Here is a 115343-nt window from a genome sequence, read left to right on the forward strand (position 1 = left end):
ACGCCGCAGCGGTGCTCGATCATGCCGGGCAGCCATGCGACGAGCCGCTCGTACAGGCCGGGCAAGGTATTGGATGGATAGTCTTCCAGTTCGCCAATGTCGACCCAGGCTTCAATCACCGGGCGGTAAGTCCAGATGTTGGGGCCGCGCAAGTGGGTGACGCGGACAAATTCGATGTTCTTCTTCTTGATCATGTAAGTGGTTTCTTGATAACAAGCCAGGCGTCTTGGCGCCAGATACTTTATGTTGGCTTTACAGAGACTTTTCAGGCTCGTGCTTGGTTCTTTATCCCGGGTATGCGCAGTGTGCCACTTTTAGCGGTCTCTTGTCGCGTTTGCCTCTCGTATTCTGCAGGTGTTGTCATTCTAATTGTTACTAAATGTTGCGATTATTGCTAAAAACACACCGTCCCGTGGCTGGCGAGAGACATTTGCGCAACGGCCAACTGTTGTACACTTCAGCCCTTGCGCAGCGTTGCAAAAGCGCCGCGCCTGCCTGGCGGCATTTCCTGCGGCGATCAAGCGTTTTTTTGCGCCGTTTTGCTATCCATTCCTTACTGGCATGCATCCATTCGATACAATACAGGAAATTGCCACTGGTGCATCTACCCCGCCATCGCGCAGTACACAAACATTGATCGGGCACTTGCCCCATCCCCAAAATCCCGCCCTTTGAAGGGCTTGGCCTCGAGCCGGAGTATGCTTTACGATGACAACTGAACTGAGTGTTCCTGCAACAACTATCCCCCTCACATCGCTGCCGGAACACTGGCTGGCGGAAGTGGAAAGCAAGCTTTCTCCAGGGGAGAACGTTTTAAGTAGCGTTGAGGTTGACCTCGATGCGCGATTACGTTTCACAAAAGGCATAATTGTTGTCACCGAGAAGCGTTTGCTGGCCCGTTCGCCAGGCGAAAGCACGTGGGAAAGCTGGTCTTTCCGTCCCGGACTGCGCCTGACGCACCACGACCATGCCGGCGTGGGCCACCTGGAATTGTTCGACGACCACGGCCGCCTGGCCTCGTGGCGCTTCACCCTGGGCCAAAACCTGCATGCGATCCGCGTGCTGGAGCAGTTCATCGAGCGCCTCGACAGCCATTTGACGGGCCAGCCCGTGCTGGAAGCGGAGCAGGAAGTGTGTCCGAGCTGCAAGGCGCCTTTGGAGCCGGAGCAGGAAGAATGCCCGATCTGCGCCAAGGTGCTGTATACGCCACCGTCCACCTGGACCCTGTTCCGCCTGTGGCGTTTTGCCCATCCCTACCGTGGCCAGCTGGCGCTGGGCTTCATGTTGATGCTGCTGAGCACGGCCGCGCACATGATTCCGCCCTACCTGACGGCGCCGCTGATGGATAATGTGCTGATACCATATCAAAATGGCAAGCATATCGATCCGTGGCTGGTGGTGTATTACATGAGCGGCTTGCTGGGCTCGGCCCTGCTGGCCTGGCTGCTGGGCTGGTGGAAGACGTATGTGCTGGCCCTGGTGTCCGAGCGCATGGGCGCCGACCTGCGCTCGGCCACGTATGAACATCTGATGAAACTGTCGCTGGAATTTTTCGGCGGCAAGCGCACGGGCGACCTGATGGCGCGTATCGGCAGCGGCAGCGACCGTATCTGCGTCTTCCTCTCGCTGCATTTGCTCGATTTCGCCTCCGACGTGTTGATGATCATCATGACCGGCATCATTTTATGGTCGATGAACCCGTGGCTGGCCATCATGACCCTGGCGCCGCTGCCCTTCATCGCCTGGATGATTCATCTGGTGCGCGACCGTTTGCGCACGGGCTTTGAAAAGATCGACCGCGTGTGGAGCGAAGTGACCAACGTGCTGGCCGATACCATTCCCGGCATCCGCGTCGTAAAAGCGTTTGCACAGGAAAAACGCGAAGCGGCGCGCTTTCGCGAGGCCAACGCGCACAACCTGGCCGTCAACGATAAATTGAACAAGGTCTGGTCGCTGTTTTCGCCCACCGTTTCCTTCCTGACCGAGATGGGTTTGCTGGTCATCTGGTGCTTCGGTATCTGGCAGTTATCGCGCGGCGAAATCACCGTCGGCGTGCTGACCGCCTTCATCGCCTACAGCACGCGTTTCTATGGCCGCCTCGACTCCATGAGCCGCATCGTTTCCGTGACGCAAAAATCAGCTTCTGCCGCCAAGCGCATCTTTGACATCCTGGACCACGTGTCGAGCGTGCCGGAACCGGCGCAACCGGTCAAGCTGGACAAGATCGAAGGCCGGATCGACTTGCGCGAAGTCGGTTTCCGCTATGGCAACCGCGCCGTCAACCGCGGCGTCACCCTCAATATCAAGGCGGGCGAGATGATCGGCCTGGTGGGCCACAGCGGTTCGGGCAAGAGCACGCTGGTCAACCTGATCTGCCGTTTCTATGACGTCTCGGAAGGCGCAATTTTGCTCGACGGCGTGGATATCCGTTCGTTTGCCGTCTCCGACTACCGCCGCAATATCGGCCTGGTGCTGCAGGAGCCGTTCCTGTTCTTCGGCACCATCGCGGAAAATATCGCTTACGGCAAGCCGCACGCGACGCGCCAGGAAATCATCGCCGCGGCGCGCGCCGCCCACGCCCACGAATTCATCCTGCGCCTGGCGCAAGGCTACGATTCGATGGTGGGTGAACGTGGCCAGGGACTGTCTGGCGGCGAACGCCAGCGCATCTCGATTGCCCGCGCCTTGCTGATCGACCCGCGCATCCTGATCATGGATGAAGCGACATCGTCGGTGGACTCGGAAACGGAGAAGGAAATCCAGAAGGCGCTCGACAACCTGGTGCAGGGCCGCACCACGATCGCCATTGCCCACCGTTTGTCGACGCTGCACCGCGCCGACCGCCTGGTGGTGCTGGACCGTGGCCAGGTTGTCGAAGTGGGTAGCCACGACGAGCTGATGGCGAAAGAGGGCGCCTATTTCCGCCTCTACGAAGCACAGGCGCGCAACAACGAGCTCGCCCTGGATGACAAGGAATAAGCATGGCCAGTACAACTTTTACATTAAGCCGCGACAGTTTCGGCAAGCTGGTGATGACGGATGCAGACGGCCAGCTCTTTGAGGGCGTGGCGCCGGTGCGTGCCTTTCCCATCCAGTCGCCCGATGAAGGTATTTCACTGGTACTGGGCAACGGCAAGGAAGTGGCGTGGATCGAGCATGTCGATGCGCTGCCCGAGCCGAACCGTACGCTGGTGAAGGAAGAGCTGGAAGGGCGCGAGTTCATGCCTGAAATTGTGCGCGTGAAAAGCGTCAGCAGCTTCGCCACGCCATGCACCTGGCATGTCGATACGGACCGGGGCGTGACGCAATTCGTGCTGAAAGGCGAAGAAGACATCCGCCGCATCGGCGCTGCGTCGCTGCTGATCGCCGATAACCACGGCATCCACTTTTTGATCCGTGACATGTTCGGCATCGACAAAAACACGCGCAAGATACTCGACCGCTTCCTGTAAGCGGTCGTGCATGAAAAAACGGCGCCTGCATGTAAAGCAGGCGCCGTTTTTTATTGGAAGGCCACTTCCGCGAAGCTGCGCAGCTTGCGGCTGTGCAGCCTGTCCACGCCCTGGCGGCGCAGCAGTTCGACGGCGCGGATGCCGATGCGCAGGTGCTGGTCGACGCGTTCGCGGTAGAAGTGGTTGGCCATGCCGGGCAGCTTGATTTCGCCGTGCAGCGGCTTGTCGCTGACGCACAGCAGCGTGCCGTAAGGGACGCGGAAGCGGAAGCCGTTGGCGGCAATCGTCGCGCTTTCCATGTCCAGCGCGATGGCGCGGCTCTGGCTGAAGCGGCGCTCTGGCGTGCGCTGCGGCAGCAGTTCCCAGTTGCGGTTGTCCGTGCTGGCCACCGTTCCCGTGCGCATGATGTGTTTCAGGTCATGCCCCGTCAGCTGGGTGATTTCCGCCACTGCCGTTTGCAGCGCCTGCTGGATTTCAGCCAGCGGCGGGATCGGCACCCACAGCGGCAAGTCTTCGTCGAGCACATGGTCTTCGCGCACGTAGGCGTGTGCCAGCACGTAGTCGCCCAGGCTTTGCGTGGTGCGCAGGCCCGCGCAGTGCCCCAGCATCAGCCAGGCGTGCGGGCGCAGCACGGCGATATGGTCGGTGATGGTCTTGGCATTGGCAGGGCCGACGCCGATATTGACCATGGTGATGCCGCTGCCATCGGCGCGCAGCAGGTGGTACGCCGGCATCTGCGGCAGGCGCGGCGGCGCGGCGCCCAGCGCATCCTCGCTTTCGACGGTCTGGCCGACGCGGCGCGTGACCACATTGCCCGGTTCGACAAAGGCGATATAGCCGTCGTCGTCCGATGCTGCGGCCGGGTCGGGCGCGCGGTCCATCATGGCGTGGCCTAGGCGAATGAATTCGTCGATATAGAACTGGTAATTGGTAAACAGGACGAAGTTCTGGAAGTGCTGCGGCGAGGTGCCGCTGTAGTGGCGCAGCCGCTGCAGCGAATAGTCCACGCGCGGGCCTGTAAACAGCGCCAGTGGCTGGGCTTCGCCGTGCGCCGGTTCATGCGTGCCGTTGGCGATGCCGTCATCCATGGCCGCCAGGTCGGGCAGGTCGAACAGGTCGCGCATGGCCAGGCGGCGGCCAGCATCCATATTGCCTTCGATATGGTCATGCTCGGCGAACGAGAAATGCACGGGAATGGGCTGCGCGCTGACGCCCACTTCCAGCTGGACCTTCTGGCCGCTGTTGTGGTTTTTCAGCAGCAGGGTGAACTGGTCGAGGTAGTAGTCGCCAAACAGGTCGGGGCGCGTCAGCGTGGTTTCAAACACGCCGGGGCCGGCCACGAAACCATAGGCCAGCGGCGAATCGGCGCGCGCCACGGTGTCGGTCTGGATGCGCACGAAGGGATAGCAGGCGCGCGCTCTTTCGTGCATGTCTTCGCCGGCGACAAAGCGCTGCAGCGCAACGCGCAAGTGTTCGATGCTGCTGCGGTAGATGGCTTGCACTTGGGCCAAAGCCAGGCGTGGATCGTCGAAGCGGGCGGAGGCAATGAAGGGGGGCGTAAGCAAGCGAGTTCTCCTTGTGGCGGTTCGTGAATACCATTGTAAGGCAGCAAGGCAACTCCTGTTGCTAGGTTTAAGGCTTGGCAGGGGTGCTTGACGGATTCAAATAGAATCTGTATTCTATTTGGGATGGTCAGACTAGCTAAATTCAACGAAAACAATTTCATCGACAGCGCCATTGCCGTCGCCGCCCAGTGCGGCGTGGGCGCCGTGTCGATGGCCGCCATCGCCGTCAAGGCCGGTGCGCCCATCGGTTCCGTGTATCACCGCTTCGATTCGCGCAACGCCATCCTGGCGCGCGCCTGGCTGCGCGTGAAAAGCGACTTCCGCGAGGAGGTGGCCAGCCTTTGGCTCGGTGGCGATACCTGGGCCGGCGTGCATGGCTTGCTGGACTGGTGCCGGCGCAAGCCCGTATATGCGCGCTTCCTGCTGCAATGCGCGGACAGCCCTGATTTCAATGGTGGCCTCAGCGAGCAATTGCTGGCCGCCGTGGAAGAAGAGCAGGCGGCGCTCGACGCCTGCTTTGCGCGCTGCGCCGAAGCCATGCCCGGCACCACCGGGCTTGATCTGGATCACATGCTGCTCAAATTCGTGCTGATCGACGCCCCCGTGGCCGTCGTCAAGCCTTACCTGACCCAGGAGCGGCCGATACCGGCCAGTGTCGACGCCATGCTGCGCGCTTCGCACGACGCCGTGCGCGGCTGGGCCGCTCACACCACTACACACTAACAAAGAAGAAAACCATGCGCTATTCCACCCAGCTTGAACACGGCAAGAAAATCCCCCTGCACGACGAAGAAGGTTTCATCGGCATGCGCGCGGCCGGCCGCATCGCCGCCGACACGCTCGACTACATCACGCCTTTCGTCAAGCCAGGCGTATCGACGGCCAGGCTCGATGCCCTGTGCGAAGAATTCATGCGCGCCGCCGGCGCCATCCCCGGCACCATCGATTACCATGGTTACAAGCACGCCAGCTGCATCTCCGTCAATCACGTGGTCACGCACGGCATCCCGTCCGATACGAAGATCCTGAAAGTGGGCGACATCCTCAATATCGACGTGACGCCGAAGTTCAACGGCTGGTTTGGCGACACCAGCCGTACTTTCAAGGTGGGCGCCGTTTCCATCCTGGCCAACCGCCTGGTCAACACGGCGTATGAATCGATGATGGCCGGCATCAACACCGTGCGTCCGGGCGCCACCCTGGGCGACGTGGGCGCCGCCATCGAAGCTGTCGCCAAGGCGCAGGGCTTTTCCTCGGTGCGCGACTTTTGCGGCCATGGCGTGGGCCAGGTCTTCCACGATACGCCGCAAGTGCTGCATTACGGCCGTGCCGGCACGGGCATCGTGCTCGAACCGGGCATGATCTTCACCATCGAGCCGATGCTCAACGTGGGCAGCTACCAGGTCAAGGTCTTGCCGGACAAATGGACGACGGTCACAAAAGACCGCTCGCTGTCGGCGCAGTTCGAACACTCGCTGGCCGTGACGGAAACGGGCTTTGAAATCTTCACCCTGAGCGGCTTGCCGGACCCGCTGGTCTGATAATGGAGGCGGCGCGCTGGCCCCTATGCCAGCGAGGCATATCAGGTGCTCTTCAAGGTTTTCCCTGCGCCACGGCCTTGATGGCGCGCTCTTCGCCCATGGCGGCGGCGATCTTCCAGCGCTGCATGGCGCTGGTGCGGTCGGGGCGTTTCAGGCCCGCGCCTTCCCAGTCCATCAGACCCAGGTTGTAGATGTCGCCCGCGCTGCCCTTGTCGGCGGCCAGGGTGAACCATTTGCGCGCTTCCTTGTGATTGACGGGCATCTGGACGCCGCGCACGTTGTACAGGCCCAGCAAATGCATGGCTTGCGCATTGCCCTTGTGCGCCGCCTGTTTCAGCAAGTCGAGCCCGCGCGCCATGTTGCGCGGTTCCTGCCAGCCTTCGGCCAGCATCACGCCCTTCGCCGCCAGCGCATAGCTGTCGCCCTTCACCAGACCCTTGCCGATCAGGGGCTTGGCGGCCACCTGGCGCGCTGCGCGCTGCTGCGCCGTCGGTACGGTGACGGGGCCGGGCTGGCCTTCGCCCATCAGCAGCATCCAGCCATACAGGCCATACGCACTGGCGTCGCCTTTGCCGAGCAGGCTTTCCAGCATGGCCAGCGCCTGTACCTTGTCGCCATTTTCATACAGCTTGACGGCCTTTTGTATGCTGGCGTCTTGCGCTGGCAAGGCTGGCGCGTGCGGCGCCACGGGCACCGAGGCCAGCGCCGATTGCGGCGGCGCGGAAGGCGGGCGTACGCGCACGGGCAAGCCATAGCTGGCGGCCAGCACGGCCAGGCCGGCGGGGGCGAGGATCAGGACGTGGGCCAGCTGGTTGCGGCGGCCCTTGCTGGCGATACGCATGGCGCGCTCGGCTTGCTGCTCGCCGCCCAGCGCCGCGCTGAGCACGGCCTTGACCTTGCGCTTGAACAGCCAGTAGCCGGCACCCGTGACGAGCAGGCCGGCGACAGCGGCCATGCCGCGCCCGGCGAAGAACCAGATGGCGATGGCGGCAGCCAGTGCGGCCAGCGCGCTCTTCCACCAGAATTGCTTGGCCAGCCGCGTGTAGACCTGGCGCAGCGCGCCCAGCACGCAGGTGCGCACGTTTTGCGCATAGTCGTTTGACACCACGTCGACGTGGGCGTGATCCGGCTCGCCACTGAGGATCGATTCGATCACGTCGGCATTCAATTCGGACGCGGCCACGTCGCGCAGCGGCGCCAGCAAGCCTTGCACGTGGGCCGAGAACAGACCGTCGTCGGCGCTGCCGGCCAGCGCGTCGCTGAGCGCCTTGAGGTCGCCGCGCAGCAGCTTTTCCACGATGTCGTCCAGGGTCAGCCAGCGCAAATCCGTGCCATATGCCACCAGGTGGTGCTTTTGCGTATTGCAGGCGGCGTCCAGGCGCACGATGCGCAGCTTGGCCGCATACAGGGCGTCGACTTCCTGCGGCTGGTCTTCGTTGTAAATGCTCACTTTTGCCAGGGCCAGGCTGCTGGCGATGGCTGCCAGTGAGTGCACGCTCTCCTTGTCGCGGATGCGGCGCGCGTCGTCGGGCGCCTGCTTGGGCAGGCTGACGCTGTAGCCGGGCGCCACATGCACGTCGACCCACGCCGCATTGCCCACCTTGCCGGACGCGTCGCACGGATTGCAGCGCAGGTCGCCCGCGCCGCTGCAGGTGCGGCAGGTGCCGCTGCCGCTGGCGCGGCAGGTGCCGCAATGGATGTTGCCGGAACCGTGGCAAGTGTTGCAGCTGACCTTGCCGTAGCTGCAATGATGGCAAGAACGGTGCAGGGTGCGGTACTGGGGCCGCGTTTCGCTGTGGTAGCTGGTGTGCGAACTGCCGTTTCTGTAAGTGGTAGTGGGCACTTGCACTGTGATGTAATCGGTGACTTGCTCGGCAACGCTGCCGCTGCCGCTGCAATACGAACACGACACCTTGCCGCTGCCGTAGCAGCCGTAGGCGTCGCAGCTGACGGTGCGCCCGCCATGGCAGCTCCAGCAGGTTTCCGTGGTTGAACCTTGGCAAGTGTGGCAGCTGATGCGGCCGCGGCCGGTGCAATTGTTGCACGTATCGAGGTGCCAGTACTTGACGGCGTGCGGCAGGTACACGCCCGCCTCGACGCCATTGTAGGCCTGGCCTGCCTGGTGCAGGGCTGCGTCGAGCTTGCCTGCGGCGCGGCGCAGGCGTTCCTTTTCCTGCGCGTGAGCGAGCGCTCCCACTTCCTGGGCGCCACAGCGGCAGTCGTTGCCGGACGGCGCGAAGTAGCCATTGATGGCGCGCTGCTCGAAGCGCGCTTCGAGTGCATAGTTTGCCTGCAGCGAGAACTCCTGCAAGACGTCTTGCTCGCCCAGCGGCGTGATGTCGTGCGGCGCGAAGCGCGTCTTGTCCTGCACCAGGGTGCGCAGCTTGCCCAGCACGGTGGGGCTGTCTTGCGCTGATTCTTCCTTGTCGAGCTTGATGGGCGCTGGCGCCGCCGTCACGGTCGGTTCTGGCACGTCGGGCAGCGCAGCGCTGCCGGCAGTGTCGGTGGCCGTATCGGTGCTTGGGTTCATGCGCGTCCTTTTGCTCTCTGGAAAGATGTTTGAATTTTAGCATTCATGCGCTGCACAGCTTTGGCCACGTTTGTCAGCGCATGCCACGGCGGAACTGGTCGGGCGTGCTGCCGCTCTGGCGGCGAAACATGGCGATGAAGGCCGAAGCCGTGCTATAGCCCAGTTCCAGCGCGACCGCCTGCACCGTGTCGCCCCTTTCCAGCAGTGGCAAGGACGCCAGGAAGCGCTGGCGCTGGCGCCATTCGCCAAACGGCATGCCCAGCTCGCGCTGGCAGCGGCGCGCCAGGGTACGTTCGGTGACATGCAATTGCGCGGCCCAGTCAAACAGTGAGCGGTCACTGCCGGGGTCCGCCTGCAGGGCGGCCAGCAGCGCCGCGATGACCGGATCGTCGCTGCCCGGCAAATAGTTGCTGCTGCTGGGCGCCAGTTGCAACTGGTCGACCAGCACCTGCGCCATGCGCTGGTCGGCTGGCGTGGTGGGCGTGGTAATGCCGCGCTCGGCGAAGTCGCCGAGGATGGCTTTGAGCAAGGCACTCAATACCAGCGCGCACGGCTGCGCCGGCAATTGCGTGCACAAGCTGGCATCGATGTAGGCCGACTGAAACACCACATCCTGGCGGATATAGCCGTCATGCAAGGTTTCGGGCGGTATCCACACGGCATACTGGGGCGGCGCCAGATAGCGCTGGCCGGCCACCATCATTTCCATCACGCCCGTGGAGCAGTAGGTCAGCTGGCCCCATGGATGGCTCTGGTAGTCGAACTGCTGGTGCGCGTGGTAGTCGTCGAGGCGAAAGTACACGGGATAAGGCAAGGCCTCGGAAACGGCGGGGAAATGCAGGTTGGTGGCCATTTTGTCTCCTTGCGCGCATCGGTGTCTGGTATTCATTATATCCATGGAATCGGACTATGCGAAAATGGCACCATTGAATTCTGGAGTCAGCCGCATGAAAGCCAAGCATTATCTGTTTCCCGTGATCGCCGTATTGATCTGGGCCATCAACACCATCGTCAGCAAGATGGCCGTCGGCGTGATCGACCCGGCCGCCATCTCGTTCTACCGCTGGCTGCTGGCCGGCGTGCTGCTGGCGCTGGTATTTGCCCGCCCCGTATGGAAGCAGCGCGCCGTGGTGAAGCCGTACCTGGGCAAACTATTTGTGCTGGGCATGTTGGGCATGGTCATGTACCAGTGCCTGGCGTACATCGCCGCGCAAACGACGACGGCCACCAACATGGGCATCCTGGCGTCGCTGATGCCCTTGCTGGCCGTCGGCCTATCCGTGCTGCTGCTGGGCGAGGCGCCCACCGTGGGCGGGGTCTTCGGCGGCCTGGTGTCCTTGCTGGGCCTCGGCTACTTGCTCAGCCATGGCGACCCTGCCGCCCTGATCGCCCACGGCTTGGCCGTCGGCGACGCCCTGATGCTGCTGGCCTGCCTGTCGTATGCCGGTTACGGTGTGCTGCTCAAGCGCTGGAAGATTCCCCTGAATAACTGGCATTCGCTGCTGATACAGGTCTGGTGCGCCGTGCCCGTGCTGTTCGTGTACTACCTGAGCCAGTCCGCGCCGCCCGTCACCAGCGCCGGCGTGCCGCTGGTGCTGTTTGCCGGTATTCCTGCCTCCATCATCGCCCCGTTCCTGTGGATGCATGGCCTGGCCAAGCTGGGCCCCAGCCGCGCCACGACATTGATGAATCTGCTGCCCGTATTCACCGTCATCATCGCCATGCTGTTCCTGGGAGAAACTTTACACAGTTACGATGTAATCGGCGGCGGCGTGACCCTGCTGGGCGTGGTGATGGTGCAGTACTTGAAGCGCCCCTTGCGCCGCGCGATGGCGTAGCTTTTTTGCTATTCTGGCGTTTTATTTACATAAGGAGACAGCATGCCGAGCATTGATACCCTGTTGAGCGAACTCGAAGCGTTTGGTGTGTCCCATGACGCGGCGCACACGGAGCGGTCCAGCCGCATGCTCAACATCACGCGCGACACGGGCGAACTGCTGGCCGTGCTGGTGCAGGCGCGTGGTGCCCGCCGGGTGCTGGAAATCGGTACCTCGAACGGCTATTCCACCCTGTGGCTGGCGCGCGCGGCGCGTGCGCTGGGCGGCGGCGTGGTGACGGTGGAAAAAGCGCAGGACAAGTTCGACATGGCGCGCGCCAACTTTGCGCGGGCGCAACTGCAGGGCGTGATAGGCCAGTTGCTGGCCGACGCGGGCGAGGTGCTGCGCGATGCGCTTGATGGCGCCTACGATCTGATCTTTCTCGATTCGGCCCGCCAGCAATACCAGCAGTGGTGGCCGCAGCTGGACCGCGTGCTGGCAGCGGGCGGCGTGCTGGTGGTCGACAACGCCAGCTCGCACTACGCCGACATGGCCGCATTCCTTGACGGCATTCGCTGCGATGATCGCTACACCAGCTGCCTGGCGACGGTGGGCAAGGGCGAATTCATCGCCGTCAAGTCGGGCGCCTGGTAGTCATTCAGCGATGGCCGCTTCCAGCACGCGCACCAGCGATTCCACGCCTTGCGCGTCGACCTCGTCGAAGCGGCCCGTCAAGGGGCTGTCGAGGTCGAAGACGCCGATGATTTGACCCTGCGCAAAGATGGGCACCACCAGTTCCGAGCGTGAATTGACGTCGCAGGCGATGTGGCCGGGAAACGCGTGCACATCCTGCACGACGATGGATTTGCCTTCGACTACGGTGGTGCCGCACACGCCGCGGCCCTTCTTGATGCGGATGCAGGCCGGCTTGCCCTGGAACGGTCCCAGCACCAGTTCATCGCCTTTCAGGAAATAAAAGCCGGCCCAGTTCAGGCCGGGCATGCTGTTGAAGACCAGCGCGCTGAAATTGGCGGTATTGGCGATGAAATCGCTCTCGCCCGACAGCAAGCCTTGCAGTTGCGAGCGCAGGTCGGCGTACATGGTGTGCTTGGCTTCAGGGGTATTGGTGGCGTAGGCGGCGTCGCTGATGGTAAATGTCATGGTCGTGGTGGTCGAAATGGCGAAGGCGCCATGGTAGCGCGTCTGGCACGCGTGCGTGCGGCGTCACCGTTTCAACTGTTCCGCTGCCAGCCGGCGCAGCAGGGGCAGGGCGGCATGGAGGTGGCAGTCCTCGTCTTCCTTCTGCCAGGCCAGGCCGATGCCGGCCGCCAGATCCTCGCCTTCCACCAGTTGCCGGTAGGCCACACCACCTAAGCGCAGCGCGCGAAACGAGTCGGCCAGCAGGGCCATGCCCTTGCCGGCGGCCACATCGCTGAGCAGCACATGGTGGTCCAGCGCTTCGCGCAAGAAAATGGGCGCGAAACCGTGGCGGCGAAACACTTGTTGGCAATGATCAAAAAAAGCGGGCTGGCGCGCCCGTTCGAACCAGTAGACGGCCTCATGCGCGATGTCGGCCAGGCTGACCTTGCGTTTCCTTGCTAGGCGGTGCCCGGCGGGCAGGGCCAGCATCATGGGCTGGCGCGCCAGCGGCTGCACGGCCAGAGCGAACGTGGCGCTGGGTAGGGCGATCAGGGCCGCATCGAGCTGGCCCTTGCGCACGGCGGCCACCAGGCGCGGCGAGGGCGCGGACGTCAGTTCCAGGCGGATATCTTTCAATTGCTTTTCCAGCGCCGCCAGCAGGGGCCGGAACAGGCCCGCTTCCACCGAGCTGGTCAGGCCCAGGCGCAGGCGCGCGGGCGCGGCATCGCGCTGCAAGGATGCTTGCGCGGCATCCAGCAAATCGAGGATGTGCAGCGCCTGCGGCAGCAGGGTGCGCCCCGCATCGGTCAGAGCCACGCCCTGCGTGTCGCGCTCGAACAGGCGCGTGCCCAGCTTGTCTTCCAGCGCCTTGATGGCGCGCGACAGCGGTGGCTGGGTCATGTGCAACTGCTCGGCCGCCTGTCGGAAGTTCAGGCAGCGGGCGACGGCGCAAAACAGGCTCAAGGCATGGGTATCGAGTGCTCTCATACCTTAAAGGTATCACGAAATCGCTCATTCCAGCAGGCGCTGGCATAGCCTAGACTGGCTGCATTGACACTTGATGGAGATCAACATGCAACTGCAACAACGACGCATCGGCAATAGCGGCATGAGCAGCTCGGCACTGGGCCTGGGCTGCATGGGCATGTCGGAATTCTATGGCGCCACCGACGAGGCGCAGTCACTGGCCACCCTGGAGGCGGCCTTGGCGGCTGGCGTGACCCTGTTCGACACGGCCGACGCCTACGGTTTTGGCCACAACGAGCAATTGCTGGGGCGCTTTTTAAAGGGCCGCCGCGACCAGGCGCTGATCGCCACCAAATGCGGCCTGGCGCGCGAGGCGGGTAGTTATGCGCGCCGCGTCGATAATTCTCCCGCATATATTCGCCAGGCCTGCGAGGCGTCGCTGGCGCGCCTGGGCGTGGAGAGCATCGACCTGTTTTACTTGCACCGCCTGAACCTGGAGACGCCGCTGGAAGAGTCGATGGGGGCGCTGGCGCAACTGGTGCAAGAGGGCAAGATCCGCGCCGTGGGCCTGTGCGAAGTGAGCGCCGCCACCCTGTTGCGCGCGGCCGCGATCCACCCGGTGGCCGCCGTGCAAAGCGAATATTCGCTGTGGACGCGCGAGCCGGAACAGGGCGTGCTGGCCGCCTGCCGCGCCGTGGGTGCCAGTTTCTTCGCCTACAGCCCGCTGGGGCGCGGTTTCCTGACGGGAACGATTACGGCGGCGGACAGCCTCGAGGCGGGGGATTTTCGCCAGTTCAACCCCCGCTTCTCTACCGAAAACCTGGCGCGCAACCAGGCTATCGCCGCACTGGTCAAACAGATGGCGCGCGAAAAAGGCTGCACGCCGGCCCAGCTGGCGCTGGCCTGGCTGCTGGCGCAAGGGCCGGACATCATTCCCATTCCCGGCACCAAGCGCATCGCCTATTTGCACGACAATCTGGGCGCGCTGCAGCTGCGCCTGGACGCGGCCGAGCTGGCGGCCATCGCCGCCGCCTTTCCGCTGGGCATGGCGGCGGGCGAGCGCTATACGGATGAGGGCATGAAGGGCGTGGATGCGTGAAAAAAGATGGCCGAGTGTACGCCAGCGTACTAAGCGGCCACATTTCCTGGGGGATAGTTCGTGCTGATCTGCTAGCATTCTATGCTGAACTGCGTGGTGAACTGCGTGGCGAAATACGTGGCGCAGTGCTTGGCGTTGCACGGTCCAGTATCAGATGAGGTGGATATTGCTAGACGATGACATTTTCGATATAGAACTGAAATTATTGCTTGAGGGAATCTTGTTGAGGTATCAGCATGATTTTCGCGATTATTCGGTGGCTTCCCTGCGCCGGCGCATGCGCCAGGCCATGCAGCGCTTCAGCTGCGCCAGCCTGTCGCAATTGCAGGACCGTATCTTGCATGAACCTGCCATGTTCGCGCAGATGCTGCAGTTCTTCACGGTGCAGGTCAGCGAAATGTTCCGTGATCCCGCGTATTTCCGTGCCTTGCGCGAAAAAGTCGTGCCCATCCTGCACACCTATCCCTCCATCAAGATCTGGGTGGCCGGCTGCAGCAGTGGGGAAGAAGTCTGGTCGCTGGCGATCTTGCTGGAAGAAGAAGGCTTGCTTGAGCGCAGCATGATTTATGCCACCGACATCAATGTCGAAGCGCTGGCCGCCGCCGAAGCGGGCATTTATGCGATCGAGCGCATCGCCCAGTTCAGCGAAAACTACCAGCTGGCGGGCGGCAAGCGTTCCTTGTCCGACTATTACACGGCGGCCTACAAGGGCGCCATTTTCGACCGGCGCTTGCGGCGCCAGTTTGTTTTCGCCGACCACAGCCTGGCGACCGATAGCGTGTTTTCGGAGGTGCACATGGTGTCTTGCCGTAACGTCATGATTTACTTCAATAAAGACTTGCAGGACCGCGCCCTGGGCCTGTTCCACGAAGCGCTGGTGAACCGCGGCTTCCTGGGACTGGGCATGAAGGAAAGCCTGCATTTCAGCCGCCATGCCGCCAGCTTCCGCGAGCTGTGCGCGGCTGAAAAAATCTACCAGCGTGCCTGATCGCATGTCCCCCAGCGTGCCGTCCAGCGCTCTGGCCACACTGCCGACCAGCGAGGTGGCAGCGCCGCCGGCCGGCCTGCGCCTGATCGCCATCGGCGCCTCGGCCGGCGGCGTCGAAGCGCTGGGCATCGTGCTGCGCGCCTTGCCTGCCACTTGCCGCGCGGCCGTGGTGGTGGTGCTGCACCTGGCGCCTGGCCGCTCCAGCCAGTTGCCGCAGCTGTATGCCGGGCGTTGCCCGCTGCCACTGCGCGAAGCGCAAGACAAGGAACCCTTGCAAGGCGGCAGCGTCTATTTCGCACCGCCCGACTATCACCTGCAAGTCGAGCCCGATGGCTGTTTTTCGCTGTCGCACGAAGAACCCGTGTATTTTTCGCGCCCAGCGATCGATGTTTTCCTGGAAACGGCCGCCCAGGCCTACCGGCGCGACATGCTTGCCATCATCCTGACAGGAGCGTCGGCCGATGGCGCGGCGGGCCTGGCGCGCGTGCGGCAACTGGGCGGCAGCGCCTGGGTGCAGGATCCGCAGCGGGCCAGCTGTGGCATCATGCCTGCCGCCGCCCTGCAACGCGCTGGCGCCGACCGTGTGCTTGATTTGCCGCGCATGGCGGCCAGCCTGGCGCTGCTCGGTGCTGGAGAGCACAAGTGAATGGCGGTGTGGCAGTACGTGTAATATATGCAAAAACTGAAGTAAAAACTGAAACAATATTAACTCCATATCAAAACACGATGGCATCTTGCCGTTGCGATGCCTGAAGATTACCCGTGACCGCACCTATTCATATCCTCGTCGTTGACGACATCGCGCAAAACCTGATCGCTGCCGAAGCCGTGCTGGCGCGTCCCGGGATTGTTGTCCTGACGGCCGCCTCGGGCGCCGAGGCGCTGGAATTGCTGCTGACGCATGAGGTCGCTCTGGCGCTGATCGACGTGCAAATGCCGCAGATGGACGGTTTTGAACTGGCCGAGCTGATACGCGGCAGCGAACGCACGCGCAGCATCCCGCTGATTTTCCTGACGGCCGCCTCGCGCGAGCCCAGCTACAGTTTCCGCGGCTACGAGGCGGGCGCCGTCGACTTCCTGTACAAGCCCATCGACGCCAAGGCCTTGCAAAGCAAGGTGGCGGTGCTGGTCCAGCTGTACCAGAAAAAACGCGAACTGTCGGCCCAGCTCGATGAACTCAAGCATGCGCTGCACCTCAACGAATTGTTTACCGCCGTGCTGGGCCACGACTTGCGCACGCCGCTGTCGGTGGTGATGAATGGCGCCATGTTGTTGCCGATGATGAGCGACCACCCGAAAGTGGTGATCACGGCGCAGCGCATCGAAAGCAGCGCCAGGCGCATGGCGCGCATGGTCGACCAGTTGCTGGACCTGGCCCGCATCCGTTCGGTCACGATGGAGTTGCGCAGCAGCATGCATGATTATTTGGCGCTGGCGCGTGCCATCGTCGATGAATTCGACACGGCGGGCAAGCCCTCGCCTGTCGAGGTCAGCAGCATCGGCGAGCTGCACGGGCAATGCGATGCGGGCTTGCTGTCGCATGTCATCTCGAATCTCCTGTGCAATGCCATCACGCATGGCGAGACGGGTGCGCCGGTGCAACTGGCGCTGGACGGGCGCGCTGCCGGCAGCATCGAGTTGCGCATAGGCAATCGCGGCGTCATCGCCGCCGCCTTGCTGCCGAGCTTGTTCGAGCCGTTCCAGCAGGCGGGCGAGAAGCGCAGGACGGACCAGGGCTTGGGGCTGGGCCTGTACACGGTCAACATGTTCGTCAAGGCGCATGGCGGCACGGTCGAGCTTAGTTCGACGGCCATGCAAGGCACGCTGGTGACGGTGCGCATTCCGCGCCACTGCCAGGTACGCGTGCAAGCCGGCGTGGCGGCAGCATGAGCATGCCATCGTGGCCGCGCGGCGGCGGCATCATGGGCGAGCTGCTGCGCCAGCGCGACTGGTCCGCGACCAGCCTCGGTGCGCCGGGCAGCTGGCCGGCCAATTTGCGCACCAGCGTCGACATCGTGCTCCATTCGCCGATGGCGATGGTGCTGATGTGGGGCCCGCAGCATGTGATGTTCTACAACGATGACTACATCAGGATCGCTGGCGCGCGCCATCCGGCGGCGCTGGGTGGCACGGTGCCAGCCGTCTGGCCCGAGATCTGGGACTGGAACGCGCGCATCCTGGAAGCGGGACTGCGCGGCGAGACGCAGGTGCACCGCGAATGCAGCCTGCCACTGTTGCGCGATGGAAAGCCCACGGATGTTTGCTTCGACCTGTTTTACACGCCCGTGCATGGCGAGGACGGCCAGGTTGACGGTGTGCTGTGCACGGCGGTGGAACTGACGGCGCGCATGGAAGAGGGGCGCCAGTTGAAGCTGGCCACGGCCGCGCTGGGCGAACTCAACACCACTTTGCAGGCCGAGAGCGAAGCCGTGCGCGCCGCCAACCGCCGCCTCGGTGAAGAGCGTGCCCTGCTGCGCGCCCTGTTCCAGCAGGCGCCTAGCTTCATGGCCATGCTGCGCGGGCCGCAGCATGTGTTTGAGCTGGCGAATGAACACTATCTGCGCCTGGTGGGCCACCGCGACCTGCTCGGCAAGCCTGTCGAAGAGGCCTTGCCGGAAGTCAAGGCGCAAGGCTTCATCGACCTGCTCGACCAGGTGTACCGCAGCGGTGTCGCCCATGAAGGGCGGCAGGTGAAGGTGGACTTGCAGACGGCAGATGGGCAAACGGGCCAGCGCCAGGTCGATTTCGTATATCAGCCCATCAAGGACGACGATGGCATGGTCACGGGCATCCTTGTCGAAGGCGTCGACGTCACCGAGCGCATGGAAGGCGAGGAGCGGCTGCGCCTGGCCCAGCAGGCGGGCGGCATCGGCACCTTTGAATGGTTTCCCGAGACGGGCGCGATGGTGGTGTCGCCCACGTTCCGCCGCCAGTGGGGTATTGCCGATGAGCAGGAAATCACGGAGCAGTTGCTGGTCGGCCTGGTCGATGCGCGCGACCAGCAAAAGGTGGGGCCCAGCAGGCTGTCCCTGGCGCCCAACCCGCTCGAATACGTGGAGTACCGCGTGCGCCGTCCGCTCGATGGCGCGGTGCGCTGGATCGCGCGCCAGGGCGAGGTGATTCCTGGCCGCTTGCCTGGCCAGCGCCGCTATGTGGGCGTGTCGTTCGACGTCACGCAGCGGCGCCAGATCGAGGAGGAACTGATGGCCAGCCAGGAACGCATGGCCGCCATTTTTGGCCAGGCCTCGGTGGGCCTGTCGGAGCTGGACCTCGATGGCCGTTTCCTGCGCGTCAACGGCGCCCTGTGCCGCATGCTGGGACGCTCGTCCGAGGAGTTGCTGGCGCTGAACATGAACGACATTTTGCATCCCGATGACATGCCTGGCAACAATGTGCTGTTCCAGCGCCTGGTGGAAACGGGCGAGTCGTTCGCGCTGGAAAAACGCTACCTGAAGCCCGATGGTTCGCTGGTCTGGGTATCGAGCAATGTCAGCCGCCTGGTCGACGAGCAGGGACATACGCGTTCCGTGATCGCCGTCAAGACGGATATCACGGACCGGCGCCGCGTGGAAAAAGCGCTGCATGAATTGAACGAAACCCTGGAGCACCGGGTCGAACAGGAAGTGAGTGAGCGCACCAAGGCGGAAGACGCCTTGCGCCAGGCGCAAAAGATGGAAGCCGTGGGTCAGTTGACGGGTGGCATCGCGCATGACTTCAATAATGTGCTGCAAATCATTTCCGGCAATTTGCATCTGCTGCAGCACCTGGCCGGTAGCGATGGCCTGATGCGCCAGCGGCTCGATACGGCGATTGCCGCCGTCGAGCGGGGCGCCAAGCTGTCGTCGCATTTGCTGGCGTTTGCGCGGCGCCAGCCATTGAAGCCCGTGGTGGCAGACTTGATGCGCGTGGTGCGCAATATGGATGCGCTGTTGCAGCGCGCCCTGGGCGAAGCCATCGACATCGTGCTGGTCGGCGGCGGCGGTTTGTGGAATACCCTGGTTGACCGCAGCCAGATTGAAAACGTCATCCTCAACCTGGCCATCAATGCGCGCGATGCCATGGATGGGGTGGGCAAGCTGACCATCGAGCTGGGCAATGTCGTGCTCGATGAACATTATGTGCACAATCTGGTCGACGTGCCGGCCGGCCAGTATGTGATGCTGTCGGTGACCGATACGGGGCACGGCATGAGCGCTCCCGTGCTGCAGCGCGCGTTCGAACCGTTCTTCACCACCAAGCCGGAAGGCGCGGGCACGGGGCTGGGGCTGTCGATGGCGTATGGCTTCGTCACGCAAAGCCGCGGCCATATCCGCATTTACAGTGAACCTGGCGTGGGCACGGGAGTCAAAATCTATTTGCCCCGCTCGCTGATGGCCGAAGCGGACGAAGAAGTGGAATTGAGCGGCGTCGTCACGGGCGGCACGGAAACCGTGCTGGTGGTGGAAGACGACGTGGGCGTGCGCGGCACCGTGGTCGACATGCTCGGTGCGCTCGGTTACACGGTGCTCAAGGCCGAGGATGGCGAAAGTGCGCTGGCCGTGCTGCACAGCGGTGCGCCAATCGACTTGCTGTTTACGGACGTGATCATGCCCGGGCCCGTCAGCAGCACGGAAATGGCGCGCCAGGCGCGCGAGTTGCAGCCCGATCTCGCCGTGCTGTTTACCTCGGGCTACGCGCAAGACGTCATCGTACACGAGGGGCGCCTCGATGCGGGGGTGGAATTGCTCAGCAAACCGTACCGGCGCGAAGAGCTGGCGCGCAAGCTGCGCCATATGCTGGCCAACCGCCAGCAGAAAATGCGTGCGCGCCAGTTCGAGCTGGCCGGCAGCTCGGCGGCCAGCGCAGTGGGGGCGGGCACGCCGGGCCTGGATTTGACGGGCCATGCTTTGGTACCGCAGGGAGATATGCCGAAGTCCATGAAAATTCTGGTGGTGGAAGATAACCTCGATTCGCAGCTGATGGTGTGCGAGCTGGTGGGTATGCTCGGGCATACGGTCAGCGGCGTGTCCGACGGCGAAGCCGCGTGGCAATTGCTAAGTGAGCAAGACTTCGATATCCTGTTTACCGATGTCAGCTTGCCTGGCATGTCCGGCATCGCGCTGGCGCGCATGGTGCTGCGCGAGAAACCGGGCATGCGCATCATCTTTTCCACCGGTTATGGCAAGGAATCGCTGGATGAACTGGGCTTTTCCGCCAGTGTCTTGCGCAAACCGTATGATTTGATGGAATTGCAAGCGGCACTCGACCAATCCTGACCGGCGCACATGGTGGCACGGCCCGCCTGTCAGCTGTTGCATAACGCGGAGGCAAGCATGACCCCTGAACTGACGATGCTCGGCTGTACCCTGGTGCTGGCACTGGTGCAAATCCTGCTGCCCGCCCTGTTCCGCACGCGCGAAACGGGCACTGGCTACAATGTGGGCGCGCGCGACAGCGACGGCCCGCCCGTGGGCAAGATCACGGGGCGACTGCAGCGGGCCCAGTCGAACCTGTTTGAAACCCTGCCCCTGTTCGCCAGCGCCGTGCTGATCGCCCACGTTACGGCGCAGGAAAGCGCGCTGACCCTGTACGGCGCCGCCCTGTACCTGGCCGCGCGCGTGCTCTATTTGCCCCTGTATGCATTTGGCGTGCCCGTCGTGCGCACGCTCGTGTGGTGCGTGTCGATCGCCGGTTTGCTGATGCTATTCTGGGCCATCCTGCTACCTTCCTGATCGCTTTCTTTTAAGTACTTTTGGTATCTGTGTTGATATCATCGCGCCACCACGGGCAGGACTCATCCTACATACGCTCTTGCCATCCTCCTATTTCTTGTGGCCCATGCACGCACTAAGATGATGACTCCCTTGCCGTGCGAGGGGGAATTGCATGGTTTGCACTGTTTCTGATTCCATCGATCAAGGAGATCATCATGGCGACATCGGGCGACAATAAACAGCAGGGTAGTAAAACCAGTAGTAGCGTCAGCGGCAACAAGCAAAGCGATACCAGCAAGCGTGGCTTCGCTTCCATGGATCCGGCACAGCAGCGTGAAATCGCCAGCGAAGGCGGGCGCGCCGCACATGAAAAAGGCACGGCGCATGAATTCACGTCGGAGGAAGCGCGCCGCGCAGGCAGCCAGAGCCATAAAAACGATGGCAACCGGCAAAGTGCTGCCAGTCCCGGTGGCGCGCGCGACAATGCCAGCCTGAAGCAGGATGGCAATCGCGACAGTGGCAACAAGCAAAGTGGCGGTGCCGGCTCGGGCTCGGGCTCCTCCGGCGCGCGTAACAAGTAGTCTTGCGCCGTAGCATTATGATCCTGGCCGGCGGGAAGCGAGCATTTCCGCTGGCTGCGGCGCTTTTCTGACAGCCACACAATTTTGATGCATTGCAGCAGGCATGGACTATGATGAAATGGCTGCGCTGGCAGACCAGCGTGTCGTCGGGTCCGCAGCCAACTCAGGGAGAAGATGATGGGCAACTTCAACACGCCACAGCCAGGCAATAGCCAGGGCGGCACGCCGTCCGTGCCAGGCAGCAAGCAAAGCATGGCCGAGGCGGCCGATAGCTTTGTGCTGGTCGACAGCGAGCAGGGACTCGATATCGGCGACGATCTGTTTTCCATCGGCGAAGTGCGGCGCGCCGACCGCTTGCCGCATCACCAGTCCGGCGTCCCCGGACAGAGCCGGCAGAGCGCCGACGACGCCCCCGATATCACGGGCAGCACTGGCGTCTGAGCGTCTGGTTCGTCACGCGCCTGGGCTTGACCAACCGCGCTGGGCCAGTTGCAAGACGTGCTCGCGCACGTCGGCTGGCCACGCTTGCACGCACGCCAGGAATGCCGGCAGCCGCCCCGCGAACAGGGCGCGGCTGGCTTCTTCGAAGCCAGCTTCATCGCCGGCCAGCGCACGCATGACTTTATACGCCGCTTCGCGCGCCTGGCGCTGCTCGTCCGCCGCCTTGTTGTCGCGCTGAGCGTGTTCCACCAGTTTGCGCAAGGCCACGGAGGCGCCACCGGGCTGCGTTGCCAACCATTCCCAGTGACGTGGCAGCAGGGTAATTTCACGCGCCACCACGCCCAGTTTCGGCCGGCCCGCCGTGCGCGCCGGTGCGGTCGCGGGCGCGTCCTCTTCGTGTGGCTGTGGCGCCGCTGCCGCAGGGCGCGGCTGGGGCAGGCGCTGCAGCACATCGTCCAGGCTGCCATGCAGGTTCAAGTCCACCTGAGTGCCGCTGGCATCGTCGAAAATCAGGATTTGCGCGGCAGGATCGCGCGTCACCAGTTCCTTCAATGCTTGCGCCAGCGTGTGCAGGGTGCCGGCGGCGACTTTGTGCTTGCCGGCAAAGGCGGTGAGTTGGGTAGGTGTGTGCATGTTTTGCCTCCAGTGTCTGTGCAGGTAATTTTACCCGGGTTAAATTAAAAGTCAATAACACCCGGGTAAAATGTGGCGGCTATCCACGACTATTTGCCATGCTACAGATCGATGCGGTCGTGTTCGCCCATCTCTTTCGGTGGCTCGCCCGTGATGGCGGCCTTGGCCATAGCAAAGAATTGCGTCATCTTGCTGGCGCTGCTGTCCCAGTATTGGCCGGCTGTATCGTCACCTTGATCAGCGACAGTGGCGGATCGTCGAGGCCTCCGGGGAGTCAGGCCTTGACCAGCGGAGCCTTGGCGCGGTCTTTCAGCACTTGCGCGAGGCCGCAGACGGAGACATACAGGCTGTCGCCCGTATCGGCAAAGCGGACATTGACTTGCGGGTTGTTCAGCAAAGCGCGTGTGTAGGCGGCCTCGTCCGAGACAAAAAACCAGATCTGCCCTTCGCTGTCGACCTGCTGCTGCGTCAATAGCCGGCTGGTGAGCGTGCGCATGTCTTCGCTGCTGGTCTGTAAGCCAAACTTGACGCTCTTGATCTTGGCCGCGATGCTGGCCAGCTGTTCGCTGGAATAAGTATGCATGGCCTGCTCCCGTGATGGTTGTCCTGAACAACAGCATAGGCGGGCGCCGTGTACTGCTCTGTACGGCAGCTTTCACAGGCAAGACCCGCATTGTTTCAAAGCTGTTACAAAACGTTGTTCTTGCGGGGTCTCCATGTATTGACTTTATAAATGATAATCATTATCATTTGTTTGAAATAATGGGCAGGTAGACGGATTAAAGGATGGGAATGAAGCACACAGACTTGTCGCGCCAATTGGCTCGCGCCTTGCCGGGAGCGGGCTATGGGTAATACGGGCGCCGCAGACAAGGCCAGGAACAACGCCAGCCGCGCCGTCTGGCTGAAGCATTTGCACCAATGGCACTGGATCAGCTCGGCGCTTTGCCTGCTGGGCATGTTTCTGTTCGCCATTACCGGCATTACCCTGAACCATGCCAGCCAGATTGAAGCGAAGCCGTCCATCACGCGCCAGAAGGCGGAACTGCCGGCACCGCTGCGGACCGAACTGGCCGCCTTTGCCGCCAAACACGATGGCGCCAACGCGCCCATGCCGGCTGCCGCCGAACGCTGGCTCCGGCAGCAATGGTCGCTCAATGCAGGCGGCCGGCCCGCCGAATGGAGCATGGACGAGGTGTACTTGCCGCTGCCCAAGGCGGGCGGCGACGCCTGGGTGCGTATCGGCCTGGAAGACGGGGCCGCCGAATATGAATTGACGGACCGGGGCTGGGTTTCCTGGCTCAACGATGTCCACAAGGGCCGCAACACGGGCGTGGCATGGAGCTGGTTCATCGACATCTTTGCCGGCGCCTGCATCGTGTTTTGCCTGACCGGCTTGCTGATTTTAAAGTTCCACGCAGCCAACCGGCCATTTACCTGGCCGATGGTTGGCCTCGGTATCTTGATACCCTGCGCGATTGCCTTGCTGTTTATCCATTGATGTTTTTCCCTTACTTTTTACAGGCACACCATGAAATTACGCTACTCCCTGGCGCTTGGCCTTCCCCTGATCGGCACGTCGGCGATGGCGGCCGACCTGGCCCTCAAGCTTGAAATCCCGCAACTGAACGTGGCGGAATACCACCGTCCCTACGTGGCGGCGTGGCTGGAAACGGCAGACCAGAAGGTAGTTGGCAACCTGGCAGTGCTGTATGACATGAAAAAGAAGGACAAGGCGGGCGAAAAATGGCTCAAGGATATGCGCCAGTGGTGGCGCAAGGGCGGCCGCGACCTGGCCATGCCGGCAGACGGCGTCAGCGGCGCCACGCGTGCGCCTGGCGAACATACCCTGACTTTCCCTGGCGCCAAGGCCTTGCTCGACAAGTTGCCGGCCGGTGAATACCAGGTGGTGGTGGAAGCGGCGCGCGAAGCGGGCGGACGCGAACTGGTGCGTGTGCCGTTCCAGTGGCCGCTGAAATCGGCCCAGGCCGTGCCTGCCAAGGGCAAGGAAGAACTCGGTAATGTCGTCGTCCAACTCAAACCATAAGGCGCACTATTATGTTGAAACAACTCAATAAGCCACTGATCGCGCTGGCCTTGGCTGGCCTGGCCATGAATGCGCACGCTCACCGTGGCTGGATGGTGCCATCGAGCACGATGGTGGAAAGCAAGGACGCCTGGGTGACGGTGGATGCGGCCGTGTCCGACGGCCTGTTCGAGATCGACCATCAGCCGCTGCGGCTGGACGCGCTGCAAGTGACCGGCCCGGACGGTGCGAAAGTGACGCCAGCGAACACCATCACGGGCCGTTTGCGCAGCGTCTTCGATGTCAAGATGGAAAAGCCGGGCACCTATAAAGCGGCCATCGTGGCGCAAAACGTGATGGGCAGCTACAAGGTCAATGGCGAGCAGAAGCGTTTCCGCGGCAACGAGGAAAGCTTCAAGACGGACGTGCCGGCCGACGCGCAAGACGTGAAAGTCACGCGCACGGCAAGTCGCCTGGAAACTTTCTTCAGCAATGGCGAGACCAGCATGGAAGTATTCAAGCCGACGGGCGTGGGCCTGGAGTTGGTGCCGGTAACCCACCCGAACGACTTGCGCGCGGGCGAGAAAGCCACTTGGCGCTTCCTGGTTGACGGCAAACCGGCGGCGAACCAGGCGTTCAGCCTGGTGCCAGGCGGCGTGCGCTACCGTGGCGTGCTGGGCGAAATTCGCCAGAACACCGATGCCAAGGGCGAGATTACGTTCACCGTGCCGGCCGCTGGCATGTATTACCTGAGCAGCACCTGGCCTGCGGCCGCGCCTGCCGTGGCGGGCCAGCCGCCAGTCATGCCTGAGCGCCGCATGACGTACGCGGCCACCGTGGAAGTGCTGCCGCAGTAAGCGGGGGCATCTTCACGAACGACAGTGCCGATGCGCCGGGTCTTGCTGCCCCAGCATATTTCCGATCAGGTCGCGCCGCCCGGCGCCGCGATCCGGGATTTGCGCGGCCTGTCGATGGGCACCAGCTGGTCGGTGCGCCTGCTCGACGTCGCCATGCCGGGACGTGCCGGCAGCGCCGACTTGCAGCAGGGCTTGCAGCAGCAGCTGGACCTTGTCGTAGCGCAAATGAGCCACTGGAGCGAGGACTCCGACCTGGGCCGCTTCAACCGGGCCGAGCCGGGTTCCTGGCACAGCCTGCCTGCCGCCTTTTGCGAAGTGCTGGGCTTTGCCATGCACGTGGCGCAGGCTTCCGGCGGCGCCTATGATCCCTGCGCCGGTGCGCTGGTCAATCTGTGGGGCTTTGGCCCCAGCGACCGCTATGACCAAGCCGGTTTTCTTCCTCCCATGCACGATAGCGTGGCCTTGCTGCTGTCGCAGCGCCAGCGCCGCCGCCTGGAACTGGACTTGCCGGCGCGCCGCGCGCGCCAACCCGGTGGCTTGCAGCTGGACTTGTCGGCCATTGCCAAGGGTTATGGCGTGGACCGCCTGGCCCGCTACCTGGACAGCCAGGGCATCCATCATTACCTGGTGGAAGTGGGCGGCGAGCTGCGCGGTGCCGGCAGCAAGCCCGACGGCCAGCCGTGGTGGGTCATGCTGGAGCAAGTCGATGGCGCCGATAGCGCACAGCATCCGGCGCAAATGATGCTGGCGCTGCATGGCTTGTCGGTGGCGACCTCGGGCGACTACCGGCGCTTCTTCCAGGATGGCACGGCGCGCTTTTCGCATACCATCGATCCGCGCAGTGGCATGCCGATAGCCAATCAGCTCGCCTCCGTTACCGTCGTGCATGCCGAGTGCATGGCGGCCGATGCCTGGTCGACGGCCTTGACCGTGCTGGGCGTCGAGTCCGGCCTGGCGCTGGCCGAGGAACAAGGCTTGGCCGCGCGCTTCCTGCAGCGCGACGGGCATGGCTACCGCGAATTTCTGAGCAGCCAGATGCTGGCCATGCTCGACGAATGAACATTTACTTTTCATGATTTTTACGCACGATACGACACGGCTGGCCTTGCTGGCCGCCCTGTCCCTCAGTTATGCGGGCGTGTGCTTGGCGCCCTGGCTGCGCACCCGCACCAGGCGCCGCGCCGCCCAGGCAGCCAAGGCAGCGCTGGCCAACAGACCCGCCTGGCTGGTGGCGTATGCGAGCCAGACGGGTAATGCCGAGGAGCTGGCCACGCAAACGGCGCGTCATCTGCAACTGGCCGGCATCCCCGTGCGCCTGTGCGCGCTGGCCGAATTGACAGCCGAGGACTTGCAGCAAGCGGAACGGGCCTTGTTTCTCGTCAGCACGTATGGCGAAGGCGATGCACCCGACAATGCGGCCGCCTTCATGGGCCGCTTGATGACGCGCGTGACGGATGAGTTTGCGCTAGCGCAACTGCACTATGCCGTGCTGGCCCTGGGCGACCGCAGCTATGGCCATTTCTGCGGCTTTGGCCGCGCGCTCGACGCCTGGCTGGCGGGGCAGGGCGCGTCGCGCCTGTTCGAGCGCATCGAGGTCGACCGCAGCGCCAGCGCTGCCATCGAGCAATGGTTCCAGCACCTGAGCCACCTGGCCGGCACCAGCGACGCGCCCGACTGGAGCGCGCCTGCCTTTACCGACTGGCGCCTGACGCAAAGGCATTTGCTCAACCCTGGCAGTGCCGGCGGCGCCATTTATCATGTGGAACTGGCACCAGTTGCCGGCGCCATGGCGCAGTGGCAGTCGGGCGACCTGGTGCAAGTGGCCGCGCCGCTGGCACCGTCCCAGCCGCGCGAGTATTCGATCGCCTCGATTCCGCGCGATGGCGGCGTGCACTTGCTGGTGCGCCAGCATGCGCATCCCGATGGCAGCCTTGGCCTGGCGTCGGGCTGGCTGACGGCGCAGGCCGCCGTGGGCGAGGTGGTGCAGCTGCGCTTGCGCCAGCACCGCCGTTTCCGCCTGGAAGACAATGCCCAGCGGCCATTAATTCTGATCGGCAATGGCAGCGGCATCGCCGGCTTGCGCGGTCACCTGAAAAGCCGCGTGCTGGCCGGCCAGCGGCGCAATTGGCTGATCTTCGGCGAGCGCAATGCGGCCCATGATTTCCATTACCGCGAAGAAATTGAACGCTGGCATGCCAACGGCGACTTGCCGCGCCTGGACCTGGCATTTTCGCGCGACCAGGAAGAGCGCGTGTATGTGCAGGACCGGCTGCGCGGCAACGCCGACGAAGTCAGGCTGTGGCTAGCGCAAGGCGCGGCCATCTACATCTGCGGCAGCCTGGCCGGCATGGCGGGCGGCGTCGACCAGGCACTGCAAGAGATGCTGGGCCGGCCCGCGCTGGACGCGCTGGCGGCCGAAGGGCGCTACCGGCGTGATGTCTATTGATTTTTGTGCCACCAGCGCGTTCGCGTGCAGACGGCTATGATGGATGTTTCAGTCAAGGAGGCATCATGAGCGAGAGCATTTACGACATTCCTTTGCGCCAGATCAATGGCGAATCGGCCAGCCTGGATGCCTATCGGGGCAAGGTGGTGCTGGTGGTTAACGTGGCCTCCGCCTGCGGCTTGACGCCGCAATACGCTGGCCTGGAAAAATTATATGCAGACAAGCAGGCCGAGGGCTTGGTGGTGGCCGGCTTTCCCGCCAATGAATTCGGCGCGCAGGAACCGGGCAGCAATGCCGAGATCGCCGACTTTTGCCGTGGCACCTTTGGCGTGCAATTTCCCATGTTTGAAAAGATCGTCGTCAAGGGCCCGGGCCAGCATCGGCTGTACCAGCGCCTGGTGCAAGAGCAGCCACAGGCGCAGGAAAAGCCGGGCAGCGATTTCCGCGCCAAACTGGCCGGCTATGGCATCACGCAGGAACGGCCCAGCGACGTGCTGTGGAATTTCGAGAAGTTTCTGATCAGCAAGAATGGCGCGGTGGTGGGACGTTTTTCGCCCGACACCACGGTCGACGATGCCATCTTGCGCGCAGCGATCGAGCGCGAACTGGCAGCGTAGGCACGCTCTCCTTTATTGCGCCGTGTTCAGCGCCGCCGGTAGCATGTCTGCGCTGACTTTCTGCAAGCCGCGCGCCAGGCTAGAGATGCTGGGATTGTCGATGAAGACGCAGCGCTTGCCCGTGCGCTTGCAGTAATCCTTCACGCGCCAGTAGGCGCTGTGGCTGATGCAGCCGGTCTGGCAAATCACCAGGTCGGCCGCCGCCAGGCTCGAATCGAGCAGGTTGGCATTGTCTTCCAGGCCGCCGTCGTGGTGGGCGAACTGCGCGCCCACCCGTTCGATCAGGGCGCGGTAGGTGGCGACATTGCCGCTGCGTCCGCCTACGCATAGCACGCTTTGATCGACCAGGCGGATCGGCATTTTCAGCTTGCCGCCCGTCGGCACTTCCAGCTTCGGCGCCGGTGGCGGCGCGACCGGGGCTGGGCGCGGCTGAGCTTGCTTCAATTCCGTGATTTGCTGGCGTAATTCCTTCTCGCGCTCATCCATCTGCGCCAGGCGCAGGGCCAGCCGCGTGCGCGATTCGAGCGCCGGGATGGCCGCCTGCAACTGCGCCAGATCAAAGCGCAGGCCGTCGATGACGCTATCCTTGCCGATCGATTCGGCCCGCGTGCGCAGCAGCACGGCTTCCTGGCGTTCCAGGCCGCCCGTTTTCTCCGATAGTACCGCCTGGCTGCGCTGTTGCAGCTTGGCCAGTTCGTGCGCCAGGCGCACATTTTCTTCCTGCAAGGCCGTAAATTTGCCCATGTCGGCGCGCACGCACGCACCGGCCTGGTGCTGGATCATGTGCAGGTCGCGGCACATCTGCTCTTCCAGCTCCGTGTCGCAGCGCGGATGCGTCAGGCCGGCCCAGAAAGCACCCGACACGTCGCCATTGGCGACGGCCGTGCGCCACAGCTGGGCCACTTGCTGCGTCGTCCTGGCACCGCGAAAGCGCAGGAGTACAGGGGCATAGCGGCGTTCCAGTTCCTTTTGCAGCGCTTCCGACAGGCGGTTGCGCGCGCCGCACTCCGTCACGGCGCCCACGTGCACTTCGTAGTCGTCGGCCAGCACGCGCCCGCCCGTCATCTTGCCCACCAGCTTGCGCAGATAGCCGAGCGGCAAGCCGACGCCGACCAGCGGGCAATGGCAGGTATGCGACAATTCCCACAGGCGCCGGCGGCGCGAGGCGAGCGCGGCCGGTTCGGCCTCGCCACTGGAACAATTGCTGAAGGCTGGCAGGGACTTGTCTTTGTCACACATGGCGATATCCTGTTGGGCGGTGGGCAGTGTTGAGAGGGAATTATTGCGCCAGGGGCGCGGCAGGGCGTTTGGCGCAGAGCATGCGGTCCAGGCGTTCGAGGAAAGTGCTCTTTGGCGGCAGGGGCCGGTGCAGCGTGACCAGTGCGGCCCATTGCTGCGACAGTTGCTGGCAGGTCGCTTGCAGCACGGGGCCGAGGTCGGGCATGCCGGACAGCACTTGCAAATGCCGTTCGATGACGGCGGCCAGTTTCGCGCAGGGGCTGCCCGCGTGATAATGCGACATCAGGTGCAGCACGGCCGACAGCATCAACTCAGGCTGTTGCCCGTGCAGTTTGGAAAACTTTGAAGAAGGTCGGTCGTTCGCCATCAAACGCTCCTGTGGGGTGGTTTGGCTGGCTGGCGCGCGCGGCGCGACTGGCTGGCGATTCGGGTGGCAAGCTGCCGTGCCGGCTCAGGCAGTCAGGATCAGCTTGTTCAACTGGGTCACGCGCAGACGATAGATCTTGCCGCTGTGTTCAATCTCCACTTCGCGGCCCTGCTGCAACAGCGCTTCGCTGGTGATGCGGCGCGCCGCTTGCGCCATGCTGACGGGAGGACGGACGTGTGCAGTGGCGGCATCCTGGATCAAGGCTGGTTTTGAGCTTTGCATGTTGGCTTTCTTTATCTCAGTTGAGAATGATTCGTATTTGCATTATTCTTGAATGTGGACCGAAAAGCAAGGCTTATTTGTGGGCAATTCGCGCTTTTTTTAGCGCGGCATGGCGTGCGCAGAGTGGTGGAGTGGAGTGGGGTGGGGCCGCGAGTGCGGCGCTGGGATGGCGCGCGGCAACAGCAGATGGATGCCGGCAGCAAAAAAGACCCGGCGAGGCATTGCGCGCCTCGGCCGGGTCAAGCCTGTACCAAGTTGGGACGGGGATGCCCTTAAATGGTGGCCAGCAATTGCGCCGAGGCGGTGCCGGCCGCTGCCGTATCGGCCTTGAGCTTGGCGGCGGCCAGCTGTTTGGCGCGCGAACGCGATGGCGGCAGACGGCGCAGTGTCTTCAGGGCTTCCGGATCCTTGATGCCGATGGTGCGCTGGTCGACCGTAATGAGGCCGATTTCATTGAAGGCGGACAGGGTGCGGCTGACCGTTTCCAGCGTCAAGCCCAGGTAGCTGCCGATTTCATGGCGCGTCATGCGCAGGTTGAACAGTTTGTTCGAGTAGCCCATCTGCGCGAAGCGGTCGGCCAGCGAGACGAGGAAGCGCGCCACGCGAGCTTCGGCGCTGAGAGCGCCCAGCATGCCGATCATCGCTTGCTCGCGCACCAGTTCGCGGCTCATCACGCCGTACATGACGTTTTCCAGTTCCAGATGGACACGCCCCAGCGCCGTGAGTTTCTTGAATGGCAGCAAGATCAGGTCGCAGTCGGACAGGGCCACCGCTTCCGATGAGTAGTGGCGCGAGTGGATCCCGTCCACGCCCAGCATATCGCCCTTCATGGGAAAGCTGAGCACTTGTTCATTGCCGAATTCGTCGATGAGCAGGGTTTTCAGGAAGCCCGAATTGACGATGTACAGGGTATCGAAGGGCTGGCCGATGGTGTGCACGCGTTGTCCCGTCTTGAATTGCACGTGCTGGAACAGCAGCTCGTCGGCGGCGATGGCGCAGGCGCTGGAGATATGCAGCAAGTCGCATACTTCCTTCAGGTTCGACCACAGCCGCCCTTGGCGCTGGCGTCCCGCTTCCATCGGCGACGATGGTGGCAGGGATGGCGAGACAGGGCGGGTTTCAGGCGTTTGCGTGGACAGCATGTTCATCTCCTGGTGACAGGTGGTGCAGAGTTGAATGACGGGGTGCGCAAGGGCGGCGGGCACGGCACAAGGGCTGGCGGCGCGCGTCCTGGCAGGCAATGCTCAATTCGCCGAAGACGTGCTGTGTGAGGAAATAACTTCCCAGCAACTTGGTTACTGGTTTCAGTATGCCAACGAAGGTGTGAAATTAATATCAGCAGTGGCTGAATATGGCGGTAGGAGGTGCGGTAGCTGATGTAGGATTTTTCCTACATCTGGCGCGCGGGTGGCGCGCCAGTCACGTTCAAGTCTTGAAGGGCGACAGCAGCCGGTGGGCCACCGCGTATTGCACCATTTCCGAGAGCGAACTCATGCCCATCTTTTGCATGATGCGCGTCTTGTGCGTGCTGACCGTTTTCACGCTCAGGTGTAAATGGTTGGCAATTTCCGTGATCGACTTGCCGGCCACCAGAAGGGAAAAGACTTCGAATTCGCGGTCCGACAACTGTTTATGCAGCAAGCTTTCATTCGGCATCATGATGTTGAGCACCAATTGCTCGGCCACTTCTGCGCTGATATAGGGGCGCCCCGATGCCACCTTGTGGATGGCGCCCACCAGTTGCGTGCCCGCGCTTTCCTTGGTCAGGTAGCCTTGTGCACCGGCGCGGATGGTGCGCACCGCATATTGTTCTTCCTCGTGCATGGTAAGGATCAGAATGGACAGCTTGGGCGCTTCGCTGCGGATTTGGCGGATCAGGTCGACACCGCTGCGGCCCGGCATCGACAGGTCGAGCAGCAACAGGTCGAAGCCGCCCTGGCGCACATGGTTGAGCACTTCGAAGCCGTCGATGGCTTCGCCGACGATGTCGATGTCCGGCGCGCCGTCGAGTATGCGCTTCAATCCCTCGCGCATGATGGTGTGGTCGTCGGCAATTACAATGCGTATCATAGGTGGGCAATCTGCAGGCTGGCCGTTAGCGGGCAGCCTAATGTTGGGAAACGAGCAATTTTTTCATCTTAACGTAAAACGGCGGCGGGCTTGCCCTTTTTTCAGCGGCCGCGCTGTGGCCGCATCCCGCTGCCATGCGACCGGCTATTGCGGCGCGGGTTCCTTGATGAGCCTGTGTACCAGCACTGGCAGTTTCGAATGCGACAGTACTTTATTGGTCACGCTGCCCAGCAGCAGCTGGCCCCAGCCGCTGCGTCCATGCGAACCCATGAAGATCAGGTCGCACTGCTGCAGTTGCGCTACCTCCACGATCTTCAGGGCAGGGCTGTCGGAAAAGGCCGTCAGGCCCGTCGCCTCCAGGCCCCGCCTGGCCGCCGCGTCCAGGATGGGCTGCCAGTGGTCGGCGCCCGCCTTGCGCATGGCGATGCGGTATTCCTCTTCGCTGGGATAGCTGGGGGGGATGATCTCGATGTAAACCGGGTACTGGTACTCGGGCGCCACATACACGGCGAGGATGTCGGCGTGCATCTGTTCGGCAAAAGCCACACCGGCGCACGCGGTCAGGTTGGAGACGGTGGAACCGTCCGTGGCAATCAGAATTTTCTTATACATGGCAACTCCTTCGGCGGTGGACCAGCGCGCAACGCCCTTATTGTAGACGTGGCGACAGCATTGTATTCATGCAAAGACTTGATAATTATCAATACTACTGCACCTTCAGTATAGACAGCATTGGCAGGAAGATCGTGTTTTTGCCCACAATGGCCACTCTGCCGTGTCGCCATGCGTGCGCATCGGAGCCGGATTGCCTGCGCAATGCGTGATCTTGCCTGCACGCCATTGGTAGTATTTCAAAATACAACAGTAGGAACACTTATTTCCTGGTGGAAAACCTCTTGCATGCCTGCTTTGCACCAGGAAGCGCGTTTTGAGATTTACCAACAGGGCGGCGCCCTGCTACACTCGCACCATCGCAGCGGTATTGCCTCAAATCATCTTAATCGAGAAATTGCGGGTATCAGTCTGTAAAACGCACAGTTCAGGCGGAATTTTGACAAATTATGGAGAAGCAGGGATATGACCAACGCCGCTGATGATTTCGATGCATTATTCGATGAAGTATCTGCGCAAAGCGCGGCCGTAGCAAAGCCCGCGCCTGCCGCCGTGCCCGCTCCCGCCGTGATCGCGGAGGACGATTTTGACGCGCTGTTCGACGCCGTCTCGGCCAGCGCGGCAGTGCCAGCGCCTGCTCTCGCAGCAGCCCCTGCCGCTGCGCAAGCTGCGCCTACGCTCGCGCCCGTCGATCCTGTCGACCAATCCGACAAGCCGATGTTCGAGCGCCTGGGCGGCATCGTGCGCCTGCTGCACGATTCGCTGCGTGAACTGGGCTACGACAAGGCGCTGACGGAAGCGTCGTCGCAGATCGTCGATGCCCAGGACCGCCTGGAATATGTCGCCACGCTCACTGAACAGGCCGCCAACAAGGTCTTGAACACGCTCGATGAAGGCATGCCGGCGCAAGATGTGCTGTCGAAGAAGGCCAAGGACATGGACAGCCGCTGGACGGCGCTGTTCGACGGCAAGCTGAGCCTGGAACAATTCAAGGCCCTGGCCGGCGACTCGCGCCAGTTCGCGCAAGCCGTTGCCGAGGCAACGGAAGCGGAAAAGGCGCGCTTGCTGGAAATCATGATGGCGCAGGACTTCCAGGACATCACGGGCCAGCTGATCAAAAAAGTGGTCAACATCACCAAGACGGTGGAACACGAGCTGGCCCAGCTGCTGCGCGACAACGCGCCAGCCGAAGTGCGCGAAAAACTCGCACAGAAGCAGGATGTGCCGCTGATGCAGGGCCCGTCCGTGCCATCCATGGCGCTGGACCAGGATAATGTAGACGACCTTCTTGCCGATTTGGGATTCTAATGGACGATATGCTCAAGGATTTCGTCGTTGAGGCGATGGATCTTGCGGTTAATGTTGAAGAGCACTTATTACGCCTCGAGCGTGATCCGGATAACAAGGAAACACTGAATGCCGTGTTTCGTTCTTTTCACACCATCAAGGGCGGCGCCGGTTTCATGGGCCTGCCTGCGCTGGTGGCAGCCTGCCATCTGACGGAAAACCTGTTCGATGCCTTGCGCACGGGCGCCGCGCCCTGCACGCCGATCGCCATCGAGGCGGCGCTGCAGGCTTCCGGTTTCGTTGCCGACCAGCTCACGGAGCTGGCCAATGGCGCCGCACCGGAAAGCCTGCCGGCCATGCCGGAAGAACTGGAACACATCCTCACCAATGCCATCGAAGGCAAGAGCATGGCCGCGCCTGCCCCGGCCGTGGCCGTCGTTGCCCAGGTGGCCGAGGTCGTCGTGGCCGCACCTGCCGCTACCCCTGCCACGGTCAGCACCGATGGCCTCGATTGGGAAGCCATGTATAACGCCGTCGTGCCGGAAGGCAGCCAGCTGGCCGCCGCCGCAGCGCCCGCTGCCGCCACTGCTGGCGTTGCCGCCGCGCCTGCCGCAGCTTCTGCCGCCGCCAAGCCGGCCGGCAAGAACTGGGATGGCGTGGACCGCCGGGACGAGCGTCCCGACGTGCGCCATGCTGCGCCCGTCAAGGAGGACAGCATCCGCGTCGATGCCGTCAAGCTCGACGCCCTGCTGGAAGTGGCCGGCGAATCGGTGCAGGCCGCCAACCAGGCTGCCGTGCTGCTGGAACGCTTGCTGCAATTTAAATTCGAAGGCCAGGCCGCCACCCTGATGGCGACCCTAGCGGAAACCCTGGAACGCGCCTCGCGCTACTCGACCGAATTGCAGCGCGCCACGCTGGCCACGCGCATGCAGCCCGTGGGCCGTTTGTTCCAGAAATTCCCGCGCCTGGTGCGCGAACTGGCGAAAGACCTGGGCAAGGATGTCGAGCTGACCATCGAAGGCGCGGAGACGGAAGTCGACCGCGTGGTGGTCGACAGCCTGTACGATCCGCTGGTGCACATGCTGCGCAACTCGCTCGACCATGGCGTCGAGTCGCCGGAAGCGCGCCTGGCTGCCGGCAAGCCCGCCAAGTCGTATATTTCCCTGAAAGCATGGCAGGAAGCCAATAGCGTCATGATCGTGCTGCAAGATGATGGCAAGGGCATGGATCCGGCCTTCCTGCGCAGCAAGGCGCAGCAAAAAGGCCTGATCAGCGAAAACGCGCAATTGAGCAACGACGAATGCTTCCAGCTGGTGTTTCTGCCGGGCTTCTCGACCAAGGAAGTCGCCTCCAGCGTCTCTGGCCGTGGCGTGGGCATGGACGTGGTCAAGACGGCCGTGGAGAAAAACCGCGGCGCCATCCACATCGAATCGACGCTGGGCAAGGGCACCAAGTTTGCCATTCGCCTGCCGATCGAACTGTCGATCGTGCCGACCATGCTCGTCTCTACCTCTGGCGCCGCGCTGGCGCTGCCGATGGCGGTGGTGCAGCGCGTCGTCGAATTGCCGGAAACCTTCATGGAAGTGGGCGGCGCACCCGTCCTGAAAGACCAGGGCCGTCCATTGCCCGTGCGTTCGCTGGCCAGCGCCCTGGGCTACGAATCGTGCAGTGAGCGCGTCGGCATTGTTGTCGCCGCGCCACAGCCGTACATTCTTGCCGTGGAAGCCGTCGATGGCACGGCCGACCTGGTGATCAAGCCGATGACGGCCATTACCGTGGAAGGCATTACCGGTACCGCCCGCTCGGCCGAAGGCGAGCTGGTGCTAGTGGTGGGCCTATCGTTCCTGATGGATGGTTGCAGGGGAAGTGTGCGCATGGCTGCCTAGAAATACTGGCACGCACACCAAGCCCGCTGCAGACCACTGCAGCGGGCTTTTTTTTCGATTTTTTTCGATTTTTATTCGCCCCGCCGGCATTTTGGCGGATTTTCGTATCAGCAATTTTTTAGTCATATCCGCAAGGTAGGCCGAATTTTGTATCGCCCATCCTCCGCTGGGGCGGCTTTTGCTTCTGCATTGCACAATATATGGCATAATCATTGCCGATCCCTTCGATCAGTACGACAGATCACTTACTACAGGCTGTGGCAACGCTGCATAAATCATGATGAAGACGCTTTACGACAAACTTTGGGAATCCCACGTTGTTCGGGCCGAAGATGATGGCACGACAATTCTGTACATCGACCGGCACCTGCTGCATGAAGTCACCAGCCCGCAAGCCTTCGACGGGCTGAGCGTGGCGGGCCGCCAGCCGTGGCGCATTTCCGCCAACCTGGCCGTGGCCGACCATAACGTGCCCACCACCAGCCGTGCCGACGGCATCGCCGACCCTGTCTCGCGCCTGCAGGTGGAAACGCTGGACAAGAACGCCAAGCACTACGGTTTGACCTACTTCAACATGAACGACAAGCGCCAGGGTATCGTCCATGTGATCGGCCCGGAACAAGGTGCGACGCTGCCGGGCATGACGGTCGTGTGCGGCGACTCGCACACGTCGACCCACGGCGCGTTTGGTGCGCTGGCGCACGGCATCGGCACGTCCGAAGTCGAGCACGTACTGGCCACGCAAACGCTGCTGCAAAAGAAATCGAAAGCCATGCTGGTGCAGGTCGACGGCGTCTTGCCGGCCGGCGTGACGGCCAAGGATATCGTGCTGGCCATCATCGGCAAGATCGGCACGGCCGGCGGCACGGGCTACTGTATCGAGTTCGGCGGTGCGGCCATTCGCGCGCTGTCGATGGAAGGGCGCATGACGGTGTGCAACATGGCCATCGAGGCGGGCGCGCGCGCCGGCATCATCGGCGTCGACGATACCACCATCAATTATGTCAAGGGCCGTCCGTTGTCGCCGGCCGGACCGCACTGGGAACGCGCCGTCGCGTACTGGCGCACCCTGCATTCGGACCCGGGCGCCCGTTTCGACCTGGTCGTCACGCTCAACGCGGCCGAGATCGAACCGCAAGTGACCTGGGGCACTTCGCCCGAGATGGTGGTGGGCATCGACGGCCGCGTGCCGGACCCGGACCAGGAAAAAGACAGCGTCAAGCGCGACGCCATCGAAAAAGCCCTCGTCTACATGGCCTTGACACCGAATACGCCGATTACCGACATCCGCATCGACAAAGTCTTCATCGGTTCCTGCACCAATTCGCGCATCGAAGACTTGCGCGCGGCTGCCGCCGTGGTGCGCGGCAAGTACCGCGCTTCGAACGTGATCCTGGCGCTGGTGGTGCCGGGCTCGGGCCTGGTCAAGGACCAGGCCGAACGCGAAGGCCTGGACCGCATCTTCAAGGATGCCGGTTTCGAGTGGCGCGAGCCGGGCTGTTCCATGTGCCTGGCCATGAATGCCGACCGCCTGGAACCGGGCGAGCGCTGCGCCTCGACCTCGAACCGCAACTTCGAAGGCCGGCAGGGGCAGGGCGGACGCACCCACCTGGTGTCGCCCGCGATGGCGGCCGCAGCCGGTATCGCCGGCCACTTTGTCGACGTGCGGGGCTTGCGATGAAGGCCGGGACTGGCGCCGCTGGCGTACACTAGCGTTCCCAGTCCCTTATTGACGCTCAAGAACTCATCATGAAAAAACTCTTCGCCCTCCTCATCGCCACCGTCATCCTGTCTGGCTGCAACACCATCTCCGGCATCGGCCGCGATGTGCAGAAAGTCGGCCAGGTTGTCACTGGCGCCGGCGGAAAATAAACCGTGACGGGCCGGCGCACTTACACTGTGCGCGCCCGTCCTACCGAGTAGAAACAGCATGGATAAATTTACGATTTACGAAGGCCTGGTCGCCCCGCTGGACCGCGCCAACGTCGACACCGACGCGATCATCCCGAAGCAATTCCTGAAATCGATCCACCGCAGCGGTTTCGGCCCCAACCTGTTCGACGAATGGCGTTATCTGGACCATGGCGAACCGGGCCAGGACAACAGCCATCGTCCGCTGAACCCCGATTTCGTGCTCAACGAGGCGCGCTATCAGGGCGCTTCGATCTTGCTCACGCGCAAGAATTTCGGCTGCGGCTCTTCGCGCGAACACGCGCCTTGGGCGCTCGATCAATATGGCTTCCGCGCCATCATCGCGCCGTCGTTTGCCGATATTTTCTTCAACAACTGCTACAAGAATGGCTTGCTGCCCATCGTGTTGTCGGAAAGCCAGGTCGATCATCTGTTCAATGAAGTCAAGGCCTTCCCTGGCTTTAAGCTGGTGGTGGACCTGGAGCAGCAATGCGTGCGCACCAGCAATGGTGCCGTCTCGTATCCGTTCGAGATCGATGCCTTCCGTAAATACTGCCTGATGAATGGCCTTGACGATATCGGCCTGACCCTGCGCCGTGCCGACGATATCCGCGCTTTCGAGGAGCGTCACTTATCCAATCAACCCTGGCTTGCCAACGTCATTTAATCGATAAAATATGAAAATTGCAATTTTACCCGGCGACGGCATCGGTCCTGAAATCGTCGCGCAAGCCGTCAAGGTGTTGAATGTGCTGGGCGAATCGTTCGAGCTGGAAAGCGCGCCCGTGGGCGGCGCCGGCTATGCGGCGCATGGCCATCCCTTGCCGGAAGGCACGTTGGCGCTGGCGAAAGCGGCAGACGCAGTGCTGTTTGGCGCCGTTGGTGATTATCAATACGATAACCTTGAGCGTCAGTTTCGCCCCGAGCAAGCCATTCTGGGCTTGCGCAAGAACCTGGGCCTGTTCGCCAACCTGCGTCCGGCCATTCTGTATCCGGAACTGGCGGGCGCCTCGACGCTGAAGCCGGAAGTGGTCTCTGGCCTGGATATTTTGATCATTCGCGAATTGACGGGTGACATCTACTTTGGCCAGCCGCGCGGCGTGCGCGAGTGCCCGGACGGTCCCTTCAAGGGCCAGCGCGAAGGTTTCGATACCATGCGCTATGCGGAAGGCGAAATCCGCCGCATCGCCCACGTGGCCTTCCAGGCGGCGCAAAAGCGCGACAAGCGCCTGACCAGCGTGGACAAGGCGAACGTGTTGGAAACGTTCCAGTTCTGGAAAGACATCGTCACCGACGTGCACAAGGAATACCCGGATGTTGCGCTCGATCATATGTATGTCGATAACGCGGCCATGCAACTGGTGCGGGCACCGAAGAAATTCGACGTCATAGTAACGGGCAATATGTTCGGCGACATTTTGTCGGACGCGGCCGCCATGCTGACGGGCTCGATCGGCATGCTGCCGTCGGCCTCGCTGGACGCCAACAACAAGGGCCTGTACGAGCCATCGCACGGCTCGGCGCCCGATATCGCGGGCAAGGGCATCGCCAATCCGCTGGCGACGATACTCTCGGCGGCCATGATGCTGCGCTATTCGCTGAACCGCGAAGAGCAGGCGATGCGCATCGAGGGTGCCGTGAAGAAAGTATTGGCGCAGGGCTTGCGCACGGCCGATATCCACGAAGCGGGCACGACGTTGGTCGGCACCGAGGCGATGGGTGATGCGGTTGTAAAGGCGCTGGGATAAAATAGTTCAATGACGGCAGTCGCCGTCTCATCTTGAGGAATGGTAATGAAATTAGTTGGCTTGGTAGGTTGGCGCGGTATGGTCGGTTCGGTCCTGATGCAGCGCATGCAGGAAGAGGGCGATTTCGCCCACATCGAACCGGTGTTTTTCACCACCTCGAACACGGGCGGCGCAGCGCCGGCCATGGCAAAGAATGAAACCATTCTGAAGGATGCCAACAACATTGCCGAACTGTCCAAGTGCGACATCATCATTTCCTGCCAGGGCGGCGACTACACCAGTGCCGTCTTCCCGCAACTGCGCGCTAGCGGCTGGAACGGCTACTGGATCGATGCGGCCTCGACTTTGCGCATGGAAAAAGACAGCGTCATCGTGCTCGATCCGGTCAACCTGCACGTCATCAAGGATGCGCTGGGCAAGGGCGTGAAGAACTATATTGGCGGCAACTGCACCGTATCGTGCATGATGATGGGCCTGGGCGGCCTGTTCCAGCACGACTTGATCGACTGGATGACGTCGATGACGTACCAGGCGGCCTCGGGCGGCGGCGCGCAGCACATGCGCGAACTGCTGACGCAGTTTGGCACCATCAACGGCTCCGTCAAGGCGCTGCTGGACAACCCGGCCTCGGCCATCCTGGAAATCGACCGCCAGGTGCTGGCCACCCAGCACGGCTATTCCCCGGATGAAATCAAGCAGTTTGGCGCGCCGCTGGCCGGCAACCTGATCCCATGGATCGACAAGGACCTGGGCAACGGCCAGTCGAAGGAAGAGTGGAAGGCCGGCGCGGAAACGAACAAGATCCTCGGCCGCGGCATCGACTTTGGCAGCAAGGAAATCCCCGTCGACGGCTTGTGCGTGCGTATCGGCGCCATGCGCTGCCATTCGCAGGCCTTGACCATCAAGCTCAAGAAAGACGTGCCGCTCGATGAAATCAACGACATCATCGCCAGCAACAACGAGTGGGTCAAGCTGGTCCCGAACACGCGCGAAGCATCCGTGCGCGACCTGTCGCCAGCGGCCGTCACCGGCAGCCTGACGATTCCCGTGGGCCGCGTACGCAAGATGAGCATGGGCGGCGAGTACCTGTCCGCTTTCACCGTGGGCGACCAGTTGCTGTGGGGTGCGGCCGAGCCGTTGCGCCGCATGCTGCGGATTTTGCTGGATGCATAATCGCAATTAATTCACAATTAGTTGCTAGATAGAATCAAGCCGGGGTTGTTTTCCCGGCTTTTTTTTCATTTCGAGTCCATCAAGGCGCAACCATGTGGCGCTTGCATAGCTCTGGGCATGATGATATGTTGATACCTCTGGAAAAGTAACTGTTTTCCCACGTCAACTAAGATGCCGCCAATTATGCCTGTACACACTCGTCCCCGGGTCGCCTCCCTTGCCATCAAAACACTCAGCAGCGCTGTCGCCTGCGCAGTGTTATTGTCACCGGCGGCATCCGCAGCCGAACTGGGCAAGATCACGGTACTGTCTGCCGCCGGCCAGCCGCTGCGCGCCGAGGTTGAATTGTCGGCCATCAAACCGGAGGAAGCGGCTAGCCTGCTGGCCAAGCTGGCGCCGCCAGACGCCTATCGCCAGGCGAACGTGGCATTCAATCCCGCGCTCAATGCCCTGACGTTTGCCGTGGAAACCCGCAATGGCAAGCCCTTCATCCGCATCAGTTCGGCGCAGCCGGTGGCCGAACCCCTGGTCGACCTGCTGCTGGAACTGAGCAGCAAGAGCGGACGCCAGGTGCGCGAATACGCGTTCGTGCTCGATACGCCCGAAGCGCGCCAGACGCGCGGCGCGCAAGTGACGGCGCCAGCCGAACCGGGCCGGGCCGGGCGCAATGCCGAGCCGGCGACAGCGCAAGAGTCGCGCAAGAAGCCGGCCGCCGAATACAAGGTCAAGGCCGGTGATACTTTGAGCCGCATTGCCAGCGAAATGCGCCCGTCCGGCGTCTCGCTCGACATGATGCTAGTCGCCCTGTACCGTGCCAATCCCGATGCCTTCAAGGGCGAAAACATGAACCGCATGCAGGCCGGACGCATCCTGGCCGTGCCCGGCGCAGACGCCGTGCGTGCCACCGATGCGGCCGAAGCGAAGGGCGTGGTGACGGCGCACGCCATCGATTTCGAGGCCTACCGCAACAAACTGGCGGGCCAGGTGGCCCAGAGCAAGCCGGCCAGGGCGGCGCAAACGACGCAAAGCACGGCTGGCAAGATTGGCGCCACGAAGGTAGAGGAAAAGCCGACGGCCGTGAGCGAAGCGCAAGACAAGCTGAAACTGTCGAAAGCCGAACCGGTAGCCAAGGCCCCCGGCAAGAGCGGCGTCGCCAGCGAAGAAGACAAGATTGCCAAGGCCAAGCAGGTGGACGAGGCGGCAGCGCGCGTGAAGGAGCTGGAAAAGAACGTCAACGACCTGGAAAAGTTGATGGCGGTCAAGAGCAAGGCCATGGCCGACAAGAGCGCGCCAGCGCCCGCCAAGCCGGCTGACGCCGCTGCCAGCGTGCCGACCGAGGCAGAACCGGCCGCACCGAAGACCAAGCCGGTGCCGCTGGTCAGGAAGCCATCGCCGCTAGAGCCGACCATCACCGACAAGATCAGTGACCATCTGGGCGCCATCGGCATCGGCCTGGCAGCGCTGTTGGCCGCCGTGGCCGCGCTGGTGCTCGCGCGCCGCCGCAAGGCTTCGCCGCCCGCGCATGAGAACGTGGCGCCTGTCTTCGAGCCGGAAGGGCCGGTAACGCCGCCGGCCAGCTTGGCGCCGGAAGGCCAGCAAGCGGAGGCGAGCAATCATTTGTTCGGAGCGGGCGCAGCTGCAGCTGGCATCGCTGCCGCAGCGGGCGCCAGCGTGCTCGAAGGCAACGAAACGGATCCGGTCGCCGAAGCCGACGTGTATATTGCCTACGGCCGCGATGGCCAGGCGGAAGATATCCTCAAGGAAGCCCTGCGCATCCATCCGGAGCGCCATGCGGCGCGCCTGAAGCTGCTGGAAATATATTCGGCGCGCAATGATGTGCGCGCCTTCGAAGACCAGGCTGGCGAGCTCTACAGCATGACGCGTGGCCAGGGCGAAGAATGGCCGCAGGCGGCTGCGCTGGGCCTGGCGCTCGATCCGGGCAACCCGCTGTATGGCGACACGGAAGGCGACGCTGTCGTCAGCCTGAGCAAGGGCGCGGGCGACGACTTGCGCGGCCAGAGCATGGATTTGCCAGATGCATCACCGGCGCCGCTGGCCGAGCTTGCGCCAATCGAACCTGCAGCCGTTGCCGTGCGCGATGGCCGCGAGCCGCTCGACTTTGACCTCGACAGCCTCGATTTCGAGCCCGTCTCGACCAGTGATCCTATCGTCATGCCGGGGCCGGACACCAAGCCGGCGTCCGCTGCGCAGGCGGCGCACGATGCGCACTATGACGCCAGCATGGATTTCGGCCTCGACCTCGAACCGCCAGCCGGTCCCGTGAATGGCGTGGGGGCCGGTTTGACGCCGCTGCCTGATCCATTGAGGAATGTCGACCTGGCCCATTTCGACCTGGATGAGCCCGTGGTGCCAGCCGCTGCGCCGCTAGCGGCCGCCGAACCGTCGATCGACAACTTGTTTGACGAAGCGCAAACATCGGCCGTGCCGCCGGAAACCATTCCACCAGCCCAGGAATTCGACCTGTCCGGCATCGATTTCGACCTGAACGATGCCAAGACGGCCAGCGCTGGCGTGGATGACCCGCTGTCGGCCATCCACATGGAAATGGATACCAAGCTGGACCTGGCGATTGCTTATCAGGACATCGGCGACAAGGAAGGCGCGCGCGAGCTGATCGATGAAGTCATCAAGGGCGGCAGCGAAGAGCAAGTGAAGAAAGCAAATACCATGCGTGCCTTGCTCAGCTAGGTGTTACCGGAAGGCGGGGCCGCCTGCGCGCCGGTATAATGCTTCGATGCAAAATATTACGACAGCAACGCCATTGAAGCGTATCGCCCTGGGTCTGCAATACGACGGCACGGCCTGGCATGGTTACCAGAAACAGGAAGATGGGCAGACGGTGCAAGACCAGCTGGAAAATGCGCTGGAGCAATTTGCCCGCGTGCGCCTGGCGACCACCTGCGCCGGCCGCACGGATACGGGGGTGCATGCGCTGGAGCAAGTCGTGCATTTCGATACGCAGCTGAACCGCGATGTGCACTCCTGGGTGCGCGGCGTGAATGCCTTCTTGCCAAAGTCGATCGCCGTGCGCTGGGCCAAGGAGCTCGATGGCGATCCGACGGTCAACGATTTCTTCCACGCCCGTTTCAGCGCCCGTGCGCGCACTTATCATTATGTGCTGTACAACAACGCCACCCGTTCGCCGCTGGTGGAAGGGCGCGCCGGCTTCTTTTTCCGTCCGCTGGACGTGGAACTGATGCGCCAGGCCGTGGCGCCGCTGCTGGGTTGGCACGACTTCACGGCCTTTCGCGCCGCGCAATGCCAGGCCAAGTCGCCCGTCAAGCTCATGCATGACATCCAGATCGAGCGGCATGGCGATTGCGTCATCTTCACCATCACCGCCAATGCTTTCCTGCACCATATGGTGCGCAACCTGGTTGGCTCGCTCGTGTATATCGGCACGGGGCGCGAAAAGCCGGACTGGCTGGGACACTTGCTTGAAAGTCGTGATCGCCACGCGGCGGCGCCCACCTTCATGCCAGACGGCCTGTACCTGGCGAAGATCGATTACGACCCGAAGTGGAACTTGCCGCAAGACAGCAGCAGCGCGCTGCCCTGGTTCTGACGTTTTAACTCAAGGAATACCCATGCCACGCACACGCATCAAAATCTGCGGCCTGACCCGCGCCGAAGACGTCTCCGCTGTCGTGGCGGCGGGCGCTGACGCCATCGGCTTCGTGTTTTATCCGAAAAGCCCCCGCTACGTCACGCCGGAACAGGCGGCCAGCCTGATCGCCGCCATGCCGCCCTACGTGACGACGGTGGGCCTGTTCGTCAATGCGTCCGTGGCAGAGGTCAAGGCAACAAAGGCCGTGGCGCCCTTGTCCCTGCTTCAATTTCATGGCGACGAGACGCCCGAGCACAGTGCCGCGCTCGCTGGCGCCGTGAATACGCCATTTACGCAAGTGTTCCGCGTCAAACCTGACACCCGCTTTGAAGATTTGCTAGAATACGAACAGCGCTATCGCGCCGCCAGCCCCTTGTTTGCCAGCCTCTTGCTGGATACCTATGTGGATGCGTATGGCGGTGCAGGAAAGGTATTTGATTGGTCCCTCATTCCAGAAGAACTCGCGCCTCGGGTCGTTTTAAGTGGTGGCTTGAGCGTACACAACGCGACTGACGCAGTGGTGCGCGTGCGCCCTTACGCCGTCGACATCAGCAGTGGTGTCGAAGCGTCCAAGGGCATCAAGGACGCATCCAGAGTCCGCGCGTTCATCGCTGCGGTACAGGATGCCGATGCCATCATTGCCAGAGGAAACAACCATGAATGACCACACCACCGCGCCCGGCGCAGCCGCCGCATTGTTCCACGCCACCGATTACCCTTTTCCTGACCTGCGCGGCCATTTCGGCCCGTACGGCGGCTCGTTTGTTGCCGAAACGCTCACGCATGCGCTGGCCGAACTGAAAGACGCCTACGCGCGCTACAGCGTCGACCCGGAATTTTTGGAAGAGTTCCGCTACGAATTGAAACATTTTGTCGGCCGCCCGTCGCCCATCTATCATGCCAAGCGCTGGTCGCAGATGGCCGGCGGCGCGCAAATCTATTTCAAGCGCGAAGACCTGAACCACACGGGCGCGCACAAGATCAACAACGTGATCGGCCAAGCCCTGTTGGCCAAGCGCATGGGCAAGCCGCGCATCATCGCCGAGACGGGCGCCGGCCAGCATGGCGTGGCCACGGCCACCATCTGCGCCCGCTTCGGCCTCGAATGCGTGGTCTACATGGGCAGCGAAGACGTCAAGCGCCAGGCGCAGAACGTGTACCGCATGAAACTGCTGGGCGCGACCGTCGTGCCAGTCGAATCCGGTTCCAAGACCCTCAAGGATGCGCTGAACGAAGCCATGCGCGACTGGGTCACGAATATTGAAAACACGTTTTACATCATCGGCACCGTGGCCGGCCCCCATCCATATCCGATGATGGTGCGCGACTTCCAGTCCGTCATCGGCGAAGAGTGCCTGGTGCAGATGCCGGAAATGACGGGCCGCCAGCCCGATTACGTAGTCGCCTGCATCGGCGGCGGCTCGAACGCGATGGGCATCTTTTACCCGTACATCGACCAGAAGGACGTGAAACTGATCGGCGTGGAAGCGGCTGGCGAAGGGCTGGACACGGGCAAGCACGCGGCCTCGCTGACGGCCGGTTTGCCGGGCGTGCTGCACGGCAACCGCACCTATCTGCTGCAGGATGAAAATGGCCAGATCATCGAGACGCACTCTGTCTCGGCCGGCCTCGATTATCCGGGCGTGGGTCCGGAACATGCCTGGTTGAAAGATTCGGGACGCGCGCAATACGTCACGATCACGGATGACGAGGCGCTGCAGGCTTTCCATGACTGCTGCCATATCGAAGGCATCATCCCGGCCCTGGAATCGTCGCACGCGCTGGCCTATGCGGCCAAGCTGGCGGCCACCTTGCCGAAAGACCAGATCGTGCTGGCCAACCTGTCGGGCCGTGGCGACAAGGACATGCATACCGTGGCGGAACGCATGGGATTGAATTTCAGCTGATCAGCCGTTATTCATTCTTGCAGCTCGGGTGGGCGCACAGCGCGTCGCCCGACATTTCCCCATAGATAAAGAAAGTTTCCCATGTCGCGTATCGCCGCAACCTTTGCCAATTTAAAATCCAACAACAAGACCGGCCTGGTCACTTTCATCACCGCTGGCGACCCCGGCCCTGACGCCACTGTGCCGCTGATGCATGCGCTCGTCGAGGGCGGCGCCGATGTGCTGGAGCTGGGCGTGCCATTTTCCGACCCGATGGCCGAAGGCCCCGTCATCCAGCGCGCCTGCGAACGGGCCCTGAAATTCAATGTCGGCATCCACGACGTGTTCGGCTATGTGCGCCAGTTCCGGGAAAGCAACCAGACGACGCCCGTGGTGCTGATGGGCTATGCAAATCCCATCGAGCGCATCGGCAGCGCCGCTTTTATTGCGGCAGCGCAAGCGGCCGGTGTCGACGGCGCCATCGTCGTCGACTATCCGCCGGAAGAGTGCGAACAATTCGCTGCCGCTATGCGTGCCGCAGGCCTGGACCTGATCTTCCTGCTGGCGCCCACCTCGACCGAAGAGCGTATCGCGCAAGTGGCCAAGGTCGGTGGCGGCTTCAGCTATTATGTCTCGCTGAAAGGCGTCACGGGGGCGGGAAACATTGATACAGAACAGGTGGCAGAGCGCCTCGCGGCCATCCGTCAGCATGTAAAATTACCCATCGGCGTGGGCTTCGGCATCCGCGATGGCGCCACGGCCAAGGCCGTTGCCAAGGTGGCCGATGCGGTCGTGATCGGCAGCCGCATCATCCAGGAAATTGAAAATGCGCCGGAAGGCGGTGCCGTGGACGCCGTGCGCAACTTTACGGCTGGCATCCGCGCCGCACTGGACGCCTGAGCAAGCTTGCCGTTTACGCAATCTGCGGTGGCGGCAAAGTTCGACAGCCCGGCGATAAACGGCTACACTTCGGCCACTGATTTGCCTGTCATTGTGCAATAGATAAATTTTTTGGTGGCGCCCTGCGCGTGCGTCACCGTTTACCGTCTGCCGGGGGCGTCTATCGACGCTACCCCTACAAGGGCCCAAGGAGAAAATATGAGTTGGTTGGAAAAACTGTTGCCGCCGCGCATACAGCGTTCGGATGCTGCCGCGCGCAAGACCATGCCGGAAGGCCTGTGGGTCAAGTGTCCGTCGTGCGAAGCCGTGCTGTACCGTACGGACCTGGAGTCGAATCTGCACGTCTGCCCGAAATGCGACCATCACATGCGCATCCGCGCGCGTGAACGCCTCGACAGCCTGCTCGACGCCGGCGGCCGCTATGAAATCGGCCAGGAAATTCTGCCTGTCGATACCCTGAAGTTCAAGGATAGCAAGAAATACCCTGACCGCCTGAAGTCCGCCATGGAAGCGACGGGCGAGACCGATGCAATGATCGTCATGGGTGGCGCCATCATGAGCCTGCCAGTGGTCGTGGCGTGCTTCGAATTCGAATTCATGGGCGGCTCGATGGGCTCGGTCGTGGGCGAGCGCTTCGTGCGCGGCGCGCAAATCGCGCTGGAACAGAAAGTGCCGTTCATTTGCATCACCGCCACCGGTGGCGCGCGCATGCAGGAAGGCTTGCTGTCCCTGCTGCAGATGGCGAAAACCACGTCCATGCTGACCAAGTTGGCGGAAAAGAAATTGCCATTCATCAGCGTGCTGACTGACCCGACCATGGGCGGCGTGTCCGCCTCGTTCGCCTTCATGGGCGACGTGGTGATTGCCGAGCCGAAAGCGCTGATCGGCTTTGCCGGCCCGCGCGTGATTGAAAATACCGTGCGCGAAAAACTGCCGGAAGGCTTCCAGCGCGCCGAATTCCTCGTCACCAAGGGCGCCGTCGACATGATTGTCGACCGCCGCAAGATGCGCGAAGAAATCGCCCGCCTGCTGGCACTGCTGCAGAATCAGGCAGTGGAAGTTTTAGCATAAAGTAGTTTGCCGGGCGGCGTCCTGCGGACACGCCCGGTTGCCACGTCACACCGTCTCCGCGCCTGGCGCATCGCATCCCTCAAAGAAGTCTCCCATGCAAAACCTCCCCACCACATTGCCAGACTGGCTCGCCATGCTGGAAACCCGGCATTCGGAAACGCAGATCAATATGGGTCTCGACCGCGTGCAAGCCGTCAAGGCGCGCATGCAACTGGCCTTTTCCTGCCCCGTGATCATGGTGGCGGGCACGAATGGCAAGGGTTCCACCTGCGCCATGCTGGAATCGGTACTGTTGCGCGCAGGCTACAAAGTGGGGCTGTACATCAAGCCGCACTTTCTCGATTTCAACGAGCGTGCGCGCGTGCTGGGCGAGTTGGCCAGCGATGAGCAGATCGTCGCCAGCTTCAACGCGGTCGAGGCGGTGCGCGCTGACACGCCGCTGACGTATTTTGAATTCACCACCCTGGCGATTCTGCACCTGCTGTCGCAGGCGAAGCTGGACGTGGCCATCCTGGAAGTGGGCCTGGGCGGGCGCCTGGACGCCGTCAACGTGATCGACGCCGACGTGGCCATCGTCACCAGTATCGATATCGACCACACAGATTACCTGGGCGACACGCGCGAAGCGATCGGCTTTGAAAAGGCGGGCATCTTCCGCCCGGGCAAGGCAGCCATCTGCAGCGACCCCGTGCCGCCGCAGTCCCTGATCGACCATGCCGCAGCCATCGGCGCCGACCTGTGGCTGATGGGCCGCGATTTCAATTATTCGGGCGACAAGCAGCAGTGGAACTACGGCGGGCGCGAGCAGCGCCGCAATTCGCTGGCCTACCCGAGCTTGCGCGGCGCCAACCAGATCCTCAACGCGGCGGCCGTGCTGGCCGCGCTGGAAGTGCTGAAGCTGACACTGCCGGTGAGCGCGCAGGAAGTGCGCACCGGCCTGGTGACGGTGGAATTGCCGGGCCGCTTCCAGGTCTTGCCAGGGCGCCCCAGCGTGATCCTTGATGTGGCGCATAATCCCCACGCGGCCTCGGCGCTGAACCAGAACCTGGGCAATATGGGTTTCCACCCGTACACCTACGCCGTGTTTGGTTCCATGCAGGACAAGGATATCGATGGCGTACTGGCCGCAATGGCCGAACATGTCGACCATTGGTGCCTGACAGGTTTGCCTTCGCCGCGTGCGGCCACGGCATCCGAACTGGCGGCCAAGGTGCAGATCATGCTCGAAGGCAAGCCCGACAGCAGCGAGCATAGCGTATCTATTTTCGATGATCCGGCACAAGCTTTTGCAAATGCACTGAGCCGCGCCGGTGAGAATGATAGAATTGTGGTCTTTGGTTCTTTCCTCACCGTTGCTGGCGTGATGAAGGCCCGAAAATCCTCACTTCACTGAAACGCACTCGACTGAAAATCACGCATGGGCTTGTTCTCGAAACTGTTTAAAAACAAGCAAGAATCCTCTGGCGAAGACAGTGGCTTTTATGTCCCTGGCGAAGCACAGTCGCCGACCCGCAAACGCGCTGCCAACACCTCCGGTGGTGGCGGTGCTCGCCGTGGCGGCAAGGAAACGCCGGACCCGGTCTTGCCTGAAAAGAAACGTGCGCGCCGCCGCCTGGTCGGGGCAGTTGCCCTGACCCTGGGCGTGGCCGTCGGCTTGCCGATGCTGCTCGATGCCGAACCGAAGGCCCCCGTCAACGACATCGCCATCGACATCCCGTCGAAAGAGAAGGTCGCCGCCGCTCCCGCGCCAGCCCCCGTGCAGGCGGTGCCGGCACAGGGCTCGGCGCACAACGGCCTGGACCAGTCCGAGGAAATTGTCGACGCGCCACTGCCGCCAGCGGCCAGGCCTGCGCCAGCTGCGGCGCCCGTGCTGGCCGCCGCCGAGCCTGTTCCTGCCAAGCCGCAGTATATGGAGCCGAAACCGGAGCCGAAACCGGAGCCCAAGTCCGTCAAGGTTGAGCCCAAGCCGGAGCCGAAGCATGAGCCGAAACCCGAAGTTAGACACGAGTCCAAGCCTGAACCCAAGCCTGAACCCAAGCCTGAACCTAAGCACGAGGTGAAGCCGGAAGCCAAGCCCGAACCGAAACCTGCCAAGCCGGCGCAGTCTGCTGACGATGCGGCGCGCGCGCTGGCGATTCTGGAAGGCAAGCCATCTGAGCGGGCGCAAGACAAGCCGCAAGACAAGTCCCACGATACCGGCTCCGGCAAGTTCGTGGTGCAGGTGGCAGCCCTGGCGACGCAAGACAAGGTGGATGAATTGCAGGAAAAACTGCGCGATGCGGGCATCAAGTCGTACACGCAGAAGGTTTCCAGCCCTGCTGGTGAGCGCATCCGTGTCCGCGTGGGGCCGTTTGGCAGCCGTGAAGACGCGGAAAAGACGCGCGCCAAGTTGCAAAAGCTGGGCCTGGGCGGCAGCCTGGTGCCAGCATGACGATGCAAGGCTGAACGCGCGTGACGATCTTCGATTACCTGGTGCTGTTCGTACTGGTGACCTCCGTGCTGATCAGCATGATGCGTGGCCTGGTCAAGGAAATATTGTCATTGATCAGCTGGGTGGTGGCTTTTATCGTTGCCAACGCTTATGGTGCCAGCGTGGCAAAATTCCTGCCTGAAGTCGTGCCGGGCGAAGCTATTCGCTTGTTGCTGGCCTTCGTGGTGGTGTTCATCGGCGTGCGCATTCTGATGGGTTTACTCGGCATGACGGTCGATGCGCTGGTCAAGGTAACGGGCATGAGCCTGGCCGACCGCACCCTGGGCAGCCTGTTTGGTCTGGCACGGGGCCTTGTGATTGTGCTGACCGCCGTCATCTTGTGTGGCATGACCTCCATACCCCAGCAGCCATTCTGGAAAAACGCGCTGCTCAGTCCGTTCGCGGAGCAGGGCGCGCGCGCCATCAAGCCTTATCTGCCTGCCGCGTATGCGCAGCATGTGACATTTTGAATTTTTTTTAAAATCAGTAGCACAGTTTAGGAGCACACCATGTGTGGCATCGTCGGCGTCGTTTCCCATCAACCTGTCAATCAATTGCTCTATGATGCATTGTTGCTTTTGCAACATCGCGGTCAGGACGCGGCAGGGATTGCGACCAATCACAGCAGTATGTTTTCCATGCACAAGGCCAATGGTCTCGTACGTGACGTCTTCCGTACGCGCAACATGCGTTCGCTGCAAGGCAATTCGGGCATCGGCCACTGCCGCTACCCGACGGCCGGTTCGTCTAGCGAAGAGGAAGCACAGCCGTTTTATGTGAATGCGCCGTTCGGCATCACCCTGGCGCACAATGGCAACCTGACCAACTGGGAGCAGTTGAAACAGGAAATGTTCAAGAATGACCGCCGCCACATCAATACCGATTCCGACTCGGAAGTGCTGCTCAACGTGCTGGCGCATGAAATCCAGGAAGCGACGACGGGCCTGAACCTGGACCCGGACGCCATCTTCAAGGCCGTGACCGTGCTGAACCGCCGCGTCAAGGGTGGTTATGCTGCCGTGGCGCAAATCGCCGGATTTGGCTTGCTGGCCTTCCGCGACCCGCACGGCATCCGTCCGTTGTGCCTGGGCATCAATGAAACGGAGCAAGGCGCCGAATACCTGATCGCCTCCGAATCCGTGGCCCTGGAAGGCATGGGCTTCCGCTTCGTGCGCGACATCGGTCCTGGTGAGGCCATCTTTATCGATGCCGACAAGCAATTGCACAGCCGCCAATGCGCCGACAATGCCAGCCTGAACCCTTGCGTGTTCGAATTCGTCTACCTGGCACGTCCCGACTCCGTCATCGACGGCGCCTCCGTGTACGCCACGCGCCTGAAAATGGGCGAGTACCTGGCCGAGAAGATCCGCGCCGAATTGCCAGGCGTGCATATCGACGTGGTCATGCCGATTCCCGACTCGTCGCGTCCGGCCGCCATCCAGTTGGCCATGGCGCTCAACATCGAGTACCGCGAAGGCTTCATCAAGAACCGCTACATCGGCCGTACCTTCATCATGCCTGGCCAGGCGGCGCGCAAGAAGTCCGTGCGCCAGAAGCTCAATGCGATTCCATCCGAATTCAAGGATAAAGTCGTGCTGCTGGTCGACGACTCCATCGTGCGCGGCACCACCAGCCGTGAAATCGTGCAAATGGCACGCGAAGCGGGCGCCAAGAAGGTCATCTTCGCTTCGGCCGCGCCGCCGGTGATCTACCCGAACGTGTACGGCATCGACATGCCGACGCGCGACGAGCTGATCGCCTACGGCCGCACGACGGAAGAAGTGTGCCGCGAAATCACGGCCGATTATCTGGTGTACCAGGATATCGCGGCCCTGAAGCAAGCGATTGCCGACGTCAACCCGGCCCTGACGAACTTCGAGGCATCGTGCTTCGATGGCGTGTATGTGACGGGCGACGTGTCGCAGGAATACCTGGACCGCCTGGAATACGCACGCCACCATCCGAAGGCGGCAGCGCCCGAAGATACGCCGCGTTCCCAGTTGAACCTGAACCTCGCTACCACCGAGGGTTGATGCAGGGCCCGGCTATTGCCGGGCTTTTTTTTTGCCTGACATTTTTTCTCCGCCTTGCGCACCACTCAATCATGAGCAACAACAAAACCTACGGCTTTACCACTACCATCCTGCATAGCGACCGCCGCAAGGGCATCGAACATGGCTCCCTGCACAAGCCCTTGCACACCTCGGTGGCTTTCGGCTATGCCGACGCGCGCCAGCTGGCCTCCGTGTTCCAGGGCAAGGAACCGGGCTTCCGCTATGGGCGCCAGGGCAATCCGACGGTCTCCGCGCTGGAAGACAAGGTCAACAAGATGGAAGATGGCGTGGCTACCTTGTGCTTCGCCACCGGCATGGGCGCCATCGGCGCCGTGGTGCAATCCTTGCTGCGCGCGGGCGACCACGTCGTGTCGTCGGCCTTTTTGTTTGGCAATACCAACAGTCTGTGGCAAACGGTGACGGGGCAGGGCATTGATGTGGCGTTTGTCGATGCCACCGATGTCGCCAATGTAGCGGCTGCCATCACGCCTGCCACGCGTATTGTTTTCGTGGAAACTATCGCCAATCCGCGCACGCAGATCGCCGACCTGGCCAAGATCGGCGCCTTGTGCAAGGAGCGCGGCATCCTGTACATCGTCGACAATACGATGACCACGCCGTATCTGTTCCGCCCGAAGGCGGTGGGCGCGGGGCTGGTGGTCAATGCGTTGACGAAATCCATCGGTGGCCACGGCAATGCGCTGGGCGGTAGCTTGACCGATACGGGCGTGTTTGACTGGACGCAATACCCGAACATCTTTGAAAATTACAAGAAAGTGGCGCCCGCGCAGTGGGGTATCGCGCAAATCCGCGCCAAGGCCTTGCGCGACTTCGGCGCCTCACTGGGACCGGAAGCGGCGCACCATATTGCCGTTGGCGCCGAAACCATGGCCTTGCGCATGGACCGCACCTGCTCGAATGCCCTGGCGCTGGCGAGCCTGCTGCAGGCCGATCCGCGCGTGGCGGCCGTGCATTATCCGGGTTTGCCCTCGCACCCGCAGCATGCGCTGGCTGCCGACTTGTTCCGCAGCTTTGGTTCCCTGTTCAGTTTTGAGCTGAAAGACGGCATCGATTGCTTCGATTTCCTCAATCGCCTGAACTTGGCCATTCCCGCCAGCAACTTGGGCGACACGCGCACCTTGGTCATTCCCGTCGCCCACACGATTTTTTATGAGATGGGTGCCGAGCGCCGCGCCAGCATGGGCATCGCCGAATCGCTGATCCGCGTCTCCGTCGGTATCGAGGATGAGGTCGATTTATTGGAAGACTTCCGCCAGGCGCTTGAGGCATAAAGTGCCGTAAATAAAAAAGGCCGGAACAGCACATGACTGTTCCGGCCCTTTTTACGTGCAACAGTTTAATGCCAGCTGCGCATCAGGCCCACTGCCAGGCCTTCCAGCGCAAATTCGTCTTCGGGCGAGACGGTAATGACCTTGAAGTCCGGGTTTTCCGGCAGCAGTTCGATCACGGAGCCTGTTTTCCTGTAGCGCTTGACGGTGACTTCGTCGCCGATGCGGGCCACGACGATCTGTCCGTTCTTGGCGCTGTCGACCTTCTTGACGGCCAATAAATCGCCATCCATGATGCCGGCGTCGCGCATGGACCAGCCGCGCACTTTCAGCAGGAAGTCGGGCTTGGCCGAAAACAGGGCTGGATCGACGTTGTAGCTCGCTTCCAGGTTTTCCTGCGCCAGGATGGGCGAGCCAGCCGCCACCCGGCCGATCAGGGGCAGCGACATCAGCAGCGCCGCCGGCACTTTGGCCGGTAGCGTTTCAGCGGCCGCGCCGATCAGGCGAATGCCGCGCGAGGTGCCCGGCGAAATCTCGATCGCGCCCTTGCGGGCCAGGGCCTGCAAATGCTCTTCGGCCGCGTTGGCCGATTTAAAACCCAATTCGTTGGCGATTTCGGCACGGGTGGGAGGAAAACCCGTATTTTCAATCGCGTCCTTGATCAGGTTCAGGATTTGTTCTTGTCGTGCTGTCAGCTTGATCATGAGCGGTGGGTGCATACTAAAATGCTGTCTATATGAACAGTCTGTATTTTTGTACAGTATCGCCCACTATGCAAGGGGATTTGCGCTTTTTGCGCGGATTTCGCGCGAAATAGTCGGCGCAGGCGGAAAAATGCGGCTACGCAGCGGTGTCCAATGCCGTTGTGGAAGGAATTATTGAAACCTTTGCCAATAGCGGTTATAATCTTCGGCTGACCTTCCCACACTCGTCTTGACGCCGAGGTGGGCGATTATCAATCCGACCTGAAGGAGTTTGCATGCGTCATTATGAAATAGTCTTTATCGTCCATCCGGACCAGAGCGAGCAAGTGCCCGCGATGATCGAACGCTACAAAGCCAGCGTAACCACCCGCGGCGGTTCGGTTCACCGCGTGGAAGATTGGGGCCGCCGTCAAATGGCTTACTCGATCCAAAAGCTGCCTAAAGCACACTACATCTGCCTGAACATCGAATGCGATAACGAGACCCTGGTCGAGTTGGAAACAGCATTCAAATTCAATGATGCCGTGTTGCGTCACCTGACCGTTAAAATGAAGAAAGCTGAAACAGCTCCTTCGCCGATGATGAAATCGGTACAACGCGAAGATGCGGCTAAAAGCCACCGCACCGAAGCACCAGCAGCCGCTCCAGCCGTAGCAGCTTAATTGTTGACCAGGATCGTGCGCTGAACCAGCTACAAGTAACCGCCATCATTGCCGAGCGCGAAATATTGCGCTATACCCCGGCAGGGCTGCCGATTGTGAATGCAGTATTGCAACACAGTTCGCAGCAGATGGAAGCAGGGATTGCCCGTTTGACCGAGTTTGATGTTGCCGCGCTTGCCGCTGGCGAAATCTCAGGCCGGTTCAGTCAGGCAAGCTTGGGCGGGGTCTATCAGTTCACGGGTTTCCTGGCCAGGAAAAGCCGCAACAGCAAGAGTTTGGTGTTTCACATCATTGATTTTAGTGCAGTCACTTCCGACTAGCGCATTTTTAGATACAGGAGCCTCACATGGCATTCGGTAAAAAGTTCGACAAAAATAAGCTCAAGCTTAAAGAAAAACGCAAACAGCAGAACCCGCTGTTCAAACGCAAGAAGTTCTGCCGCTTCACCGCAGCTCACGTTGAGCAAGTTGACTACAAAGACGTTGATACGCTGAAAGACTTCGTCCAAGAAAACGGCAAGATCATGCCAGCACGCCTGACCGGTACCAAGGCGCACTACCAGCGCCAAGTTGACACCGCAATCAAGCGCGCTCGCTTCCTCGCGCTGCTGCCATACACCGATCTGCACCACGCTTAATCGGTCAGATATTCCTGGAGAAGAACTATGCAAATCATTCTGTTAGAAAAAGTTGTTAACGTCGGTAACCTCGGCGAAGTCGTCAAAGTCAAAGACGGTTACGCACGTAACTTCCTGATCCCGCAACGCCTGGCACGTCGTGCTACGGCAACCGCTGTGGCTGAATTCGAAGTCAAGCGCGCCGAACTGGAAAAAGCTGCTGCTGCCAAACTGGCCGTATCGCAAGCCCAGGGCGAAAAACTGAGCGGCCTGACCGTTCAAGTTGCTCAAAAAGCTGGTGTTGATGGCCGTCTGTTCGGTTCCGTCACCAACTTCGACATCGCTGAAGCGCTGACCAAGCAAGGTTTTGCTGTTGAAAAAGCACAAATCCGTATGCCTACCGGCCCGCTGAAAGTTGTTGGCGAGCACAACGTTTCGGTTGCTCTGCACACCGACGTGGTCGTGGAAGTTGTTATCGCTGTCGTTCCAGACGCGAACGCGTAATCGTCTGTGGGCCTTGGCCCGCAAGCATTGCCGTACTATGAAAAGCCGGGTTCGCCCGGCTTTTTTTTGGCCTTTTTTTCGCTGATTTTTTGGCCTTTTTTTTTGCCCTGACGCCGAAGCGGGTATAATTCGCGTCATGAACGCCCCCTCAGATCCACAACTAGATTCCCTCCGCATTCCGCCGCATTCGATCGAAGCAGAACAATCCGTAATCGGTGGTCTGCTGCGCGACAATGCTGCGTATGACCGCATCGCCGACTTCATGCATGCGGAGGATTTCTATCGCTATGACCATCGCATCATCTTCGAGCAAATCGTCAAGATGATTAATGCCTCCAGGCCAGCCGATGTCATTACTGTTTTTGAAACCCTGACCCAGCTCGGCAAGGCCGAGGATGTGGGCGGACTCGCTTACCTGAACGCCATGGCGCAAAATACGCCATCGGCCGCCAACATCCGGCGTTACGCCGAGATCGTGCGCGACCGCGGCGTGCTGCGCAAGCTTATTACGGTGGCCGACGATATCTCCGGCACGGCCTTCAGCCCGCAGGGCAAGGAAGTCAAGCAGATGCTTGACGAGGCCGAGTCGAAGATTTTCGCCATCGCCGAAGAAGGCGCGCGCGGCGCCCAGGGCTGGACCGCCATCCAGCCCCTGCTGACGCAGGTTGTCGAACGCATCGACGAACTGTACAGCCGCGACAACCAGAGTGAAATCACGGGCGTGCCCACCGGTTTCATCGACCTTGACCGCATGACCTCCGGTCTGCAGCCGGGCGACCTGGTGATCGTGGCGGGCCGTCCATCGATGGGCAAGACGGCATTTTCCGTCAACATCGGCGAAAACGTGGCCATCGACAGCGGCTTGCCCGTGGCCGTGTTCTCGATGGAGATGGGCGGCTCTCAGCTGGCGATGCGTATGCTGGGCTCGGTTGGCCAGCTGGACCAGCACCGTCTGCGCACGGGCCGCCTGAACGACGAAGACTGGCCGCGCCTGACGAATGCGATTCAAAAGATGAACGACGCGCAGTTGTACATCGATGAAACGCCGGCGCTCAATTCCATCGAATTGCGCGCACGCTCGCGTCGCCTGTCGCGTCAATGTGGCAAGCTGGGCCTGATCATCGTCGATTACTTGCAACTGATGTCGGCCAATTCCCCTGGCGATAATCGCGCCACGGAAATTTCCGAGATTTCGCGGGGCTTGAAAGGCCTGGCGAAAGAACTCGGTTGTCCCGTGATCGCGTTGTCCCAGTTGAACCGCTCGCTGGAACAACGCCCGAACAAGCGTCCGGTGATGTCGGACTTGCGCGAATCGGGCGCTATTGAGCAAGATGCCGACGTGATCCTGTTCATTTACCGCGACGAGGTGTATAACCCCGACTCGCCCGACAAGGGAACGGCCGAAATCATCATCGGTAAACAACGTAACGGTCCAATCGGCAGCATCCGCCTCACCTTCATGGGGCAATACACCAAATTTGGTAATTACAGTGGTGGCCTGGCGCTTTACCAAGGCGACTAACACAGCAGCACTGGTATTCCATTGGCCGCCCCTTCATCAAGGGGCGGCTTTCTGTAGTAAGTAACACGACTCAATGCTTAACGGAGAATGACATGTTTGGACGCTTGATGCCCACTGAGGGCAAGTTTTTTGAATTGTTTAACCAGCACGCAGAATTGTGCGTCAAGGGCGCAAAAGAGATGCTCGGCCTGATGACCAATTTCGACGACCTGGAAAACCGCGTGCATGCGATTGAAAGCATCGAGAAGCAGGCGGACAAGGTCACCTACGCCACCGTGGAAATGCTGCACAAGACCTTCATCACGCCGATCGACCGTGACGACATCCATCAGTTGATCACGCGTCAGGACGACATCCTCGACCTGCTCGAAGATGCGGCGCAAACCGTCTCGCTGTACGACCTGAAGGCCGTGACGCCGGAAGCCAAGCGCTTGGCCGAACTGGTACTGGCTTGCACCGAGAAAGTACGCGACGCCGTCGCTTTGCTGCACAACATGGATAACTCGCGCAAGATCGTCACCATCTGCGAAGAGATCGACCGCCTGGAATCGGATGCCGATCACGTGATGCGCGCCGCCATGTCCAAACTGTTTCGCGACGAACCGGACGTGCGCAATCTGATCAAGCTCAAAGCGATCTATGAAATTCTGGAAACCGTGACAGACCGTTGCGAAGATGTGGCCAACATTATCGAAGGCATCATCGTCGAAAACGCGTAATCAGCGTCTGTCCTGAATCAGAATCAGAAAAGAAAAATCCATGCAAACCATCCAAATGAGCATTTACGTGCTAGGCCTGCTTGTCATCCTGGCACTGCTATTTGACTTCATGAACGGCTTCCACGATGCCGCCAACGCGATCGCTACGGTGGTCTCGACGGGCGTATTGAAACCGCAGACCGCGGTTGCCATGGCTGCCACCTTCAACTTTGTCGCCATTTTCGTTTTCCACCAGCTGACCGTTGCCGCCACGGTAGGCAAGGGCACGATCGACCCCGCGGTGATTGACCAATATGTCATCTTTGGCGCCTTGATGGGCGCCATCGTGTGGAACCTCGTCACTTGGTACTACGGCATTCCTTCGTCGTCCTCGCACGCCCTGATCGGCGGGCTGGTAGGCGCTGCTGTCGCCAAGTCCGGCACGGGTGCACTGATCTCGGCCGGTCTGTGGAAAGTCGTCCTGTTCATCGTGCTGTCGCCGGTGCTGGGCTTCCTGTTTGGCTCCCTGATCATGCTGCTGGTGTCCTGGATCTTCGTGCGCTCGACACCGCGCAAGGTCGATAAATGGTTCCGCCGTTTGCAACTGGTATCGGCCGCAGCGTACAGCCTGGGCCACGGCGGCAACGATGCACAAAAAACCATCGGCATCATCTGGATGCTCTTGATTGCCGCCGGCTACTCGAGCACCACCGACGCGATGCCGCCGCTGTGGGTCATCATCTCGTGCTACACGGCGATCAGCTTCGGTACGCTGTTCGGCGGCTGGCGCATCGTCAAGACCATGGGCCAAAAGATCACCAAGCTCAAACCGGTCGGCGGCTTCTGCGCCGAAACGGGCGGCGCCATCACGCTGTTCATCTCGACGGCGTTGGGCATTCCCGTCTCCACCACCCATACCATCACGGGCGCCATCGTCGGCGTCGGCTCGGCACAAAAAATGTCGGCCGTACGCTGGGGTGTTGCCGGCAACATCGTTTGGGCCTGGGTCTTCACGATTCCAGCGTCCGCGTTCGTCGCCGCGATCGCATGGTGGATTGGCCGCCATATCATGTAATGGATAGCCAACGCCAGTAAAAAGGGAGCCTCATGGCTCCCTTTTTTATGTACCAGCCAGTTCCACCGTCAGTCCCTCGCAGGCGAGGAACACCTGCAAGCCGGCCAGGCGGCTCGCATAGCGTCCCATCACGTCGGCAAACACGGCTTCCAGTTGTTCGTCGCTGCGGGTCGGTTCGTGGTGGGTGCAGTACAGGCGCCGCGCGCCGCAGCGCAGGGCCAGTTCGAAGGCGGCGTCGAAGGTGCCGTGGCCCCAGCCTTGCTTGCCAGGGTATTCCTCGCGCGTGTAGGAGCAGTCCATGATCAGCGCATCGACATTGGCGACCAGCGCGTCGATGCCGGCCTGGCGCTCGGCATTGCGCGCGGCGCATGCCGCGTGTTCGGCATGGCCGGGCGGATGCAGGTTGTAGAACGGTTCATGGTCGCCGCTGAAGAACAGCGAGGCGCCGGCGCAGTCGATGCGGTAGCCCAGGTTGACGACCGGATGGTTCATCTCGGTGCCACGCACGCACGCGCCGCCCGCCTCGATGGCGACGCCGGGCACCACGGTGCGGTACTCGATACTGGCCGCCATGGCCGCTTCGCTGACGGGAAAATAACTGTGTTGCAGTTGCACCGCCATCACGTGTTCGATGCCGCGTCCGGCGGCTGCATCGTAGGCGCCATGCAGGCGCATGCGATTGCCGGCCACGAACAGCGGCGAAAACATGGGCAGGCCGTGGATGTGGTCCCAGTGGCTGTGCGTGATGAAGACATAAGCGTCCACCGGCCGGCCGGCCGGCAGTTGCTGCGCGAGTGAAAAGATGCCGCTGCCCGCATCAAGAATGATCAGGCTATCGTTATCGGTGCGCACCTCGATGCACGTGGTATTGCCGCCATAGCGCGCCGTGCGCGGGCCCGGGGAGGGGATGGAGCCGCGTACCCCCCTGAACGTGAATTTCATTCAATACCTTGTTACTGTGTAATTATTGTTGATTCTATTCTAATTAATGGGATTGGCGGCAACATTTATGCGTGTTGCAACAGGGTAAGTTATTTCATTTTGTTGCAATTGAGTAATGTACAGCGTGTTGGGTGGCCGTTACACTGGCGCTTGCCCACATCCCTTCTCCTTACCTGATCGCCATCAACATGCCTCAGCTGCACCCTGAGAAAATCGCCCACCGGCTTGAGCAATTGACCGAACTCAGTGTCGCGCTTGGCGATCGCCTCGGTGGACAAGGACGCGATATCGGGCCGCTGTTGCAGCGCATCGTGCTGCTGGCAAAAAGCATGAGCGGTGCCGATGGCGCCACCCTGTACCGGCCCACTCTTGATGGCCGCCAGCTCGATTTCCACATCAGCGTCAACGATAGCCTGGGCATCGCGCCAGGGGCGGACATCGGCGTGCCCGGCGTGCCCCTGTTCGATGGCGCGGGCCAGCCCAACCTGGCGTCGGTGGCGGCGTATGCGGCCAATATGCGCCGCAGCGTGAATATTGCCGACGTGTATCGCGACGAGACTTTCAATTTTTCCGGCATGCGTGCTTTCGACCGCCACCATGGCTACCACACGCAATCGATCCTGACGGTGCCCATGAGCGACCACGAGGGCGACCTGATCGGCGTGCTGCAACTGGTCAATGCCAGGGATGGCGCCACGGCTCCGGTGCGTGCGTTTTCCTCGACCGACCAGCGTTTCATCGAGGCGCTGGCGGCGCAGGCGGGCGTGGCGCTGACGAATCAATTGCTGATTTCGCAGCTGGAAGAGTTGCTCGAATCGCTGGTCACCCTGATCAATATCGGCATCGATGAAAAGTCGCCGTACACGGGGCGCCACTGCCAGTTCGTGCCCGAGCTGACGATGCTGCTGGCCGACGCTGCGCACGCCATGCAAACGGGGCCGCTGGCCGATTTCCGGCTCAGCGAGAATGAACGCAAGCAGCTCTGGCTGGCCGGCCTGCTGCACGATTGCGGCAAGATCACCACGCCTGTGCACGTGGTCGACAAGGCCACCAAGCTGGAAACCATTTTTGACCGCATCGCGCTGATCGATACGCGCTACGAAGTGCTGCTGCGCGACGCCGAGATCGCGGCCTTGCGCCAGCAGGCAGCGCAGCCGCAGCAGCGTGAGGCCATCGCCCATGCGCTGGAGCGCGAGCAAGCCGCGCTGCGCGAAGAGCGCGACTTCATCCGCACAGTGAACATTGGCGGCGAAAGCATGGCGCAGGCCGACCAGGAGCGCGTGCGGCAGATCGCCAAGCGCCGCTGGCGCGCGTTTGACGGCGAGCTGCGCGATTTCCTCGACGCCGACGAGACGGAAAATCTGACCATCCGCGCGGGCACCCTGACGGTGGCCGAGCGGGCTATCGTCAACAACCATATCAGCGTCTCGATCCGCATGCTCGAAGCGCTGCCGTGGCCCAAGCATCTGCAAAAAGTACCGGAGTATGCGGGCGGCCACCATGAGCGCATGGATGGCAAGGGCTATCCGCGCGGCCTGACGAAAGAGCAGATGTCGGTGCCGGCGCGCCTGATGGCCATCGCCGACATTTTCGAGGCGCTGACGGCGCGCGACCGGCCCTACAAGAAGGGGAAATCGCTGTCTGAATCGCTGCGTATCCTGGGTAATTTCAGCCTGAATGGACATATCGATCCGGAGCTGTTCGACGTGTTCATCCGCAGCAAAGTTTACCTGGCTTTCGCTGAAAAGCACATGCACCCGAGCCAGATCGATGCCGTCGACGAGGCGTCCATTCCGGGCTACACCCCGTGAAGCAGGCCTGGCGCGCGGCGCTGGCGCCCATCTTGCGCAGGCATGGCGCGCGCGCGCTGCTGGGCGTGCTCGTGAGCGTGGCGGCCGCCATCCTTTGCCTGGCCGGCAATGAGAATATCGCGCGGTTTGACGCCATGCTGGGCGACTGGCGCATGCGCGCCGAAACGCCGCAGCTGGACAAGCGCATCGTCATCGTCGATATCGATGAAAAAAGCCTGGCCCAGGTGGGCCGTTTTCCGTGGAGCCGCGACATCCAGGCGCGCCTGGTGCGCCAGCTCACTCGCCATTATGGCGTGGCCGCGCTGGGCTTTGACATCTCGTTTCCCGAAGCCGATACCAGCTCCGGCTATGCCGTGCTGCAGGCACTGGCGCACGGCGAGCTGGCCGGCGTGGCGGGCCTGCCGGCGCAGCTGGAAAAGTTGCGCCCGGCCATGGATTACGACGGCCTGTTTGCCAGCGCCATGCGCGGCCAGCCCGTGGTGCTGGGCTACAGCGTCTCGGAGCGGCAAACCAAGGGCGTGCTGCCCAAGCCTGCCTTTAGCGTGGCCGACCTGAATGGACGCGCCGTGACGGCGTATGTGGCGCGCGGCTACGAAGCCAATATTGCGCTGCTGCAGGCGGCTGCGCAAGGCGCCGGCATCTTCACGGCGCTGACCGATGCCGATGGCGTGCTGCGTTCGTCGACTTTGCTGCAGCGCATCGGCGACGGCTACTATCCTTCGCTGTCGCTGGCCACTGCCGCCGTCTACCTGCAGGCGCGCGCCATCGCCCCCAGCTTTACGCGCACGGCCGACAGCCTGTCGGCGCGCCAGCTGGACAACGCGGGCCTGGAACATATCGTGCTGTTCACCGCGCGCGGCGCCACGCCGATCCCCGTTGGAGAAGCCTTGACCACCACGGTGCAGTTCCGTGGCACTGGTGGCCCCGATGGCGGCGCGTTTCGCTATGTGTCGGCGTCCGATGTGCTGGCCGGCAGCGTGCCGCCTGCGCTGCTGCAGGGCGCCCTGGTGCTGGTCGGCACCACGGCGCCCGGCTTGAACGATATCCGCGCCACGCCCGTGAATGCGCAATACCCGGGAGTGGAGGTGCACGCCAACCTGATCAAGTCCATTCTCGATGGCCGCTTCAAGGCGCGCCCCGACTACGCGCTGGCGTTCGAGCTGGTGCAGATCGTGCTGTCTGGCATGCTGCTCGCTGGTGCGCTGGCCGTGCTGCCGCCGGCCGGCGTGATGCTGGTGACGCTGGGTGCGCTGGCGCTCACCATCGCCATCAACCTTTACCTGTACGCGGTGCGCGATCTGGTGCTGGGCAGCGCCGTGGTGCTGCTGCTGATCGTCGCGCTGTTCATCGTCAACCTGGCCTGGGGTTACTTTTTCGAGGTGCGCAAGGGGCGCGCGCTGGTGGCGCGCTTCGGTGAATATGTGGCGCCCGAACTGGTGGCCGAGATGGCTGACAACCCGCAGCGCTACACCATGGATGGCGAGAATCGCGAACTGACGGTGCTGTTTGCCGACGTGCGCGGCTTTACGGCCATTTCCGAGCAACTGGCGCCAGCCACGCTGCGCGAATACATCAACGAGTACCTGACGGCCATGTCGCACGATATCCGCGACAGCCATGGCGGCACGCTGGATAAATACATCGGCGACGCCGTGATGGCCTTCTGGGGCGCGCCGGTGGCCTTTTCCGACCATGCCAGCCGCGCCGTGGCCAGCGCGCTGCTGATGCAGCGCAGTGCGGCGCGCTTGAACCAGCAGTTCACAGAGCGCGGCTGGCCGCCGCTGCGCATCGGCATCGGCATCAATACGGGTTCCATGCATGTGGGCGACATGGGCTCGCGCATTCGCCGCGCCTATACCGTGATGGGCGACAGCGTGAACCTGGCTTCGCGCCTGGAAGGCGCCAGCAAACGCTATGGCGTGGACATCGTCGTGGGCGCCGCCACGCGCGCGGCCGCGCCCGAATTCCTGTACCGCGAACTGGACCTGATACGCGTGCTGGGCAAGCAGGAAGCGGTGGCAATCTTCGAGCCGCGCTGCCTGCTGGCCGATGCCGCTGCGGTAGAGCCGGCCGAACTGGCGCAACTGGCGCGCTGGCATGCGGCATTGGACCGGCTGCGCGCGCGCGACTGGCACGCCGCCGCCGTCCTGATCGCGCAATTGCAGGCCGATTTCCCAAACGATGGCTTGTATCGCCTGTATGCGGCGCGCGTGGAGCGCTACTGCCGCACGCCGCCCGCCGCCGGCTGGGATGGCGTGACGGCACTGGATAGCAAATGAGTAGCGGACGACAGGTAAAATGTTGTTGATTAAATTACATTTCTCCCTTGTGCGCACAATGTATGCTGCGCTGCGATGAAAATCGTGCCAAAAACGTTAGAAATTTCTGACTAGAAACTAAAAGCCGTCTAAAATTTGTCTTCAATCCATTGCTGGACACGCTGCCGCTGGCGCCTGCGGGCCGCGCGCTGGTCCGGCTACACAAGAAATCCTTCACATGACATATCGTTTGGTGCACCTGCTTGCGGGTTCCGCGCTGCTGTTCGCCGTCGGCGCCACCGGCGCTGCCGTTTCCATGAGTGAGGCCGGGCCGGTGACGCTGGACGATGGCGTGCCGCGTTTCGACATCAGCCGTTTTGACGTGCAGGGCAATACCTTGCTCGGCGAGACCCAGGTGCAAGCGCTGCTGGCCCCGTTCACGGGCCGCCAGCGTGATTTTTCCGACATCGCCCGCGCCGTCGAGGCGCTGGAAAACGCCTACCGCGCGCGTGGCTACAGCACCGTGCAGGTGCAATTGCCCGAGCAGGAGCTGGAGCAGGGCATAGTGCGCCTGAGCGTGTTGCAAACGCCGCTGGGCAAGCTGGACATCAGTGGCAATACGCATGTCGACGACGCCAACGTGCGGCGTGCCTTGCCGGCCCTGCGCGAAAGCGAGACGCCGAATCTGCACGCCCTGTCGCAAAGCCTGAAACTGGCCAATGAAAATCCGGCGCGCAAGATCGAAGTGCGCCTGCAAGCCGACGAGCAGGCGGGGGCCATCGACGCCATCGTCACGGTAGCCGACGAAGCGGCCTGGAAAGCCATGCTCAACGTGGACAATACGGGCAATGCGCAGACGGGCAAGACGCACGTGGGCGTGGTGTTGCAGCACGCCAACCTGTGGGGCCGCGACCATGTTGCCAGCTTGCAATATACGAGCAGCCTGGAAAACCCGGACAAGGTCGGCGTGTATGGCGCGGGCTACCATTTGCCGCTGTACGCATTGGGCGACTCGATGGACTTTTTCGCCAGTTATTCGAACGTCGATTCGGGCAGCGTCTCGGCCGGCATCTTTGATCTGGCCGTCAGCGGCCAGGGCAGCATGGCCGGCATCCGTTACAACCAGAACTTTGCCCGCCGTGACGATTTCGAACCCAAGCTGGTGTACGGCATCGATTACAAGGCTTACCGCAACAGCGTGCAACTGTTCGGCATGGAGCTCGGTGCCAACGTGACGGTGCACCCGCTCAGCGTCAGCTACATCGGCGCCTGGAGCCTGCCCACCGGGGAGACCAGCGTGGCCCTCACGTTCGCGCACAACTTTCCAGGCGGCAAGCACGGCGCGCAAGCCGATTTCGACCTTGTGCGCACGCATGCCAAGGCTGCCTACAACACCTTGCGCCTGAGCGCCAGCACGGGCCGCGTGCTGAGCAACGATTGGCAATGGCGCGCTCTGATCAACGCGCAGGTGACGCCGGATGCGCTGGTGCCGGGCGAGCAGTTCGGCGCCGGCGGCGCGTCGTCCGTGCGCGGGTTTGCCGAGCGCGAGGTGTCGAATGATTCCGGCGCCAGCCTGAACCTGGAACTGTACACGCCGAACTGGTGCGGCCAGGCGCTGGGCTATCAATGCCGCGCGCTGGCCTTTTATGACACGGCCGGGCTGCGCCGCAATCATGCGCTGCCCGGCGAAAGCCATTCACAGGGTATCGGCAGCGCCGGGCTCGGCATGCGTTTGATGCTCAGCCGCTACGCCAATGTGCAGCTCGATTACGCCCATGTCGTCAATGGCGGCGACACGGGACAGCGGGACGCCAACCGTTTGCATTTCCGCCTTGCCTTGGCTTACTAGTATCAGGATGAACATCATGCATAACCATGTCCACCACGCCTCCGTTTCCGCCCTGACGCTGCCGCTGTATGGGCCGCCCTTGCGCCGCACGGCACTGGCGCTGCTGCTGGCCACCTGCTTCGGCGCGGCGCAGGCCAATCCCGCCTTGCCGCAGGTGGTCAATGGACAGGCGACGTTCAATCAGCAAGGCAATATCTTCTCGATCACGAACACGCCCAACACCATCATCAATTGGCAGAGTTTTTCCATCCACGCGGGCGAAATCACGCGCTTCATCCAGGAAAACGGCAATAGCGCCGTACTCAACCGCATCACGGGACAAGATCCCAGCAAGATCCTGGGCGCGCTGGAATCGAACGGCAAGGTGTTCCTGATCAACCCGAACGGCATCGTTTTTGGCCAGGGCGCGAGAGTGGACGTGAATGGCCTGGTGGCGTCCAGCCTGGGCATCTCGAATGAAGATTTTTTGGCTGGCAAGCGCCAGTTTACGGCAGGTAGCACAGCCGGCGCCGTCAGCAATGCGGGCGCCATCCGCGCCGGTTCCGGCGGGCAAGTATTGCTGATCGCGCCCAACGTGGAAAATACCGGCATCATCACGGCGCCAAATGGCGAAGTGATCCTGGCGGCCGGGCGCAGCGTGCAACTGGCAGACCCCGGCAATCCGCAATTGCGCGTGCTGGTATCGGCGCCTGCTGACCAGGCGCTGAACCTGGGCCAGATCATCGCCCAGGGCGGCAGCATTGGCATGGCCGGCGCGCTGGTCAGCCAGCGTGGCGTGCTCAACGCGAACAGCGCCGTCGTTGGGCAAAACGGCAAGATCGTGCTCAAGGCCAGCGGCCAGACGGTATTGTCGACCGGCAGCGTGACGTCGGCCACGGGCGCGGGCCAGGGCGGTGAGGTCCAGGTGCTGGGTGACCAGGTAGGCCTGTTCGGCGATGCGAAAATCGACGCCAGCGGCGGCACGGGCGGCGGCACGGTTTTGCTGGGCGGCGACTATCAGGGTAAGAACGCGGCCGTGCAGAATGCGCGCCAGGTGGTGCTCGGCAAGGATGCCAGCGTCAATGCCGACGCCGTCAACAGCGGCAAGGGCGGCAAGGTCATCGCCTGGGGCGACGAGTCGGCGCAGGTACACGGCAGCATTTCCGCGCGCGGCGGCGCGCAAGGCGGCGATGGCGGCTTCGTCGAAACGTCGGGCCATTATCTGGCGGTCGATGGCATCCGCGTCGACACGCGCGCGCGCTCGGGTCACGGCAAGACGGGCGACTGGCTGCTTGATCCTTATGATATCGATGTGATTTATGGCACTGGCGGCAGCCTGGATGCTGTCGATAGTTTCAGTGAGGGCACGCCAAGCGTCTCAACCTCCATCGGTGCCGACACCATCGCCGACGCCGACGCCAATGTCATCTTGCAGGCCACGCACCGCATCAATTTTAGCAACCCTATTTCGATGAGGAAATCTGGCGTCGGCCTGACCGCCATCGCTGGCGAGACGATCAACGTCTACGCTCCCATCACCACGCTCGGTGGGGCGGTCAAGCTGTCGGCCAATGATGCGAGCGCCGGAGTAGGATCGGCGCCCGGCTCGCTGATCCAGTTGAATGCGGCCATCACAACCGGCAATGGCGGCGTGATACTGTCTGGCGCCAGCGTGCAGGGCGCTGGCGCGGTCAATGTCGGCACCGGCAACCTGAACATTGTCTCCAACTATGCAGGCGGCAAGATCGCGTTGTCGGGCACGGGCGTGCAATTGAAAGGCAGCGGCGTTGCGAACCAGGTAGTTAGCTTGCAGGCGGACAATGTGAGTCTCGGCGGCGGCATAGATTTCGGCGGCACGGCGGGCAGCGCGCATGTGGCCATCACGCCACCGAACGCCTTGCTCAAGCTGGACCTGGGGGCACTGGCCACCATCTCGGCGGCATCGCTGACCATCGGCGACGGCGCGAACACAGGCGGCATGCAAATATCAGGCTCCCTCGTCACGACGGGTGACCTGCACCTTAATTCGGGCTCGCCGATTACGACCACGGGCGCCGTGTCGGTGGGTGGCACGTTTGTGCTCGACGCCGGCGCCTGGATGCAAAATGCGGCCAGTTTGCCGACTTTTTCCGCCGGAAAATTTACCATCGCGCCGACCGCCAGTTTCTTGCGCGTCATCGGTGGCACTGGCGACGCGGGCACGCCATATGGCATCGCCGATATCTATGGTTTGCAAGGCATCGGCAGCTTGGTACTGGGCAACAGCTATCGCCTGGCGGGCAATATCGACGCCAGCGGCACGCTGAACTGGAACGGTGGCAAGGGTTTTGTGCCCATCGCAGGTGGCGGCGCGGCATACTCCGGCGTCTTCGATGGCGGTGGTTTTGCCATCAGCAGCCTGACTATCGATGGCAGCGCGTTGTCCGACTCGCCGGCAGGCCTGTTCGGCACCTTGCAGGGCGGCACCTTGCGCAACCTGAGCCTGAACGGCGGCAGCGTGTCCGGCATCGCCAATGTGGGCGCGCTGGTGGGGAATGTTATCAGTGGCACGATCGAGAACGTCAGCAGCAGCGCCGCCGTCAGCGGCCGGAGCAATGTAGGTGGTTTGGTCGGGCGAAATGGCGGCAGCATCAGCAACGCCTACGCCACCGGCACCGTCGGGGCGCTGGCCAATAGCGGCTCGCAGGTGACACAGGCAAACCTGGGCGGATTGATCGGCTGGAACGCGGCGGGCGGCAATGTCAGCAATGTCTACAGCACTGGCGCCGTGGCCGGCAATGATTTTACCGCCAACACGGTTGGCGGACTGGTCGGTCGCGGCGATGCGAACGTGGTCCACGGCTACTGGAATGTTGATACGGCCGGCATTGCGCTGGATCAAGGCGGTGCTACGGGCCTGAACAATGCGCAGATGCAGCAGCAGGGTAGCTTTGGCGGTTTTGATTTCAGCAGCGTCTGGCGCATCTACGACGGTAACACGATGCCGATGCTGAAGGCGTTCCTGAAGCCCCTGCGAGTCGATATAACGGACAATGCGAGTGGCAAGGTCTACGATGGAAATGTGGCCAGCTTCCTCGGCACCTTGGCTTACGCGGGTTTGCTGGACGGCGATACAGGCGTCAATGGTAGCCTCAGTTACGGAAACAATGCGCGCAATGTAGGCAACTACGGCTTGACGGGCCTGTGGTCGACCAAATACGACATCGCCCTGAATGGCACGACCACTTTTGACATCACGGCGCGCGTCCTGAACGTCACCTTGAGCGGCGTCAACAAGACCTATGACGGCACGACGGGTGCGCTGGTCAATTTTGGCGATGACAGGATTACCGGCGATGCCCTGACGGTGGCGGGCAGTGCAGTCTTCGGCGACAAGAACGTGGGCGTGGCCAAAACCGTCAACGTGACGAATGTGGCGTTGGGCGGCGCCGATGCGGGCAATTATGTGCTGGGCGCCAATGCCGGCAGCACCACGGCCGATATTACGGCGCGCACCCTGAACGTCAGTTTTGGCGGCGTCAACAAAACCTATGACGGCACGACGGGCACCGTGGTCACGATCGGCGATGACCGCATCGGCGGCGACACGCTGACGGTGGTGGCCAATGCAGCCTTCGGCGACAAGAATGCGGGTACTGGAAAAGCCGTCAATGTGACGAACGTGGCATTGGGCGGGCTTGATGCGGGCAATTACGTGCTGAATGCCAATAGCGGCAGCACAACGGCTGATATCGCCGCGCGCACCCTGAACGTCACCTTGAGTGGCGTCAACAAGACCTATGACGGTACGACGGACGCCGTAGTCACCATCGGCGACGACCGCATCGGCGGCGACATGCTGACGGTGGCGGCCAATGCAGCATTTGGCGACAAGAATGTGGGCACCGGCAAGGTCGTCAACGTCACGCAGGTCGGCCTGAGTGGTGCCGATGCAGGCAACTATGTCATCAACGCACACACGGACAACGTCACGTCCGACATCACTGCGCGCCTCTTGAATTACGGTGTCTTGGGCGCGCAAAGCCGCGTCTACGATGGCACGAAATATGCTGCGTTGAATGGCTATTTCGAAGGACTGGTGCCAGGCGACCAGGTCAGCATGGCCGGTTTGCTGGGCAACTTCCGCGACAAGAACGTTGGCAACGGCAAGATTGTTGATTATCAGGTGGCGACAGGGCACCTGACGGGGCAGGACGCGGGCAACTATGTGCTTAACGGGGGCGCCGGCAGCACCACGGCCGATATTACGGCGCGCACCCTGAACGTCAGTTTTGGCGGCGTCAACAAAACCTATGATGGCACGACGGGTGCATTGGTCAATTTTGGCGATGACAGGATTACCGGCGATGCGTTGACGGTGGCAGGCAGCGCAGCCTTCGGCAACAAGAATGCAGGTGTGAGCAAGAGCGTCAACGTGACGAATGTGGCATTAGGCGGCGCCGATGCGGGTAATTACGTGCTGAATGCCAATAGCGGCAGCACAACGGCTGATATCGCCGCGCGCACCCTGAACGTCACCTTGAGTGGCGTCAACAAGACCTATGACGGTACGACGGACGCCGTAGTCACCATCGGCGACGACCGCATCGGCGGCGACATGCTGACGGTGGCGGCCAATGCAGCATTTGGCGACAAGAACGTGGGCACGGGCAAGGTCGTCAATGTCACGCAGGTCGGCCTGAGTGGTGCCGATGCAGGCAACTATGTCATCAACGCACACACGGCCAACGTCACGTCCGACATCACTGCTCGCCTCTTGAATTACGGTGTCCTGGGCGCGCAAAGCCGCGTCTACGATGGGACGAAATATGCTGCGTTGAATGGCTATTTCGAAGGACTGGCGCCTGGAGACCAGGTCAGCATGGCCGGTTTGCTGGGCAACTTCCGCGACAAGAACGTTGGCAATGGCAAGATTGTTGATTATCAGGTGGCGACAGGGCACCTGACGGGGCAGGACGCGGGCAACTATGTGCTTAACGGGGGCGCCGGCAGCACCACGGCCGATATTACGGCGCGCACCCTGAACGTCAGTTTTGGCGGCGTTAACAAAACCTATGATGGCACGACGGGTGCATTGGTCAATTTTGGCGATGACAGGATTACCGGCGATGCGTTGACGGTAGCAGGCAGCGCAGCCTTCGGCGACAAGAACGCGGGCACGGGCAAGACGGTCAACGTCTCGAATGTAGTGTTGAACGGCGGTGATGCGGGAAATTATGTGCTGGGCGCCAATACTGGCAGCACCACGGCCGATATCGGCGCGCGCACCCTGAACGTCACTTTGAACGGCGTCAACAAGACCTATGACGGCATGACAGGCGCATTGGTCAATTTTGGCGATGACAGGATTACCGGCGATGCGTTGACGGTGGCAGGCAGCGCAGCCTTCGGTGACAAGAACGCGGGTATTGGAAAATCCGTCAATGTGACGAATCTGGGCCTGAACGGCGTTGATGCGGGCAACTATGTGCTGGGCGCCAATACCGGCAGCACCACGGCCGATATCACGGCGCGCACCCTGAAAGTCACCTTGAACGGCGTCAACAAGACTTATGACGGTACGACGGGTGCGCTGGTCAATTTTAGCGATGACAGGATTACCGGCGATGCCCTGACGGTAGCAGGCAATGCAGCCTTCGGCGACAAGAATGCAGGTGTGGGCAAGAGCGTCAACGTGACGAATGTAGTGTTGGGCGGCGGCGATGCGGGAAATTATGTGCTGGGCGCCAATACCGGCAGCACCACGGCCGATATCGGCGCGCGCACCCTGAACGTCACCTTGAACGGCGTCAACAAGACCTATGACGGCACGACGGGCGCATTGGTTAACTTTGGCGATGACAGGATTACCGGCGATGCCCTGACGGTAGCAGGCAGCGCAGCCTTCGGCAACAAGAATGCGGGTATTGGAAAAACCGTCAACGTGACGAATCTGGGCCTGAACGGCGCCGATGCGGGCAATTATGTGCTGGGTGCCAATAGTGGCAGCACCACGGCCGATATCGGCGCGCGCACCCTGAACGTCACCTTGAGCGGCGTCAACAAGACCTATGACGGCACGACGGGTTCATTGGTCAATTTTGGCGATGACAGGATTACCGGCGATGCCCTGACGGTAGCAGGCAATGCAGCCTTCGGCGACAAGAATGCAGGTGTGGGCAAGAGCGTCAACGTGACGAATGTAGTGTTGGGCGGCGGCGATGCGGGAAATTATGTGCTGGGCGCCAATACCGGCAGCACCACGGCCGATATCGGCGCGCGCACCCTGAACGTCACCTTGAACGGCGTCAACAAGACCTATGATGGCACGACGGGTGCGCTGGTCAATTTTGGCGATGACCGCATCCAGGGCGACGCCCTGACGGTGGCGGGCAGCGCCGCCTTCGGCGACAAGAATGCGGGTATTGGGAAAACCGTCAATGTGACGAATGTAGTGTTGGGCGGCGGCGATGCGGGTAATTATGTGCTGAACGCCAATAGTGGCACTACCACGGCCGATATCGCTGCGCGCACCCTCAACGTCACTTTGAGCGGCGTGAACAAGACCTATGATGGCACGATGGGCGCATTGGTCAACTTTGGCGATGACAGGATTACCGGCGATGCCCTGACGGTAGCGGCCAGTGCGGCGTTTGGCGACAAGAACGCGGGCGTGGCCAAAACCGTCAATGTGACGAATCTGGGCCTGAACGGCGGCGATGCGGGAAATTATGTGCTGAACGCCAATAGTGGCAGCACCACGGCCGATATCGGCGCGCGTACCCTGAGCGTCACCTTGAGCGGCGTCAACAAGACCTATGACGGTACGACGGGTGCGCTGGTCAATTTTAGCGATGACAGGATTACCGGCGATGCGCTGACGGTGGCGGCTAATGCGGCGTTTGGCGACAAGAACGCGGGCACGGGCAAGAGCGTCAACGTCTCGAATGTAGTCTTGGGCGGCGGCGATGCGGGTAATTATGTGCTGAACGCCAATAGTGGCAGCACCACGGCCGATATCACGGCGCGCACTTTGAACGTCACCTCGAGCGGCGTCAACAAGACCTATGACGGCACGACGGGTTCATTGGTCAATTTTGGCGATGACCGCATCCAGGGCGACGCCCTGACGGTGGCGGGCAGCGCCGCCTTCGGCGACAAGAATGCGGGTATTGGGAAAACCGTCAATGTGACGAATGTAGTGTTGGGCGGCGGCGATGCGGGTAATTATGTGCTGAACGCCAATAGTGGCACTACCACGGCCGATATCGCTGCGCGCACCCTCAACGTCACTTTGAGCGGCGTGAACAAGACCTATGATGGCACGATGGGCGCATTGGTCAACTTTGGCGATGACAGGATTACCGGCGATGCCCTGACGGTGGCGGGCAGCGCCGCCTTCGGCGACAAGAATGCGGGTATTGGGAAAACCGTCAATGTGACGAATCTGGGCCTGAACGGCGTTGATGCGGGAAATTATGTGCTGGGCGCCAATACTGGCACCACCACGGCCGATATCGGCGCGCGCACCCTGAACGTCACCTTGAGCGGCGTCAACAAAACCTATGATGGCACGACGGGCGCATTGGTCAATTTTGGCGATGACAGGATTACCGGCGATGCGTTGACGGTAGCAGGCAATGCAGCCTTCGGCGACAAGAATGCAGGTGTGGGCAAGAGCGTCAACGTCTCGAATGTAGTCTTGGGCGGCGGCGATGCGGGCAACTATGTGCTGGGCGCCAGTAGTGGCAGCACCACGGCCGATATTGCTGCGCGTACCCTGAACGTCAATTTGAGCGGCGTCAACAAAACCTATGATGGCACGACGGGCGCATTGGTCAATTTTGGCGATGACAGGATTACCGGCGATGCACTGGCGGTGGCTGGCAATGCTGCGTTTGGCGACAAGAATGCGGGCACGGGCAAGACGGTCAATGTGACGAATGTGGCGTTCGGCGGCGCCGATGCAGGCAATTATGTACTGGGCGCCAATACTGGCAGCACCACGGCCAATATCGCCGCGCGCGCCTTGAACCTGTCTGGCGTGGCCAGCAACAAAGTCTACGATGGCACGACGGGCGCCAGCGTGACCTTGGCTGATGACCGCATCGCCGGCGATAGCCTGGGCGTCAGGGCAGTAGCCAATTTCGCGGACAAGAATGCGGGCACTGGCAAGGCCGTCAGCCTGAGCGGCGCGGCACTGACGGGCGCTGACGCAGGCAATTACTTTATCGTCTTGCCGACAGGATTGTTGGCCAGCATCACGCCGGCCGGCCTGACCTTGGCCGGCTTGAATGCCGGTAACAAGGTGTATGACGGCACGACCAGCGCTGTTGTCAGCGCCACGGCGAATGGTGTGCTGGGTCAGGATGTGGTCAGCGTGGTGGGCGGCAGCGGAAATTTTGCCGACCGTAATGCCGGTGCCGGCAAGCAAGTCACGCTTAGCGGCTTCCGTCTGGCGGGCGCCGACGCGGGTAATTACACCCTGGAGACGACAGGCGGCACGACACAGGCATCGATTGCGCAAAAGCAATTATCAACCTGGGTCGGCAGCGGCAACGGCTTGTGGAGCGATGCGGCCAATTGGGACGGTGGCGTCGTGCCAGAAGGCGCCAATGTGCTGGCCGTGGATTTTTCCCGCAGCAACGGCGTCGTCACCTACAGCGCGGCGGCCGGCAGCACCATCCTGAAAAATCTGAACTCGGCGACGGGCTTGCTGCTGACGGGCGGTAGCTTGACGCTGGGCGCCAGCGTGCTGGATCGTTCCGTGCTGAGCGGCTTGGCTGGCCTGGAAATCAGCGGCGGCAACCTGTTGCTGAACGGCAGCTTGTCGGCCGACCGTTATGCGCAAAGCGGCGGCATGTTGAGCGGCAACGGTAATCTTGCCATCGCCAACCAGTTCAGCCAGGCGGCCGGCGTCATCAACCTGGCGGGCCAGCTGGCCATCAGCCAGGCCAGCGGCGACCTGCGCTTTGCCAGCCTGACGGCGAACGAGGTGCGCCTGAGCGCACTGAACGGCGCCATTTCGCAGGACGGTGCGCTGGTCGCCGCCAGCGTGGATGTGCAGGCGCAAAACGGCGTGGTGTTGGGCAATGCGGGCAACCAGGTGGGTAGTTTTACCGCCAGCAATCGCGCAGGCGGCGGCATTGTGCTCAATAATACCTCGGCGCCGGGTACGCTGGTACTTGGCTCGCTCAGCACGGGCGCCGGTAATATCGCCATCGACAATACGGGGGCATTGTCTGCCGGTAATATCAATGCCAATGGCGGCAATGTGACGCTGGCGGCGCACAGTCCGGTCAGCGTGAACGGCAAGATTGAGGGCAACGATATTGCGATCAATGCCAGCACGGATGTGGTGCTGGCCGATGGCGCGCGCTTGACGGCGGCCCGTGACGTCAGCCTGACGGCGGGACGCGGCATTAGCGTCGAGGGCAATGCGAGCGTGGCCAGCGGCGGCAATGTCACGGCCAGCGCTGGCGACAGCGTGCGCTTTGCGGGGACTGCCAGTTTTACGCTGCCGGCTGCATCGGGCATGAGTTTGCTGGCCAAGGCTGGCAGCATCACGGGGGCATCGGGCGTGCGCATCAACCGCCAGCGCGCCAATGTGAGCATGATGGCGCCAAACGGCACGGTAGACATGCCAGACGCGATCTTCCTGCCCACCACGACTATCAGCGTGCCCGTCGGCGTCTCCAACACGATCGCGGCCATTATCAAGCAGTCGGACCGGGCCGCCGATGCGGCCCCGCCAAGTTTGCCGGGCAGCACCCGAGCCGATGACAAGAAAACGGACAGCAAGGACGTAGCAGATGCCAAAGATAACTCAACAGGATACAAATACGATGAAGCACCTAAAAAAACGTATTGCAACTAACCTTGCAAGGAATTTTGCAAGCAAGGTGTTGCTCTGGCTCGCCCTGATGTGTGCCGGTGCGCCTGCCTGGGCTGGGCTGGTGGCGGGCACGGTGATGCAGTTGAGCGGTCCGCTGATGGTCAAGAAGGCCGATGGCAAGGTGAAGTTGCTGGCCATCAAGTCCGAAGTCGAGCAGGGCGATACCTTGCTGACGGAAAAAGAGACCTATGCACTGATCAAGCTGATCGACAATAGCGAGATCACGCTGAAACCGAATTCCAGCTTTGTAATTGAACAATTCACCTACACGGCGGAGCAGCCCGATGGCGACCACGCCATCTTCAGCCTGCTCAAGGGCGGCTTGCGTTCCGTCACAGGGCTGCTGGGCAAGCGCAACAAGGAGCGCTTCGAGATGAAGACGCCGGCCGCCACCATCGGCATTCGCGGCACGACGTTTGTTGCCAACTATGTTGCGCCGCCAGCGCCTGGCGCGCCATCGGGGCCGGTCCCGGGCCTGTATGTGCAAGTGATCGATGGCCTGATTCATGTGGCGAATCCTTCCGGGGCGCAAAACTTTGCCGCCGGGCAGTTCGGTTTTACGTCCAATTTCCAGCAGCCGCCCATAGTCCTGCCCGCCAATCCCGGCCTGCCGTTCGCGCCTCCACCGGCATTTTCTGCAGTACCGCCCACGTCAAGCGGCAGCGCCGGCAGCAGCAAGGCGGCTGCCATCGACTGTGTCGTGCGTTAAAGTCGTCCAGTGCCGCACCTTACAAATAGGGCTTGACCTTCCCATCATTGGATAGCCGACCCTGTATGCATTAGTTAATCTTCGTACAGGATCTGTCATGCACCAGGCCGCACTCGCTCCCGATACTCCCACTCCCGCCACCCACGCCTATGCGCAGGCGCTGGACATTGAAGGCATGAGCTGCGCCTCTTGCGTGGGCCGCGTGGAAAAAGCGCTGGCCGCCGTGCCCGGCGTCAGCCTGGCCAGCGTCAACCTGGCCACCGAGGTGGCCAAAGTCACGTCAAGCACGCCAATTGCTCTGGCCACCTTGCAGGCGGCCGTGGAAAAGGCCGGCTATAGCGTGGCGCAACGCGAGATCGACTTGAATATCGCGGGCATGACCTGCGCCTCTTGCGTGGGACGCGTGGAAAAAGCCTTGCTGAAAGTGCCAGGCGTGGCTGCGGCCAGCGTCAACCTGGCCACCGAAAGCGCCCGCATCAAGGTGACGGGCGGCGTTGATGCCGCCACGCTGGTCGCCGCCATCGACAAGGCTGGCTACGAAGCCAGGGTGCCTGCCGCCAGCAAGGCCAGCGCGCCCGCAGTCGCACCGAATCGCGATGGCGTCAAAGTGGCGCTGGCCGCCATCCTCGCCTTTCCTTTGATGCTGCCCATGCTGCTGGAATGGGCCGGCATCCATCTGATGCTGCCTGGCTGGCTGCAATTCGCCCTGGCCACGCCCGTGCAATTCTATTTTGGCGCGCGCTTCTACAAGGCGGGCTGGAAGGCTGCGCGTGCCGGTAGCGGCAACATGGATCTGCTGGTGGCCCTGGGCACGAGCGCCGCATATGGTTTGTCCGTCTACCAGTGGCTGACGGCGGGCGAGATGCTGCCGCACCTGTATTTCGAGGCGTCGGCCGTCGTCATCACGCTGGTGCTGCTGGGAAAATGGCTGGAAAGCCGCGCCAAGCGCCAAACGGCCTCGGCCATCCGCGCGCTGCAAGTGCTGCGTCCGGAATCGGCCCGCGTGCGCCGCGATGGCGTGGAGCAAGACTTGCCTGTGGAACAGGTGAAAGTGGGCGACCTGGTGGTGATCCGTCCCGGTGAGCGGGTCGCCGTCGATGGCGTGGTGGTGGAAGGCGCCAGCCAGATCAACGAATCGTTGATCACGGGCGAAAGCTTGCCGGTAGATAAGCATCCGGGCGACAAGGTCACGGGCGGCTCCATCAATGCCGATGGTTTGTTGCTGGTGCGCACGCAGGCAGTGGGCGGCGAGACCACCCTGTCGCGCATCATCCGCCTGGTGGAAGACGCGCAGGCGGCCAAGGCACCCATCCAGCACCTGGTCGACAAGGTCAGCACCATTTTCGTGCCCGTGGTGCTGGTGCTGGCACTGCTGACCATGCTGGGCTGGTGGTTCGCCACGGGCGAACTGGAAAACGCCATCATCAATGCCGTGGCCGTGCTGGTCATCGCCTGCCCATGTGCGCTGGGCCTGGCCACGCCGACGGCCATCATGGCCGGCACCGGTGTTGCCGCCCGTTACGGCATCCTGATCAAGGATGCGGAAGCGCTGGAAGTGGCGCACGCCGTCACCACCGTCGTGTTTGACAAGACGGGCACCTTGACGGTGGGCAAACCCGCGCTGGCCGCCCTGCATGCGCATGGCATCGACGATGCACGCCTGTTGCAACTGGCCGCCAGCATCCAGCGCGGCAGCGAACACAGCCTGGCTACCGCCGTGCTGGACGCGGCCAGCGCACGCCAGATCGAACCCTTGCCCGCCACGGCCCTGTCGGCCTTGCCGGGGCGTGGCCTGGCGGCGCGCGTCGATGGCCTGGAGCTGACATTGGGCAGCACGCGGCTGATGCAGGAGCAGGGCGTGGAGTTGGCGCCGCTGGCAGCGAAGGCCCTGGCGCTGGAAAACACGGGCAACACGATTTCCTGGCTCGCATCTGGCGATCAGTTGCTGGGTCTGTTCGCCTTCAGCGACCAGGTCAAGCCGAATGCCCAGGCTGCCATTGCCCATCTGCACAGCCTGGGCATCCAGACGGTGATGTTGACGGGGGACAATCAAGGCAGCGCCGACGCCGTCGGCAAGCTGCTGGGCATCGATACGGTGGCGGCCAAAATGCTGCCTGGCGATAAAACCGCTAGAATCGAAGCGCTCAAGCGTGACGGCGCACGCGTGGCCATGGTGGGCGACGGCATCAACGATGCGCCCGCCCTGGCGGCGGCCGACGTGGGCATCGCCATGTCGACGGGTACGGATGTGGCCATGCACGCGGCCGGCATTACCCTGATGCGTGGCGATCCGGCCCTGGTGGCGGATGCCATCGATATCTCGCGCCGCACTTACAGCAAGATACGGCAGAATCTGTTCTGGGCCTTTATTTATAACCTGATCGGCATTCCGCTGGCCGCCTTCGGCTTGCTCAACCCCATGGTGGCGGGTGCGGCGATGGCTTTCAGCTCGGTCAGCGTGATCAGCAATGCGCTGTTGCTGCGGCGCTGGCAGCCAGGTAGGTCAGCGTGATCAGCAATGCGCTGTTACTGCGGCGCTGGCAGCCAGGTAGGTCAGCGTGATCAGCAATACCCTGTTGCTGCGCCGCTGGAAAGCGCGCAGCGCGCATACCAAGGAGGTAAGAGGATGAATATCGGCCAGGCAGCAAGCGAAACGGGCGTATCGGCGAAAATGATACGTTACTATGAAAGCATTTCATTGTTGAAACCCAGCGCGCGCAGCGACGCGGGCTACCGCATCTACACGCCGAACGACTTGCACGCCTTGCGCTTCATCAGGCGCGGGCGCGGACTGGGATTTTCGCTGGAGCAGATACGCGAACTATTGTCTCTGTGGCAAAACGACCAGCGCGCCAGCGCTGACGTGAAGGGCATCGCCCAGGCGCACGTGGCCGATTTGAACAAGCGCATCGCCGAACTGACGGAGATGCGCGATACCCTGGCCCACCTGGCGCAATCGTGCCACGGCGACGACAAGCCCGATTGCGCGATCCTGCAGAACCTGGGGCTGGCGATGGCCTAGGGCGGCGCAAAATCGTGCTGTGGCTGACGCGTTTTAGCTGAGCAATAGCAGCATTGGCAGGCAGCTCAGCGCCACGCCCACCGCTCCCAGCACGGCGCACGCCGCATTCGCCCAGTGCAGCATGCTGATGGCGCCGCCCGCATGCAGCCGGCGCAGCGCGCGCCAGCACAGCACAGTCAATATTGCCAGTGCCAGCAGTGAAGCGACGCTCAATATCCATGACAGCGACGTCTTGTTGAAACGCGCCTGTTCGGCCGCGACGACATAGCAAAAGAAAAAGTGCACTCCCCATACCAGCAGCGGTAGCGCCGGTTGCAGCATGTGGCGCAGCAAATGGTCTTGTGCAGCCATGGTCTCTCCTTAGCCCATCAGCGATGGCATCAGATGCACGATGGCAATCCCGACTATGCCCTGCAACGCCGTGCCGTGCCACAGCAGGCTGCAATTGTCGAGCGTCACGCGATGGATCGGCAGCAAGCGGTTCACCCACGAACGCGCGCACAGGAAGCTGGCCACCAGCACCAGGATCAGTACATGGAAACCCTGGTAGGCCAGCAGCGCAGCCACGGTGGCGGCCCAGGCGCTGGCGGTTGGCGACAGGCCTGCTTGCGCCTGGCTGTACCAGGCCATGCCGAAGCCGGCCAGGGCGCAGGCCAGCGCTAGCAGCACGGCCAGGCGCAGCAAACCTTGCCTATTGCTTAATTGTAATTTGCGCGCCCACAGCATCATGATAGCGCCCAGTAGCAGCAGCGCACAGGCAGCCCACGGCCACAGCGGTGCTGGCAAGCGGGCGCCCGGTGGCGGACATATTTGCAGCGCCATCGCGCTATGGATATGCGCAAACGCAAATGCGGCAAAGATACTGGCGTCGACGATCAGCATGATGATGGTGGCGCACCACGAATGTGAGGCGGGGCCGGTAATGCCGACTGGCAGCACCAGCGTATCCGATATTCGCGCCGTGCTCAATGGCGGCGTGCTGTCGGTCTGCCACATCCAGGCGATGATGGCGACGATGGCAGCAATGCCGCAACTCCACGCCAGCAAGGTCTGTTCTATGGTCAACAGCAAAAAGAAGCCAGCCGTGCCCAGCGCGCCGATCAACGGCCAGGCGCTGTCACCGGGCAAAATCTGCAGGTACAAGGGGCGCGCCTGGATCGGGCTGGTGATGATGGTTTCGCGCAAGCCCGTGACGGTGCCGGGCAGCCAGTGCTGGCCGGCCACCACTTCTTCGGGCAGGTTCGGCTGGTCCCACAGCGGGTGGCGCGAGCGTATCTCGGGAATGCTGCGCACGGCGTAGTGTTCCATCGGCAGCCATTCCAGGGTGGCGGCGCGCCACGGGTTGCCGTGCTCCTGCCTGGGTTTGCGCAAGGTGCGGATAAGGTCGATAAAGAACAGCACGATGCCCAGCGCCAGGGTCAAAGCGCCGATGCTCGACGCCATGTTCAGATTGTTCCAGCCCATGTCGGCCGGATACGTGTAGACGCGGCGCGGCATGCCCCACAAGCCTGTCAGGTGCATCGGGAAAAAAGCCAGGTTGAAGCCACCAAACATCAGGCCGAACACCCAGCGCGCGCAGCGCTCGGACAGGCGGTGGCCGTTGACCAGCGGCAGCCAGTAATAAAAGCCGGCAAACATCGGAAACACCATGCCGCCGATCAGTACATAGTGCAGATGGGCGACGATGAAATAGGTGTCGTGCGCCTGCCAGTCGAACGGCAGCACCGCCACCATCACGCCCGTCAGTCCGCCCAGCACGAAAATAAACATGAAGCCCAGCAGGAACAGGGTCGGCGCGTTGGCCGGCGAGGCTTGTCCGCGCCACAAGGTAGCGATCCAGGCAAACACCTGCACCGCAGTAGGGATCGCCACAGCCATGCTGGCGGCCGATACCAGGCTCATTTCCAGCACGCCCAGGCCGGCCGTAAACATATGGTGAGCCCACAGCGCGAAACTGAAAAAGCCCACCGCCAGCAGCGCCGCGACGATCGAGCGGTGGCCGACCAGCTCTGTTCCGGCCAGCGTCGGGATCATGGTCGAGACCATGCCGGCGGCCGGCAGGAAAATGATATACACCTCGGGGTGGCCGAAGAACCAGAACAGGTGCTGCCACAGCAGTGGATCGCCACCGCGCTCGACAATGAAGAACGGCCAGTCGAATGCGCGTTCCATCTCCAGCAGGGTGGTGCCGGCGATTACGGCGGGAAACGCAAACACGATCATCACGCCGACCACCAGCATGGCCCAGGCATAGACCGGCATTTTCGACAGTGTCATGCCCGGTGCGCGTGTGTACAGGATGCCGACGATCAGCTCGATCGCGCCGGCAATCGCCGAGATTTCAATAAAGCCGATGCCCAGCAGCCAGAAGTCGGCATTCAGGCCCGGCGAATATTCCTTGCCCGTTAGTGGCGGATACATGAACCAGCCGCCGTCCGGCGCCAGGCCCCAGAACAGGCTGCTGAAAAAGCCCAAACCACCCACCGCATAGGCCCAGAAGGCATACGCCGACAGGCGCGGAAACGGCAGGTCGCGCGCACCGAGCATGCCGGGCAGCAAGTACACGGCAATCGCCTCGACGACGGGGATAGCGAACAAAAACATCATCACCGTGCCATGCATGGTGAAGATTTGGTTATAGGTGCCGGCCGACAGAAAGTTGTTCTCCGGCACCGCCAACTGCAAGCGGATCAGCAGGCCCAGGATGCCGGCCAGCACGAAGAACAGCAGCGCCGTGCCGATATACAGCAGGCCGATATTGTTGTTATTGACTGTCGTGAAGAAGCGCCAGCCAGTCGGCGTGCGCCAGATTTTTTCCAGCTGCGGCAATTCGTCGGGCGGACGCGGCAAGGAGCTGGGCAAGCGTGTGGAAAGCGGGCTGACACTCATTGCAACTGCTCCAGATAAGCGCTGATGGCGGCCAGGGTAGGGCCGTCGAGGTCGCCGGCGGCCGGCATGCGCACGCCTGGTTTGCTGGCATGCGGATCGGCAATCCAGCCGGCCATGGCGCCGGGACTGTTGCGCAAGGTGCCGGCGCCCAGGTACAGGCGGCTGCCGATATGCGTCAGGTCCGGTCCCAGTGTTGCGTCGCCTGCCAGGCCGCGCACCGCGTGGCAGGCGGTGCAGCGCTGGGCGACAAAGGCATCGCGTCCGCGCACGGCCAGCGCGCTGGTCGGTGTAGCGGCCGGCCTGGCCTGGCTGGCCAGCCAGGCATGGAATTGTTCCGGCGGTTGTGCCACCACATGCAGCGCCATGCGCGCATGCTGTTCGCCGCAGTATTCCGCGCACTGGCCCCGATAAATGCCGGGCTGGTCGGCACGCACGGTCAATCCATGCAGGCGGCCGGGCAGCATGTCGACCTTGCCGGCCAGCTTTGGCACCCAGAAGCTATGGATCACGTCGGTGCTGGTCAAGCCCAGGTAGACGCTTTGCCCGGCCGGCAGACGGATTTCATTGGCCAGCACGATATCGCGCCCTGTGGCCGGGTCCGTATAGCGCACTTCCCACCACCACATCTTGGCCGTCACCGCAATCTTGATCGCGTGTTGCGACGAGGGCCGCGTCAGGTCGGCGCTGCGCAGCGTGCTCCAGGCCAGCAGCGCCGACAGCACCACCAGGGGCAGGACCACGCCGCCGCCGATCAGCCAGCGCAGTGGGCGCACCGGCGCGCCGCTTTTCTTGCGCCGCAGCGCCAGCACCAGCAGCAGCACCATCCCAAGCAGGATCACGCTAGCGCCGATGATCAGCAGCCAGGCGAGATCGTGGATGATGAACGCGTCGGGCCCGGCAGGATGCAGCGCGGATTGGATAAAAGGCGTATGGCTCATGGCAAGCCGTATAAATAGGCTGCCATGTCGCGCGCCTGGTCGGGCGACACGCCCATGGCCGGCATCAAGGTGCCTGGCTGCATGGATGGCGGGTCGACGATCCAGCGCACCAATGTGCCGGGCTGGTTCGGGAACTGGCCGGCAATATAGCTTTGGCGGCGCATGTTGGCCAGGCTGGGGCCGACATAGCTGCGCGCTGCGGGCACGCCGGGAATCTGATGGCAGACGCCGCACTGGAACTGCGCCAGCAAACGCTGGCCCTGTTCGGCATTGCCAACGGTGGCGGGGGAGGCGGGTGGCGTTGGCACATCGCGGCTGTCGCAGGCGCTGGTGAGGAAGGCGCAGGCGAGCAGGACGGCCGGGCAGGTAGTTGATCGACAGCAAATAATGGGCGTGCGCACGATTGCTTCCTGCTGAAACCTGGTGAATCTTTATAATACGGCAAAGATATTCTTTCCTTGTGTTCAATAGAAATGCCAGCCAGACAAGCTCGCTTCCACTATTTTGGGGACACGCCCAGATGAATTCACGCCGCGCGACCATCGTCCGCACCATCGCCGCCACCTTGCTGGCGTGTGGCGCCGCAGGTGCGCTCGGTGGCTGGGTGGTGTTGAAAAGCGGCTGGTACAACATCGGCGCCACCAGGCAGCATTGGCAACCCATATACAGCGTGCTGGAACAGGGCATGCACGCATCGGTACGCACCCATGCCAGCGAGGTGCGCGTGCCCGCACCGCTGGCAGTGGGCGCTGCCCGGGCGCAACTGGTGGCGGGCGCCGGTCTGTACCGCCAGCACTGCGCGCAATGCCACGGCGCACCGGGCGTGGCGCAGCAAACCATCGGACAAAGCATGCAGCCGGTGCCGGGACCGCTGGTCGATGCTGCCAAGCGCTGGCGCACGAACGAGCTGTACTGGATCACGCGGCACGGCATCAAGATGAGCGGCATGCCGGCCTGGGGCCATCATCTGGATGAGGCGCAGTTGTGGGCGGTGGTCGCTTTCCTTGGCCAGCTGCCGACGGTGTCGACCCGGGACTATGTCCAGCTGAGCAACGCAGCGGCACCTTTGAGCGACAAGATACAGGCCACGCAGGGCCGCGCTTTCAGTGCCGCCAGCAGCATCGAACGCGGCAAGCTGGCGCTGACGCAGTTTGCCTGCCAGGCCTGTCACATGATCCCCGGCATCACCGGCTCGCAAGTGTATGTGGGCCCGCCGCTCGACAAACTGGCGCAGCGACGCTACCTGGCCGGCAGACTGCCGAATACCGGCGCGCATCTGCAGCAGTGGATACGTGATCCGCAAGCCGTGAAGCCGCATACAGCCATGCCGAACCTGGGCGTGGGCGCGGGCGATGCGCGCGACATGGCGGCGTATCTGCTGAGCCTTGATTAATTACTCTTGCCACCCTTGGAAGGTCGTCCATGAGCGCACCGTATCTGCTGTATTACTGGCCCACCATCCAGGGGCGTGGCGAATTCGTCCGCCTGGCGCTGGAAGAAGCAAGCGTCGACTACCAGGACGTGGCGCGCCTGCCCGAGCGCAAGGGAAAACAGCAGGGCATGAGCGCCATGCTGGCCTGCCTCGATGGCGACGCCACGCCCCATGCCGCGTATGCGCCGCCCGTGCTCGGCCATGGCGACCTGCTGATCGGCCAGACGCCCAATATCCTGTTTTATCTGGGTAAGCAGCTGGGCCTGGCGCCGCGCGCTGAGGCCGGCAGGCTGTGGCTGAACCAGCTGCAACTGACCATGGCCGACTGGCTGACGGAAGTGCACGACACGCACCATCCGCTGTCGATGAATCAGTATTATGCGGAGCAAAAACCGGCGGCGATGCTGCGCAGCGCGGACTTCCGCGCGACGCGTTTGCCCAAGTTCCTCAGCTACTTTGCGCAAGTGCTGGCGAACAATCCGCGCCGTGGCGATTGGCTGGTGGGCCCAAAACTCACGTATGGCGACCTGTCGCTGTTCCAGATGCTGGCTGGCCTGCGCTATGCGTTTCCGCAAGCCATGGCGCGCCTGGCACCCGCATACCCATCCTTGTCTGATTTGCACGACGCTGTGGCGGCGCGGCCGAATATCGCCCGTTACCTGGCGTCGAAACGCCGGCTGCCATTCAGCGAGGAAGGCATTTTCCGCCATTACCCTGAACTCGACGGCTGAATGCAAAACAGCCGGCGCAATGGCCGGCCGTCTCGTGCGTTTGTCGCTTATTGCGCGCTGGTAACGGGGTAGCCCGCTTCGACGATGGCGGCGCTGATGGCGCCCAGTTCGGCGGGCGATTCCACTTTGACGCTCTTGCTGGCCAAGTCGATTTGCACCTGGGCTTGCGGGTCAATGCCATGCACCGCTTTCGTGACCGAGCCGACGCAATGGCCACAGCTCATGTTTTCAACTTGTAACTGATACATGGCAAGTACTCCTTGAGTGTTTAAGTGCTTCCACTGTAATCCTTGCCCCGATGGTAAGGTCAAGCGGAAGCGCTGTCGTGTGGATTAATTGAGCATGAAATCGTTGGCCTGCATGGGTGGCGGCACGTTGTCGTCTTGCAGGGATTCGCGCAGGTTGATCTCGATCGAGCGGCACATGGCGCTCAAGGGCAAGTCGTTGGCGTCTTCGCCGAATGGTTCTTCGATCTCGTCGCCCAGGGCGTCCAGGCCAAAGAAGGTGTAGGCGACGATGGCGACGACGAACGGCGTCATGAAGCCCAGCGAATCGACCAGGCCGAATGGCAGCAGGAAACAGTACAGATACGCCGTGCGGTGCAGCAGCAGCGAGTACGAAAACGGGATCGGGGTGCTGCGGATGCGTTCGCACGAGGCGCCCGCACCCACCATGGCCGAGACCGTATTATCGATCTGCGTGGCGAGGATGCTGTCGAGGCGGCCCTGCTTGACGCAGTCGGCCAGGTCATGGCCCATCTGCAGCATCAGGTAATCGGACGGGTTCGAGGACTTGCAAGCTGCTGCCCATTCCTCCGGGCGCAGCAGCGGCTGCAGGTCGGCCGCGCCGCGCGTGTCGCGCAACTGGTGGCGCAGCGCATGGCAAAAGGCGATGGTGCGGTAAATCATGCGCACGCGCACGTCATCGAGGCCCAGTTTGGCGTGGGCCACAGTGTCGCTGCGTATCATGGTTTGGCATTGGCGCGAGAAGTTGCGGCTGCGCAAGACCAATTCGCCCCACAGCTTGCGCGCTTCCCAGTAGCGGTCGTAGGCTGCCGTGTTGCGAAAGCCAAGGAAGATGGCCAGCGGCAAGCCGATCAGGGTAAACGGGATGGTAGTGAGGATGATCTTGTGGTCGAACAGGGTGCCGTGGCACCAGGTGACGATGGTGGCGATCAGGGTATTGACGATGAGGGTGGTGCGGATACGGGGCAAGACAGAGCCGCGTACCACCAGGAAAAGCTTTAGCGCCGAAGGACGCTCGCGCACGATCATGCTGTGCTCCCTGTTGGGTGTTGGGCTGGCGGAGAAAGCCGCGCCCTGTTCTTGTTATTGAGAAACCATTGGGTGGAATGGCAGAGTGGCAAGTGCCGGGAACAAAAAGCCCGCGGTGCGTGCGGGCTGAGCTTGGTGTGCATGGGGAGCAATGTAGGGGAGACGGTATCAGTATAGGCCGCAGGCCTGCTTCCGGCCAATTCAGAATGGCAATAGGGGCTATTCATTTTATGAATGAATATTTCATTTTGTAATAATATTTGATATGGCTCGACACATCTTTTAGCGATGCCAATATTTCTTTGGCATGCTACTCAGCATACTGCGCAATATGCTGCAGAGTAAATAATTCTGTTGCCGCAGAAGTGGCATTGTGCGTGACAATTGCCAACATGCGGCTACGCTGTCCTGAAGGAGTGGGGGGGGTAATCGAATTGCCGCCAAGAAAAGTTGCGCACATGAAAAAAGCCCCGCCTGCAGCACTGCAGGCGGGGCTTTCGGTCACTGAGGCGGCTTGCGCCGCCGTATAAAACTTACAGCACTTCGCTGGCGTGGTCGGCCAGGCGCGAACGCTCGCCGCGTGCCAGGGTGACGTGGCCGCTGTGCGTCCAGCCCTTGAAGCGGTCGACCACATAGGTCAGGCCGCTCGAACCTTCCGTCAGGTACGGCGTGTCGATCTGGGCGATGTTGCCTAGACACAGGATCTTTGTGCCGGGACCGGCGCGCGTGACCAGGGTCTTGACTTGTTTCGGTGTCAAGTTTTGCGCTTCATCAATAATGAGGAACTTGTTCACGAACGTGCGGCCGCGCATGAAGTTGAGCGACTTGATCTTGATGCGCGAGCGGATCAGGTCTTGCGTTGCCGCACGGCCCCATTCGCCGCCGTCGGAATCAGACTTGTTCAGCACTTCCAGGTTGTCGTCGAAGGCGCCCATCCATGGCGACATCTTTTCTTCTTCCGTGCCCGGCAGGAAACCGATGTCTTCGCCGACTGGCACCGTCACGCGGGTGACGATGATTTCGTTGTAGAGCTTGGTTTCCAGCACTTGCGCCAGGCCAGCGGCCAGAGCCAGCAGGGTCTTGCCGGTACCGGCTTGACCCAGCAGGGTGACGAAGTCGCATTCCGGATTCATCAGCAGGTTCAGCGCGAAGTTCTGCTCGCGGTTGCGCGCCGTCACGCCCCATACATTGTTCTTCGTGTGGCTGAAGTCGCGCAGGGTTTGCAGTACGGCCGTCTTGCCGTTGATCTGTTTCACCTGGCCATAGAATGGCGTTTCGCCGTCTTTCGGTTCCAGGTAGATGAACTGGTTGACCAGCATCGACGGCACGAACGGGCCCGTCACGCGGTAGAAGGTGGAGCTGTAGCCGTTCTTGCTTTCCTGCCAGGATTCCATGTCCTTGCCGTGCTTGTTCCAGAAGTCGTCCGGCAGCTGCACGATGCCCGAATACAGCAAGTCCGTGTCTTCCAGCACATGGTCATTGAAGTAATCTTCGGCTGGCAAGCCCAGGGCGCGCGCCTTGATGCGCATGTTGATGTCTTTCGACACCAGCACCACTGGGCGGCCTTCCTGTTCCGATTCGAGCGAGCGCACGACGGCCAGGATCTGGTTATCGGCCTTGCCCACAGGCAAACCTGCCGGCAGGTCGGCGCTTTGCAAACGCGTCTGGAAGAACAAACGGCCCTTGGCATCCTTGTTGCCCAGCTTGGACAGCAAGATGCCGTGTTCGATGGCGTCGTCATCCGTGTTGCTGATCAGGGCGTCCAGGGTGCGCGAGACCTGGCGGGCATTGCGCGCCACTTCTGTCATGCCCTTCTTGTGGTTGTCCAGCTCTTCCAGCGTCATCATCGGCAGGTACACATCGTGCTCTTCGAAGCGGAACAGCGACGATGGATCGTGCATCAGCACGTTGGTGTCGAGCACGAACAGCTTGCTGATGCCGCGCTGGTCGGCGGCCCGGCTGGCCGACGACTTGAGCTGCACTTCGACCGCCTTGTGCTTGGCTGGATGCGGCTGCTCGGCCTGCTTGACGGACTTGATCGGCGTGACCTTGCCTTTCGCCGCCGGCTTGGCTTTTGCTGCAGGGACAGCCGCAGGGGCGTCGGCAGGTGTGGCAACCACAGGCGCCGGTGCCGGAGCCAGCACAGGCTTGGCGACCATCAGGGCTGCCACTTGCTTGATCTTCGTGGCCGCATTCTTGACCGGCTTGGCAACTTCGGCGAGCGCCGCTTGAATAATCGGTGCAGCCACTTTCTTGGCTGCCGGGGTTTTGGTGGCCGGGCGCGCTGCGCCTGCGGTTGGGTAATCTTGGGTGGCCAGGATGGTGGCTGGCTTGCTCGGTAATTTTGGCAGTGGCATCAGGATCTCAATCAAAAAATTTCTGGAATGAATCGCCCATGGGCAGCCAGCTTCTGGCGGCACTTCTCATGGGGTGGATGCGGGGGGGACAACAATGCTACAGGACGAGTGACTGCCGGAAGGCTGGCAGCATGGCCGGTCATGAACGCCATCGGCGGGCTACAGGCCGGCCTGGCGGAGTGGGGGGAGGCGCTTCGTTGACTCAAAATGGCGATAGGTACCGTGAACTGAACTGCGGTTGAGCTAAGGTTGAATTAAGCTGGCTGGAAGCCGACAACGCGCATTTGATCAACAAAAAGGATCATTTCAGATGCGCTACGAATTCCAGCACTTCTTCCACGTGAGTTGCGACCTTCACGCCTCTCCATTCTTTCACCAATCGGCCCTCAGCGTCAATCACAAACGTGCTGCGCTCGACGCCGCGGACCGTCTTGCCATACATCTGTTTCATCTTCATGACGGTAAACAGCTGGCAAACGGCTTCGTCCGGGTCGGAAATGAGTTCGAACGGCAGCTCCAGCTTGGTTTTGAAGCTTTCGTGCGAGCGCAGGGAATCGCGGCTGATGCCGTAGATTTCCACGCCGGCTGCGACGAATTGCGGATAGGCGTCGCGGAAGGCGATGTTTTCGGTGGTGCAGCCCGGGGTATTGTCCTTCGGATAGAAAAACAGCACCGTGGCCTTGGCCGGACGGCCCAGCAACTGAATGGTCTTGCCACTGGTCATTGCAGCGGTAAAGTCGGGTATGCTAATGAGGGATTGGCTATCAGCCACAGGTTCTCTCCTGAACGGTGATCATCAGCGCTGTTTTTAATCTGGCAACGCATCCAGGTGCAACAATACAGCATTCAGGCCGCTTTGCCCTGCACAATCAGGCGTCCGGAACGCCCCGGCAGTTCATCCCAGCTGATGGGGCAAACGGGCAGGTCGGTATTTTTTATCTTTTCATAATAATCGCCCATTGCTGCGAACTGGTAGCCCTGGGCTTTCCAGCCAGCCAGCAGTTGTTCGAAAATGGGGGCGAGTTTCTGTCCTTCAAGTTCCGCATGTAAGGTATACACATGATCGCGCGGGTTTTCCGCCGTCAGTGACAATATATGTGCGGCAACATTGCTGGTTGTAATCAGTTTGCCATCGATTTCGCAGCCCAGCAGCTCATCCAGCGTAGGCAGCGTGGTGGGCAACTGCACGCATTTCAGTATGCTGTTGCCATTGCGCACGCGGTGCGGGCCATTGCCCGGATGCACCATGGCGCCACGCTCGTCGAGCATGGCGCGGCCATCGGAGGCGTAATGGTAGCCGGCCGTGTCGTGCTCGGCAAAGGCGCTGACATTCATTTGCCAGCCTGCCGCGCCGTGCGTATGCGGCGCGGCTTCGAATACCTGTGCATAGCGGTTGGCGGCCTTGCGCATCATGTTGATGGTCCAGGCAGCGTTGCGCTTGGCAACATTGTCTTGCCACAGGGTGTGGTCCCAGGTGTGGATGCCGCACTCGAAACCGGCATCGCGCACGGCGCGCAGTTGCGCCGCGCATTGCTTGCCGATATCGGGTCCTGGCAGCAAGGTGCCGTACATCAATGTTTTCAAGCCATAGTGCTCGACCACCGAGGTGCGCGATACTTTGCTGAAAAAGCCGGGCCGCAAGGCGCGCCGCAAGGCCCAACCGGTATGGTCGGGGCCCAGCGAGAACAAAAAAGTGGCGTTCGCCTGGTGCGCAACGAGCATGCGCACCAGATTGCCCATACCTTCGCGGGTGCCGCGATAGGTATCGACGTCGATCTTCAGGGTCAGGAACGGCTTGCTCAACATTAATCCATCAAGGCTTTGGCTTGGGCTACCTGGCTGCGGTAGGCATCGAAAATATTGCGCAGGGAATCGGCCATGGACGTCGTTGGCGCCCAGCCCAGCTCTTCACAGGTATTCGTGATTTTTGGCACGCGGTTTTGCACGTCCTGGTAGCCTGCGCCATAGTAGGCGCCCGAGGTCGTTTCCACGATTTCCACGTGTTTCGCGCCTTCGGCGTATTCCGGGTACTCGGCAGCTAAGGTCAGCATCATGCCGGCCAAGTCGCGGATCGAGTAATTGTTGACTGGATTGCCAATGTTGTAGATTTTGCCGCTGGCGATGCCATTCTTGTTAGCAATGATACGCATCAGTGCATCGATGCCGTCGTCGATGTAGGTAAACGCGCGTTTTTGCGCGCCGCCATCGACCAGCGAGATGTTCTCGCCGCGCACGATATGGCCAAAGAATTGCGTCACGACGCGTGAAGAGCCTTCTTTTGGCGTGTGGATCGAGTCCAGGCCGGCGCCAATCCAGTTGAATGGACGGAACAGGGTGAAGTTCAAGCCTTCCATGCCGTAGCCCCAGATCACGCGGTCCATCAGCTGCTTGGCGTTCGAATAGATCCAGCGCGGCTTGTTGATCGGGCCGCAGATCAGTTCCGAATTTTCCGGATCGAATTCTTCGTCGTGGCACATGCCATACACTTCCGAGGTCGACGGGAAGACCAGGTGCTTGCCGTACTTGGCGGCCGAGCGCACGATCGGCAGGTTGGCTTCAAAGTCCAGCTCGAATACGCGCAGTGGCTCTTTGACGTAGGTCGATGGCGTGGCGATGGCCACCAGCGGCAGGATTACGTCGCATTTCTTGACGTGATACTCGACCCATTCCTTGTTGATCGTGATGTCGCCTTCAAAGAAGTGCATGCGCGACTTGTAGTTTTCGTCGTCCAGCAAGTCGGTGATGCGGTCCGTGTTCATGTCCATGCCGTAGACATGCCAGTCGGTGGTTTCCAGGATGCGCTTGGACAGGTGGTGGCCGATGAAGCCGTTGACGCCTAAGATAAGGACTTTTTTCATATGAGACTCTCGTGTGTGATGTTCAGTGTGTGCTGACGTGGGTAGTCAGTCTTTCTTGCAATTGCTTGGCCGAAATCGTCTCATCACCGGCCGTCAGTGCGGAAATGGCCAGCATGCGGCCGTCTCCGCAGACGCCAAAGATGCAATTATCCACCACCGCCAAGCCCGCTGGCAAACTTCCCGCAGGCTGCTTGCTCAAGCGGGCTTTTTCGATGATGTATACGACATTATTAACTTCGGTAAATGCGCCGGGGTAGGGGGGCGCGACCGCGCGGTGCAGGTTGTAGACCTGCTGCGCAGCTAACGTCCAGTCGATGCGGCCGTCTTCCGGTTTGCGGCCGCCAAAGTAGCCGCCCTGGCTTAAATCGTTCGGCTGGCGCGGCGCCGTGCCATTGAGCAAGGCCGGCAGCACGCCCCACAGGGTTTGTTCTGCGGCAACGGTGACCTTGCCGAAGACTTCGAAGGCGGTGTCGTCGGGCAGGATGGGTACGGCCGTTTGCGCCACGATGGCGCCCGCGTCCGGCTTGACCGTCATTTCATGCAGGGTGGCGCCCGTTTGCGTGGCGCCCTGCAGCACGGCCCAGTTGACGGGGGCGCGGCCGCGGAACTGCGGCAGCAGCGACCCGTGCATATTGTAGGCAGGCGCGACTTCCAAGATGCTAGCTGGCAACATGTGGCGGTAGTAAAAACTGAACAGCATGTCCGGCTGCGCTGCCTGCACTTGCGCCAGCAGTTCGGGTGCGCGTGCGTCACCCGGCGTGATGTAGGGAATGTTTTCGGCCTGGCACAGGCTGGCGACGGATTCGAACCAGAGGTTTTCCGCCGGATTGTCTTCGTGCGTGACGACCAGGGCGATATCGACGCCGCCGGCCAGCAGCACCTTGATGCAGCGCACGCCGACATTATGGTAGCCGAAGACGACGGCGCGCGGGGCGCCCATCAACGGAGCACCTGGCGTTTTTCCAGGCGCACATACGATGGCGCTTCGGCTTCCGCCTGGGTCATGCCGTCCTGCAAGATGGTTTGCACCACATAGCGGGGACGGGCGCGCACTTGCTGGAAGATGCGTCCCACGTATTCACCCACCAGGCCGATGCCGAACAGGATCACGCCCATGAAGAAGAAGGCGATGGCAAACAGGGTAAATACGCCTTGCGCCTCGGCCCCCAGCAGGAAGCGGCGCACCAGCAGATACAGCACCAGCAGGGCGGAGCTGGCCGACAGCAGCATGCCCAGCATGGAAAATATTTGCAGGGGAATCAGCGAAAAACCCGTGACCAGGTCGAAATTGAGGCGAATCAGGCTGTACAGCGAGTATTTCGACTCGCCGGCCGCCCGTTCCTCGTGCTCGACGGTGATTTCCGTGGGCTTGCGGGCAAAGGTGTAGGCCAATGCTGGCACGAAGGTGTTGACTTCGGCGCACTGGTTGACCAGGTCGATCACGTTGCGGCCATACGCGCGCAGCATGTTGCCCTGGTCGGTGATCTTGATGTTGGTGATGCGTTCGCGCAGGCGGTTCATCATCTTCGAGGCCAGGGTGCGCCAGACGGAGTCTTGCCGCTTGCGCCGGATCGAACCCACGTAGTCGAAGCCTTCGCGCATCTTCGCCACCAGGTTGCCGATTTCCTCGGGTGGATTCTGCAGGTCGGCATCGAGCGTAATCATGATCTGGCCGCGCGATGCTTCAAAACCGGCGAGGATGGCCATATGCTGGCCATAATTACCGTTGAACAAGACCACGCGCGTGACGTCGGGGCGCTGGCGGAACTGCTCGGCGAGGATGGCCACCGAGTTGTCGCCGCTGCCGTCGTTGACGAAGATGATCTCAAAGCTCGTCTGCAAGGCATCGAGGGCCGGATACAGGCGGGCGAACAGGGCAGCCAGGCCATCCTGTTCGTTATAGATAGGGACGATAATGGACAGTTCAGGTTTCATCGGCGCGCTGCTCACTTGATGAGGATGGATTTGACGGTAGCGACGGCGCGTTCCACATCCTGTTTGGTCATGGCGTAGAACATGGGCAGGGTCACCGTCAGGCGGCCAATTTTTTCCGCGACAGGGAACATGCCTTCGGTAAAGCCGCGTTCGCGGTACATGGTAAACAGGTGGATCGGTGCGTAATGATAGCCCGTTCCCACGTTCTGTTGTGCCATTTGTTGCATGAACGCGGCGCGCGTGCCAGGGCCATTGTCGGGCAAGATGATCTGGAACAAATGCCAGTTGCTGTTGTCAAAGTCCTGCACGGGCAACTGGGCGCCGCTGGCGGCTTCGAAATCGCTGCCGAATTGCTCGAAATAATGGCGTGCCAGCGCGCGGCGGTGTGCCGTGATTGCTTCAATATTGGCGAACTGGCCCAGGCCGATGGCGGCCATGATGTCGCTCATATTGTATTTGCCGCCCAGTACATCGACGTCGATGCCATCGACGCCGCTGCGCGTGACGCCCTGCAGCCGGTATTTCTCGGCCAGCCGCGCCTCTTCCAGATTGTTGAGGACCAGGCAACCGCCTTCGCCCGTGGTGATGTTCTTGTTGGCCTGGAAGCTGAACGAGACGAAATCGCCAAACGCGCCGATGCGCTTGCCTTTCCACGTCGAGCCGAACGCTTGCGCCGCATCTTCCACCACGCGCAGATTGTACTTGCCAGCAATCGCGTACAGGCGGTCCATGTCGACAGGCAAGCCCGACAGGTAGACGGGGATGATGGCGCGGGTGCGTGGCGTGATGGCCGCTTCCAGCTTGTCGAGGTCGATATTGCGCGTGACGGGGTCGATGTCGGCGAAGACGGGCGTGGCGCCCACTTCGATGATCACATTCGCCGTCGCGACCCATGACACGGGCGTGGTGATGACTTCGTCGCCAGGGCCAATGCCGGCGATGCGCAACGCGATTTCCATGGTGCAGGTACCCGAATTGAAGGTGCGCACGGGACGCCCGCCGAAGTATTGCGACAACTGGGCTTCGAAGGCTTGCACTTTCGGTCCGCTGGTGATCCAGCCGGAGCGCAGCACTTCGCCGACGGCAGTGATGGTCGCTTCATCGATGGTGGGTTTGGAAAAAGGCAAAAAGGGCAGGGTAGAGGTCATGGGGCGCGGTTCTTGGATCAGTGTATCAGTGGTTCGGCGTCGCACAGGCCGCCAGCGCGGTCAGCGTCCGCAGGCAGGCATGGCTATTTTATAACGTTAATAGGGCGGCGCAGCCGGTTCAGCGGGAAAAATCTCTCTGATGCGGAAGTGGGGCAAGCTGGCCGGGGCGCGCGGTTGTCTTACCTCGCGCCCCTGTAAAATATTTATTTGTTGGCAATGACCATGCGGCGCGCATCCTCTGCGATCACTCGCATGGGGACGCCACGCTGTTGTAATTGCTTGTAACGGTCCAGGCTGATAATGGCCATGTCGCGCACGCCGGCGTTGGCGTCCTGCGTCCATTGCGTAATGAAATGCTCGATGGTCGGTATCGACAGTTCCGGCTGCTGTTTCAAGCCAAAGGTGAACTCATCCCAGTAATCGACAAGGATCACGGGCCGCTGCAAATAATACGTCAGCGACTGTTCATAGATGCCCACCGAGTAAAGCTTGGTGTCGGGCTTCAGTTCGGCCTGGATCTGCTGCAGCAAATCGGTGCCTGCGCGGTTCTGGCCATACAGTTCGGAGCCGGCCAGGATGCAGTGCGTGGCGAGGAAGCCGGCGCCGGCGATCGTCAGCACGGTCATGTCGCGGCGCAATTGACGCGCATACAGCAAGGCTAAGGCGCCACCGGCCAGGGCGAAGAAGCCGGCCGCCATCAGCCATGGCTGGTAGCCTTTCAAGGCGATCAGGGCTGCCGGATCGCGCGCGCTGGCCTTGCCGAAGGCGATCGGCCCGCCAATCAGGATGGCCGCACCCAGCACGCACAGCACGCAGGCGGCCAGCATGCGCTGGCGGCGCGAGGCCGATTCCAGGAACAGCGCGATCAGCAGCGCCAGTGCGGGGAAGATGGGCACGATGTAGCCGGGCAGCTTCGAGGTCGAATAGCTGAAGAAGAAGAAAATGAAGACGGCCCAGACCAGCAGCATCAAACGGGGCTGGAAGGCGCCGTCCTGGCGCTTGAAGGCAGCCGCCAGGCTTTGCGGTAGCACGCCTATCCATGGCAGCATGCCTGGAATGAGCAGCACCAGGAAGTAATACCAGGCGCCTTCGCGCTTGTGGCCCTTCATCAGGAAGCGCTGGAAATGCTCGTGGATGAAGAAAAAATGCGGCTGTTCCGGATTGCGCAGGGCAACTGCCACGAACCACGGCGTGGCGATGGCAAAGAAAACCAGCAGGCCCTTGACCAGGTGCAAGCGCGTCCAGATGCGCCAGTCGCGTGCGCACAGCGAATACAGTACCAGTACGGCGCCCGGCAGCACGATACCGATCAGACCTTTGGCCAGGACGGCCAGCGCCATGCCGGCCCAGCAAGCCAGCATCCAGTTGCGCTGCTCAAGCGGCGTCGATTCGTCGCGCTGGGCGATCAGCAGGCTGGCCAGCACGATGGTCATCATGCCCGACAGGCCCATGTCGAGTGAATTGATCTGGCCAGAGGCGAGCCAGAACAGGCTCGATGCCAGCACCAGGCCCGCATACAGGCCCACGCGCGGGCCGAAAACCTTCTTGCCCGCATATGCCGTCATGCACACGCCGATGATGCCGCACAGGCCAGTCCACAGGCGCGCCTGCCAGTCACCCAGGCCGAAGGCGGCGAAAGTGAGGGCGTTCATCCAGGTTTGCAGCGGCGGCTTTTCAAAGTATTTGATGCCATTCAGGCGCGTGGTGATCCAGTCGCCCGTGGCGAACATTTCGCGCGCCATCTCGGCGTAGCGCCCTTCATCGGGCGGCACCAGGGTGCGCACGCCCAGCGCATACAGGGTGACGACGATGAAGATGCCCAGCAGCGACCACATCAGCACCCGCGATGCGTGCAGTTCGTTGATGTTGATTTTCATGCAGCGCTGCTCGCGCCGGGCGTCAAGATCAGGGCCAGCGTGACCTTGCGGCCTTCGCCCATGAGGATATTGTAGGTGCGGCAGGCGGCCTGGCTATCCATGCACTCGACGCCGATGCGGCGCATGGTCAGCGCGGCGGTCAGCTTCGGATGCACGAAGCGCTGGCGCTCGCCGGTGCCGAGAATGACCACGTCGGGTGCGTCGGCCAGGATTTGCGCGAAATGCGCTTCGCTCAACTGCTCGAAACTGGCCACTTCCCACGCCCGCGGTGGCGCTTCCGGCATGACGATCAGGCTATAGTGATATGGTTTGGCGTTGATTTCCACGCCATTTTCATCGTAGCCTGTGACGGTTTGGTATTGTTGGGTGTTGCTGGCATGAAGTTTCATGGCGATGTTGGGGCTGGTCGTGTCGGTTGATCGGTGCGTGCGCCGCTGGACGGGCGACGCGTCGAAGGGGCATAAGCATGCCATAAATGACAGAAAAGAGCGAATGCTAAGCAACATCCTTTCCAATTTGCAATCTTTAAAGCAACGGTAGCCGGTGGCGCTTGCCATAGTAATACGCAAAGATTAAGGGAAGATGAAGATCGCCCGGCGGAAAAGGCACGCGCGCGCCGCCTGGCGTGGCAGAAATGGCGCGAAATGCTGCAATTGGCCATGTTTAATTTGATAAAATGGCCTGCTTTCGGCGAGAATAGTTGTTTTCGCATTGCAGTCTCACGGGTTCACAGTTCTGGCGCGGCTATCATGCTGCAAGCGTAGGCCGGCCGCGCCACATCACGACAGGGATTTATTTTGCGACCGATTCAGAAATCGAATAAATTGGCGGACGTCTGCTACGACATCCGCGGCCCGGTCCTGGAAAAATCCAGGCAAATGGAAGAAGAAGGCCACAAGATCACCAAGCTCAATATCGGCAATCTGGCCGTGTTCGGCTTCGATCCGCCCGACGAGATCGTGCGCGACATGATGCTCAATCTGCAAAATGCGGCCGGCTATACGGATTCGAAGGGCATGTTTGCGCCGCGCAAAGCCGTCATGCACTACACCCAGGGCAAGAATATCGCCGGCGTGACCATCGATGACATTTACCTGGGCAATGGCGCCTCGGAGCTGATCGTCATGTCGATGAACGCGCTGCTCAACAGCGGCGACGAAGTGCTGGTGCCGGCGCCGGACTACCCGCTGTGGACGGCCGCTGTCAGCCTGTCCGGCGGCAATCCCGTGCATTATGTGTGCGACGAACAGAATGAGTGGTATCCCGACATCGAGGACATGCGCCGCAAGATCACGCCGCAGACGCGCGCCATCGTCGTCATCAACCCGAACAATCCCACCGGTGCGCTGTATCCGGTGGAAGTGCTGCAGCAGATCGTCGAACTGGCGCGCCAGCACCAGCTGATCATTTTCGCCGACGAGATCTACGACAAGGTGCTGTACGACGAAGCCGAGCACGTGTCGATCGCCTCGCTGGCCGATGACGTGCTGTTCATTACCATGAACGGCTTGTCGAAAAATTACCGCTCCTGCGGCTACCGCTCTGGCTGGATGGTGGTCTCGGGCGAAAAGCGGCACGCCAAGGATTACATCGAGGGCCTCAACATGCTGGCCTCGATGCGGCTATGCGCCAACGTCCCGGGGCAATTTGCCATCCAGACGGCGCTTGGCGGCTACCAGAGCATACAAGACCTGGTAGGGCCTGGCGGGCGATTGTTGAAACAGCGCGACCTGGCGCACAAGCTGCTGACCGATATTCCGGGCGTCACCTGTGTCAAGCCGAAGGCGGCGCTGTACATGTTCCCGCGCCTGGACCCGGAGATCTATCCGATCGCCGATGACCAGCAGTTTGCCTATGAATTACTGGCCGAAGCCAAGGTCCTGATCGTGCAGGGCACGGGCTTCAACTGGATTGCGCCGGACCACTTCCGCGTCGTCTTCCTGCCCAATTCCGATGACCTGACCGATGCCATGGGACGCATTGCGCGCTTCCTCGAAGGTTACCGCAAGCGTCACAGCCGGCTCTGAGCCGGCCAGTAGCAATACCGATCAACCTGGCGCTGCACTCGGCGGCGCCACTTATGAGCAGTCAAGTAAAACTATGAAATCCATCAAGATCGGCCTGTTGGGCCTGGGCAATGTCGGATACGGCACGTTCAGTGTCCTGAAACGCAATCAGGAAGAAATCAAGCGCCGCGCGGGCCGCGGCATTGAAGTCGTCGCCGTTGCCGTGCGCGACGTGGCGCGTGCCGAGGCGCTGGTCGCCGGCGCCTGCAAGGTCGTCAATGACCCGTACCTGATCGTCAACGATCCCGACATCGACATCGTCGTCGAACTGATCGGCGGCTACGACCTGTCGAAGACTCTGGTGCTGCAAGCGATTGCCAACGGCAAGCACGTGGTCACTGCCAACAAGGCCCTGCTGGCCGTGCATGGCAACGAAATCTTCGCCGCCGCCCAAGACAAGGGCGTGATGGTGGCCTTCGAGGCGGCCGTCGCCGGCGGCATCCCGATCATCAAGGCGCTGCGAGAAGGCCTGACGGCCAACCGCATCGAATGGATCGCCGGCATTATCAACGGCACCACCAATTTCATCCTCTCCGAAATGCGCGACAAGGGCCTCGATTTCGCTACTGTGCTGAAACAGGCGCAGGAACTCGGTTACGCGGAAGCCGACCCTACCTTCGACATCGAAGGCGTCGACGCCGCGCACAAGGCCACCATCATGTCGGCCATCGCCTTTGGCATCCCGGTGCAGTTCGACAAGGCCTACGTGGAAGGCATCAGCAATCTGAATGCGGTCGACATCCGCTACGCCGAGCAGCTGGGCTACCGCATCAAGCTGCTGGGCATCACCAAGCGCACCACCGTCAATGGCGTGGAAGGCATTGAGCTGCGCGTGCATCCGACCCTGATTCCGGCCAAGCGCTTGATCGCCAACGTGGAAGGCGCCATGAATGCGGTGCTGGTGCATGGCGACGCCGTCGGCGCCAGCCTGTACTCGGGCCGCGGTGCCGGTGCCGAGCCGACCGCTTCGTCGGTGATCGCCGACCTGGTCGACATCACCCGCCTGGCCACGGCCGACCCGGAACACCGCGTGCCGCACCTGGCCTTCCAGCCGAACGCGATGACCAACATCGACATCCTGCCGATGTCGGAAATCACCACCAGCTACTACCTGCGCATGCACGTGGCCGACCAGCCAGGCGTGCTGGCCGACCTGACGCGCATCCTGGCCGAACGCAGCATCTCGATCGACGCCATGCTGCAAAAAGAGCCGGCCGAAGGCGAGACGCATACGGACATCATCATGCTGACGCATCAGACGCAGGAAAAGAACGTCACGGCTGCCATCGAGAAAATGGAAGCCTTGAGCAGCGTGGTGGGCACCGTCACCAAGATACGCCTGGAAAACCTCAGCTAATCGTTTCCTCAGTGCGATGCAAAACGGCGCCCGCGGGCGCCGTTTTGCATCGCCACAGTCTTGCAACGCCTGACAAAACCGTAGCGAGCGGAAGGGAGTTGTGTTCGAGAAGCGCAACTGTACGAAGGTACAGTGAGCATCGCAGAGCGCAAATCACGACGCGCAGTAGGTTTTGTCAGGTGTCACTAGAACTGCGGCACGTCCTTGTCCTGGCCGGCCGGACCCACATCCATGCCGTCATAACTGGCCAGTTTTTGTTCTTGCGCAAACTGCATCAGTTCGCCATTGCGCGCGTGCAGGCTGTCGACGCCGTGCACTTCCTCTTTTTCCACGTGCAGCACCCATACGGGCGTGGCAGCCGGGTCATCGAGCTCCGGCTGGTACAGCTCTACCGGACGGTAGCCCTGGATCGCCAGCAGCGCGGCGGCCTGTTCCAGCGGCCCGGATGCCGGGTTGGTGAAGTAATAGCCCCACAACAGCGGCTGGGACAGGTCCCATGGCGCGTTCTCGGCGATATTGGCAAACAGTTCGGTTACGTCTTCTTTGGTCATCATGGCAGTGTGCCTTCATTAATATCTCAGGGCGAGATCTTAGCATCGACTGGCGCGGCGGTGAAATGCACGCCTACTTTCAAGCCATGGCCATTGTCTGCCGTCGCCAGTTCCAGCCTGGCGCCATGCAGGGCGGCGATATCGCGCACGATGGCCAGGCCCAGTCCTGCACCGCCAGGATTACTTTCGAGCGCCGCGCCGACGCGGTAAAACGGCGTAAAGACGCGCTCGCGTTCGGCCGGCGCAATACCCTTGCCACTGTCTTCCACTTCCAGCACTGCGCCTTGGCTACCTTGCGCCGCGCGTACGCGCAAGATGACGCTGCCGCCCTGTGGCGTGTAGTGCAGCGCATTGTCGACCAGATTGGCCAGCAGTTCGTGCAGCAGCAGGGCCTGGCCATGCACGGGCGCCTCGTCGGGCGCTTCCAGCGATAAATCGATATGCTTGCCGACGGCGACCACGGCCATTTCCAGTCCCACCTGCTGTGCCACGGCGCGCAGCGGGACGCTGTCCATCGCCAGGCTGTCACCGCCATGCTCGATACGCGCCAGCGTCAGGAGCCGGTTGGCCAGCAGCACTGTGGAATCGGTAGTGGCGGCGATGGAGCGCACGATGTCGCGCAAGGCGGCCATGTCCTGCGGCGCGGCGCCCTGGCGGTCGCATGCGCGCAAGGCCAGTTCGGCCTGGGTTTTCAACACGGTCAACGGCGTGCGCAATTGGTGCGAGGCGTCGGCGATGAAGCGGCGCTGGCTGGCGATCAGTTGCTGCAGGCGCGACATGGAGCCATTCATGGCGCTGACCAGCGGGCGCATTTCCTTGTGCACCAGCGCGGGATCGACGTCGGACAGGTCGGACAGGGCGCGCGTCTCGACTTCCGTTTTCAAGCGCATCAGCGGCTGCAGCACCAGGCGCACGGCAAACCACACCAGCGCGCCCATCACCAGTATCATCGCCGCCTGCCAGCTCAGGGTGTCGAATAAAATCTGGTTCGACAGGCCGCGCCGCGCGTCCAGGGTTTCGGCCACCTGGATCAGGGCGATGCCGCGCATCGAGTCGTCATATACCGGTTGCAGCAGGGCGGCGATGCGTATCTGCTTGCCATGGTAGTCGGCGTGATAGAAGCGCACCAGGGCCGGATAATTCTGCGAACGGGGCACGTTTTTGGGCACCGGCGGCAGGTCGCCATAGCCCGACACCAGTTCGCCATTGATGCCCGTGACCTTGTAGTAGATGCGGCCCAGGGTGTCGGTCTCGAAGCTGTCGAGCGCCACGTAGGGCACCTCGGCCACCACCTTGCCGCCGACGATGGAAACGCGCTCGGCCAGCGCGCGCGTCGACGCCAGCAGCGAGCGGTCGTAGGCCATGTCGGCCGCATCGAGGGCGTTGCGGTAGACGAAAAAGGCATCCAGCAGCACCAGCATCACCAGCGGGATGAGCAGCCAGCGCAGCAGCTGGCTACGCAGGCTGCCCAGCGGCCGGCCCTGCGCGTAGCGCCGGCGCAGGCGCTCAAGCAGGGGCAGGCGCAGGTGTTGCGTGGCGGTGCTCATTTTGGCGTGGCTGGCGCCATGGCGCTGCGCGGCTGCAGCAGGTAGCCGATGCCGCGCAAGGTGGTGATGACGGCGCCTCCTGGCGAGCCGCTTTCCACGCCGCCTTCAACACTGTACTCCAGCTTCTTGCGTACGCGGTGGATGTACAGTTCGATGGCGTCCAGGTTGGCGTCGTCGGCCAGCGCAAACACTTCGTCGAACAGCTTTTCTTTCGACACGGCGCGCCCCGAGCGCGTGATCAGCGCTTCGAGCACCGCATGTTCGCGCGGCGTCAGGGCCAGTGCCGCGCCGCCATAGCTGAACATGCGCGTGACGGTGTCGAAACTGAGCGCGCCGCAGGTGTGCACGAGTGCCTCGTTACCCTGGCTGCGGCGCAGCAGGGCCTTCACGCGCGCTTCCAGTTCGGCCAGCTCGAACGGCTTGGCCATGTAGTCGTCCGCACCCAGGTTCAGGCCCTGCACTTTTTCATCCAGGCCGCCGCGTGCCGTGAGTATCATGACGGGGGTCTTGCCGCGCGTGCCGCCGCGCGCGCGCAGGCGGCGCAGCACGTCCAGGCCATCCATCTTCGGCAAGGTCAGGTCGAGCAGCACCAATGAATATTCCTGCGTGTGCAGCAGGGCGTCGGCATCGGCGCCGTTGTGGGCCGTCTCCACTGTCAGATGCGCGTCGCGCAGGGCCTTTGCCAGCCAGTGCGACAGCTCAAGATGGTCTTCCACTAATAATATGCGCATGGTCTCCGCCATTCGTTTGAAACGATACAGTGTAAGCCTGTCGGCGCGTCGCCGACAGGGGCGGCAATGAATATGTTTGTGTCAGTTGTGGCTGGCCGGCGACACATGTCGCTCTGAAAGCGAATTGAAAGGATGGCGCTCATATAGTGTGATCCTGATTCATGAAATTGATCAGGCATATCACTAATAACTATATCTAAGGGAGACACTCTACATGAAGAAAACCGCATTCTCGCTGGCCGCCATGGCTGTCCTGGCCACTGCCGGCAGCGCCCAGGCCCAGTCGAACGTCACCCTGTACGGCCGCCTCGACGCCGGTATCAGCAACACCAGCAATGCCGGCCCCACGAAGGGTTCCTCGACGCAAGTCAGTTCGGGCGGCATGAACACCTCGCGTTGGGGCATCTTGGGCAGCGAAGACCTGGGCGGTGGCTTGAAAGCCGTATTCAATCTGGAAGGCGGCATCCTGGTCGACACGGGCGCCGCAGATGGCGCGCTGTTCAAGCGCCAGGCCAATGTGGGCCTGGAAGGCGATTTTGGCCGCGTCGTGCTGGGCCGCTCATTTACCACCGTGTATGACTTCGTGCTGCCGTTCGACCCCATGGCTTATGCGCCTTTCTATTCGTGGGCCACTTCGGCCAATGCAACCGGCCCAAGCAAGTACGGCATGACCACTGCGTTTGACAACATGGTCAAATACTCGGGCAAGACGGGCGGCTTCAGCTACGGCGCATCGTACGGTTTCGGCGAGCAGACGACGGGCAATTCGGACAGCGCCAAGCTGTCCACGGCGCTCACTTATAAAACGGGTCCCGTCAGCTTGCTGGCCACGTATGAACAGGTCAACGGCAATGCCATCGCCGGTGGTGCGCGCGACAAGACCACCGTGTATCACGTGGGCGCCATGTATGACGACGGCCCGTGGAAAGTGCAGGCGGCAGCGCGCGACTACAAGCTCGACCTGGCAGCAGCGGGCAAGGCGGACGTGCGCGGTACCCTGTACTGGGGCGGCGTCAGCTACAAGACCACGCCGGTGATTACCCTGACCGGCGTGATCTACTACCAGGACGTGAAAAACGTGGCCGCCAACCTCGATGCCGATCCGATCATGTACGTGGCACGCGTGCGTTATGCCCTGTCCAAGCGCACCGACCTGTACGTGGCCGGCGCCTACGCCAAGGCCAAGCACAATCAACTGGTCAGCCTGTCGCGCGACGATGCCGGTTTCGGCGATACGCAGCGCGGCCTGATCGCCGGCATCCAGCACCGCTTTTAAGCCATGACCATGCTGCGTTCCCTGTTCCTGTCCTTGTCCCTGTTTTGCCTGTTGCCTGCCATTGCCGGTGCACAGGCGGCTACGCCAGCGCCAGTCGAGTGCGTGGTGCCGTCCAAGCCGGGCGGCGCCATGGACCTGACCTGCAAGCTGGCGAAAAAAGGCTTGGCGCAGGAGGGCGCGGCAGGTGTGGCCGCACCGATGCGTATCAGCTATCTGCCCGGTGGCATCGGCGCGGTGGCGTGGCATTCGATGGTGTCGCAGCGGCGCCGCGCGGAGCCGAACACCCTGGTGGCGTTTTCGGGCGGCTCGCTGCTCAATCTGGCGCAGGGCAAGTTCGGCAATGCCAAGGCGGGCGACGTGCGCTGGGTGGCAGCGCTGGGCGCCGACTACGGCATGATCGCCGTGCGCAGCGATTCGCCCTACAAGACGCTGGCCGACCTGATCGCGGCGCTGCGCCAGCATCCGGACAAAGTGCTGATCGGCGTCTCCGGCACCATCGGCAGCCAGGACTGGCTGAAGATGGCGCTGGTGGCGCGCCATGCCGGCATCGACCCGAAGGTGCTGCGTTTCGTCGCGCTCGAAGGCGGCGGCGAAGTATTTACGGCGATGCAGGCCGACTACGTGCAGGTGGTCTCGGGCGACACGTCCGAGGCCACGCTGAACGCCAGCGCCAACCATGCACGCGTGCTGGCGGTACTGTCGGAAAAACGCCTGCCGGGCGTGCTGGCCGGCGTGCCGACGGCGCGCGAGCAGGGCATCGACGTGGTCTGGCCCATCATCCGTGGCGTCTGGATGGGGCCACAGGTGCCCGAGGCAGACTACCAGCGCTGGGTGGCCACCTTTGAACGCGCCATGGCTACGCCGCAGTTTGCCGAATGGCGCGCGCAGGCCGGCTTGTATCCATTCGCCCTGACGGGGCCGAAACTGACGGCCTATGTCAGGAAAGCAGTCGACGACTATGCGCGACAGGCCACTGAACTCGGATTGATGCGCTGAACGGCATCATCAGTAATAAAAAAACTCAACATCACAGACGGAGACAACCCCATGCACACCAAGACACTGCTTCAAGCCGCCATTGCCACTGCGTTTGCCAGCCTGGCCGGCGCCGCCTTCGCGCAAGTGCCACCCGGCTATCCGGCCGACTACCAGAAGATCATCGACGCGGCCAAGAAGGAAGGCAAGGTAGTCATTTACAGCGCCACCGACAGCAAGGCGGCCGCGCCGCTGATCAAGGATTTCAGCGCCCTGTATCCCGGCATTTCGGTCGAATACAACGACATGAATTCCACCGAGGTGTACAACCGCTTCATTTCCGAAGTGGCCGCCGGCGGCAACACAGCCGACGTCATGTGGTCGTCGGCGATGGACTTGCAGATGCGCCTGGCCTCGGACGGCTACGCGCTCAAGTACAAATCCGTGGAAGCGTCGAAGATTCCCGGCTGGGCGATGTGGGATGACCAGGCTTACGGCACCACGTTCGAGCCGGCCGCCATCGTCTACAACAAGCGATTGGTCGATCCGAAGGAAGTGCCAAAGAATCACGACGACTTCGTCAAGCTGATCGCCACGCCGAAATTCAAGGACAAGGTCACCACCTACGATATCGAAAAATCGGGCGTCGGCTTCATGTTCATGGCGCAGGACGCCAAGGAGTACCCGCAATTCCTGGCGCTGGAAAACGCGTTTGGTGCGGCCAAGGTGCGCGTGCAGTCGTCGACGGGTACCATGATGGAGCGCATTTCGTCGGGCGAAAACCTGATCGGCTACAACGTGCTGGGCTCTTACGCCTTGGTGCGCGCCAAGACCGACCCGTCGATCGGCGTGGTGCTGCCCAAGGATTACACGCTGATACTGTCGCGCGTGCAGTTCATCAACAAGAACGCGAAGAACGTCAACGCCGGCAAACTCTGGCTCGATTACATACTGTCGCACCGGGGCCAGACCGTCATCTCGAACGGCGCCAAGCTGTTCGCCATTCGCGCCGACGTGACGGGGGAAACTACCTCGGTTGAGCTGATCAAGGAAATCGGCGCGGCCAACGTCAAGCCGATTCCCGTGCACCCGATCATCCTGCAATTTTTGGGACCAGCCAAGCGCATGGCCTTCCTGAAACAATGGAAAGAGACAGCCGGCAAAAAGTAACGCTGTCTTAGGGGCCGGGAATAAATAGGTGTTACGTTTGGGGGACTCTGGCGGGATGCGAAGCAAGGCGCGAGAAGGAGCCATAGCGAGCTATGGCGACGACGAGCAACGCCGCAGCGCGCCGGCCAGAGACGATCCAAATGTGACAGTAATTTTTGAACGGCTCCTTAACCGCCCGCGAGCCTGGCTTGCGGGCGCACGCCGCACCCTTCATTCATTGGATTCATCATGCAAACTGCTATCTTGCCGCTGCCTGCACGGTCGCGCTCTCCCTTGTCGCGCCTGAACTGGCCGCGCGGCGTGGTGGTGGCGATCACCCTGGTCGCCATTTTCCTGCCACTGTTCCTGATTTTTTACCAAAGCTTTTTGAACGCGCCTTTCTTCATGCCGGTGCGCGAATTCGGCTTTGATTCTTACCGTTTCATCTTCGATGATCCTGATTTCTCGATGGCCTTCAAGAATGGCCTGATGCTCGCCTTCGGCCTGACCATTATCGCCGTGCCGCTGGGCGGCATGCTTGCCTTCCTGATGGTGCGCACCGATTTGCCAGGCCGTGGCTGGGTAGCGCCCATGCTGCTGGTGCCCATTTTTGTGTCGCCGATGGTGATGGGCTTTGGCTACGTCGTCTCGATGGGCCCCGTGGGCTTTTACTCGATATGGGCCAAGGAACTGCTGGGCTTCGTGCCCTGGAATATCTACTCGTTTACCAGTATCGTCATCATCGCCGGCCTGACGCACGTGCCGCACGTTTACCTGTATGCCTCGTCGGCGTTGAAAAGCCTGGGTTCGGACGTGGAAGAGGCGGCCCGCGTGGCCGGCGCCTCGCCGATCCAGGTGATGATGAATGTGTCACTGCCGATGATCATGCCGGCGCTGGCGTATGCAGGCGTGCTGGTGTTCTTCCTTGGCTTCGAGGTGTTCGGCCTGGTGCTGGTATTGGGCGACCCGGAAGGCCATCTGGTGCTGCCGACCTATCTGTACAAACTGACCAATAAACTGGGTACGCCGTCGTACCACCTGATGGCCGCTGTCGCCGTTTGCCTGGTCATGGTGACCATGCCGCTGGTGATGATACAGCGCTGGCTGCTCAAGTCCGCCAACAAGTATGTGTCGATCAAGGGCAAGGGCGCGCGCAGCAAGGCCATGCCGCTGGGTCGCTGGAAGTGGCTGGCGTTCGCCATGCTGGCCGGCTGGCTGCTGTTTACCATCATCTTGCCGTTGACAGGCATCGTGCTGCGCTCCTTCGTGCAGTACTGGGGCGAGGGTGTGCACCTGGCCGACGTACTGACCCTGCAGCATTTCCGCGATATCTTCGACCAGCCTTCGCTGGTGCGCGGCATCGTCAACACCATCCTGATCGGCGTGGTCGGCGGTGCCCTGGCCGTTGGCTGCTACAGCTTCATCGCGCTGGCCATGCACCGCAAGCAGGACGGCATCACGCGCCTGCTCGATTACAGCGTGCTGGTGCCGCGCGCCGTGCCGGGCCTGCTGGCTGGCCTGTCGTTCCTGTGGGTGTTCCTGTTTGTGCCGGCCTGGCTCGATGGCATGCTCAAGGGCATGGACAACGGCGTGGCCCTGTGGCTCAGTGGCCATTTCATCCCCGTGCTGCGTGAGCTGCGCTCGACCATTTTCGCCCTGTGGCTGGCGTATTCGGTGGTGTGGATGGCCTACGGCATGCGTTTGATTTCCACCGCGCTGCTGCAGGTGGGGCCGGAACTGGAAGAGGCGGCGCGCGCCGTCGGCGCCAGCCGCGGCCAGGTGACGCGCGATGTGACCCTGCCGCTGATCAAATACGGTTTGCTGGGCGCCTGGCTGATGGTCTTCCTGATCTTCGAGCGCGAATATTCGACGGGCGTGTACCTGCTCTCGCCGGGCACCGAAGTGATCGGCGCCATGCTGGTGTCGCTGTGGGCTGGCGGCTCGACCGACCTGGTGGCGGCGCTGTCGTTCATCAACATCACCCTGGTGGCCATTGGCCTCGGCATCGCACTGCGCTTTGGCGTCAAGTTACACAACTGAGCTGCATAACTAAATATATAGACTAAATATAAAGACTGAGACAAGATCATGAATGAATTGACCGTCAATGAGCTGCACCTGGACTACGGCACCGGCGCCGCCGCCAACCAGATTTTGAAGGGTGTCTCGATGCACCTGAAAAAAGGCGAAGTGGTCGCCTTGCTGGGGCCTTCTGGCAGCGGCAAGACCACCTTGCTGCGCGCCGTCGCCGGGCTGGAAAGCCCGAAGGCAGGTGCCATCCAGATCGGCGAGCGCAATGTCTACGATGGCGCAAAGCACTTCGAGATGCCGGCCGAACAGCGCAACCTGGGCCTGGTGTTCCAGTCGTATGCGCTGTGGCCGCACAAGACGGTGTTCGACAACGTCGCCTACGGCCTCAAATTGCGCAAGATGGGCACGACGGAGATCGCCGCCCGCGTCAAGGAAGTGCTGACGCAGTTGGGCCTGGGACATTTGGGTGAGCGCTATCCGCATCAGCTGTCTGGCGGCCAGCAGCAGCGCGTGGCGATCGCCAGGGCGCTGGTGTACAACCCGCCCGTGATCCTGCTTGACGAACCGCTGTCGAACCTGGACGCCAAGCTGCGCGAGGAAGCGCGTGCCTTCCTGCGCGAACTGATCGTGCGCCTGGGCCTGTCGGCCCTGATGGTGACGCATGACCAGGGCGAGGCGATGGCCATTTCCGACCGCATCCTGCTCCTGAATAACGGCAAGATCGAGCAGCAAGGCACGCCGCAAAGCATGTATGAAACGCCCGATACGCTGTTTACGGCGGAGTTCATGGGCAGTAACAACCGCCTGCCAGGCAAGGTGGTGCAGCGAGATGGCGCCAGTGTGCGCCTGCTGGTCGATGGTGCCTCGATGCAGGGCGTGGCGCGCGGCGCGAACGTGGGCCTTGACGTGACCACCATGATCCGCGTCGAAGAGGTGAAAATCAGCGCCACGCCGGTGGACAACGCCATCGAACTGCCGCTGCTGACCTGCATGTACCTGGGCGACCGCTGGGAGTGCCTGTTCGAGCGGGGCGGCGCCGAGAACATCAGCTTGCGCGCCTATTCGCGCCACAAGCTCGAAGCGGGCAAGTACTGGCTGCATATGCCGGCCGAAAAGCTCTGGGTGTTTTAACGGTGGTGTGGTGGCCGCGCTGGCGCGCCTTTTGTGCGGCGTTGGCCGCCGGCCTGGCGGGCGCCGCCATCTGCCTGTGGCTGCACACGCCGCTGCCATGGATGATCGGCCCCCTGTTCGCCACCGCCGCGCTGCGCCTGGCGGGGCGCGAGCTGGCCTGTCCCGTGCGCGTGCGCGAAGCGGGCCAGTGGGCCATCGGCACCGCGCTGGGCCTGTACTTCACGGCGCCCGTGCTGGCCGTGCTGTCTTCCTATACCCCATGGATCGTTGGCGCCGTGTTGTTCGCGTTGGCGCTGGGTGCCGTTGGTGCCACGCTGCTGCGGCGCCTGTCGGGCGTCGATACGGCCACCGCTTTCTTTGCCATGGCCGTTGGCGGCGCGTCAGAGATGGCGGTGCAGAGCGAGCGCCATGGCGCCGATGTGGGCAAGGTGGCGGCTGCCCACAGCCTGCGCATGATGCTGGTAGTGGCGACGATACCGTTCGGCGTGCGCTACTGGGGTAGCCATGGCCTGGAAGAAGGGCATGAAACTTTCGTGCCGGGCGCCGCCCTGGTCAACGTAGGCGGGCTGGCGCTGCTGATCGCCATCACCGTGCTGGCCGCCCTCGCATGCAAGCGGGGCAAGCTGCCCAACGCCTGGGTCATCGGCCCGTTGCTGGCGGCGCTGCTGCTGACGGCGTGCGGCATCCATTTGTCGCGCCTGCCCGAATGGATGATACGCGCGGGCCAGCTTTTCATCGGCATCGCGCTCGGCACGCGCTTCAGCCCCGCCTTCCTGCATACGGCTCCCCGCTACATGGCCAGCGTGGCCTTCTGCAGCGTCTTGATGCTGGTGCTGGCGGCCGCCTTTGGACTGGGGCTGTCGCAGTGGCTGGGCATCCACCCCGGTACGGCGATCCTGGCCACCTCGCCCGGTGGCATCGCGGAAATGTCGCTGACGGCCAAGACCTTGCACCTTGGCGTGCCCATCGTTACGGCCTTTCACGTGGCGCGCATGGTGGTGCTGGTACTGGCGATCGGGCCACTGTTTCGCCTGTTGCAGCGCGCTTAATTGCCCCTGACGACGATTTCCTGCACCTGCGGTTCGCGCTGGCGCACGAAGCGGGCCACGGCGTCGACCGTGACGGCGTCGATCTTGCCCGCCATGCGCCGGTCGAACGGATGGTCGTCGAAGGCGATGTTGGCGCGGAACATGCGCGCGCCGAGGCGGGTCGTAGCGGGAATATTCAGGGTTTGCGGGGTGAAATCGACGCTGCGCAGCCAGCTTTGCGCTTCGGCACGCGTCTCGATCTTGCCCGGCTCGTTGCTGGCGGCGGCCAGGGTTTCCAGCACCCACTGGTTCGAATTCTGGTACTTGGTGGAAAACGGATAGGCCAGCATATTGTAGTGCGCGTCGTGCAGGCGCTTGGGCGTGTTGCTGGCCAGCAAACGTACCAGTTGCTGCTGCGTCTCCTGGCCGGGGATCAGGATCAGTGTTTCATACATGAACACGTCATCCATGAAGAAATTGCCCAGGCCCTCGTTGTACAGCGACGATTGCGCCGTGCCGCATTCATTCAATTCATGCACCACCAGCCAGCGGCCTTTCGGATGGTCGCGCCAGGCCAGCGCCATGTGCGAGTAGCGCACATTGTATTGCGACAGATCCTGGCCGGCGCGCGCCACCAGCGCCATTTGCGCGCCCGAGGCATCGAGCGCCTGCAAGGTCTTTTGCGCCAGCTCCATCGATTTGACGAGGGTGGCCGCATCGGTGGGCTTTTCCTCGCACGAACGTCCCGCATGGACGGCGCCGGCGAGGGCCAGGCTGATGACGATGAAAGTCAGGCGTTTCATGGCTTACGCTTTCGAATGGTGCAGCAGCGCCTTGCCCAGTTCGTTCGGGATGAAGGCGATGGCCTTGCCGGACATGACCAGCATGTGGCCGGTAGACAGCGCCACGACATTGACCACGGTGCCTGCGGCCAGTGACAGGCCCTTGGCCGCTTGCGTGCTCATCTGGATGGAGGCGCCGCCCGCTTCAGAAGCGCCTTTCAACACGATGACGATGCCTTCGCCCACGGTTTCCACGCTGGCGACGACCACTTGGCCCGAGGCGACCAGCATCGACAGCGAACCGCCAATGACCACGGCGGAACCGTCGCTGAGATTTTGCGAGCCTTTCGACAGATTCTCCGAGGCGGTGGCGTGGACCAGGCCAGGTGCGGCCGTGGAGAGTAACAAGAGCGACAAGGACAGGCAGAGGGGCAGCAGGCGTTTCATGTGTTTCTCCTTCAGGTGTGCCAAGTGGCAACGCCATCATTGTAGACTGTGGACAATTGGTCAATGAAAACGCTACTCGTAGCAGGTAGGCATACTGAAGGTAGCGTATTTCGCTACCTTTTTGCTTGCCGAGGCATTAATTTTTTTACAAAGGAAGTGCATGCCGTAAACCCACGCCCTGATCGACGCCTTGAAGCGCCTGCTGAAAGCGCGCGCCGTGACCTATGCCGAACTGGTCCAGCGCATCGGCGTATCCGAAGCCAGCGTCAAACGCATGTTTTCGCAGAAGCAATTCACCTTGCAGCGGCTGGAGCCGATCCTGGTCGCCATCGGCAGCGATTTCCAGCAGCTGGCGCTGGCCGTGCAGGTGGCGCACGCCACGCCCACCTTGATCACGGGCCTGACCTATGCGCAGGAAAAGGAAATCATCGACGACGCCAGGCTCTTCGTGATGGCGGTGTCGGCCCTGAACTTGCTGCCGCTGGAAAAGATCATCGCCATCTACGACATCAGCGAAGCGCAAGCCGTGAAATACCTGCTGCGCCTCGATAAAATAGGTTTTCTGGAACTGCTGCCGAATAATCGGGTCAAACTACTGGTGGCGCGCACGTTTGCCTGGATCCCGAATGGCCCGATCCATAGCTATTTCAAGGAGGAAGCCTATGGCGACTACCTGAATTCGCAATTCGATGGCGAGACGGAATTGCTGCGTCTGGTGAATGTGATGTTGTCGAAAAAATCCACCGCGGCCTTGCTGGAACGCCTCAAGCAAGTGGCGGTAGAATTTTCGCAACAGCACCAGGAAGACGCGCGCCTGCCTGGTGACGAGCGCCTGGCCATCAGCTTCATGCTGGCGGCGCGGCCGTGGATGCCGCAGACGTTCAAGGCGCTGCTGCGGCAGTGAGGCACACGCAGGTGCACGCCAGTGCAGGGTGGCGTACTTACTATAGCGTAACGTATTGCGGCTGTATTGATGTAATGTTTGTGGGGTATTGAGGCATCAGACGGTAGTTCTCGTGCAGCAGTGAGATGCTGACACGCTGCCAAGATGGTGCCCAAATGGCGCCCCATGCTGCCGCGATACTGCGTCCTTGTTTTTTGTATGCTCGCGCGGCTGTATAGTCGTGTCCGTGTCCGTGTCCGTGTCCGTGTCCGTGTCATGGTGTCCGTGTCTTCATTACCCGGCCTTGTTCGCGCTATCCGCTTGTTTTTGCTTCTGCTCTTGCTTCTGCTCTTGCTTCATTTGCGTCAGCAAACGCCAGGCAAAAAAGCCCAGCACGGCCACGCCCAGCAGCAGTGCGGCCCACAGCGCGGCCAGGCGCAAGCCTGCGCCGTCCGGCGTTTTCTCGATGGGCGCGTCGCCGGTGAGTGTGACCAGTGATCCTGGCGTGGCCACAGGCAATGCCAGCAGTTCCTCCGCCTTGAAGCCGGGCGCCACTTGCGACAGCGGCAGCGCTGCCGAAGTTGCCCCATTCTTGCCGAATACCAGTTGATATGGCGGCTTGCCGCTGGCCAGGAATACCAAGCTGGCCGGTGTCCAGCCCAGGCGCAGGACCGAATCGCGGTTCATCACCATGGCGCTTTCTATTTGCGGACGCAGTACCCATTGCACCGTCTGCACGATGGGCATGGCCAGGTCGCCGGAGACTCTTTCCTTGCCGTCCACGCTGATGCGGTAGAAGGTGGTATTGAGCAGTGGTTCGAAGTACGCCGCCTGTGTCGTGCGTGCTTGTGGACGCAGGCGCAAGCGATGGCGCGGCGCTTCGCTCGCCGGGTGATACACGCCCAGGGTGACGGGCATGACCGTATTGCCGTCAGCCAGTTGCAAGCCGATGCTGTCGGCGGGAATGGCGATCGGCGTGGCATACAGGCGCTCGCCACCGCGCGTGCCCGTCGTTCCCTGCAGCACGATGGAGGCGCGCGGTGCGGCAATTGTGGTCTGGCTGACCTGCTGCGCCTCGATGCTGGCGAAAGTGATGGGCTCGCCATATTGCCAGCTCAGGCGTGCATAGCGAAAGGCGCGCGGCGCAAAATCGATGCGGTCGTTGGCCAGGGTTTGCGTATCGCTGTTGCGCAGCCAGTTCAAGGTGGTGGTGGCGATGGCGTCCCATTGCTTCAGGTCGTCGCTGACTTCCAGCAGCACTTGCGCATTGTAATTGTTGGTGCCCGGCGGCAAGGTAAAGCGCAGGGCGCCGATGCGGCTGTCTTTGGCGGGTGGGCCAGCATCGAGTATCAGTGCCTGCACGGCCGGTGTCATGTCGCCTGGCGCGGCGGTATGTGCAGTGACGGACAGCAGGCGGCCATCATTGCCGGTGCGGATATCGACGCCGTCCAGGTCAGAGT

100 protein-coding genes (2 of these 100 running past the window's edge) are annotated in these 115343 nt (G+C 61.9%); 63 read left to right on the forward strand and 37 right to left on the reverse strand.

Annotated features, from left to right (window positions below; all coding sequences use genetic code 11):
* Positions 1-194: the 5' end (the start) of a cyanophycin synthetase gene (locus ACQ4W6_RS08460; protein WP_436566739.1), read on the reverse strand. The gene continues 1984 nt to the left of window position 1, outside the view; 194 of the gene's 2178 nt are visible here — the first part of the coding sequence; its start codon is at positions 192-194; its stop codon lies off the left edge, out of view.
* A gap of 514 nt (positions 195-708) precedes the next feature.
* Between ACQ4W6_RS08460 and ACQ4W6_RS08465 the strand changes: the two genes are divergently transcribed.
* Both ACQ4W6_RS08465 and ACQ4W6_RS08470 read left to right on the forward strand, forming a co-directional pair.
* Positions 709-2979: a cyanophycin metabolism-associated ABC transporter gene (locus ACQ4W6_RS08465; RefSeq protein ID WP_436566740.1), complete on the forward strand. Its 2271-nt coding sequence runs from the start codon at positions 709-711 to the stop codon at positions 2977-2979.
* A gap of 2 nt (positions 2980-2981) precedes the next feature.
* Positions 2982-3452, forward strand: a complete 471-nt coding sequence (locus tag ACQ4W6_RS08470; protein ID WP_436566741.1) for a cyanophycin metabolism-associated DUF1854 family protein — start codon at positions 2982-2984, stop codon at positions 3450-3452.
* Between the two features lie 50 nt (positions 3453-3502).
* On the opposite strand, the gene ACQ4W6_RS08475 is transcribed toward ACQ4W6_RS08470, so the two are convergent.
* Positions 3503-5017, reverse strand: coding sequence for an AMP nucleosidase (locus ACQ4W6_RS08475; protein WP_436566742.1), 1515 nt, complete (start codon positions 5015-5017; stop codon positions 3503-3505).
* 123 nt (positions 5018-5140) lie between these two features.
* Here ACQ4W6_RS08475 and ACQ4W6_RS08480 point away from each other — a divergent pair, with 123 nt between their 5' ends.
* Entirely contained in the window at positions 5141-5740 is a 600-nt protein-coding gene (locus tag ACQ4W6_RS08480) for a TetR/AcrR family transcriptional regulator (RefSeq protein ID WP_436566743.1), read from the forward strand.
* 14 nt (positions 5741-5754) lie between these two features.
* A complete protein-coding gene (gene map, locus ACQ4W6_RS08485; protein WP_436566744.1) occupies positions 5755-6558 on the forward strand; it encodes a type I methionyl aminopeptidase in 804 nt (267 codons plus the stop codon).
* Positions 6559-6610: 52 nt separating this feature from the next.
* Here map and ACQ4W6_RS08490 read toward each other — a convergent pair whose 3' ends face one another.
* Both ACQ4W6_RS08490 and ACQ4W6_RS08495 read right to left on the reverse strand, forming a co-directional pair.
* The gene (locus ACQ4W6_RS08490) at positions 6611-9088 is read right to left on the reverse strand and encodes a tetratricopeptide repeat protein (protein ID WP_436566745.1); all 2478 of its coding nucleotides are present in this window, start codon (positions 9086-9088) and stop codon (positions 6611-6613) included.
* A gap of 73 nt (positions 9089-9161) precedes the next feature.
* Positions 9162-9941 carry an AraC family transcriptional regulator gene (locus ACQ4W6_RS08495; protein ID WP_436566746.1) on the reverse strand — a complete coding sequence of 260 codons (780 nt, stop codon included), beginning with the start codon at positions 9939-9941 and terminating at the stop codon, positions 9162-9164.
* Positions 9942-10035: 94 nt separating this feature from the next.
* Between ACQ4W6_RS08495 and ACQ4W6_RS08500 the strand changes: the two genes are divergently transcribed.
* A complete protein-coding gene (locus ACQ4W6_RS08500) occupies positions 10036-10926 on the forward strand; it encodes a DMT family transporter (RefSeq protein WP_436566747.1) in 891 nt (296 codons plus the stop codon).
* A gap of 42 nt (positions 10927-10968) precedes the next feature.
* The gene (locus tag ACQ4W6_RS08505; RefSeq protein WP_436566748.1) at positions 10969-11559 is read left to right on the forward strand and encodes an O-methyltransferase; all 591 of its coding nucleotides are present in this window, start codon (positions 10969-10971) and stop codon (positions 11557-11559) included.
* On the opposite strand, the gene ACQ4W6_RS08510 is transcribed toward ACQ4W6_RS08505, so the two are convergent.
* Both ACQ4W6_RS08510 and ACQ4W6_RS08515 read right to left on the reverse strand, forming a co-directional pair.
* Positions 11560-12066 carry a GAF domain-containing protein gene (locus tag ACQ4W6_RS08510; RefSeq protein WP_436566749.1) on the reverse strand — a complete coding sequence of 169 codons (507 nt, stop codon included), beginning with the start codon at positions 12064-12066 and terminating at the stop codon, positions 11560-11562.
* 63 nt (positions 12067-12129) lie between these two features.
* Positions 12130-13032 carry a LysR family transcriptional regulator gene (locus ACQ4W6_RS08515; RefSeq protein WP_436566750.1) on the reverse strand — a complete coding sequence of 301 codons (903 nt, stop codon included), beginning with the start codon at positions 13030-13032 and terminating at the stop codon, positions 12130-12132.
* A gap of 85 nt (positions 13033-13117) precedes the next feature.
* On the opposite strand from ACQ4W6_RS08515, the gene ACQ4W6_RS08520 reads away from it, so the two are divergent.
* The 8 genes from ACQ4W6_RS08520 (at position 13118) to ACQ4W6_RS08555 (ending at position 21813) form a co-directional block, all read left to right on the forward strand.
* Positions 13118-14110 carry an aldo/keto reductase gene (locus ACQ4W6_RS08520; protein ID WP_436566751.1) on the forward strand — a complete coding sequence of 331 codons (993 nt, stop codon included), beginning with the start codon at positions 13118-13120 and terminating at the stop codon, positions 14108-14110.
* A 154-nt stretch (positions 14111-14264) separates the two neighbouring features.
* Positions 14265-15098 (forward strand): CheR family methyltransferase, encoded by an 834-nt coding sequence (locus ACQ4W6_RS08525; RefSeq protein ID WP_436566752.1) that lies wholly within the window; start codon positions 14265-14267, stop codon positions 15096-15098.
* Between the two features lie 4 nt (positions 15099-15102).
* Positions 15103-15744, forward strand: coding sequence for a chemotaxis protein CheB (locus ACQ4W6_RS08530; protein WP_436566753.1), 642 nt, complete (start codon positions 15103-15105; stop codon positions 15742-15744).
* Positions 15745-15860: 116 nt separating this feature from the next.
* The gene (locus tag ACQ4W6_RS08535; RefSeq protein ID WP_436566754.1) at positions 15861-16988 is read left to right on the forward strand and encodes a hybrid sensor histidine kinase/response regulator; all 1128 of its coding nucleotides are present in this window, start codon (positions 15861-15863) and stop codon (positions 16986-16988) included.
* Complete coding sequence (locus tag ACQ4W6_RS08540) at positions 16985-20353, forward strand: hybrid sensor histidine kinase/response regulator (RefSeq protein WP_436566755.1); 3369 nt, start codon at positions 16985-16987, stop codon at positions 20351-20353. The genes ACQ4W6_RS08535 and ACQ4W6_RS08540 overlap by 4 nt, the downstream gene beginning before the upstream one ends.
* 57 nt (positions 20354-20410) lie before the next feature.
* Positions 20411-20809, forward strand: a complete 399-nt coding sequence (locus ACQ4W6_RS08545; RefSeq protein ID WP_436566756.1) for an MAPEG family protein — start codon at positions 20411-20413, stop codon at positions 20807-20809.
* Positions 20810-21006: 197 nt separating this feature from the next.
* A complete protein-coding gene (locus ACQ4W6_RS08550; protein ID WP_436566757.1) occupies positions 21007-21372 on the forward strand; it encodes a KGG domain-containing protein in 366 nt (121 codons plus the stop codon).
* 174 nt (positions 21373-21546) lie between these two features.
* Positions 21547-21813, forward strand: a complete 267-nt coding sequence (locus tag ACQ4W6_RS08555; protein WP_436566758.1) for a hypothetical protein — start codon at positions 21547-21549, stop codon at positions 21811-21813.
* 12 nt (positions 21814-21825) lie between these two features.
* Here ACQ4W6_RS08555 and ACQ4W6_RS08560 read toward each other — a convergent pair whose 3' ends face one another.
* The gene (locus ACQ4W6_RS08560) at positions 21826-22446 is read right to left on the reverse strand and encodes a DUF2239 family protein (RefSeq protein ID WP_436566759.1); all 621 of its coding nucleotides are present in this window, start codon (positions 22444-22446) and stop codon (positions 21826-21828) included.
* 274 nt (positions 22447-22720) lie between these two features.
* Positions 22721-23029, reverse strand: coding sequence for a pyridoxamine 5'-phosphate oxidase family protein (locus ACQ4W6_RS08565; RefSeq protein WP_436566760.1), 309 nt, complete (start codon positions 23027-23029; stop codon positions 22721-22723).
* A 264-nt stretch (positions 23030-23293) separates the two neighbouring features.
* Between ACQ4W6_RS08565 and ACQ4W6_RS08570 the strand changes: the two genes are divergently transcribed.
* From ACQ4W6_RS08570 to ACQ4W6_RS08595, 6 genes are all read left to right on the forward strand, one after another.
* Positions 23294-23947 (forward strand): PepSY-associated TM helix domain-containing protein, encoded by a 654-nt coding sequence (locus ACQ4W6_RS08570; protein WP_436566761.1) that lies wholly within the window; start codon positions 23294-23296, stop codon positions 23945-23947.
* A 30-nt stretch (positions 23948-23977) separates the two neighbouring features.
* Complete coding sequence (locus ACQ4W6_RS08575; RefSeq protein ID WP_436566762.1) at positions 23978-24493, forward strand: DUF2271 domain-containing protein; 516 nt, start codon at positions 23978-23980, stop codon at positions 24491-24493.
* A gap of 11 nt (positions 24494-24504) precedes the next feature.
* Entirely contained in the window at positions 24505-25329 is an 825-nt protein-coding gene (locus tag ACQ4W6_RS08580) for a DUF4198 domain-containing protein (protein ID WP_436566763.1), read from the forward strand.
* Positions 25330-25359: 30 nt separating this feature from the next.
* On the forward strand, positions 25360-26388 hold the full coding sequence (locus tag ACQ4W6_RS08585; RefSeq protein WP_436566847.1) for an FAD:protein FMN transferase: 1029 nt from the start codon (positions 25360-25362) through the stop codon (positions 26386-26388).
* Between the two features lie 13 nt (positions 26389-26401).
* Entirely contained in the window at positions 26402-27775 is a 1374-nt protein-coding gene (locus tag ACQ4W6_RS08590; RefSeq protein WP_436566764.1) for a sulfite reductase subunit alpha, read from the forward strand.
* A gap of 65 nt (positions 27776-27840) precedes the next feature.
* Complete coding sequence (locus tag ACQ4W6_RS08595) at positions 27841-28392, forward strand: glutathione peroxidase (RefSeq protein WP_436566765.1); 552 nt, start codon at positions 27841-27843, stop codon at positions 28390-28392.
* Positions 28393-28404: 12 nt separating this feature from the next.
* Here ACQ4W6_RS08595 and ACQ4W6_RS08600 read toward each other — a convergent pair whose 3' ends face one another.
* The 6 genes from ACQ4W6_RS08600 to ACQ4W6_RS08625 form a co-directional block, all read right to left on the reverse strand.
* Positions 28405-29631 (reverse strand): DUF2325 domain-containing protein, encoded by a 1227-nt coding sequence (locus tag ACQ4W6_RS08600; RefSeq protein WP_436566766.1) that lies wholly within the window; start codon positions 29629-29631, stop codon positions 28405-28407.
* Between the two features lie 40 nt (positions 29632-29671).
* The gene (locus tag ACQ4W6_RS08605; RefSeq protein WP_436566767.1) at positions 29672-29998 is read right to left on the reverse strand and encodes a hypothetical protein; all 327 of its coding nucleotides are present in this window, start codon (positions 29996-29998) and stop codon (positions 29672-29674) included.
* Between the two features lie 84 nt (positions 29999-30082).
* The gene (gene hemP / locus ACQ4W6_RS08610; RefSeq protein ID WP_436566768.1) at positions 30083-30280 is read right to left on the reverse strand and encodes a hemin uptake protein HemP; all 198 of its coding nucleotides are present in this window, start codon (positions 30278-30280) and stop codon (positions 30083-30085) included.
* A 272-nt stretch (positions 30281-30552) separates the two neighbouring features.
* Positions 30553-31359 (reverse strand): Crp/Fnr family transcriptional regulator, encoded by an 807-nt coding sequence (locus ACQ4W6_RS08615; RefSeq protein WP_436566848.1) that lies wholly within the window; start codon positions 31357-31359, stop codon positions 30553-30555.
* A 346-nt stretch (positions 31360-31705) separates the two neighbouring features.
* Positions 31706-32350, reverse strand: coding sequence for a response regulator (locus ACQ4W6_RS08620; RefSeq protein ID WP_436566769.1), 645 nt, complete (start codon positions 32348-32350; stop codon positions 31706-31708).
* Positions 32351-32494: 144 nt separating this feature from the next.
* Positions 32495-32962, reverse strand: coding sequence for a universal stress protein (locus ACQ4W6_RS08625; protein ID WP_436566770.1), 468 nt, complete (start codon positions 32960-32962; stop codon positions 32495-32497).
* A gap of 465 nt (positions 32963-33427) precedes the next feature.
* Between ACQ4W6_RS08625 and ACQ4W6_RS08630 the strand changes: the two genes are divergently transcribed.
* The 18 genes from ACQ4W6_RS08630 to ACQ4W6_RS08715 all read left to right on the forward strand — a co-directional run bounded on the left by ACQ4W6_RS08630 (position 33428) and on the right by ACQ4W6_RS08715 (position 54268).
* Positions 33428-34270 (forward strand): protein phosphatase CheZ, encoded by an 843-nt coding sequence (locus tag ACQ4W6_RS08630; protein WP_436566771.1) that lies wholly within the window; start codon positions 33428-33430, stop codon positions 34268-34270.
* A complete protein-coding gene (locus ACQ4W6_RS08635) occupies positions 34270-36135 on the forward strand; it encodes a chemotaxis protein CheA (protein ID WP_436566772.1) in 1866 nt (621 codons plus the stop codon). The genes ACQ4W6_RS08630 and ACQ4W6_RS08635 overlap by 1 nt, the downstream gene beginning before the upstream one ends.
* A 277-nt stretch (positions 36136-36412) precedes the next feature.
* Positions 36413-37816 carry a 3-isopropylmalate dehydratase large subunit gene (gene leuC, locus ACQ4W6_RS08640; protein ID WP_436566773.1) on the forward strand — a complete coding sequence of 468 codons (1404 nt, stop codon included), beginning with the start codon at positions 36413-36415 and terminating at the stop codon, positions 37814-37816.
* A 68-nt stretch (positions 37817-37884) separates the two neighbouring features.
* Positions 37885-38007, forward strand: a complete 123-nt coding sequence (locus ACQ4W6_RS08645; protein ID WP_314634241.1) for a lipoprotein — start codon at positions 37885-37887, stop codon at positions 38005-38007.
* A 58-nt stretch (positions 38008-38065) separates the two neighbouring features.
* Entirely contained in the window at positions 38066-38713 is a 648-nt protein-coding gene (leuD, locus tag ACQ4W6_RS08650) for a 3-isopropylmalate dehydratase small subunit (protein ID WP_436566774.1), read from the forward strand.
* 10 nt (positions 38714-38723) lie between these two features.
* Positions 38724-39794 carry a 3-isopropylmalate dehydrogenase gene (gene leuB / locus ACQ4W6_RS08655; RefSeq protein ID WP_436566775.1) on the forward strand — a complete coding sequence of 357 codons (1071 nt, stop codon included), beginning with the start codon at positions 38724-38726 and terminating at the stop codon, positions 39792-39794.
* A 45-nt stretch (positions 39795-39839) separates the two neighbouring features.
* On the forward strand, positions 39840-40967 hold the full coding sequence (asd, locus tag ACQ4W6_RS08660) for an aspartate-semialdehyde dehydrogenase (RefSeq protein ID WP_436566776.1): 1128 nt from the start codon (positions 39840-39842) through the stop codon (positions 40965-40967).
* Between the two features lie 261 nt (positions 40968-41228).
* Positions 41229-43676, forward strand: coding sequence for a motility hub landmark protein FimV (locus ACQ4W6_RS08665; protein WP_436566777.1), 2448 nt, complete (start codon positions 41229-41231; stop codon positions 43674-43676).
* Positions 43677-43722: 46 nt separating this feature from the next.
* On the forward strand, positions 43723-44553 hold the full coding sequence (gene truA, locus ACQ4W6_RS08670; protein ID WP_436566778.1) for a tRNA pseudouridine(38-40) synthase TruA: 831 nt from the start codon (positions 43723-43725) through the stop codon (positions 44551-44553).
* A 22-nt stretch (positions 44554-44575) separates the two neighbouring features.
* The gene (locus tag ACQ4W6_RS08675) at positions 44576-45259 is read left to right on the forward strand and encodes a phosphoribosylanthranilate isomerase (protein WP_436566779.1); all 684 of its coding nucleotides are present in this window, start codon (positions 44576-44578) and stop codon (positions 45257-45259) included.
* Entirely contained in the window at positions 45252-46502 is a 1251-nt protein-coding gene (gene trpB, locus ACQ4W6_RS08680) for a tryptophan synthase subunit beta (RefSeq protein ID WP_436566780.1), read from the forward strand. Before ACQ4W6_RS08675 ends, trpB begins: the two co-directional genes overlap by 8 nt.
* An 81-nt stretch (positions 46503-46583) precedes the next feature.
* Complete coding sequence (gene trpA / locus ACQ4W6_RS08685; protein ID WP_436566781.1) at positions 46584-47381, forward strand: tryptophan synthase subunit alpha; 798 nt, start codon at positions 46584-46586, stop codon at positions 47379-47381.
* Positions 47382-47579: 198 nt separating this feature from the next.
* On the forward strand, positions 47580-48452 hold the full coding sequence (accD, locus tag ACQ4W6_RS08690) for an acetyl-CoA carboxylase, carboxyltransferase subunit beta (protein ID WP_436566782.1): 873 nt from the start codon (positions 47580-47582) through the stop codon (positions 48450-48452).
* A 94-nt stretch (positions 48453-48546) separates the two neighbouring features.
* Complete coding sequence (gene folC / locus ACQ4W6_RS08695; protein ID WP_436566783.1) at positions 48547-49845, forward strand: bifunctional tetrahydrofolate synthase/dihydrofolate synthase; 1299 nt, start codon at positions 48547-48549, stop codon at positions 49843-49845.
* 24 nt (positions 49846-49869) lie between these two features.
* Positions 49870-50883: an SPOR domain-containing protein gene (locus tag ACQ4W6_RS08700; RefSeq protein WP_436566784.1), complete on the forward strand. Its 1014-nt coding sequence runs from the start codon at positions 49870-49872 to the stop codon at positions 50881-50883.
* Positions 50884-50903: 20 nt separating this feature from the next.
* Positions 50904-51392 carry a CvpA family protein gene (locus ACQ4W6_RS08705; protein ID WP_436566785.1) on the forward strand — a complete coding sequence of 163 codons (489 nt, stop codon included), beginning with the start codon at positions 50904-50906 and terminating at the stop codon, positions 51390-51392.
* A gap of 39 nt (positions 51393-51431) precedes the next feature.
* On the forward strand, positions 51432-52955 hold the full coding sequence (purF, locus tag ACQ4W6_RS08710; protein WP_436566786.1) for an amidophosphoribosyltransferase: 1524 nt from the start codon (positions 51432-51434) through the stop codon (positions 52953-52955).
* 71 nt (positions 52956-53026) lie between these two features.
* Positions 53027-54268: a cystathionine gamma-synthase family protein gene (locus tag ACQ4W6_RS08715; RefSeq protein ID WP_436566787.1), complete on the forward strand. Its 1242-nt coding sequence runs from the start codon at positions 53027-53029 to the stop codon at positions 54266-54268.
* Between the two features lie 65 nt (positions 54269-54333).
* Here ACQ4W6_RS08715 and lexA read toward each other — a convergent pair whose 3' ends face one another.
* Complete coding sequence (gene lexA, locus ACQ4W6_RS08720; RefSeq protein ID WP_436566849.1) at positions 54334-54969, reverse strand: transcriptional repressor LexA; 636 nt, start codon at positions 54967-54969, stop codon at positions 54334-54336.
* A gap of 275 nt (positions 54970-55244) precedes the next feature.
* On the opposite strand from lexA, the gene rpsF reads away from it, so the two are divergent.
* The 7 genes from rpsF (at position 55245) to ACQ4W6_RS08755 (ending at position 60046) form a co-directional block, all read left to right on the forward strand.
* Positions 55245-55631 carry a 30S ribosomal protein S6 gene (gene rpsF, locus ACQ4W6_RS08725; protein ID WP_183675872.1) on the forward strand — a complete coding sequence of 129 codons (387 nt, stop codon included), beginning with the start codon at positions 55245-55247 and terminating at the stop codon, positions 55629-55631.
* 20 nt (positions 55632-55651) lie between these two features.
* The gene (priB, locus tag ACQ4W6_RS08730) at positions 55652-55951 is read left to right on the forward strand and encodes a primosomal replication protein N (RefSeq protein WP_436566850.1); all 300 of its coding nucleotides are present in this window, start codon (positions 55652-55654) and stop codon (positions 55949-55951) included.
* A 26-nt stretch (positions 55952-55977) separates the two neighbouring features.
* Entirely contained in the window at positions 55978-56268 is a 291-nt protein-coding gene (rpsR, locus tag ACQ4W6_RS08735) for a 30S ribosomal protein S18 (protein WP_010400024.1), read from the forward strand.
* A gap of 27 nt (positions 56269-56295) precedes the next feature.
* Positions 56296-56751 carry a 50S ribosomal protein L9 gene (gene rplI, locus ACQ4W6_RS08740; protein WP_436566788.1) on the forward strand — a complete coding sequence of 152 codons (456 nt, stop codon included), beginning with the start codon at positions 56296-56298 and terminating at the stop codon, positions 56749-56751.
* Between the two features lie 136 nt (positions 56752-56887).
* Positions 56888-58273: a replicative DNA helicase gene (locus ACQ4W6_RS08745; RefSeq protein WP_436566789.1), complete on the forward strand. Its 1386-nt coding sequence runs from the start codon at positions 56888-56890 to the stop codon at positions 58271-58273.
* Between the two features lie 92 nt (positions 58274-58365).
* Entirely contained in the window at positions 58366-58992 is a 627-nt protein-coding gene (locus ACQ4W6_RS08750; protein WP_436566790.1) for a DUF47 domain-containing protein, read from the forward strand.
* Positions 58993-59032: 40 nt separating this feature from the next.
* The gene (locus tag ACQ4W6_RS08755) at positions 59033-60046 is read left to right on the forward strand and encodes an inorganic phosphate transporter (RefSeq protein ID WP_436566791.1); all 1014 of its coding nucleotides are present in this window, start codon (positions 59033-59035) and stop codon (positions 60044-60046) included.
* 45 nt (positions 60047-60091) lie between these two features.
* On the opposite strand, the gene ACQ4W6_RS08760 is transcribed toward ACQ4W6_RS08755, so the two are convergent.
* On the reverse strand, positions 60092-60988 hold the full coding sequence (locus tag ACQ4W6_RS08760; RefSeq protein ID WP_436566792.1) for an MBL fold metallo-hydrolase: 897 nt from the start codon (positions 60986-60988) through the stop codon (positions 60092-60094).
* A 188-nt stretch (positions 60989-61176) separates the two neighbouring features.
* Here ACQ4W6_RS08760 and ACQ4W6_RS08765 point away from each other — a divergent pair, with 188 nt between their 5' ends.
* The 7 genes from ACQ4W6_RS08765 to cueR all read left to right on the forward strand — a co-directional run bounded on the left by ACQ4W6_RS08765 (position 61177) and on the right by cueR (position 80490).
* Positions 61177-62799, forward strand: coding sequence for an HD domain-containing phosphohydrolase (locus tag ACQ4W6_RS08765; RefSeq protein WP_436566851.1), 1623 nt, complete (start codon positions 61177-61179; stop codon positions 62797-62799).
* Complete coding sequence (locus ACQ4W6_RS08770; protein ID WP_436566793.1) at positions 62796-65078, forward strand: CHASE2 domain-containing protein; 2283 nt, start codon at positions 62796-62798, stop codon at positions 65076-65078. The genes ACQ4W6_RS08765 and ACQ4W6_RS08770 overlap by 4 nt, the downstream gene beginning before the upstream one ends.
* A 217-nt stretch (positions 65079-65295) precedes the next feature.
* The gene (locus tag ACQ4W6_RS08775) at positions 65296-66906 is read left to right on the forward strand and encodes a ShlB/FhaC/HecB family hemolysin secretion/activation protein (protein ID WP_436566794.1); all 1611 of its coding nucleotides are present in this window, start codon (positions 65296-65298) and stop codon (positions 66904-66906) included.
* Positions 66907-66922: 16 nt separating this feature from the next.
* The gene (locus ACQ4W6_RS08780) at positions 66923-76741 is read left to right on the forward strand and encodes a YDG domain-containing protein (RefSeq protein ID WP_436566795.1); all 9819 of its coding nucleotides are present in this window, start codon (positions 66923-66925) and stop codon (positions 76739-76741) included.
* Positions 76742-76766: 25 nt separating this feature from the next.
* The gene (locus tag ACQ4W6_RS08785) at positions 76767-77468 is read left to right on the forward strand and encodes a FecR family protein (RefSeq protein WP_436566796.1); all 702 of its coding nucleotides are present in this window, start codon (positions 76767-76769) and stop codon (positions 77466-77468) included.
* A gap of 97 nt (positions 77469-77565) precedes the next feature.
* On the forward strand, positions 77566-79980 hold the full coding sequence (locus ACQ4W6_RS08790; RefSeq protein ID WP_436566797.1) for a heavy metal translocating P-type ATPase: 2415 nt from the start codon (positions 77566-77568) through the stop codon (positions 79978-79980).
* Positions 79981-80094: 114 nt separating this feature from the next.
* On the forward strand, positions 80095-80490 hold the full coding sequence (cueR, locus tag ACQ4W6_RS08795) for a Cu(I)-responsive transcriptional regulator (protein ID WP_436566798.1): 396 nt from the start codon (positions 80095-80097) through the stop codon (positions 80488-80490).
* Positions 80491-80523: 33 nt separating this feature from the next.
* On the opposite strand, the gene ACQ4W6_RS08800 is transcribed toward cueR, so the two are convergent.
* Genes ACQ4W6_RS08800 through ACQ4W6_RS08815 form a run of 4 tightly spaced genes read right to left on the reverse strand, consistent with a single transcriptional unit; the run spans position 80524 to position 84718 of the window.
* The gene (locus ACQ4W6_RS08800; protein WP_436566799.1) at positions 80524-80841 is read right to left on the reverse strand and encodes a hypothetical protein; all 318 of its coding nucleotides are present in this window, start codon (positions 80839-80841) and stop codon (positions 80524-80526) included.
* A gap of 9 nt (positions 80842-80850) precedes the next feature.
* Positions 80851-83379, reverse strand: a complete 2529-nt coding sequence (locus ACQ4W6_RS08805) for a cbb3-type cytochrome c oxidase subunit I (RefSeq protein ID WP_436566800.1) — start codon at positions 83377-83379, stop codon at positions 80851-80853.
* Complete coding sequence (gene coxB, locus ACQ4W6_RS08810; protein ID WP_436566801.1) at positions 83376-84317, reverse strand: cytochrome c oxidase subunit II; 942 nt, start codon at positions 84315-84317, stop codon at positions 83376-83378. Before coxB ends, ACQ4W6_RS08805 begins: the two co-directional genes overlap by 4 nt.
* Positions 84314-84718, reverse strand: a complete 405-nt coding sequence (locus tag ACQ4W6_RS08815; RefSeq protein WP_436566802.1) for a c-type cytochrome — start codon at positions 84716-84718, stop codon at positions 84314-84316. The genes coxB and ACQ4W6_RS08815 overlap by 4 nt, the downstream gene beginning before the upstream one ends.
* 119 nt (positions 84719-84837) lie before the next feature.
* Here ACQ4W6_RS08815 and ACQ4W6_RS08820 point away from each other — a divergent pair, with 119 nt between their 5' ends.
* Complete coding sequence (locus ACQ4W6_RS08820; RefSeq protein WP_436566803.1) at positions 84838-85710, forward strand: c-type cytochrome; 873 nt, start codon at positions 84838-84840, stop codon at positions 85708-85710.
* Between the two features lie 29 nt (positions 85711-85739).
* Positions 85740-86480 carry a glutathione S-transferase gene (locus tag ACQ4W6_RS08825; protein ID WP_436566804.1) on the forward strand — a complete coding sequence of 247 codons (741 nt, stop codon included), beginning with the start codon at positions 85740-85742 and terminating at the stop codon, positions 86478-86480.
* 47 nt (positions 86481-86527) lie between these two features.
* On the opposite strand, the gene ACQ4W6_RS08830 is transcribed toward ACQ4W6_RS08825, so the two are convergent.
* The 11 genes from ACQ4W6_RS08830 to ACQ4W6_RS08880 all read right to left on the reverse strand — a co-directional run bounded on the left by ACQ4W6_RS08830 (position 86528) and on the right by ACQ4W6_RS08880 (position 98318).
* Entirely contained in the window at positions 86528-86728 is a 201-nt protein-coding gene (locus tag ACQ4W6_RS08830; protein ID WP_436566805.1) for a heavy-metal-associated domain-containing protein, read from the reverse strand.
* An 84-nt stretch (positions 86729-86812) separates the two neighbouring features.
* Entirely contained in the window at positions 86813-87754 is a 942-nt protein-coding gene (locus ACQ4W6_RS08835; protein ID WP_436566806.1) for a bestrophin family protein, read from the reverse strand.
* Between the two features lie 533 nt (positions 87755-88287).
* Positions 88288-90111, reverse strand: coding sequence for a PhoH family protein (locus ACQ4W6_RS08840; protein ID WP_436566807.1), 1824 nt, complete (start codon positions 90109-90111; stop codon positions 88288-88290).
* 301 nt (positions 90112-90412) lie between these two features.
* Positions 90413-90883, reverse strand: coding sequence for a peroxiredoxin (locus ACQ4W6_RS08845; protein ID WP_436566808.1), 471 nt, complete (start codon positions 90881-90883; stop codon positions 90413-90415).
* Between the two features lie 74 nt (positions 90884-90957).
* Positions 90958-91917: a polysaccharide deacetylase family protein gene (locus ACQ4W6_RS08850; protein WP_436566809.1), complete on the reverse strand. Its 960-nt coding sequence runs from the start codon at positions 91915-91917 to the stop codon at positions 90958-90960.
* Positions 91917-92969 carry a bifunctional UDP-4-keto-pentose/UDP-xylose synthase gene (locus ACQ4W6_RS08855; protein WP_436566810.1) on the reverse strand — a complete coding sequence of 351 codons (1053 nt, stop codon included), beginning with the start codon at positions 92967-92969 and terminating at the stop codon, positions 91917-91919. Before ACQ4W6_RS08855 ends, ACQ4W6_RS08850 begins: the two co-directional genes overlap by 1 nt.
* 22 nt (positions 92970-92991) lie before the next feature.
* Positions 92992-93909 (reverse strand): formyltransferase, encoded by a 918-nt coding sequence (locus ACQ4W6_RS08860; RefSeq protein ID WP_436566811.1) that lies wholly within the window; start codon positions 93907-93909, stop codon positions 92992-92994.
* Entirely contained in the window at positions 93909-94904 is a 996-nt protein-coding gene (locus tag ACQ4W6_RS08865; protein WP_436566812.1) for a glycosyltransferase, read from the reverse strand. The genes ACQ4W6_RS08860 and ACQ4W6_RS08865 overlap by 1 nt, the downstream gene beginning before the upstream one ends.
* Positions 94905-94915: 11 nt before the next feature.
* Positions 94916-96052, reverse strand: a complete 1137-nt coding sequence (locus ACQ4W6_RS08870) for a DegT/DnrJ/EryC1/StrS family aminotransferase (protein WP_436566813.1) — start codon at positions 96050-96052, stop codon at positions 94916-94918.
* 203 nt (positions 96053-96255) lie between these two features.
* A complete protein-coding gene (locus ACQ4W6_RS08875) occupies positions 96256-97929 on the reverse strand; it encodes a glycosyltransferase family 39 protein (RefSeq protein ID WP_436566814.1) in 1674 nt (557 codons plus the stop codon).
* Positions 97926-98318: an Mth938-like domain-containing protein gene (locus tag ACQ4W6_RS08880; protein ID WP_436566815.1), complete on the reverse strand. Its 393-nt coding sequence runs from the start codon at positions 98316-98318 to the stop codon at positions 97926-97928. Before ACQ4W6_RS08880 ends, ACQ4W6_RS08875 begins: the two co-directional genes overlap by 4 nt.
* Positions 98319-98726: 408 nt before the next feature.
* On the opposite strand from ACQ4W6_RS08880, the gene ACQ4W6_RS08885 reads away from it, so the two are divergent.
* A complete protein-coding gene (locus tag ACQ4W6_RS08885) occupies positions 98727-99956 on the forward strand; it encodes a pyridoxal phosphate-dependent aminotransferase (RefSeq protein WP_436566816.1) in 1230 nt (409 codons plus the stop codon).
* Positions 99957-100029: 73 nt separating this feature from the next.
* The gene (locus ACQ4W6_RS08890; protein WP_436566817.1) at positions 100030-101352 is read left to right on the forward strand and encodes a homoserine dehydrogenase; all 1323 of its coding nucleotides are present in this window, start codon (positions 100030-100032) and stop codon (positions 101350-101352) included.
* 185 nt (positions 101353-101537) lie between these two features.
* Here ACQ4W6_RS08890 and ACQ4W6_RS08895 read toward each other — a convergent pair whose 3' ends face one another.
* Genes ACQ4W6_RS08895 through ACQ4W6_RS08905 form a run of 3 tightly spaced genes read right to left on the reverse strand, consistent with a single transcriptional unit; the run spans position 101538 to position 104181 of the window.
* Positions 101538-101906, reverse strand: coding sequence for a ribonuclease E inhibitor RraB (locus ACQ4W6_RS08895; protein ID WP_436566818.1), 369 nt, complete (start codon positions 101904-101906; stop codon positions 101538-101540).
* Between the two features lie 23 nt (positions 101907-101929).
* On the reverse strand, positions 101930-103450 hold the full coding sequence (locus tag ACQ4W6_RS08900; RefSeq protein ID WP_436566819.1) for a sensor histidine kinase: 1521 nt from the start codon (positions 103448-103450) through the stop codon (positions 101930-101932).
* Positions 103447-104181 (reverse strand): response regulator, encoded by a 735-nt coding sequence (locus ACQ4W6_RS08905; RefSeq protein ID WP_436566820.1) that lies wholly within the window; start codon positions 104179-104181, stop codon positions 103447-103449. The genes ACQ4W6_RS08900 and ACQ4W6_RS08905 overlap by 4 nt, the downstream gene beginning before the upstream one ends.
* A 214-nt stretch (positions 104182-104395) precedes the next feature.
* Here ACQ4W6_RS08905 and ACQ4W6_RS08910 point away from each other — a divergent pair, with 214 nt between their 5' ends.
* From ACQ4W6_RS08910 to ACQ4W6_RS08935, 6 genes are all read left to right on the forward strand, one after another.
* A complete protein-coding gene (locus tag ACQ4W6_RS08910; protein ID WP_436566821.1) occupies positions 104396-105457 on the forward strand; it encodes a porin in 1062 nt (353 codons plus the stop codon).
* A 3-nt stretch (positions 105458-105460) separates the two neighbouring features.
* Complete coding sequence (locus ACQ4W6_RS08915; RefSeq protein ID WP_436566822.1) at positions 105461-106453, forward strand: Bug family tripartite tricarboxylate transporter substrate binding protein; 993 nt, start codon at positions 105461-105463, stop codon at positions 106451-106453.
* Between the two features lie 51 nt (positions 106454-106504).
* The gene (locus tag ACQ4W6_RS08920) at positions 106505-107602 is read left to right on the forward strand and encodes an ABC transporter substrate-binding protein (protein ID WP_436566823.1); all 1098 of its coding nucleotides are present in this window, start codon (positions 106505-106507) and stop codon (positions 107600-107602) included.
* A 228-nt stretch (positions 107603-107830) separates the two neighbouring features.
* Positions 107831-109621, forward strand: a complete 1791-nt coding sequence (locus ACQ4W6_RS08925; protein ID WP_436566824.1) for an ABC transporter permease — start codon at positions 107831-107833, stop codon at positions 109619-109621.
* A 48-nt stretch (positions 109622-109669) separates the two neighbouring features.
* Entirely contained in the window at positions 109670-110743 is a 1074-nt protein-coding gene (locus ACQ4W6_RS08930) for an ABC transporter ATP-binding protein (protein WP_436566825.1), read from the forward strand.
* A gap of 2 nt (positions 110744-110745) precedes the next feature.
* On the forward strand, positions 110746-111792 hold the full coding sequence (locus ACQ4W6_RS08935; RefSeq protein WP_436566826.1) for an AbrB family transcriptional regulator: 1047 nt from the start codon (positions 110746-110748) through the stop codon (positions 111790-111792).
* Here the strand turns inward: ACQ4W6_RS08935 and ACQ4W6_RS08940 are convergent.
* Positions 111789-112574 carry a DUF2145 domain-containing protein gene (locus tag ACQ4W6_RS08940; RefSeq protein WP_436566827.1) on the reverse strand — a complete coding sequence of 262 codons (786 nt, stop codon included), beginning with the start codon at positions 112572-112574 and terminating at the stop codon, positions 111789-111791. The genes ACQ4W6_RS08935 and ACQ4W6_RS08940 overlap by 4 nt on opposite strands.
* A 3-nt stretch (positions 112575-112577) precedes the next feature.
* On the reverse strand, positions 112578-113000 hold the full coding sequence (locus ACQ4W6_RS08945; RefSeq protein ID WP_436566828.1) for a hypothetical protein: 423 nt from the start codon (positions 112998-113000) through the stop codon (positions 112578-112580).
* A 190-nt stretch (positions 113001-113190) separates the two neighbouring features.
* On the opposite strand from ACQ4W6_RS08945, the gene ACQ4W6_RS08950 reads away from it, so the two are divergent.
* Positions 113191-113904: a helix-turn-helix domain-containing protein gene (locus tag ACQ4W6_RS08950; protein WP_436566829.1), complete on the forward strand. Its 714-nt coding sequence runs from the start codon at positions 113191-113193 to the stop codon at positions 113902-113904.
* Between the two features lie 273 nt (positions 113905-114177).
* Here ACQ4W6_RS08950 and ACQ4W6_RS08955 read toward each other — a convergent pair whose 3' ends face one another.
* Positions 114178-115343, reverse strand: partial view of a DUF3999 family protein gene (locus ACQ4W6_RS08955; RefSeq protein ID WP_436566830.1) — the 3' portion only. It continues 322 nt past the right edge of the window; 1166 of the gene's 1488 nt are visible here — the last part of the coding sequence; its start codon lies beyond the right edge, outside the window; its stop codon occupies positions 114178-114180.

Origin of the sequence: Janthinobacterium woesei (genome assembly GCF_051380875.1) — a bacterium.
In the GTDB taxonomy this organism is placed as follows: domain Bacteria; phylum Pseudomonadota; class Gammaproteobacteria; order Burkholderiales; family Burkholderiaceae_D; genus Janthinobacterium.

Bases quoted from the DNA above. Each gene is read 5' to 3' on its own strand.
- ACQ4W6_RS08890 (WP_436566817.1), top strand. From the start codon at position 100,030: ATGAAATCCATCAAGATCGGCCTGTTGGGCCTGGGCAATGTCGGATAC.
- ACQ4W6_RS08595 (WP_436566765.1), top strand. From the start codon at position 27,841: ATGAGCGAGAGCATTTACGACATTCCTTTGCGCCAGATCAATGGCGAA.
- ACQ4W6_RS08600 (WP_436566766.1), bottom strand. From the start codon at position 29,631: ATGTGTGACAAAGACAAGTCCCTGCCAGCCTTCAGCAATTGTTCCAGT.
- ACQ4W6_RS08840 (WP_436566807.1), bottom strand. From the start codon at position 90,111: ATGCCACTGCCAAAATTACCGAGCAAGCCAGCCACCATCCTGGCCACC.
- ACQ4W6_RS08550 (WP_436566757.1), top strand. From the start codon at position 21,007: ATGGCGACATCGGGCGACAATAAACAGCAGGGTAGTAAAACCAGTAGT.
- ACQ4W6_RS08820 (WP_436566803.1), top strand. From the start codon at position 84,838: ATGAATTCACGCCGCGCGACCATCGTCCGCACCATCGCCGCCACCTTG.
- ACQ4W6_RS08585 (WP_436566847.1), top strand. From the start codon at position 25,360: ATGCGCCGGGTCTTGCTGCCCCAGCATATTTCCGATCAGGTCGCGCCG.
- ACQ4W6_RS08555 (WP_436566758.1), top strand. From the start codon at position 21,547: ATGATGGGCAACTTCAACACGCCACAGCCAGGCAATAGCCAGGGCGGC.
- ACQ4W6_RS08675 (WP_436566779.1), top strand. From the start codon at position 44,576: ATGCCACGCACACGCATCAAAATCTGCGGCCTGACCCGCGCCGAAGAC.
- lexA (WP_436566849.1), bottom strand. From the start codon at position 54,969: ATGATCAAGCTGACAGCACGACAAGAACAAATCCTGAACCTGATCAAG.
- ACQ4W6_RS08625 (WP_436566770.1), bottom strand. From the start codon at position 32,962: ATGTATAAGAAAATTCTGATTGCCACGGACGGTTCCACCGTCTCCAAC.
- ACQ4W6_RS08800 (WP_436566799.1), bottom strand. From the start codon at position 80,841: ATGGCTGCACAAGACCATTTGCTGCGCCACATGCTGCAACCGGCGCTA.
- ACQ4W6_RS08510 (WP_436566749.1), bottom strand. From the start codon at position 12,066: ATGACATTTACCATCAGCGACGCCGCCTACGCCACCAATACCCCTGAA.
- ACQ4W6_RS08700 (WP_436566784.1), top strand. From the start codon at position 49,870: ATGGGCTTGTTCTCGAAACTGTTTAAAAACAAGCAAGAATCCTCTGGC.
- ACQ4W6_RS08915 (WP_436566822.1), top strand. From the start codon at position 105,461: ATGACCATGCTGCGTTCCCTGTTCCTGTCCTTGTCCCTGTTTTGCCTG.
- ACQ4W6_RS08635 (WP_436566772.1), top strand. From the start codon at position 34,270: ATGGACGATATGCTCAAGGATTTCGTCGTTGAGGCGATGGATCTTGCG.
- folC (WP_436566783.1), top strand. From the start codon at position 48,547: ATGCAAAACCTCCCCACCACATTGCCAGACTGGCTCGCCATGCTGGAA.
- cueR (WP_436566798.1), top strand. From the start codon at position 80,095: ATGAATATCGGCCAGGCAGCAAGCGAAACGGGCGTATCGGCGAAAATG.
- ACQ4W6_RS08545 (WP_436566756.1), top strand. From the start codon at position 20,411: ATGACCCCTGAACTGACGATGCTCGGCTGTACCCTGGTGCTGGCACTG.
- ACQ4W6_RS08515 (WP_436566750.1), bottom strand. From the start codon at position 13,032: ATGAGAGCACTCGATACCCATGCCTTGAGCCTGTTTTGCGCCGTCGCC.
- ACQ4W6_RS08870 (WP_436566813.1), bottom strand. From the start codon at position 96,052: ATGACCTCTACCCTGCCCTTTTTGCCTTTTTCCAAACCCACCATCGAT.
- ACQ4W6_RS08530 (WP_436566753.1), top strand. From the start codon at position 15,103: ATGTCCCCCAGCGTGCCGTCCAGCGCTCTGGCCACACTGCCGACCAGC.
- map (WP_436566744.1), top strand. From the start codon at position 5,755: ATGCGCTATTCCACCCAGCTTGAACACGGCAAGAAAATCCCCCTGCAC.
- ACQ4W6_RS08505 (WP_436566748.1), top strand. From the start codon at position 10,969: ATGCCGAGCATTGATACCCTGTTGAGCGAACTCGAAGCGTTTGGTGTG.
- ACQ4W6_RS08560 (WP_436566759.1), bottom strand. From the start codon at position 22,446: ATGCACACACCTACCCAACTCACCGCCTTTGCCGGCAAGCACAAAGTC.
- ACQ4W6_RS08805 (WP_436566800.1), bottom strand. From the start codon at position 83,379: ATGAGTGTCAGCCCGCTTTCCACACGCTTGCCCAGCTCCTTGCCGCGT.
- ACQ4W6_RS08590 (WP_436566764.1), top strand. From the start codon at position 26,402: ATGATTTTTACGCACGATACGACACGGCTGGCCTTGCTGGCCGCCCTG.
- trpB (WP_436566780.1), top strand. From the start codon at position 45,252: ATGAATGACCACACCACCGCGCCCGGCGCAGCCGCCGCATTGTTCCAC.
- ACQ4W6_RS08480 (WP_436566743.1), top strand. From the start codon at position 5,141: ATGGTCAGACTAGCTAAATTCAACGAAAACAATTTCATCGACAGCGCC.
- ACQ4W6_RS08880 (WP_436566815.1), bottom strand. From the start codon at position 98,318: ATGAAACTTCATGCCAGCAACACCCAACAATACCAAACCGTCACAGGC.
- rplI (WP_436566788.1), top strand. From the start codon at position 56,296: ATGCAAATCATTCTGTTAGAAAAAGTTGTTAACGTCGGTAACCTCGGC.
- ACQ4W6_RS08875 (WP_436566814.1), bottom strand. From the start codon at position 97,929: ATGAAAATCAACATCAACGAACTGCACGCATCGCGGGTGCTGATGTGG.
- rpsR (WP_010400024.1), top strand. From the start codon at position 55,978: ATGGCATTCGGTAAAAAGTTCGACAAAAATAAGCTCAAGCTTAAAGAA.
- ACQ4W6_RS08565 (WP_436566760.1), bottom strand. From the start codon at position 23,029: ATGCATACTTATTCCAGCGAACAGCTGGCCAGCATCGCGGCCAAGATC.
- ACQ4W6_RS08570 (WP_436566761.1), top strand. From the start codon at position 23,294: ATGGGTAATACGGGCGCCGCAGACAAGGCCAGGAACAACGCCAGCCGC.
- ACQ4W6_RS08930 (WP_436566825.1), top strand. From the start codon at position 109,670: ATGAATGAATTGACCGTCAATGAGCTGCACCTGGACTACGGCACCGGC.
- ACQ4W6_RS08850 (WP_436566809.1), bottom strand. From the start codon at position 91,917: ATGTTGAGCAAGCCGTTCCTGACCCTGAAGATCGACGTCGATACCTAT.
- ACQ4W6_RS08865 (WP_436566812.1), bottom strand. From the start codon at position 94,904: ATGAAACCTGAACTGTCCATTATCGTCCCTATCTATAACGAACAGGAT.
- ACQ4W6_RS08500 (WP_436566747.1), top strand. From the start codon at position 10,036: ATGAAAGCCAAGCATTATCTGTTTCCCGTGATCGCCGTATTGATCTGG.
- ACQ4W6_RS08825 (WP_436566804.1), top strand. From the start codon at position 85,740: ATGAGCGCACCGTATCTGCTGTATTACTGGCCCACCATCCAGGGGCGT.
- coxB (WP_436566801.1), bottom strand. From the start codon at position 84,317: ATGAGCCATACGCCTTTTATCCAATCCGCGCTGCATCCTGCCGGGCCC.
- ACQ4W6_RS08945 (WP_436566828.1), bottom strand. From the start codon at position 113,000: ATGAAACGCCTGCTGCCCCTCTGCCTGTCCTTGTCGCTCTTGTTACTC.
- ACQ4W6_RS08920 (WP_436566823.1), top strand. From the start codon at position 106,505: ATGCACACCAAGACACTGCTTCAAGCCGCCATTGCCACTGCGTTTGCC.
- ACQ4W6_RS08495 (WP_436566746.1), bottom strand. From the start codon at position 9,941: ATGGCCACCAACCTGCATTTCCCCGCCGTTTCCGAGGCCTTGCCTTAT.
- ACQ4W6_RS08940 (WP_436566827.1), bottom strand. From the start codon at position 112,574: ATGAAACGCCTGACTTTCATCGTCATCAGCCTGGCCCTCGCCGGCGCC.
- purF (WP_436566786.1), top strand. From the start codon at position 51,432: ATGTGTGGCATCGTCGGCGTCGTTTCCCATCAACCTGTCAATCAATTG.
- ACQ4W6_RS08575 (WP_436566762.1), top strand. From the start codon at position 23,978: ATGAAATTACGCTACTCCCTGGCGCTTGGCCTTCCCCTGATCGGCACG.
- ACQ4W6_RS08765 (WP_436566851.1), top strand. From the start codon at position 61,177: ATGCCTCAGCTGCACCCTGAGAAAATCGCCCACCGGCTTGAGCAATTG.
- ACQ4W6_RS08645 (WP_314634241.1), top strand. From the start codon at position 37,885: ATGAAAAAACTCTTCGCCCTCCTCATCGCCACCGTCATCCTGTCTGGC.
- ACQ4W6_RS08775 (WP_436566794.1), top strand. From the start codon at position 65,296: ATGACATATCGTTTGGTGCACCTGCTTGCGGGTTCCGCGCTGCTGTTC.
- ACQ4W6_RS08755 (WP_436566791.1), top strand. From the start codon at position 59,033: ATGCAAACCATCCAAATGAGCATTTACGTGCTAGGCCTGCTTGTCATC.
- ACQ4W6_RS08580 (WP_436566763.1), top strand. From the start codon at position 24,505: ATGTTGAAACAACTCAATAAGCCACTGATCGCGCTGGCCTTGGCTGGC.
- ACQ4W6_RS08790 (WP_436566797.1), top strand. From the start codon at position 77,566: ATGCACCAGGCCGCACTCGCTCCCGATACTCCCACTCCCGCCACCCAC.
- leuD (WP_436566774.1), top strand. From the start codon at position 38,066: ATGGATAAATTTACGATTTACGAAGGCCTGGTCGCCCCGCTGGACCGC.
- leuB (WP_436566775.1), top strand. From the start codon at position 38,724: ATGAAAATTGCAATTTTACCCGGCGACGGCATCGGTCCTGAAATCGTC.
- ACQ4W6_RS08860 (WP_436566811.1), bottom strand. From the start codon at position 93,909: ATGGGCGCCCCGCGCGCCGTCGTCTTCGGCTACCATAATGTCGGCGTG.
- ACQ4W6_RS08910 (WP_436566821.1), top strand. From the start codon at position 104,396: ATGAAGAAAACCGCATTCTCGCTGGCCGCCATGGCTGTCCTGGCCACT.
- ACQ4W6_RS08925 (WP_436566824.1), top strand. From the start codon at position 107,831: ATGCAAACTGCTATCTTGCCGCTGCCTGCACGGTCGCGCTCTCCCTTG.
- ACQ4W6_RS08780 (WP_436566795.1), top strand. From the start codon at position 66,923: ATGCATAACCATGTCCACCACGCCTCCGTTTCCGCCCTGACGCTGCCG.
- ACQ4W6_RS08715 (WP_436566787.1), top strand. From the start codon at position 53,027: ATGAGCAACAACAAAACCTACGGCTTTACCACTACCATCCTGCATAGC.
- ACQ4W6_RS08605 (WP_436566767.1), bottom strand. From the start codon at position 29,998: ATGGCGAACGACCGACCTTCTTCAAAGTTTTCCAAACTGCACGGGCAA.
- ACQ4W6_RS08760 (WP_436566792.1), bottom strand. From the start codon at position 60,988: ATGAAATTCACGTTCAGGGGGGTACGCGGCTCCATCCCCTCCCCGGGC.
- ACQ4W6_RS08615 (WP_436566848.1), bottom strand. From the start codon at position 31,359: ATGGAAGCGGGACGCCAGCGCCAAGGGCGGCTGTGGTCGAACCTGAAG.
- ACQ4W6_RS08540 (WP_436566755.1), top strand. From the start codon at position 16,985: ATGAGCATGCCATCGTGGCCGCGCGGCGGCGGCATCATGGGCGAGCTG.
- ACQ4W6_RS08900 (WP_436566819.1), bottom strand. From the start codon at position 103,450: ATGAGCACCGCCACGCAACACCTGCGCCTGCCCCTGCTTGAGCGCCTG.
- trpA (WP_436566781.1), top strand. From the start codon at position 46,584: ATGTCGCGTATCGCCGCAACCTTTGCCAATTTAAAATCCAACAACAAG.
- ACQ4W6_RS08895 (WP_436566818.1), bottom strand. From the start codon at position 101,906: ATGATGACCAAAGAAGACGTAACCGAACTGTTTGCCAATATCGCCGAG.
- truA (WP_436566778.1), top strand. From the start codon at position 43,723: ATGCAAAATATTACGACAGCAACGCCATTGAAGCGTATCGCCCTGGGT.
- hemP (WP_436566768.1), bottom strand. From the start codon at position 30,280: ATGCAAAGCTCAAAACCAGCCTTGATCCAGGATGCCGCCACTGCACAC.
- ACQ4W6_RS08525 (WP_436566752.1), top strand. From the start codon at position 14,265: ATGAGGTGGATATTGCTAGACGATGACATTTTCGATATAGAACTGAAA.
- ACQ4W6_RS08855 (WP_436566810.1), bottom strand. From the start codon at position 92,969: ATGAAAAAAGTCCTTATCTTAGGCGTCAACGGCTTCATCGGCCACCAC.
- leuC (WP_436566773.1), top strand. From the start codon at position 36,413: ATGATGAAGACGCTTTACGACAAACTTTGGGAATCCCACGTTGTTCGG.
- ACQ4W6_RS08490 (WP_436566745.1), bottom strand. From the start codon at position 9,088: ATGAACCCAAGCACCGATACGGCCACCGACACTGCCGGCAGCGCTGCG.
- rpsF (WP_183675872.1), top strand. From the start codon at position 55,245: ATGCGTCATTATGAAATAGTCTTTATCGTCCATCCGGACCAGAGCGAG.
- ACQ4W6_RS08470 (WP_436566741.1), top strand. From the start codon at position 2,982: ATGGCCAGTACAACTTTTACATTAAGCCGCGACAGTTTCGGCAAGCTG.
- ACQ4W6_RS08620 (WP_436566769.1), bottom strand. From the start codon at position 32,350: ATGATACGCATTGTAATTGCCGACGACCACACCATCATGCGCGAGGGA.
- accD (WP_436566782.1), top strand. From the start codon at position 47,580: ATGAGTTGGTTGGAAAAACTGTTGCCGCCGCGCATACAGCGTTCGGAT.
- ACQ4W6_RS08905 (WP_436566820.1), bottom strand. From the start codon at position 104,181: ATGCGCATATTATTAGTGGAAGACCATCTTGAGCTGTCGCACTGGCTG.
- ACQ4W6_RS08835 (WP_436566806.1), bottom strand. From the start codon at position 87,754: ATGATCGTGCGCGAGCGTCCTTCGGCGCTAAAGCTTTTCCTGGTGGTA.
- ACQ4W6_RS08465 (WP_436566740.1), top strand. From the start codon at position 709: ATGACAACTGAACTGAGTGTTCCTGCAACAACTATCCCCCTCACATCG.
- ACQ4W6_RS08745 (WP_436566789.1), top strand. From the start codon at position 56,888: ATGAACGCCCCCTCAGATCCACAACTAGATTCCCTCCGCATTCCGCCG.
- ACQ4W6_RS08630 (WP_436566771.1), top strand. From the start codon at position 33,428: ATGACCAACGCCGCTGATGATTTCGATGCATTATTCGATGAAGTATCT.
- ACQ4W6_RS08520 (WP_436566751.1), top strand. From the start codon at position 13,118: ATGCAACTGCAACAACGACGCATCGGCAATAGCGGCATGAGCAGCTCG.
- asd (WP_436566776.1), top strand. From the start codon at position 39,840: ATGAAATTAGTTGGCTTGGTAGGTTGGCGCGGTATGGTCGGTTCGGTC.
- ACQ4W6_RS08750 (WP_436566790.1), top strand. From the start codon at position 58,366: ATGTTTGGACGCTTGATGCCCACTGAGGGCAAGTTTTTTGAATTGTTT.
- ACQ4W6_RS08830 (WP_436566805.1), bottom strand. From the start codon at position 86,728: ATGTATCAGTTACAAGTTGAAAACATGAGCTGTGGCCATTGCGTCGGC.